Here is a 112,766-nt window from a genome sequence, read left to right as displayed (position 1 = left end):
CAGCAGCTCACCGTGATCGAGGCGCAGGTGCACGAGGCGGAGGACATCGTCGCCGCCCAGCAGGACACCGCCGCCACCGCGGCCGCGCAGGCCGAGGCGGCCCGTCAGGCCCTCGCCGTCCACGAGCCCCAGATCCGGGCCATCGCGAAGAGCACCTTCTACGAGCAGGAGTCCCGCGTCGCAACGTTCCTCGTCAGCGACTCCCCCGAGGACCTGGTGCAGCAGATGGCGACGCTGGACATGATCGCCGCGCACACCAACAGCGTCATCGCCGAGGTGGCCGCGGCGCGCTCCGCCGCCGAGCAGGCGCAGGTCGCCGCCGACCAGGCCGCCGCGGACGCGCAGGCCAGCCTCGATCAGCTGGAGGCGCAGCACGCCGAGGTCGAGCGTCGCGCCGCCGAGTACCAGTCGGACCTCGCCCGCCTCTCGGCCGCCGAGCAGGACCGCGTCTCCACGCTGGTCGCCGGTCCCACGCTGGCCACCCCCGACGCCTCCGACCTCCCGGTCGCCCCGAACGGTGCCGCGGCGACCGCCATCGAGGTCGCGCTCTCCAAGGTCGGGCTGCCCTACCGGATGGGCGCTTCCGGGCCGAGCGCCTTCGACTGCTCGGGCCTCACGTCCTACGCCTACGCCGCCGCCGGGGTCACCCTGCCGCGCAGCAGCCGGGCTCAGTCGCAGATCGGCCGCCAGGTCGGCCGCGGCGAGCTCCAGCCCGGCGACCTGGTCTTCTACTACACGCCGATCAGCCACGTAGCCCTCTACATCGGCAACGGCCAGATCGTGCACGCGCGCACCTACGGCACGCCGCTGTCGGTCACCACGGTCGACCAGGGCGGCTTCCGGTTCGGCGTCCGCCTCACGGGCTGACCTCCAGCGACCGCACCGCGGCGGCGATCCGCTTCGCCCGCGTGGCGGCGGTCGCCGCCGTCTGCACCCGCCAGAGGACCGAGTAGCGATCACCGCTGCCGAGCGCGTCGAACGCCGCGCGCGCCCGCGGCGACGCGTCCAGGGCCGCGGCCAGGTCGTCGGGCACCGTGATGGTGGCCGGGCCGGCGTAGGCGCGCTCCCAGCGCCCGTCGGCCTTCGCCGCCTCGACCGCCGCGAGCCCGGCCGGACGCATCCGGCCCTCCGCGATCAGCCGCGCCACGGTCTCCACGTTCTTCAGCGACCACACGCTGCGCGGCCGCCGTGGCGTGATCCGCTGCACGTACCAGGCGTCGTCGATCCGGTTGGCCCGGTCGTCGATCCAGCCGAAGCACAGCAGCACCTCGACCATCCCGGCCCAGTCGACCGAGGGCACCCCCGTGCCCTTCTTCGCGATCTTCACGTAGAGGCCCGGGGCGGTCGCGCCGTGCTCCTCCAGCCACGCCTCCAGAGCGGCCTGGTCGGCGAACGGCAGCACGGGCAGGTCGGTGGGCTCGGTCACGCCCCGATCCTGCTCCGGAGGAGTGACGGTTTCGCGCGGCGACGTCGCGGCTACCGGCGTCCGGGTGAGCGACAGGGGACCGGGACCGGCGTCGATCTGGCTGGTGCGCCACGGCGAGAGCATCGGGAACGTCGCCGATGCCCGCGCGCACGCCGACGGCGCCGGCCGCCTCGAGCTGGACGTCCGCGATCCCGACGTCCCCCTCTCCGACACCGGACGGGGCCAGGCCGAGGCGCTCGGCCGCCACCTCGCCTCGCTGCCCGACGACGAGCGCCCGACCGCCGTCATCAGCTCGCCGTTCACCCGGGCGCTGAGCACCGCGCAGCTGTCCACCGCCGGACTCGACCTGCGCGTGCGCGTCGACGAGCGGCTTCGCGAGCGCGACTTCGGCGCCTTCGACGGCATGACCGGTGCCGGCATCCGCGAGCAGTTCCCCGACGAGGCCCGGCGGCGGGACCTGCTGGGCAAGTTCTACTACCGCCCGCCGGGCGGCGAGAGCTGGGCCGACGTGGCGCTGCGCATCCGCAGCCTGCTGGCCACCGAGGCGCTGCGGCACGACGGCCACCGCCTGCTCGTCGTCGCCCACCAGGCGGTCGTGATGGTGTTCCGCTACGTGCTGGAGGAGCTCACCGAGCAGGAACTGCTCGACGAGGACAGGCGCGAGCAGGTGGCCAACACCTCCCTCACCCGCTACGACGCGGACGCCGACGGCACGCTGCACCTGACCTCGTTCAACGTCGTCGACCACCTGGTCGCCGAGTCCGAGGACGTCACCGAGGAGCCCGATGCCGCACCCGGCCCCTGATCCGACGCTGGTCACGCCCGAGCTGCTGAGGGGCTGGCCGCTGCCCGAGCCGAGCGGCGGCAAGAACGCCCGCGGCTCGATCCTCGTCATCGGTGGCAGCACCGAGACCCTCGGCGCGGTGCTCCTCGCGGCGGAGGCCGCCATGCGGGCCGGCGCCGGCAAGCTCCAGGTGGCGACGGTGGAGTCGCTCGCCCCGTTCGTCGCGACGGCCCTCCCGGAGGCGCTCGTCCGGGCCCTTCCCGAGACGCCGGCCGGAGCGATCAGCGCGAAGGCCGCCGACACCGTCCGCGACCTGGCCGAGGCTGCCGACGCCGTCCTCATCGGCCCGGGCATGGCCGACACGGAGGAGACCCAGGCGTTCGGGGAGCGGCTGCTGCCCCACCTGGCCGGCCCGCTGGCACTGGACGCCCTCGGCCTGGCCTGCGTCACCGCCGACGACGCCGCCGTGCACCACCTGGACGGCCGGGTGGTGTTCACGCCCAATCCCACCGAGCTGGCGTACTCCCTGCACGCCGAGGACGACGCGATCGCCGAGGACCCGGCGGGCTCGGCGCTCGAGCTCGCCGACCGGGCGCGCGCCGTCGTCGGTCTGGGCGGGGCGGTCTCCTGGATCGCGGCCCCGGACGGCTCCGTCTGGCGCGACGAGAGCGGCGAGGCCGGGCTCGGCGTCTCCGGCTCGGGCGACGTGCGCGCCGGGATCACCGGTGGGCTCCTCGCCCGCGGGGCCGATCCCGCCCAGGCCGCGATCTGGGCCGCCTACCTGCACGGCCGGGCAGGGGAGCGGCTGTCGTCGTCGGTCGGCCGGCTGGGCTTCCTGGCCCGCGAGCTGCCGGCGGAGATCCCGCGGGTGCTCGCCGAGATCAGCGGCTGAGAGCCGGCGCCGGCGGCCCGCGTAGGTTCAGTCCCCCACGACCAGCAGCGAGGGAGGCCCGGGTGCACGTCGACGTCCCCGCGAAGGTGCACGCGATCTACGACGAGGTCCTGCGCCGCAACCCGGGCGAGGAGGAGTTCCACCAGGCCGTCCGCGAGGTGCTGGACTCCCTCGCCGTCGTCCTCGACCGGCACAGCGAGTACGCCGAGATGAAGACGATCGAGCGCATCTGCGAGCCCGAGCGGCAGATCATCTTCCGCGTGCCGTGGCAGGACGACCGCGGCGAGGTGCAGATCAACCGCGGCTTCCGCGTGGAGTTCAACTCCGCGCTGGGCCCGTACAAGGGCGGCCTGCGGTTCCACCCGTCGGTGAACCTCGGCATCGTCAAGTTCCTCGGCTTCGAGCAGATCTTCAAGAACGCGCTCACCGGCATGCCGATCGGCGGCGGCAAGGGCGGCTCGGACTTCGACCCCAAGGGCCGCTCCGACGCCGAGGTCATGCGGTTCTGCCAGTCGTTCATGACCGAGCTGTACCGGCACCTGGGCGAGTACACCGACGTGCCCGCGGGCGACATCGGCGTCGGCGCCCGGGAGATCGGTTACCTGTTCGGCCAGTACAAGCGGATCACCAACCGCTACGAGTCCGGCGTCCTCACCGGCAAGGGCCTGGGCTGGGGCGGCGCGCTGGTGCGCACCGAGGCGACCGGCTACGGCGCCGCCTTCTTCGCCGAGGCGATGATGACGGTGCGCGGTGAGACCTTCGAGGGCAAGCGGGTCGTCATCAGCGGCTCGGGCAACGTCGCCGTCTACGGCATCGAGAAGGTGCACTCGCTCGGCGGCACCGTCGTCGCCTGCTCCGACTCCAGCGGCTACGTCGTGGACGAGGACGGCATCGACCTCGAGGTGCTCAAGCAGGTCAAGGAGCGCGAACGGGGCCGGATCTCCGACTACGCCGACCGGGTGGCCTCGGCGGAGTTCGTGGAGGGCGGCAGCGTCTGGGACGTGCCGTGCGAGGTGGCCGTGCCCAGCGCGACCCAGAACGAGCTCGACGACGACGCCGCGACGGTCCTGGCCCGCAACGGGTGCCGCTACGTCATCGAGGGCGCCAACATGCCGACCACCCCGTCGGCGGTGAAGGTGTTCCGCGACGCAGGCGTGGCCTTCGCCCCCGGCAAGGCGGCCAACGCCGGCGGCGTGGCGACCTCGGCGCTGGAGATGCAGCAGAACGCCTCCCGCGACCGCTGGACCTTCGAGCACAGCGAGGCCCGGCTGGCCGAGATCATGCGCGACATCCACACCCGCTGCCACGAGACCGCGGAGGAGTACGGCTCGCCCGGCGACCTGGTGCTCGGCGCGAACGTCGCCGGCTTCCTGCAGGTCGCCGAGGCGGTGCACGCGCACGGCCTGATCTAGGTTCGGCGGGTGGACAACTTCATCGGTGCCCTCGAGTACGGCAGCCCGCAGATCGACGACTCCGCCTTCGTCGCACCGACGGCGGTGGTGGTGGGCGCGGTGACGATGGGGCCGCGGTCGAGCATCTGGTACGGCGCCGTGGCCCGCGCCGACGCCGAGGTGATCGAGATCGGCGCCGACTCCAACATCCAGGACGGCAGCACCCTGCACTCCGACCCGGGCTTCCCGCTCGTCGTCGGGGAGCGGGTCTCGGTCGGCCACCGCGTGGTGCTGCACGGCTGCCGCATCGACGACGACGTGCTCGTGGGCATGGGCAGCATCGTGATGAACGGTGCGCACATCGGCTCGGGCTCGATCGTCGCCGCGGGTGCGGTCGTCACCCAGGGCAAGGTCTTCCCGCCCCGTTCGCTGATCGCGGGCGTGCCGGCCAAGGTGCTGCGCGAGGCGACCGACGACGACCAGCTGCACATCCAGGGCAACGCCATCAGCTACACCGACCGGCTGGACTCCGCCCGGGCCGTGCGCCGCCTCTAGGGCCGGCTCGCCAGCGCGGCGATCGCGGCCCGGATCTCGCCGAGGGTCAGGGCCAGCGTCGCGTCGCCGACCGGCAGCTCCACCCGCACGGCGCCGGGGTCGCCGGTGCGCATCGCCCGGGCCCAGGTCCACAGCCCGTCCTCGGCCAGCCGGCGGGCGGCGGCGGTGAACGCCTCGGGGGTGGTGCGCAGCAGCAGGTGCAGCATCGGCGTCTGCGGCGGATCGGGGACGACGGTGACGCCGGGCAGCTCCCGCACGGCGTCGGCGATCTCGCGGGCCCGCTCCAGGTAGGCCGGCATCAGCGGCAACCGGCTGCGCAGGCCGACCAGCGCGGACGCCGCTCCCGGCCACATGCCGAACAGCGTGCCGCCCAGGCGGCGCCGCCACTCGCGCACCTCCGCGACGACGTCGTCCGGGCCGGCGAGGCAGCAGCCGGCCAGCGCGCCCAGCCCCTTGTAGAAGCTCACGTACACGGTGTCGAAGAGCGCGGCGATGTCGGCGGGGGAGCGGTCGTAGCCGGCCGAGGCCTCCCACAGCCGGGCGCCGTCGAGGTGCGCGGCGGCCCCGCGCTGCCGCGCCCAGCCCACCTGCTCGACGAGGTCCGGCCAGGAGGGGAGCTGACCGCCGAGGTCGCGCTGGGGGAGCTCCACGAGCAGCGCGGCGGGCTGCTCGGCGACGGCGTCGAGGTCGGCGCGCAGCAGCAGCCGGTACCGCTCGCCGGCCGGCCGCAGCACCATGCCGTGCAGCCGCTCGAAGGCCTGCTCCTCGTGCCGGATCAGGTGGCTCTCGGAGTGGCAGACGACGGTGCGCCGGGCGCGGCGGTCGGCGTGCACGCGCAGCGCCGCCTGCTGGGCCATGACGCCGCTGGGCAGGTAGACCGCGGCGGGCTTGCCGAGCACCTCGGCGACCTCGGCCCCCAGCTCGGCGACCACGCCGCCGTCGCCGTAGCGGTCGGGAGCCGTGTCCGCCGGGATCGCGGCCAGCAGGGTCTCCGGACGCCACTCGCCGTGCCCGGTCAGCGAGCGGTCGCAGCCGGCGCGCAGCGCGAGGAGGTCGTCGTCCACGCGCTCAGTCCCGCCGGTCGAGCAGCTCGCGCAGCAGCGCGTCCACGGCAACGGTCTCGATGAGGAAGCCGTCGTGCCCGTACGGCGAGGCGATCAGCCGCAGCGGCACGCCGAGCGCGTCGGCCACGCGCTGCTGCTGCTCGGGCGGGTACAGCCGGTCGGTGTCGACGCCGGCGACCAGCGCGCGGGCGGTCACCCGGCCCAGCGCAGCCTCCACCCCGCCGCGGCCGCGGCCGACGTCCCAGCTGTTCATCGCCTCGGTGAGCACGACGTAGCTGCCGGCGTCGAACCGCGCGGCCAGCTTGTCGGCGTGGTGGTCGAGGTAGGAGGCGACGGCGTAGCGGCCGTCGGGCTGCACCTGGTTGCCGAAGCGAGCGCCCAGCTCGAGCGCGCTGCGGTAGGTGAGGTGCGCGATGCGCCGCGCGATGCCGAGACCGTTCACGGGGTCGGACCGGATCGCGGCCTGCTGGGTCGTCTGGGTGCCGATCTGGTCGGCCGAGGCGACGGCGGCCGAGGCGAGGAAGAACACCGCGGCCACCCGGTCGGGCTCGGCGACGGCCCACTCGAGCGCCCGCATGCCGCCCATCGACCCGCCGGCGACGCAGGCCCAGCGCTCGATGCCCAGCGCGTCGGCGAGGGCCGCCTCGACGCGGACCTGGTCGCCCACGGTGATCTCCGGGAACCGGGGCCCCCACGGGCGGCCGTCGGGCGCGGCCGAGGACGGGCCGGTCGTCCCCTGGCAGCCGCCGAGGACGTTGGCGCAGACGACGAACCAGCGGTCGGGGTCGAGCGCTGCGCCGGGGCCGACGATCCCGCTCCACCAGCCCGGCGTGGGGTGACCGGGTCCCGTGCCGCCGACGACGTGGCTGTCACCGGTCAGCGCGTGCTCGACCAGCACCGCGTTCCCGCCGTCGGCCGCGAGCGTCCCCCACGTCTCGTAGGCGACCCGGACCCCCGGCAGCTCGCCGCCCCGGTCGAGGGCGAAGGGGCCGGGCAGGTCGAGGAACCGGCGGTCGCCCACCGGATCCCCCTCGACCCACCCGGCCACCGGCTCAGGCGGACTTCGCCGCGCGGAAACCGGCCTCGAGGTCGGCGAGGATGTCCTCGATGCCCTCCAGGCCGACGGCCAGGCGCACCAGGCCCGGGGTGACGCCGGTCGTCAGCTGCTCCTCGGGGGTCAGCTGCGAGTGCGTCGTCGACGCGGGGTGGATGACCAGGCTGCGGACGTCGCCGATGTTGGCCACGTGGCTGTGCAGCTCGAGGGCCTCGACGAAGCGCTGACCGGCCTCGCGGCCACCGTGCAGCTCGAAGGTCAGCACCGCGCCCGAGCCCTTCGGCGCGTACTTCTGCTGCGCGGCGTGCCACGGGGAGGACTCCAGCGCCGGGTAGTTCACCCGGTCGACGGCGTCGTGCGCCTCCAGGAACTCCGCCACCCGCGTGGCGTTCTGCACGTGCCGCTCCATGCGCAGCGACAGCGTCTCGATGCCCTGCACCACCAGGAAGGCGTTGAACGGCGAGATCGACGGACCGAGGTCGCGCAGCAGCTGCACGCGGGCCTTGAGCGCGTAGGCCGGCGCGCCGAGGTCCTTGTAGACGACGCCGTGGTACGTCGGGTCCGGCGTGGTGAAGCCGGGGAACTTCCCGCCGGCCCAGTCGAAGCCGCCGCCGTCCACGATGATGCCGGCGATCGCCGTGCCGTGGCCGCCCAGGTACTTGGTGGCCGAGTGCACGACGACGTCGGCACCGAACTCCAGCGGCCGGATCAGGAACGGCGTGGCGATGGTGTTGTCGACGATCAGCGGGACGCCGTTGCGGTGCGCGACCCCGGCGACGGTCTCGATGTCGAGGATGTCGCCCTTGGGGTTGCCGATCGTCTCGCCGAAGAACGCCTTGGTGTTGTCCTGCACCAGGCGCTGCCAGTTCTCCGGGTCGTCGGGGTCCTCGACGAAGGACACCGTGACGCCGAGCTTGGGCAGCGAGTGGTGCAGCAGGTTGTAGGTGCCGCCGTACAGCGAGGCGGAGGCGACGACGTGGTCGCCGGCCTCGGCGATGTTGAGGATCGCCAGCGTGGTGGCCGACTGGCCGCTGGCCACCGCGAGCGCCGCGACGCCGCCCTCGAGCGAGGCCACGCGCTGCTCCAGCGCATCCTGCGTCGGGTTCATGATCCGCGTGTAGATGTTGCCCATCTCGGCCAGCGCGAAGAGGTCCGCGGCGTGCTTGCTGTCGCGGAACTGGTACGCGGTGGTGGCGTAGATCGGCAGGGCGCGGGCCCCGGTGGCGGGGTCCGGGCTCGTGCCGGCGTGGATCTGCCGGGTCTCGAAGCTCCAGCTCTGCGGGTCGGTCATGCGCCGTCTCCTATCGCTCGCGGGAGATCCCGCGGCGCGCAGGAACTCCGTCCTTGCCCGACGGCGGACGCCGACCGGCCGGCTCTTCCCCTGGAGCACCTCAGACGGAGTTGAGGTTGCCGGGCAGCCAGCCAGGTGCTTGTCGCTGCCTCTCGTGAGCCACGGCCGACTATAGGGGCGCGGTGTCCCACGTGAAACATCAGTCCCATCGGCCAGGGCAGGCTGGGGCCGTGCGCGCACTCCTCCACGAGTCCTTCGGCGGCCCGCTCCTGGTCCGCGACGTCCCCGACCCCGAGCCCCGCCCCGGCGGTGTGGTGGTCCGGGTCGGTGCCAGCGGCATCTGCCGCAGCGACTGGCACGCCTGGCAGGGGCACGACGCCGACGTCGTCCTGCCGCACGTGCCCGGGCACGAGCTGGCCGGCACGGTGGCCGCGGTCGGCGCCGGGGTGGCGAACTGGCGGGTCGGGGACCGGGTGACCGTCCCGTTCGTCAACGCCTGCGGGCGCTGCGCGCAGTGCGCGGCCGGGGAGCACCAGGTGTGCGCCCGGCAGACCCAGCCGGGCTTCACGCACTGGGGCTCGCTGGCGGAGTACGTGGCGCTCGACGCCGCGGACGTCAACCTGGTCGCGGTGCCGGAGGAGCTCGACCTCGCCACCGCGGCGGCCCTCGGCTGCCGGTACGCCACGGCGTTCCGGGCGGTCGTCGCCATCGGCCGGGTGCGGCCGGGGGAGTGGGTGGCGGTGCACGGCTGCGGCGGCGTCGGCCTCTCCGCCGTGCAGATCGCCGCGGCGGCGGGGGCCCGCGTCGTCGCCGTCGACGTCGCCCCCGGCGCGCTCGAGCTCGCCCGCGCCCTGGGCGCCGAGCACGCGGTGGACGGCGCCGGCGACGTGCCGGCCGCCGTCCTGGAGCTGACCGGCGGCGGCGCGCACGTCTCCCTCGACGCCCTGGGCGCGCCGGCCACCTGCGCGAACTCGATCCTCGGGCTGCGCCCGCGCGGGCGGCACGTGCAGGTGGGTCTGCTGCCGCCGGAGCAGGGCCGGGCCGCGGTGCCGATGGAGCGGGTGATCGCCCTGGAGCTGCAGGTGCTGGGCAGCCACGGCATGGCCGCGCACGCCTACCCCGAGCTGCTCGGCCTGATCGCCGCCGGCCGGCTCGACCCGCGCCGGCTGATCACCCGGGAGCTCGCGCTCGACGACGCCGGCGCGGCGCTGGCCGAGGTGGGCCGGCAGCCGGGCATCGCCGTCGTCACCCGGTTCTGATCCTCAGCCGGGCGGGCTGACGGTGGTCGGGGCGCTCCCGCCCGGGGAACCCGGCGCCGACGTCGGTGCGGGCACCTCGGGCTCCTCCGTCGGCTCCGGCTCCGTCGTGGGAGCGGGCGTCCGGGTGGTCGGCGCGGTCGTGCGCGGCGGCGTCGTGGTGGGGGCGTCGTCCTCGGGCGTCGGCTCCGGCTCGGTCGTCGTCGGCGGCGTCGTCGGCGGGGGAGTCGGCGCGGCGGGCTCCTCCACCGAGGTGTTCCCGGTGGCCGGGGTGCCGGGAGCGGGCGGCTTCACCTGCAGGTAGAGGAAGAAGATGCCGAGGAACAGCACGCCGAGCGCGACGGTGGAGGTGCGGGCCCGCCCCAGGTGCGAGGGGATCGAGGACACCCAGCGGTGCTTCGGTGCGCTCGCGGGGGCGGTGCTCACCGTCGGGGTGGTGGCCTGCTCGGCGGGCGTGCTCTGCTGCGGGTCGCTCATCGGACCTGCTCCTGCACCGCGGTCGCCCCGTCGTGCGCCTCGAGGGTGGTGGGCTGCGAGACCTTCATGCCCTGGTTCCGGAAGGCCAGGACGACGCGGGCGCGCAGGTCACGGCCCACCTCGAACTGCTTGCCCGGCAGCGTGCGGGCCACGACGCGCACGTTGACCTCGTCCAGGCCGAGGGTCTCCACGCCCATGACGGTCGGCGGGTCGAGCAGCAGCGGCCGCATCGCCGGGTCGCGGAAGGCGTCGCGGCCCACCTCGCGCAGGATCTCGTTCACCCGGTTCACGTCCACCGAGGACGGGACCGGAACGTCGACGACGGCGCGCGCCCAGTCGCGGGAGAGGTTGACGACCTTGACGATCTGCCCGTTCGGCACGGTGACCACCTCGCCGTTGGCCGACCGGACGCGGGTCACCCGCAGGGTCACGTCCTCGACGGTGCCCTCCGCGGGATCGCCGCCGCCCACCACCTGGATGGAGACGACGTCGCCGAAGCCGTACTGCCGCTCGGTGATGATGAAGAACCCGGCGAGCACGTCGCCGACGATCCGCTGCGCGCCGAAGCCCAGGCCCACGCCCAGCACGGTGGCCGGGGCGACCAGGCCGGTGATCGGGACGCCGAGCCGGTCGAGCACGAAGAAGACCGAGATCGAGTAGACGAGCACGATCGCCGCCCACTGGAGCACCTGGGTGAGCGAGTGCCGGTGCTTGGCGGCCTCGGAGCGGACCAGCGCGTCCCCGCCGGTGGCGTTGCGGTCGATCCGGTCGGTGATCCGGTTGCCGGCCCAGGAGATGAAGCGGGCGATGAGCACCGACCCGAGGATGATCAGCACGACCTCGAGACCTCGGCCGGACAACCAGTCCAGCACGTCTCTCAACGCGTCCACGGGAAAAGCACTCCGATCGTCGGGGGAAGTCGACCCCTCCACCCTCCCCGACGCCCGCCGCCCGATGCCAGTGGGACCGGCAGGTTCCGGGCGAGATGGGTCACGCCGGGCTGCGCGGCTCCACGAAGAGCGACTGGCTGGAGCGCCCGATCGGCCCCTCGGCGTCGAAGAGCACGGCGGTGCACTGGGCAGCGCCGGCGCCGCCGAGGACGGTGGTGGCCGCCATGCCCAGCCATCCCGCCGCCGGCGGGCGGTGCAGCGCGACCACCAGGTCGACGTTGGCGAACGTCGCCCGCGTCCAGTCCAGCTCCGCGGAGATGCCGCTGGCCGCGTCGGTCATCACCAACAGGTGCTGCAGCGGGCTCATGGGCTCCCCGGCCACCAGCTCGCAGGCCGGGCGGGTCCAGGCGGTGGCGGCGCCGGGGGCGTTGAACGAGCCCTCGACGAACCGCCAGTCCAGCGCCCGGTGGTAGGCGACCTCGGTGGTGAAGAAGGCCGCCGTCTCCGGCCGGCTCTCCTCGGGGCCGAGCGGGGCGGGGTGCTCCTGCGCGGTCGTCTCGCCGCCCTCCCGAGTGCGCATCCGCCAGGCCGACAGGCGCATGAGCGGGCGCCCGTCGCCGGCGTCGAGGACGGTCTCGACCAGCTCGATCCGCCGTCCCGGGCGGACGATCGTGCTGCGCAGCCGTACCGGCCCGACCGGCACCGGCGCGAAGATGTCGTAGGCCAGCCGGACGGTCTGCCCGCCCTCGATGCCGCTGGCCCGCTCGGCCTCGCGCAGCAGCAGCGCCGCCGGCGGGCCGGCGTGCTGCAGGCCGACGTCCCAGGGGCCGATCGTCAGGGCCGTGGCGGTGAACCCGTCCTCCTCGGGGACGTACAGGGCAGCAGGCAGCTCCATGCCCAGCAGTCTGGCCTCAGCCGCCGACGTCGCTGCGCCGGGTCTCCCGCACGGCGTACGCGGTCCAGCCCGCGGCCGCGACGGCCACGGCCGACCAGAGCAGCCGCAGGTCCGCCGACGTCGAGAGCAGCAGCAGGACGGCGACGACGCACGTCGATCCGGCCACGGGCGCCGAACGGGCGAGCACACCGGCGGTGCCCGGCCCCGGGATGGCGAGGAAGACGACGAACGCCGCGACCAGCAGGAACGCGCACAGCGCGGCGAGGATGCCGGCGCCCACGCCGTACTGCGCGGGCAGCCCGACGGCCCCGAGGCCGCCGAGCACGATGCCCAGCGCCAGGACGAGCAGGGTGCGCCGACGGCGGTCGGACCACGGTGGTCGCTGCGGCACGGGGTCCTCCTCCGGGGAGTGGCGTCCTCCCGTTGTACCGCCGCTAGCTGAACGAGCCCTGGACGTCATTCCTTGCTCGCGGCCCGCGCAGAGGCGCGCCCCATGTGCACAGGCGGTGTAGTCCCACGCGGCCCTGTGCGGCCGCTCTCATCGCACTCCGTGACTCCAGTTGTACGCAACCAAGCGAAACACCGCTGACTTTCACCCGTGCGGGTGAACCGTTCCGTCACGGCTCAGATACGGTGAGTAGGTAACGTAACGGTAACGACGCGCTGATCAACTGTTGTCGCGTCAAGATCGCCCTGCCAGGTTCCCGCTGCTCGTTCCGGTGTCCGGTCGTTGAAGTGGGTGGCGCGTGGCTCGTCCGTCAGGTTTCCCGGTCCTCCGTGCTCCTCACTCTTCGTGGTCGCGACTTGGTCGCGGCTTCGGGATCGGTGTTGCGGCCAGCGCGATGGTGGTCGGGACGGCGTCGGGGGTGCTGGCCGCGCCGACGTCGGCGCCGAAGGCCTCGGTGGCGGTGGCCGAGCTGTTGGCGCCGGTGCTGTACGGCAAGGCGACGGCGGCCGGCAGCGGGACGGAGTCGCTCCAGTTCTCCGCTCGAATGGTGGGGTCGGGCACCTGGAATCTGTTGAACGCAGCGTCCTCCCCGGGCAGGGAGGCGTGGCGGGCGCTGCCGGCGGACGTGTTGTCGATCGGGGAGGCATTCGAGTACCAGGTGGCGCACTGCGATGACACCGGCTGCACCGCCTCTCCGGTGCAGACCGGGGCGGTGTCCCCGGCGCTGGGCGCCGGGTCGCGCCCGGGTGCGACGCGGTTGCCGTTCACGGTTGGGGATCGGGTCTCCGCGCAGGTGGATGTGGGCACCGGCAACCTGATGGTCCAGATGAACCTGTTCTCCCTGGAGCGCCGTACCGCCGGGGCGTTGGACGTCGGCGTGGTCTACAACTCGGTGACCCGCCGCAGCGAGGCCCACTTCCTGAACTCGGTCGGGTCCTCCAGCTCGGGGTGGCGGCTGAGCGCCGCCCGTGACGTGCGGCTGGCCTCGGTGCCCGGCGCCGGCGCGGTGGTGTACCACGGCCCTGGTGGGCAGACCGGCACGTTCACCGCCGACGGCGCGGGTGGCTACGACTCTCCGGCCGGGTTCAAGATGACGCTGGCGACGGTTGCCGGTGGCGGGTGGACGCTGACCGACCACGGCAGCGGCGATGTGTCGCACTTCCGGGGCGACGGTCTGCTCGCCAAGATGACCGACCGCTCGAACAATGCCACGACCTTCGCCTACAACACCGGCGGTGGGCTGACCGAGATCCGCACCGACCGAGGCGGACCCGCCGCCAGCACCCTGACCGTGACCCTGGGTGGCGCGACGCCGCGGCAGATCCACAAGCTGTCCCAGACCGCCACCGTTGCCGACCCGCTCACCGGCCTTCCGCGGCAGGAGACCCACGAGGTCACCCTGGGCTACGCCGCCAGCAACGCCTTGGCCAGCGTCACCGACGCCGCGGGCCGGGTGACCGAGTTCGCCTACAGCGGTGGCGGGAACCTCAACCGGGTCACCGCCCCCGGTGGCGCGCAGACCTCGTTCACCTACGACACCCACGGGCGGGTGCTGACGGTGACCCAGCCCACCGCCACCAACGCGGCCGGTGCGGTGACCCGCGTGAACTACGGCACCGGCACCGACACCAGCGTGGGCACCGTGACCCTGGTCGCGGACCCCAACAGCGACCAGTCCACGGCTGTCTCTGCCGCCGCGCACACCCGCTACGAGCTCACCGACGACGGGATGCAGCTGGTCGCCCGCGCCGTCGACCCGGCAGGCAAGGAGCGATCGGCGACCTACAACAACGGCCTGGACTTGACGTCCTCGTCGAACTCCTCGGGCACCACCACCTTCGGCTACAACGCCAACGACGGTGAGTCGCTGACCGGTATCACCGGCGCCAGCGGTGCCGGGGCCTCCTACGCCTACGGCAACACCGGCACCAAGGCCCAGTACCAGCCCTCGGGCTGCACCGACGCCCAGAACCGCACCAGCGAGTACACCTACAACCAGAACGGGCAGCGCACCGCGACCGCGGACTTCAGCTCCGCCGAAGCATCGGTCGCCTACAACGGCGACGGCACCGTCGACACCTCCACCAGCCCGTCGGGTGCGGTCACCGACTACAGCTACGACACCGCGGGTCAGACCACGGGCATCAACCCGCCCGATGGCTCCACGCTGGCCGACCGCTCCTACACCTGGGACGAGTTCGGGAGGCTCGCTAGCCGCACCAGCGGCCGGGGGGTCACCGACACCTACACCTACGACGCCCTGGACCGGGTCACCGAGATCGACTTCTCCGACAACACGCCCGACGTCACCTACACCTACGACGACGCCGGTCAGGTCGACATCCGCACCGATGGCTCCGGGGTCACCACCTACGACTACGACCCGCTCGGCCGCCTGGCCGCCCGCACGCACACCGCGGGCGGTGGCACCCTGCGCTACACCTACGACAAGGCCGGCAACCTGGCCACCGCCACCAACGCCGCCGGCACCACCCGCTACAGCTACGACGTCCGCAACCTCGTGACATCGATGACCACCGCCGCCGGCCGGAAGATCGACTTCGCGCACGACGACGACGGCCGCCGCACCGACGCCTGGTTCGAACCCACCGCCGCCTACGACGGCACGGTGGCCGGTTTCGCCGCGCACACCCACAACGACTACGACGCCGACGGCCGGCTCACCCGCACCTGGACGGCCCGCGCAGGCAATGACGGTGACCGGGTGGCCGATCTGTCCTACGACTACATCTCCCCAGGTGCCGGCGCGTGCACCACCGCGCCCCCTGCCGGCCTGGTGACCTCTCTGCGCTGGGCGCAGACCGACCACCGCACCGGGGCGACCACCAGCTACTGCTATGACAGGGCCAACCGGCTCACCGCCGCCACCACTCCCGGCGGGGACGACTGGCGCTACAGCTACGACAAGAACGGCAACCGCACCCAGACCACCAAGAACGGTGCCGTCGTGCATGGCGTGACCGTCAACGCCGCCGATCAGATCACCAGCAGCGGCTACAGCCACGACGGTGCCGGCGACCTGACCACCACCCCGGCCAACGGCGCCATGGGCTACAGCGGTGCCGAGCAGATGACCACCCGCACCGGCACCGGTGGCACCACGTTCACCTACACCTACGCCGGCACCGACCAGACCGAGCTGATCAGCCAGTCCGGTGGCCACTCCTACGCCTACGGACGCACCAACGCCAACGGCATGCCGGTCCTGGAGACCCAGACCAGCGGCGGCACCACCGTCTCCTACGCCTACGACCCCCAGGGCACTCCGTTGGTGATGGAAGGCGGCCTGAGCCACTACCTGGCCGCCGACGGTCTCGGGTCACCGGTCGCCCTGATCAACCACACCGGCACCCAGACTGCCGCCTACACCTACGACCCCTACGGTCAGACCACCGCTACCGCCCTGAACGGCAGCGGCGCGATCGACGTGCAGCGTTACGGCTACGCCGGCGGCCTCCGCGACACCAGCGGCCACCTCATGCACTACGGCATGCGCTGGTATGACCCCATTACCGGCCGCTTCACCCAAACCGACTCCCTCGAGACCCTCCTCGATCCAAGCCGCTCGAATCGCTACGAGTACGCGAATGGCAACCCTGTGAACTACGTCGACCCGACTGGTAAAATCAGCTTGCTTGAGGGAGTCACTTTCGCCTTAGGTGTGGTTTCTCTGGCGACAGGGATTGGAGCTGCAGCCGCCGCGGCTGGATTCGCAACCTACGCATTGACTACCGTATCTATCGGAACCGGTATCACGTCGACAGTCTTCGGCGGGGCTTGTCTTTTCAACCGCTCGGAGCTGAACGAGGAGGTGTGTTGACGTGTTGCGGACGGTGGGGCTGCTAGTGCTGATTGTGTCACTTGTCAGCATGATGGTTCTTATTTCCAACCGAAAGTTTCGAGGCCTTCCGCGAAACAATCGGCTCATAATTGCAGGGTTAGTGGGCGCGGTCGGCTTCGGTGCTGGCATCGTCTTTTTGGCAGCGTCAGGCTAAAGTCCTGGGGCGGTCGGCGCTAACGCTATGCTTTATTGGAGCGGCCTCCTGAGTGGTCGGGCTGCTCTTCTCCTCCCTCGGGAGGACAGATTGGGCGCGAAGAGGATGCTGGCGAATGAGAGTATGCGGATTTGTAGCGATGCAGATAGCGGAGAGCCGTATCGCTCCGCCCGTACGGCCAGATCGCCGTCACTACCCTTCACGGCAGCAGTGCCGTCGACGTCCAGCGCTACGGCTACGCCGGCGGTCTCCGCGACACCAGCGGCCACCTCATGCACTACGGCATGCGCTGGTATGACCCCATCACCGGCCGCTTCACCCAGCAGGACAGCCTCGAAACCCTCGCCGACCCCACCCGCTCCAACCGCTACGAATACGCGGCAAGCAACCCTACAAACTACATTGACCCGACGGGCCTGGAGAGGTGTTGGGTCAGCTCTATGAATGGGAGTTACTGGTGTCGCAGCGCCCCATCAGGGCCCACGTACGACTACGGTGACGTCGGTTGCTTTGCGCTCAACGCTGGACTTCTCTTCACGGGCGCAAAGCTCCTCACGACCGCTTACAGGACCGGTAGCTCCGTTGTGTCGCAGTCGCGCAGAGCCTTTGGAGCTGGGCTTGGTCTTACGCTCTTTTCAACGGTTTCTTGCTAGGCAGAGGAGGCCTGCATGAGTCGAAACGCTGGCGCGCCGGGCCGCGTGGAGCTCGTCTTGATGGTCACGGCAGGTCTGGTTGTGATCGCTCTAGGCGTCCTAGATTTGGTTGAGCGGGACTGGTTCTCGTCCGTGGCGAAACTCTTTCTAGGAGCGGTATTCGTAGGAGTGGGAGTGGCGGCCTACCGTCGGCGTAACCATTCGGATCGGGATGACGGTGCCGTCTCGCGCGACGCTTGAGGGGCGGAGGGGCGAGGCTCCTGGGTAGTCGCCTCACTAGGCTGCAGCTGCAACCGGCCGTCTCGGCATGGGTGGGTCGGCGGCGTCGGGGGCAGGCGACCATTCGAGCCTGCCCCCGATGCGCCGAACCGTGAAGGACAACCGCCTAAGGTGCCGCTATAAACGGATTGTTAGCGGGAGACAGAGCCTTGGAGGGAGTCCAGGCCGGCATAGTCTCGCCGGGAAGGGCGCGAAGTCATTCGGCGCGCTACCTCGCATGGACACTGCTGGCACCGCCATCTGTCTGGGAGGAGATCCGCGTGGGCCCGGGGTCGGAAAGGCACATTCTCACGCTGATACTGATTGCGGTCGGGGCGCCTCTCGCCGCTTTCGTGCTCCAGGCGCTGGGAATGACGACATTCGGGGATTGGTGGCGGTCGACCCTGACGTTGTGGATCATCGGAGCGGTTCCCTGGTTGGTCGGAGTGCTCTTCTCCTCTCTCACGAGGACGGATCAGGCGTAGGTGCCAGGCCGCCACGGGAAGTCGCGGTGCGGCCAGCGCCGTACGTCCGTCTCCGGCCGGTAGGTGCTTCGGGGCGGATTGCCCGCTACCGTTCGGCGGTGTCCCGCACCGCCCGCCCCGCTCTGGGGTACGCCTTCACGCTCGCCTCTGCCGGGCTCTTCGCGATCAATGGCACCGTGTCCACGCTGGCGCTCGAGGCGGGGATCCCACCCACCCGGCTGACCGCGCTGCGCTGCACCGGCGCGGCGCTGGTGCTGCTCGGCGCCCTCGCGGTGTTCTCCCGCGACCGGCTGCGCGTGCACCGGCGGGAGCTGCCGCTGCTGGCGGTGTTCGGCGTCGTCGGCGTGGCGATGACCCAGTTCCTCTACTACGTGGCGATCGGGCGGCTGCCGGTCGGGATCGCGCTGGTCTTCGAGATGACCGCGCCGGTGTTCATCGCGCTGTACGTGTGGCTGGTCCGGCGCGAGGCGGTGCGCAGCCGGCTGTGGCTGGCGCTGCTGCTCTCGCTGTCCGGGCTCGTGCTGGTGGCCCAGGTCTGGGAGGGCGGCGGCTCGCTCGACGCGGTCGGCGTGGGAGCGGCCCTGGCGGCGGCGCTGTGCCTGGCCACCTACTACCTGGTGGGCGAGCGCGGCACCGTCGGCCGCGACCCGGTGACGCTGACGTGCTGGAGCTTCGTGGCCGCCGCGCTGTTCTGGGCGGCGGCCGCACCGTGGTGGGCCTTCGACGCCGGCGTCCTGGGTGAGTCGGTCCCGCTCTCGCTGGGCGACCTGCGGGCGCCGCTGTGGGTGCTGATCGGGTGGATCTGCGTGCTGGGGGCGGTGGCGCCGTTCTGGCTGTCCATCAGCGCCCTGCCGCACCTGCCGCCGACGACGGCCGGGCTCGTCGCGACCGTGGAGCCGGTGTTCGCCTCGATCGTCGCCTGGCTGTGGGTGGAGCAGGTGCTCACCGGCTGGCAGGTGGCCGGCGGCCTCGTCGTCCTCACCGGGATCGCGCTCGCCCAGACCGCGCGGGCGCACTCGGCCGACCGGGCCGAGCCGCCGCTGCTGCCCGAGGTGCCGGCCCCGCTGTCGTCGTGACCGCGGGGCCAGGCCCCGTTCAGGCGGTGACGTCCTCGCTCTCGGTCAGGTAGCCGGCGAGCTCCTCCATGTACGCGGCCTGGGCGACGTAGTCCGGGCCGATGTACTTCCACGGGTGCAGCTGGCCGTTCTGCACGGCGGGCAGCAGCGCGGCGGTGGGCTGCGCGGCGATCTCCTCGGGCGTCATGCTGAACCGCAGCGAGTAGAGGACGACGTCGCTCGGGTGGTTCGGGACCTCTTCCCAGCCCACGGAGTTCCAGAAGTAGCCGTCGCCGCCCGGGTCGACGAAGTTCACGCCGAGATCGGCGTACATCCGCAGCTGCGGGTCGTCGGCCGCCTTCGCCATCCACCAGCCGTCGGCCTGGGTGGCGAACACCGGCAGCACGCTGATGCCGCCGGCAGCGGCTTCTTCGAGCGTGGCCGAGGCGGCCTCGAAGTCGGCGCGAGCCTCGGCCACCTCGCCGCCCTGGGTGTCGACGCCGAGGGCGGCGGCCAGCTCGACGACGCGCTCGATGACGTCGGCACCCGAGCCGGTGTAGGCGATGTGGATGACCGGCGCGATCTCCGCGACCTGCTCCTCCTGCGCCAGGTCGTTGAAGCCGTACCCGGCGGTGCCCTCGGGGATCTCGCCGGTGGAGTCGGTCGGGTAGATCGTGGTGACGATGACGTCCGGATCGGCGGCGGCGAGCGCCTCCAGGTCGATCTCGCCGTAGCTGGAGCCGACGATCGCCACGTCGCCGAGGTCGCGGCCCTCGAAGGCGACGTCGTCCTCGGCGGAGGTCTGGCCGAACGTGGCCACCGGCTCGATGCCGTAGTTCCACAGCGACGCGGTCAGGTCGTTGAGGCCGGCGATCCGCTCGGGCGCCTCGTCGAGCGTCACCGTCTGCCCGAGGTCGTCGGTGAACTCCCAGCCGCCGCTCCCGGCGGCCGAGTCGGTGTCCTCGGTCCCGCCGCAGGCGGTCGCGGTGGCCGCGACGGCCAGCGCGAGCAGGCCGCCGGCCAGGGTCTTCCGGTGCACAGGTCGCTCCTCGCTCGTCCGGGAAGTCGATCTTCCCTCGTTGTGAGGAAGGTTAGCCTGTCCTAACCAAGCGGTGCAAGGGGGTGTCCGGGGCGAGTGCGCTGGTCAGCGCAGTCGGCGCACCGGCACGACCATCGGCGTGCCGGCCACCGGGTCCGGGAGCACCCGCGCCTCGAGGTCGAAGACGTCGGCCAGCAGCCGCTCGGTGAGCACCTCCTCGGGCGTGCCGGAGGCGACGAGCGCGCCGTCCTTCATCGCCACGAGCCGCTTCGCGTAGCGCGCGGCGAGGTTGAGGTCGTGCAGCACCACGACGACGGTGCGGCCACGCTCGGCGTGCAGCCGGCCGACCAGCTCCAGGACGTCGATCTGGTGGGAGAGGTCGAGGTAGGTGGTGGGCTCGTCGAGCAGGAGCAGGTCGGTGCCCTGCGCCAGGGCCATCGAGATCCAGGCGCGCTGCCGCTGCCCGCCGGAGAGGGCGTCCACCGGCCGGTCGGCGAGCTCGGCCATGTCGGTCCAGGCCAGCGCCTCGGCGACGACGGCCTCGTCGTCGCGCGACCACTGGCGCAGCCAGGTCTGGTGCGGGTGCCGGCCGCGGGCGACCAGGTCGCCGACGCTGAGACCCTCGGGGGCGACCGGCGTCTGGGGGAGCAGGCCGAGCACCTTGGCCACCTCGCGGGTCGGCGTCCGCGAGATCGCCCGGCCGTCGAGCAGCACCTGGCCCGCGGTCGGGCGCAGCAGCCGGCCCAGGGCTCGCAGCAGGGTGGACTTGCCGCAGCCGTTGGGGCCGACGATCGCGGTGAACGAGCCCTCGGTGAGCTCCAGGGTGAGGTCGTCGACGACCACGCGGTCGTCGTAGGCCAGCCGGACGTGCTCGGCGGCCAGCCGCACCCGTGCCGTGGAGGTGGCCGGGGGTGCGAGTTCGGCGTGGGTGGTCACAGGGTGGATCGCCGCCTTCCGCGGACCAGGAGCCAGAGCAGGTAGGGGGCGCCGATCGCGGCGGTGAGGATGCCGACCGGCAGCGCCTCGGGCAGCACTGTGCGGGTGACCAGATCGGCGCCCACCACGAGCAGCGCCCCGATCAGCCCCGAGGCCAGCAGCGGGGGCCGGGAGCCGCCGGTGAGCCGCACCGCGATCTGCGGGACGACGAGGGCGACGAAGGTGATCGGTCCGGCCGCGGAGACCGCGAAGGCGACGAGACCGACGGCGAGCAGGACGACCGCGGTCTGGGCGCCGGCCAGCCGCACCCCGAGCCCGCGGGCGGTGTCGTCGCCGAACTGCAGCACCGTCAGCGTGCGGCTCGTGGCCAGCGCCAGCGGCAGCAGCACGCACAGCGCGACGGCGAGGGGGAGCGCGTGGTCCCACGTCCGGCTGTTCAGCGACCCGGTGATCCACACGTAGGCAGACGCGGCGTCGTTGATCTCCGCCCGGGTGAGCAGCCAGTCGACCAGCGCGTTGCCGACGGCCCACAGCGCGATGCCGACGAGCACCAGCCGGTACCCGTCGACGCCGGCCCGCCAGGCGAGCGCGAACAGCAGCAGCCCGGCGACCAGCGCACCCAGCAGCGCGGCGAGCGGGATGCCCAGGCCGCCGAGGATCGCGCCCGTGGAGGTGCCGCCGGTGAGCACGATGGCGGCCACGGCCCCGGCGGAGGCACCGATGGTGATCCCGAGGGTGTCGGGGGAGGCCAGCGGGTTGCGGGCGAAGGTCTGGAACAGGGCCCCGGCCACGCCGAAGGCCAGCCCGACCAGCGCGCCGACGACGACCCGGGGTGCGCGCAGCTCCAGGACGATGAACTCCTGCGGGCCCTCGCCGAGGCCCACCAGGGTGCGCAGCACGTCGAGCACGCCGATGGGGAAGTCGCCGCGGCCCATGCTGATCGCGGACAGCACGACCAGCGCGCCGGCGGCGGCCAGCGGCACGACCAGGTGGCGCACGCGCACCGCACCCGACACCGGGCCGGTGCGCACCACCCGCCCGCTGCGGACCGGGGCTGCCACGCTCACAGCCCGGCCGCCCGGGTGCGGCGCACGAGCGCGATGAAGAACGGTGCGCCGAGCAGCGCGAGCACGATGCCGACCTGCAGCTCGCCGGGGCGGGCGACGACCCGGCCCACGACGTCGGCGACCAGCAGCAGCGCGGCGCCCAGCAGGCCCGAGCAGGGCAGCAGCCAGCGGTGGTCGGGGCCGGTCAGCGCCCGCACCATGTGCGGCACCACGAGGCCGACGAAGGCGATGGGCCCGCACGCCGCGGTGGCCGCGCCGCACAGCAGCGTGATGGCGGCCAGCCCGACCACACGGGCGAGCCAGATGCGCTGACCCAGTCCGCGGGCGACGTCCTCGCCCAGGCCGAGCAGGTTCAGCGCCGGCGCGTTGACCAGCGCGAGCACCAGGCCGGCGGCGATGAACGGGCCCACCTGCCAGGCGACCTCGGCCCCGCGCCCGGCGAGCGAGCCCACGACCCAGAACCGGAAGGTGTCCAGCGTCTGGGAGTCCGAGACGAGCACCGCCCGCACCAGCGCGTAGAGCAGGGCCGAGAGCGCGGCGCCGGCCAGGGCGAGCGTGAGCGGGGTGGCACCGCCGGGGCCGGCCGAGCCGATGGCGTAGACCAGCACGGTGCCGGCCAGGGCTCCGGCGAAGGCGAACCAGACGTAGCCCGACGGCGAGGTCACCCCGAACAGCGCGATGGCCAGCACGACGGCGAGGCTCGCGCCCGCGGTGACACCGAGGAGGCCGGGATCGCCCAGCGGGTTGCGGGTGTGGCCCTGCATCAGCGCGCCCGAGATGCCCAGCGCCAGCCCGACCAGCAGGCCGAGCACGGTGCGGGGCACGCGCAGCTGGCGGACGATCACCGCTTCCTCGGTGGTGAGGTCGGCGTCGAGCAGGGACCGCCACACCTCGCCGAGGCCGATCGAGCGGGTGCCGACGGCGATGCTCGCCAGCGCGGCCCCGACGACCAGCACCAGCAGCAGCACGAGGGTGACCAGCCGCCGCGTGCGCGGCGAACGCGCGGGTGGGCGTGCCGCGTCCCGGGCCGGGACGTCGACCGTGGCGGTCACGAGCAGCTCCCGGGACGGACGGCGAAGATCAGATAAGGCTTACCTTACCGCCGTCGAGCCGCCCGGTCACCGGCGCGGGCTCACCGCTTCGGCCGCCGGCTCCCGCCGTGCCAGTCCTCCTGGACCTGCTGCTCATCCGGCCGCCAGCCGAACCCGACCAGCTGAGGCCGCTCGCGGAGGCTGCGCTTCATCTCCGCGAACCCCGGGAACGAGGCCAGCCCGATCACGTGGTCCCACAGCTCGACGGCCTCGTCCTCGCTCGGCAGCCGGCTGATGACGGGGCCGAAGAAGGCGACCCCCTCCGGCGGGCGGAACTGCAGGATCGGCGTCCCGACGTCCTTGCCGGTCAGGGCCAGCGCCTCGTCGGTCTCCGCCTGGATCTGCGCGTCCTGCGAGTCGTCGTCCAGGGCGTCGGCCAGGTCGGTGGGCAGCCCCACCCCGGCGAGCACCGGCTCGAGGAACTCCCGGGTGCCGCGGCGGACCTCGTCGCCGGGCTCGTTCGCCGTCTCGAAGATCTGCTCGCCGAGCGCCTCGTACAGCCGGGCGACGGCGTCGGGTCCGTGCTCGGCGCGGACGCGGGCGGCCACCCGGAGCAGCCGCAGCCCCGACGTGTGCCCCGCCTCGTACTCCGGCGGGAAGTGCGCGTCGTAGTCGACGTGCGCGTTGAGCAGCCGGAGCGAGATGAACCGCCACTCCACCGCGTACTCGCGCTGGGCGGCGACCATCCGGACCCACTTGGACGTCATCCAGGCGAAGGGGCAGACCGGGTCGAACCAGAAGCGCAGGTCGGCGTGGCTCATCGCCCGACCGTAGGCGCTCCCCGTCGCCGCCGCCCTGCGGTGCCGACCGCCGCGCTGCAGCGCGGCGGTCGTGGCGGCACCGCGGCGGTCAGCCGGGCAGCACCGACTCGATGGCGGCGCGCACCTCGGGGGCGTCGGGCAGCGTCATCGGCCGGAAGCGGGCGACCACCTCGCCGCTGCCGTCGACGATCCACTTCTCGAAGTTCCAGGAGACGTCCCCGGCCTTGCCGTCCAGGTCGGGCGTGGTGGTGAGCCGCTGGAACAGCGGGTGCGCGCCCTCGCCGTTGACCTCGACCTTGCCGGTCATCGGGAAGGTGACGCCGTAGGTGGCCGAGCAGAACTGCTCGATCTCCTCCGCGCTGCCGGGCTCCTGGCCCATGAACTGGTTGCACGGGACGCCGATCACGGTGAACCCGCGGGCGCCGTACTCCTCGTGCAGCGCCTCGAGCGCCGTGTACTGCGGGGTGAGCCCGCACCTGCTCGCCACGTTGACGACCAGCGCCGGTCGGCCGCCGGTGAGCGCGCCGAACGTCGTCGGCTCGCCCTGGAGCGTGGTCACGGGCACGTCGAGGAGGTCGCTCATGCCCGCGCCAGCGCCTCCCGCGCGGTGTTCATTCCAGGCCGCGGATGTCGTCGGGGACGTCGACGGCGTACCGGCGCAGCGCCTCGAGCGGCACGATCTCCAGCGAGCGGGCGTTCGTGGCGGCCAGCACCACACCCGAGGCGGCGCCGGCCTGGTAGGCCTGCAGCCACCGGGTGGCGACGACGCACCAGCGGTCGCCCGGCCGCAGCCCGGGGAAGCCGTACTCCGGCCGCGGGGTGGAGAGGTCGTTGCCCAGCTCACGCTGCATCGCGAGGAACTCGGTGGAGACGACGGCGCACACCGTGTGCCGGCCCAGGTCGTCCGGGCCGGTGGTGCAGTGCCCGTCGCGGTAGAACCCGGTGACCGGATCGGTGCCGCACGGCTCGAGCGGGCCGCCCAGCACGTTGCGCTCGTCGTCGGGGTCGGGCGACACAGGCGCTCCTCGGGGTTCGTGGGCCGTGGTCGGCGCGGACAGAGGATGGCATGGTGCGGGGGTGAGCGAGACCCCCGCGGAGCTCTGGCGACCGAACCCCGACACCGTGCACCGGACCCGCATGGCGACGTTCGCCCGCTGGGTGGAGGAGCGCCGCGGTCTCTCCTTCGGCGATCCGACCGAGTACGACGTCCTGTGGCGCTGGTCGGTGGAGAACCTCGACCAGTTCTGGGGCGACCTCGCGGCCTGGACCGGCGTGCTGCCCGACGTCCCCGACGACCGGGTGCTGACCGACCGGAGCATGCCCGGCGCGGTCTGGTTCCCGGGGACCACCGTGAACTACGCCGAGCAGGCCCTCGCGCACGCCACCGACGCGCACCCCGCGATCATCGCCGTCGCGGAGGACGCCGACCCGGTCGAGATCTCCTGGGAGACGCTGCGCGGGCAGGTGGGCGCCTTCGCCGCGACCCTGCGCGGGCTGGGTGTCCGGTCCGGTGACCGCGTGGTCGGCTACCTGCCCAACGTGCCCGAGGCGATCGTCGCCTTCCTCGGCGCGGCCTCGATCGGCGCGGTGTGGTCGGCCTGCGCGCCGGACTTCGGCACCCGCGCGGTGCTGGACCGCTTCGCCCAGATCGAGCCCACGGTGCTGGTCGCCGTCGACGGTTACCGGTTCAACGGCCGGGCCCACGACCGGCGCGAGGTCGTGGCGGAGCTGCGGGCCGCGCTGCCCACGGTGCGGTCGACGATCGCCGTCCCCCGGCTGTTCGCCGACGAGGTCCCCGAGGGCGCGATGTCGTGGGCCGACGCAGTCGCCGACGAGCAGGAGCCGGTGTTCGAGGCGACGCCCTTCGACGCCCCCCTGTGGATCCTGTACTCCTCGGGCACGACCGGGCTGCCGAAGGGGATCGTGCACGGGCACGGCGGCGTGGTGCTGGAGCAGCGCAAGTCCGGGACCTTGCACAGCGACCTGTGCCCGGGCGACCGTTTCTACTGGTACACCTCGACCGCCTGGATGATGTGGAACGTCGTGGTGTCCTCGCTGCTGTCGGGCGCGACTGCGGTCGTGCACGACGGCGCCCCCGCCTACCCGACCGTGGACGCGCAGTTCGCCCTCGCCGCGTCGCTCGGCGTCACCCACCTCGGCACCAGCCCCGGCTACCTCGCCGCGGTCCAGAAGGCCGGCGTCCGGCCCGGCGAGGACCACGACCTCTCCGCCGTACGGGTGCTCGCCTCGACGGGCTCGCCGCTGCCCGCCGGCTCCTACACCTGGGTCTACGACGCCGTCGGCACGCACCTGCAGCTGACGTCGGCGTCGGGCGGCACCGACGTCGCGACCGGGTTCATCGGGTCGAGCCCCCTGCTGCCGGTGACCGCTGGCGAGCTGCAGCGCCCGAACCTCGGCGTCGCCGTCGCCTCCTGGAACGAGCAGGGGGAGCCGGTGGCCGGGGAGCTCGGCGAGCTCGTGGTCACGGAGCCGATGCCCTCGATGCCCCTGCACTTCTGGAACGACCCCGACGGGGAGCGCTACCGCGCGGCCTACTTCGAGCCGTGGCCCGGCGTCTGGCGGCACGGCGACTGGCTGGAGATCACCGAGCGGGGCACCTGCGTCATCACCGGCCGCTCGGACTCCACGCTCAACCGCGGCGGCGTGCGCATGGGCACCGCCGACATCTACGCCGCCGTCGAGGCCTTCCCGGAGGTGCTCGACTGCGTCGTCCTGGGCGTGGAGCAGCCCGATGGCGGCTACTGGATGCCGCTGTTCGTGCAGCTCGCGCCGGGGGAGGAGCTCACCGACGACCTGGTGGGCCGGCTCAAGGCAGCGATCCGGACGACGGCCAGCCCGCGGCACGTGCCCGACGAGGTGCTCGCCGTGCCCGGTGTGCCGCACACCCGCACCGGCAAGCGGCTGGAGGTGCCGCTCAAGCGGCTGTTCCAGGGCGTGGACCCGGCCAAGGCCGTCAACACCGGCACCGTCGACGACGCCTCGCTGGTCGAGCACTACATCGCGCTGGCGAAGGACCGCGTCAGCTCCTGAACGGCCCGCGCAGCGCCGCCCACTGCAGCAGCATGATCGTCTTCGCGTCGGCGATCCGGCCGTCGTCGACCATGGCCAGCGCCTCGTCGAAGGGCAGCTCCAGCACCTCGATGTCCTCGCCCTCGTCGGCCAGCCCGCCACCCGCGCCGGTGCGGTCGCGCGGCCGGTAGGGCGCGGCGTAGAAGTGCAGGCACTCGGTCACCGAGCCGGGGCTCATGAAGACGTCGAAGACGTGCTCCACCTCGCCGACGGTGACGCCGAGCTCCTCCTCGACCTCGCGCCGGACGGCGTCCTCGGGGGAGTCGTCGTCCAGCAGGCCGGCGGCCGCCTCGATCAGCAGCCCGTCGGGGTGGCCGTTGACGTAGACCGGGTAGCGGAACTGCCGGGTGAGCAGGACGGTGCGGCGCTCGGCGTCGTAGGGGAGCAGGGTCGCGCCGTTGCCGCGGTCGTAGGTCTCCCGCTGCTCGACGACCTGCTCGCCGTCGCGGCGCCGCCGCTCCAGCGTCGTCCGCCGGAGCACGTGCCAGCCGCTGGCCAGCAGCTCGACGTCCCGGACGACGACGTCCGGGTTGCCGGTGAGGTCGCGGCCCACCTGGTCCAGGCCGGTGCGGCCGCGGTGGTCGGGGACGTCGATGCCGGGGACGTTCACGACGTGATCATGCCGGGTGAGGCTGCTCACCTCACGGGTGACGACGGCGTGCGGCGGGAAGGCTTCCCCGCCAAGGTGTAGCGAACCGTCCGCCCGACCGAGGAGGCCGACCGACGATGACGTCGAGCGCCAGCGAGTCCGAGAACGAGATCTGGGAGCCGCAGCCGCCGGTCCTCCTGCCGCCGTGGCACACCCCGGAGCGCGAGGCCCTCCAGGAGCAGGCCCGCCGGTTCGCGATGGACGAGGTGCTCCCGGTCGCCGACGAGCTCGACCCGCAGAAGGGCGAGATCCCGGCGTCGCTGCTGCAGCGGCTGGCCGAGCTCGGCTACTTCGGCATCACGGTGCCCGCCGAGCAGGGCGGTCTGGGCCTGGGCGTCTTCGAGTACTGCATGGTCAGCGAGGAGCTGGCCCGCGCCTGGATGTCGACGGCCAGCATCCTGGCCCGCTCCCAGGGCCTCGGGACGGCGCTGCTCGACGCCGACCGCCGGCACGAGCTGCTGGGCCGCAGCGCCCGCGGCGACTGGATCGGCGCGATCGCGCTGTCCGAGCCCGACGCCGGGTCCGACCTCGCCGGTGTGTCCACCCGCGCCGTCCTGGACGGCGACGAGTGGGTCGTGACCGGGCACAAGCGCTGGTGCGGCAACGCCAAGGCCGCCGACTTCATCCAGGTGCTCGTGCGCGAGCGCGACCCGGAGGAGGGGGAGTCCCGCTCCGCCGGCCTGATCAACCTGCTGCTGGAGAAGAAGCGCGGCGAGTTCCCCGAGGGCCTCACCGGCTCCCCGATCGACAAGATCGGCTACCACGGCTTCCTCACCTGGGACCTGCGGTTCGACGGCGTCCGCATCCCGAAGGACAACGTCATCGACGAGGCGCGGGCGGCCCGCGAGGAGAGCGACGCCGAGGGCGAGGAGGCCAAGCAGGCCGGGTTCGCCGAGGCGCAGAAGTTCCTCAACACCGCGCGGGTGCACACCGCCGCGCGCGCCGTGGGGCTGGCGCGGGCCGCGCTCGAGGACTCGATCCGCTACCTGCAGGAGCGCGAGCAGTTCGGCCACCCGATCGCGGACTTCCAGGCGCTGCGGTTCGCCATCGCCGAGATGGCGTCGCAGATCGAGCAGTCCCGCGCCTTCTACCGCCAGGTCGCCCACCTGCTCGACCTCGGGCTGCCGGTGCACAAGGAGGCCTCGATGGTGAAGCTCGAGGCCACCGAGATGTCGATCCGGGTGACCAACCAGGCCATGCAGCTGCACGGCGGCAACGGCTACACCACCGAGCGGCAGGTCGAGCGGCACTGGCGCGACGCCCGGCTGACCACGATCTTCGAGGGCACCAGCGAGATCCAGAAGCGGATCATCAGCGACCGCCTGCTACCCCGCTCACCTCTCACCTGAGGCGACTGTGCGCTGATCCACCTCACCGCGCCCGGATGACGTGGATCAGCGCACACTCACGCCGGCCGCGCCGACCAGATCGCGAGCCCACCGCCGGGCAGGCACACGATCAGCTCACCGTCCGGCCCGTTCAGCTGCCACGCCTCGTAGTCGCCCTCGGGCGCGCAGCGGATCGTGGTCCCGGCCAGCGTGAGCGTGAGGACCCCGTCCTCGCCGATGCCGGCGGCGTCCAGGTCGGCGACCAGCAACGGCATGTGCGCGGCCACGCAGTCGGCGCTCGTCGTCTCGACCGGGGGCGCGTCGCCGACGCTCGTGGCGGCGCCGAGGGACACCTCCCACGACGAGCTGAACCTCAGGACGAGCCCGCCGGCGCTCACGCCCAGCTCGTAGAGGTGGCCGCCCACCATCGAGCGGATCACCCCGTTGGCGTGCGCGACGTCGTCCTCGTGGGCCACGCCGCACCGTAGCCGCCGCGAGTGTGCACTGATCGGGCTCATCGCCGGCTCATGGCCCCGATCAGTGCACACTCACCGCACGCTCAGGCCGTCAGGCGGATGGGCATCAGCAGGCTGACGTCGCCGGGGCGGCGCGGGTCGCGGAGGGCGAGCGGCGCGAGCGGGCCGTCGAGGTCGAGCACCAGCTGCCCGGCCTCCCCGGCGTCGAGCGCCTGCAGCAGGAACTCCCGGTTCACGCCCACCTCCACGTCGGCCAGCGTCAGCACGGTCGCGGTCTCCTCCGCGCCGTCCGGGCCGGTCGGCACCGTGCGCGTGGGCGCGGCGGCCAGCTCGTCGCGGAACCGGGCGACGTCGAGCTCCACCTGCGCACTGCCCGCCTCGCGCACCAGCGGCCGGTAGTCGGGGAAGTCCGCGTCCACCCGGCGGCCCCGCAGCACCTGCGCACCCGCCTCCAGGACGACGTCGTCGCCGTCGACCTCCAGCGTCAGCGGGGCAGCACCGGAGAACGTCGCCAGCGCCTCGTCGACCAGCGCGACCGGCACGATCGCGCTCACCCGCGCGCCGTCGAGGACCGCGCCGGGCAGGTGCCGCACGACCAGCCGGTACCGGTCGGTGGCCACGAGGCGGACGGCGTCGTCGTCGGCGTCGACCAGGACGCCGGTGAGCATCGGCAGCCCGGGGTCGGTGCCGACGGCGAAGCGCACGGCGCGCAGGGCGTCGAGCAGGGCAGTGGTCGTGGTGCGGATCGAGGTCATCGGGTTCTCCTTCGCCAGCAGGGATCGAGCGGAGGAGAGCTCACGGCGGGCATCGGCCAGGCCGTCCTCGAGGCGCCGCAGGTGCGTCTCCAGGACGGCGTCGACGACGGCGAGGTCGTCGCGGTGCTCGAGCACCCGGCTGATCTCGGCGAGCGGCAGACCCACCCGCCGCAACCGGGCGACCAACCGCGCGACGACGACCTGCTCGTCGCTGTACCAGCGGTAGCTCGTCCACGGGTCCACGTGCGCCGGCACGAGCACGCCGGCGCCGTCGTAGAACCGCAGCGCGCTGACGGTCAGGCCGCTCTCGCGCGCCATCTGGCCGATCCCCCGCATGCGCTCCTCCACGACAGGAACCGTCCGGCCTCGACCGGGTCGAGGGTCAAGCCTGGCACGGCCCCGGGCGCGGACGGGTGGGACGAACGCGGCGGGAGGGGTGCGTCCGCCCGGTTCCCGCCGAACCGTCGTGTCGCCGTCCGCCGGTGTGCACCGGCCGGACATCTGCGAACCCCACCCTGCGGGGTGTTCGGGGCCCGTTCGGGGCCTCCGGCACACGAGGTGCTCCCGTGACCGCTGCTCCGCACGCTCCCACGCCGGCCGTCCGCGTCGAGCTGGTCGCACCGTGACCGGCGTCGGGGCACCCGTGGGACTGCGGGTCGTCGTGGTCGCCGAGACCTTCCGCCCGGCCGTCAACGGGGTCGTCGGCTCGGTGCTGCACGCGGTCGACCACCTCGCCGTCCGAGGGCACGTGCCGGTCGTCGTGGCGCCCAGCGGGACGTCGTACCAGTCGGACTGCGGCGCCGAGGTGGAGGTGGTGACGGTGCCTTCGATGCAGCTGCCGATGTACCGCCGGCTGCCCCTGGCCCGCCCAGGGGGCGATCTCATGCGGGTGCTCGCCGACCTCGCGCCCGACGTCGTCCACCTCGCCTCGCCGGCGGTCCTCGGTGCCGCAGCCGGGCGGGCGGCCCGGGCGCTGGGCATCCCGACCGTGGCGGTGTTCCAGACCGACCTCGCCGCCTTCGCGCGGCGCTACCGGGTGCCCGGCGGGGCGGCCGCGGCCTGGCGGGTGCTGCGCTCGGTGCACGCGACGGCCGACCTCACGCTGGCGCCGTCCTCGTCGGCCGCCGCCCTGCTGCGGCGGCACGGCATCGGACCGGTGGCGTCATGGGCCCGCGGCGTCGACCTGGTGCAGTTCGCGCCCGGACGGCGGGATGCGTGGCTGCGCCGGCAGCTGACCCCGAACGGGGAGCTGCTGGTCGGGGTGGTCGCCCGGCTCGCCGTGGAGAAGCGGCTGGAGCTGTTGGCCGGGGTGAGCCGGTTGCCGGGCGTCCGGCTGGTCCTGGTCGGGGAGGGTCCGTGCCGGGGACGACTGGCCCGGGACCTGCCCGAGGCGGTCCTCCTGGGGCAGCGCACGGGGGACGCGCTCGCGCGGATCGTGGCCTCGCTCGACCTCCTCGTGCACCCGGGCGCCGACGAGACGTTCTGCCAGGCGGTCCAGGAGGCGCTGGCCTCCGGCGTCCCCGCCGTCGTGGCGGCGTCCGGCGGCCCGCTGGACCTCGTGCGGCACGGCGAGAACGGCTGGCTGTGGGCCGGGAACGACCCCGAGGTCCTGGCCGCGATGGTCGCCGGGCTCCGCGACGACCGGCTGGCGCTGCGGGCTGTCGCGGCCCGCACCCGCTCGTCGGTGGAGAACCGCACCTGGGCCCGCATCGGCGACCAGCTGATCAGCCACTACGGCAGCGTTCTCCGGAGCGCTCCGTCGGTGGCCCCGCTGCGCAGCGCCTGACCGGGGCTCATCAGGCCGCGAGGGCCTCCTCGTCGGCGTGGGCGATGTGCGCGAGCTCCCGCCAGATCAGCGCCAGGATGACGGCGGAGCCCACGAAGGCGAACCAGAAGGGGCCGGTGATGCCCCAGATCCGCGCGATGACCCCGCCGAGGGCCTGGCCGGCGACGATGCCGCCGAAGACCCCGATCGAGTAGAGGCTGCCCACCCGGCCCTGCAGCGCGGCCGGCACCGCGCGCATCCGGACGGTGCGCGACGTCGTCCCCCACACGAAGGCGTGCGCGCCGAAGGCGAACATGATCGCCATCGCTACCCAGGGCGTGGTAGTGAGCGCGAGCCCGAGGTGGGTCAAGGTCTCGATCACCAGCCCCACCCGCATGATCGACGCGAGCGAGACGTGCCGTTCGAGCCAGTCGTAGCCCGCCGTCCCCAGCAGGCCGCCCAGCGCCCCGACCGTGGTGAGCAGGCCGAACCCGATCGGCCCCATGTCCAGCCGCTCCGTCGCGTAGAGCACGAGGACCGACCAGGCCGCGCCGTAGGTGACGTTGAACGTGACGATCGTGAGCGTCAGCGTGCGCACCGCGGGGTTGCCCCACGTCCAGCGGAAGCCCTCGGCGATGTCGCGGCCGACGTGGCGCGGACCGTCGGCCCGGGGCAGCGGGGGAACGACCATCCGGGAGACCAGCAGCGCGCCGAGCAGCAGGCAGACGGCCTGGACGACGAAGGGCCACGCCGTGCCCGCGGCGAACAGGGCCGCGCCGACCGCCGGCCCGACCAGCTGGTTCATCGTGATCCCGGCGGTCATCATCCGGGCGTTCCCGATGCCCAGGTCGGGCTTGGCCACGACCATCGGCATCAGGGTCGCGGTGGTGGTGTCCACGAACACCTCGGCGACGCCGAACAGGAACATCGCGCCCAGCACGACCGGCACGTTCACCGCGTCGGTCAGCAGGGCGGCGACCAGGACGGCGACGACGCCGGCGCGGACCAGGTCGACGACGACGACCACGAGCCGGCGGTCGACCCGGTCGGCGAGCACCCCGGCGTGCAGCCCGAACAGCAGCCACGGCAGGCGCTGCAGGAGACCGGCCATCGCGACGAGGAACGGGTCGGAGGTCTGCGAGGCGACGAGCAGGGGGCCCGCCGCCAGCGCCACGCCGTCGCCCAGGTTGCCGACCCAGGCGGAGCCGACCAGCCAGCGGAACGACGTCCCCATGCGGGCCGGCAGCACTGCTTCGACGACCCGGCCCACGAGGAGGAGACCCTAGGCGGCCCTCCGATCCGGGTCGACGAGGTTTCCCCGGGAGCGGCGCGTCACCAGGCCGGCGGGGTGAGGCCGTAGCGCGCGAGGACGTCGGCCTGCCACTCCGGCTCCCCGAACTCCAGGCCGTAGGAGGCGGCGAGGTCGACGAAGACCTGAGGATCGGTCGTCCCGGCCTCGGCGAGGTCGGCGACGTCGCGGAAGAAGCCCTCGAAGCCGGCCGGGCTGATGATCTCGATCATGCGGGCCGGCGTGCGGCCCGCGTTCCACATGGCGTGCATCTCCCCGCGCGGCTTGGTGATGTAACCGCCGGGGCCCAGGACGGCCTCCCGGTCGCCCGACCGGAAGCCGATCTCGCCCTCGGTGACGATCGAGTACTCGTCCTCGCGGGTGTGCAGGTGGGCCGAGACGTACGCGCCCACGGCGAACGGGTGCTCGACGACGGCGACCGAGCCACCGGTGTCCGCGCCCCACAGCTTGAAGGCGACACCGACGCCGTCCCCCAGGTCGGCCGTGCGTCCCTCACCCGGCCGCACCACGGTGAGCGGTGGTTCCTCTTCCATGGCCCCTCCCGAGGTGGAGGACCGCCATGCTGGCGCGGCGGCGCAGCGGTGTCGAGCGTCCGCTTCACGGCAACCGCAGGACGCGGGCCTCCCACGGGCGCAGCTCGGCCGGGTCGTCGTCGCCCATGTTGCCCAGCACCAGCTCGGCCGCCGGCGCCTCGGGCAGCAGCTCGGCCAGCCGGTACGTCGTCCGCGACAGGTTGCAGACGACGAGCAGCTCCTCGTCGCCCAGCGACCGGGTGAACGCGTACACGGCGTCGTGATCCGGGAGGAGCATCGTGAAGTCGCCGAGCGCCACGACGTCGTCGGCGTGCCGCAGGGCGATCAGCCGCCGGTAGTGAGCCAGGACGGAGGTCTCGTCGTCCCGCTGCGCCGCCGCGTTCCACTCCACGTGGTCGGGGTTGACCGGCAGCCACGGCGTCCCGGTGGTGAAGCCGGCGTGCGGCGAGGCGTCCCACTGCACCGGCGTGCGCGCGTTGTCCCGGCTCATCGTGCGCAGCGCGGCCAGGACCTCGGCCGGATCGGAGCCGGCCGACACCGCCTGCACGTGGTGGTTGAGCGATTCGACGTCCCGGAAGTCCTCGAGGGAGGTGAACGGGAAGTTCGCCATCCCGAGCTCCTCGCCCTGGTAGACGTAGGGAGTTCCGCGGTGCAGGTGCAGCAGCGTGGCCAGGCAGGTCGCCGAGTCGCGGCGGAACTCGGGGGAGTCGTCGCCGAAGCGGGAGACCGCGCGCGGCTGGTCGTGGTTGTCCCAGTAGAGCGAGTTCCACCCCACGTCGGCCAGCCCGGTCTGCCACCGCCCGAACGACGCCTTGAGGTCGCGCATCCGCAGCGGCCTGACGTCCCACTTCGACGTGCCGTGGTCCAGGCCGACGTGCTCGAACTGGAACACCATGTCCACCTCCGCGCGGGCCGGATCGGTGAACAGCCGCGCCTGCTCCACGGTCACGCCGGGCATCTCGCCGACGGTGAGGAACGTTCCGTCCCGCCCCGCGAAGACCTCGCGGTGCATCTCGGCCAGGAACTCGTGGATCCGCGGCCCGCCGAGGTAGGACGCCGAGCCGTCACCGAGCGCCGAGCCGGGCAGCGGCGGCCCGTCGTGCAGCTCGCCGGCCGGGCCGACGTCCTTGCTGATCATGTTGATGACGTCCATGCGGAACCCGTCGACCCCGCGGTCGAGCCACCACCGCATCATCTCGTAGACCGCGTGCCTGACCTGCGGGTTCTCCCAGTTCAGGTCGGGCTGCCGCCGGTCGAACAGGTGCAGGTAGTACTCGCCGGACGCCTCGTCGAGCTCCCAGACCGGTCCGGAGAAGAAGGACTGCCAGTTCGTGGGCTCCGCACCCGGCTCCCCGGCGGCGAACCCGGGCCGCGGCGGCCGCCACCAGTACCAGTCGCGCTTCGGCGAGTCCGGCGACGACGCCGACTCCAGGAACCACGGGTGCTGGTCGCTGGTGTGGTTCACGACCAGGTCCATGAGCAGCTTCATGCCTCGCGCGTGCAGCGCCCCGATCAGCTCGTCGAGCTGCTCCAGCGAGCCGAACAGCGGGTCGATGCCCTGGTAGTCGCTGATGTCGTAGCCGTTGTCGGCCTGCGGCGAGGGGTAGACCGGGGAGAGCCAGACGACGTCGACGCCGAGGTCGGCCAGGTGGTCGACGTGCAGCAGGACCCCGCCGAGGTCGCCGATCCCGTCGCCGTCGGAGTCCATGAACGAGCGCGGGTAGACCTGGTAGACGACGGCGCGGGTCCACCACGGTGCGTTCTTCGCGTCCATGCAGGCAGCCCAGCACGCCGGGCCCCCGGCCGCACGCGGTCGGGCAGCCGGGACGACGGAAAAGCGGGTGCGCCGTGTCGTACCCGTCGCCCACCATGGGCCGTCCGCCCCGGGAGGAGATCGATGGCGATGCCGCGCGCCCTCGCGCCGCTCCGGCACCCCGCCTACCGGGTGCTGGCCGCGGTGCTGGTGCTGGCCCTGCTCACGCAGGGCCTGTGGGCCATCGCGATGGTGTGGCAGGTGGTCGCCCTCGGGGGCGATCCGGGCTCCCTCTCGCTGGTCGCCGGGCTGAACGCCGGCGGCATGCTCGGCACGACCCTGGTGGGTGGCGCCCTGGCCGACAGGGTGCCCCAGCGGCTGCTGCTGCTCACCGTCTCGCTGCTGCAGGGCTGCGCGGTGTCGGTCGCGGCGGTGCTCTCGCTGACCGGCGTCCTGGAGGTCGGGCACCTGGCTGTGGTGGCCCTGGTCGACGGCGTCGCCCTCGGGCTGTTCTACCCCGCGTACTCGGCCCTGGTCCCCGCGCTCGTCCCCGAGGGCGACCTGCTGGCGGTCAACGGTCTGGAGGGCGCCGTCCGGCCGGTGCTGGGCCAGGCCGCCGGCCCGGCGCTGGCCGGGCTGCTGGTCGCGGCGTACTCCCCCGGCGCGGCGCTCGCCGTCACCGCCGCCGTCGCGTTCCTCGCCGCGGGGTGCGCCCTGGCGCTGCCGGCGACGCCGGTGCGCCGGAAGGCCGCGGTCGACGGAGCGGAACCCGGCCTGCTCGCCGACGTCCGCGAGGGCTTCCGCTACATGCTGGCCACGCGGTGGCTGCTGACCACGCTGCTGTTCGCCGCCGCGATGACGCTGGTCTTCATGGGGCCGCTGGAGGTCCTCGTGCCCTTCGCGATCGCGGACGCCGGCGGCGGGCCCAGCCAGCACGCGTGGGTGCTCGCCGCGTTCGGCATCGGCGGGGCACTGGGCTCGCTGCTGGTGGCCTCGCTCCGGCTGCCGCGGCGCTACCTGACCGTCATGAACCTGCTGTGGGGCGTCGGCTGCCTGCCCATGGTCGCCTTCGGTCTGACCACCGACCTGGGCATCCTGCTCGCCGCGACGGCCGTCGTCGGCGGCACGCTGCAGGCGGGCATGGTCATCTGGGGCACGCTGCTCCAGCGACGCGTGCCGCCGGCGCTGCTCGGCCGGGTGTCCAGCCTCGACTTCTTCGTCTCGCTGAGCCTCATGCCGCTGTCGATGGCGCTGGCCGGCCCGCTCAGCCAGCTGGTCGGGCTCACCGGCGCCTTCCTGGTCGCCGGGCTGGCGCCGCTGCTGTTCGCCGTGGTCGCGATCGCGGCGGGCCGGCTGCCCGCCGACGAGCTGGCCCACCCGCTCGACGTCCCGGCCGCCGTCCCCGTCGAGGAGACCCCGGCCCCGCCCGCTGCTTGGATGGGGGCAGACGGCGCCGGGAACGTCCCGGCGCGGGAGGGAGAACCGTGGCCGAGCTGAGCCGACCGGACGTCGAGCCGCCGACCGGGCCCGCGCCCGATGACCTGGTGATCGAGGACCTCGTCGTCGGCGAGGGCCAGGAGGCCAAGGCCGGCGACCTGGTCAGCGCGCACTACGTGGGCGTGACGCACGACGGCGGCGAGCAGTTCGACGCCTCCTGGGACCGCGGCGACCCGCTGGAGTTCCGCGTGGGCGTCGGCATGGTCATCCAGGGCTGGGACGAGGGCATCGTCGGCATGAAGGTCGGCGGCCGCCGCCGGCTCACCATCCCGGCGCACAAGGCCTACGGCGAGCGTGGCGCCGGCGGCGTCATCAAGCCCGGCGCGACGCTGGTCTTCGTCGTCGACCTCGTCGGCGTGCGCTGAGCGTCCGTTCGCGCCACCTTGCCGGCGATCTCCGGACGATGCGGGTGCGATCGCACCGGCGACGTCCGGATTTCGCCGGCAGAGTGTGATGGTGACTGGCAGGAATGCTCGACAGGGCAGTGAAGTTGGGCCGGGCATGCGCGTAGAGGTCTGGTCCGACGTCGTCTGCCCGTGGTGCTACGTCGGCAAGCGCCGGCTCGAGACGGCCCTGGAGCAGTTCCCGCACCGCGACCAGGTCGAGGTCGTGTGGCGCTCCTTCCAGCTCGACCCCTCCATCCCCGAGGGCGAGACGCACGCGACGCTGCCCGCGCTGGCCCGCAAGTACGGCCAGTCCGAGGACGCGATGCGCCAGAACATGCGCCGGCTCGAGGAGGTCGCCGCGGCCGAGGGGCTGACCTACGACCTGGCCGGTGGCATCAGCGGCAACACCTCGCTCGCCCACGAGCTGCTGCACCTGGCCGCCGAGCGCGGCGTGCAGGGAGAGCTCAAGGAACTGCTGCTGCACGCCCACTTCGAGGAGTCGCGCAGCGTCTTCGACGTCGACTCGCTGGTGGCCCTGGGCGCCGAGGTGGGCCTGGACGAGACCGAGGCCCGCGAGGTGCTCACCGACCGCCGGTACCGCGCCGCGGTGGACCAGGACTCGGCCACCGCCCAGTCGCTCGGCGCGACCGGCGTCCCGTTCTTCGTCGTCGACCGCAGGTACGGCGCCGCCGGCGCGCAGCCGGCCGAGCTGCTGCTGCAGGTGCTGGAGCGCGCCTGGGCCGACGCGAACCCGCTGGTCACGGTCCCCGCGGCCGAGGGCTGCGACGACGGCAGCTGCGCCGTCTAGTCCAGCAGGCCCGGCACGGCCCGCAGGGCCGTCTCCGCGTCGGCGGACAGCTCGTGGACGACGTCGGTCGCCGACCGCTCGGCGGTGACCAGGCCGACGGACTCGCCCGCGTAGACCGGCGCCTGCTCCAGGTCGTCGCTCTTCCGCGCCTCGATGACCAGCCGCGAGGCGGCGTCGTCGGTCGCCAGCTCGTCCTCCCGGCCGTGCCAGGTGCGGCTGAAGTCGTTGACCAGCGCCCGGCCCGGCCACCGCTGCGGCCAGGCCAGCCGCTGGGCGACGTCGAAGGCGCGGGTGAGCACGGTGTCCTCGCCCGCCGCGGCCCGCACGCGGGCGCGGGCGGCGGGAGAGTTCAGCCCCTCGGGGCAGGCCAGCAGCGGCGTGCCGATCCAGACGCCGGCGGCGCCCGCCGCGAGCACGGCGGCCATCCCGCGCCCGGTCGCGATCCCACCGGCCGCCACCACCGGCAGGTCGGTGAGCGCCAGGGCCTCCTGCAGCAGGGGCAGCGTCGCGCGGTGACCGGTGTGCCCGCCCGCCTCGCTGCCCTGCGCGACGACCACGTCGGCTCCCGCGGCCACGGCGCGGTGCACGTCGGCCACGGTGTTCACCTGGACCGCGACCGCGATGCCGGCGTCGTGCAGCGGTGCTACGTAGGGGGCGGGGTCGCCGAAGGAGACCGACACCAGCGCGGGGCCCGCCGCGACCGTGGCCTCGAGCAGGTCGGGCCGGTCGTCGAGCACCCAGGCCATCAGCCCCACGCCGAACGGCAGCCGCTCCGCCGCGGGGATCGCGCACTGCTCCGCGACGAACGCGGCGCCGTGGTTGCCGGCGATGCCGATCATCCCGAGCCCGCCGGCCCGGGACACGGCGGCCGCCAGCGCCCCACCGGCGACGCCGGCCATCGGCGCACCGATGACCGGCGTGCGCAGGCCGAACCGGCGGGACAGCGCAGTCCTGATCACGGAGCCATCCTGCCGCGCCTCACTTCGCCGCGGGGCCGCCCTTGTCGGTGCCCTGCAGGCGGCCGAGGAACTCGTGGGCCTTCGCGGCCCGCTTGGAGTCCTGCTTCATCACCTTGCGGAAGAACTGCGCGACGTCCTCGAGGCCCGCGTTCTCGGCGTCCCGGACGTACTGGCCGTAGTCGTGCCCGGCCTTGAGCGAGTGGTACTGGACGGAGATGAGGTCGTAGTAGACGTCCTCGAAGCCGGTCTCACCGGTGGCCATCGGTCCTCCTCGGGTGCAGCGGGCATGACGGCCACGGCATACCCGGGAGGACCGGTCCGTCACACCGTCAGGCGGGCGGTCCGTCGGAGAACGCGCCGCCGGTGACGTCGCCGCCGCCGGCCTCGTCCGAGAGCGTCTGGCTGGTGGCCAGCTCGTCGTCCCCGGTCGCCGCCGGGTCGTCCGCGGTCGAGGCGAGGTCGGCGCCCTCGCCGTAGGCCCCGGGATCGGCCTGCGTCGTGCGGGGGTCGTTGAGCGGGTCCGGGGTGTCGGGATCGGTGACGGTCATGGGCGACCTCCTATCCCGATGCCGCGGGGGCGAACCCCTCGACCAACGCGTAACCGATGTGTTACGCATCCTGCGTGCAGGCACTCCAGGCGCTCGCCGACCCCATCCGGCGGGAGCTGCTGGCCCTGCTCGCCACCGGTGAGCGGACCGCCGGCGAGCTCGCGGCCCCCTTCCCGGTGAGCCGCCCCGCCATCAGCCGGCACCTGCGGGTGCTGCGGGAGAGCGGCCTGGTCCGGGTGCGGTCCGAGGGCCGGGAGCGCCGCTACGCGCTGGAGCCGGCGCCGCTGCGCCAGCTCGACGAGTGGCTGGAGCCCTACCGCGACCTGTGGGCGCAGCGGCTGGACGCCCTGGACACCGAGATCGCCCGCGGCCGGCGGCTGACGAGGAACGGAGAGAGCGCATGAACCCGCGAAGTGAGGACACGGACGTGGAGACCCGGCGCGGCACCGTCACCGCGGAGGAGGACGGCCGGCAGCGGCTGGAGTTCCGGCGCAGCTGGCCCGACCCGATCGAGGACGTGTGGTCGGCGCTCACCGAGCCCGACCGGCTCGCCCGTTGGATCGGCACCTACGACGGCGAGCGCGCCCCGGGCGCCACCGGCACCTTCACGATGACCCACGAGGACCAGCACGCCGGCGACGCGATGCAGATCGTCGCGTGCGAGCCGCCGCACCGGCTGGTCGTGCAGTGGGTCCAGGAGCAGGACGGGGCGGGCATCTGGCGCATCGACCTCGACCTGTCGGTCGAGGCGGGGCGCACGGTGCTGCGCTTCGTGCAGGTGTTCCCCGCCGAGGTGGACGTCGTCGACTTCGCCATGGGCTGGCACTGGTACCTGGACAAGTTCGACGCCGTCGTCACCGGCCGGCCGCAGCCCGGCTCGTGGGACGAGTTCGCCGCCGAGGTCGGCCCGGCCTACGGCCGCGCGCCGGAGGCCGGTGATCAGGAGACCTGATCACCAGGGGTCCTCCCTCACGGTCGACGGCGAGGGAGGACCCCGAACGGTGAGGGAGGACGGCGCGGCGAGCCCCAGCAGTCCGGCCCCTGAACGAAGCGGTCGCGGAGAGTGACCGCGCGGGCGCGGAGCGGTGCCAGCGTGACGGGAGGGTTCGCGAGATGTGTCGAACAACGCCTCTCACCAGGGCCCTTCGACCTGAGGAGCAGACGTCCTATACGTAACATTCATCGCAGTTACAGCGGGGTGTCCGCGCTTGTACCCTTTCCCGATCCGGGTCGGCCGCAGGCGCGACCGCAGCTGGAGAGCACGACCGCCGGTGCAGGCTCCGCCCCGGCTACGCAGAGGATGGAGACGCCGTGACTTCCGTGGCCACCCCCGGTCTCGAGAACGCCCCCACCACGCACGCCCGGCTGCTGGCCTGGGTGCGGGAGATGGCCGAGCTGACGTCGCCGGACCAGGTGGTCTGGATCGACGGCAGCGAGGAGGAGAACGAGCGGATCACCCAGAAGCTCGTCGCCGCCGGCACCTTCCGGCCGCTGGAGAAGAAGCCCAACTCCTACTGGTGCGCCTCCGACCCCAGCGACGTCGCTCGCGTCGAGGACCGCACCTTCATCTGCTCGGTCGACGAGGCCGACGCGGGTCCCACCAACAACTGGATGGACCCGAACGAGATGAAGTCGATCATGACGGAGCTGTACCGCGGCTCCATGCGTGGTCGCACCATGTACGTGATCCCGTTCTGCATGGGCCCGATCGAGGCCGAGAGCCCCATGTTCGGCGTCGAGATCACCGACTCCGAGTACGTCGTCGTCTCCATGCGCGTCATGGCGCGCATCGGCAGCCGCGTGCTCGAGGCCCTGGGCACCGACCGCCCGTTCGTCCCCGCCATGCACTCCCTGGGTGCCCCGCTCGAGGACGGTCAGGCCGACGTGCCGTGGCCCTGCAGCCAGACCAAGTACATCGTGCAGTTCCCCGAGGAGCGCATGATCTGGTCCTACGGCTCCGGCTACGGCGGCAACGCGCTGCTGGGCAAGAAGGCCTACGCGCTGCGGATCGCCTCCGCCATGGCCCGCGACGAGGGCTGGCTGGCCGAGCACATGCTGATCCTCAAGCTCACCAGCCCGCAGCAGAAGACCTACTACGTCGCCGGCGCCTTCCCCTCGGCGTGCGGCAAGACGAACCTGGCCATGCTCGAGCCGACCATCCCGGGCTGGAAGGTCGAGACCATCGGTGACGACATCGCCTGGATGCGGTTCGGCGAGGACGGCCGGCTCTACGCGATCAACCCCGAGTACGGCCTCTTCGGCGTCGCGCCGGGCACCGGCTGGGACACCAACCCCAACGCCATGCGCACGATCGACAAGGGCAACTCGGTCTTCACCAACGTCGCCCTGACCGACGACGGCGACGTCTGGTGGGAGGGCATGACCGACGAGCCGCCGGCGCACCTCACCGACTGGAAGGGCCGCGACTGGACGCCGGAGAGCGACGAGCTCTCCAGCCACCCGAACAGCCGCTTCTGCACCCCGATCACCCAGTGCCCGATCCTGGCGCCGGAGTACGAGGACCCGAAGGGTGTGCCGATCTCGGCCATCCTCTTCGGCGGCCGCCGCAAGACCACGGTCCCGCTGGTCAGCGAGGCCCGGGACTGGAACCACGGCGTGTTCATGGGGGCGACGCTCTCCTCGGAGACCACCGCCGCCGCGACCGGCGCCGTCGGCGTCATCCGCCGCGACCCCTTCGCCATGCTGCCCTTCATCGGCTACAACGCCGCCGACTACTTCGGCCACTGGGTGAACACCGGCAAGCAGGCCGACGCCACCAAGCTGCCGAAGATCTTCTACGTCAACTGGTTCCGCCGGGACGACGAGGGCGGCTTCCTGTGGCCGGGCTTCGGTGAGAACAGCCGCGTGCTGAAGTGGGTCGTCGAGCGCCTCGAGGGCACCGCCGCCGCCGTCGAGACCCCCGTCGGCCACGTGCCCACGGTCGACTCCCTCGACGTCTCCGGTCTGGACATGACGCCCGAGCAGGTCGAGGCCGCGCTCGCCGTCAAGCCCGACGAGTGGCAGGCGGAGATCCCGCAGATCACCGAGTGGTTCGAGAAGTTCGGCGACAAGCTCCCCACGACCATGTGGGACGAGCTGGAGATCCTCAAGAGCCGGCTCTCGTAACCAGCACAGCTGACCGGCGAGGCCCGGGACCCCGAGGGGTTCCGGGCCTCGCCCGTGCTGCAGGACGCCACAGCGCCGCACGACGCGGGACCGACCGGTGTCGGTTAGCGTGGCGGGTGCCCCACTACGTGTGACGGAGGCTCTGCCGCTCGTGGCGAACCCCTACCTGCAGGTCCTCAGGACCCCGCACGCCCTGCCGATGGTGCTCGCCGCATTCGTCGGCCGGCTCCCGCTGTCGATGGTCGGGCTCGGCTCGGTGCTGCTCGTGGCGTCCGAGACAGGCTCCTACGGCCTCGGGGGCGCGGTCGCGGCCGTGGGTGCCGTGACGACGGCGGCCGCCGGACCGCTGCTCGGCCGGTGGGCCGACACGCACGGCCAGCGCCGGGTGCTCCTGCCGGTGCTGGCCGTCTTCGTCTCCGCCGGCCTGGTCTTCCTCTTCTCGGTGCGCGAGGCGTGGCCGCTGTGGATCGTCTTCGTCTCCGCCGGCCTGGCGGGGGCGTGCATCCCGCCCGTCTCCTCGATGATCCGCGTCCGCTGGACCCACCTGCTGCGCGGCAGCCACCGGCTGCACACGGCGCTGTCCATGGAGTCCGTCGTCGACGAGTTCGTCTTCATCGTCGGCCCGGTGCTGGTCACCTTCCTCTCCACCACGGGGCACGCCACCTCCGGTGTCGTCACGGCCTTCACCCTCGCCACCGTGGGCAGCCTGCTCTTCGCCGCCCAGCGCCGCACCGAGCCCGAGCCGCACGGGCACGCCAGCCGGCAGGGGCCCTCCGCGATCCGCACCCCCGGACTGCGGGTGCTGTTCGTCGTCGGGGCCGCGGTCGGCGCCATCCTGGGCACGCTCGAGATCGCCCTGGTCGCCTTCGCCGACGAGAAGGACGCCATGGCGCTCTCCGGCGTGCTCATCGCCGGCCTCGCGGTGGGGTCGATGGCCAGCGGCATCGGCTGGGGCGCCGTGCACTGGCGCGTCCCCCTCCGGCGGAGGCTGGCGGTCGCCCTGGCGGTGCTCACCGTGCTCACCGTGCCGCTGCTGCTGGTCGACGACGTCTGGGTGATGGTGCCGTTCGTGGTCGTCGCCGGGATCGCCGTCTCGCCGTCGCTGATCAGCTCCTTCACCCTCGCCGAGCTGCTCGTCCCCCGCGCCGTGGTGACCGAGGCCTTCACCTGGATCGGCACGGCCCTCGGTCTGGGCGTCGCGCTCGGCGCCTCGGTGGCCGGCAAGCTCGTCGACGTGCACGGCGCCAACACCGCGTTCGTGGTGGCCACCATCGCCGCGGGGGTCGCCGCGATCGTCGTCGCCCTCTTCCAGCGGTTGCTGCGGGTGCCCGCCGAGCACGCGTCCGAACCCGCGCTGGCCGGCTGAGCCGGTGACCCGGCCACGGCCGGCTGCCGGGGGCGGCCGGCAGCTCGGCGTCGCCCCCGCGCGCCTGGGCCGCTGGCTGGACGGCGTCGCCACCCGGCACGGGGCCTTCACCGAGGTGTTGCCCGCGGCGGACGGGCTGGCCCTCACCTGCGCCGACACCACGGCGGTCACGCTGCGTGCGCCGTTCGGCTGGACGCCGGAGGCCCCGCTGCTGGCGAGCTTCACCGCGGCCGCCGGGCGGGACCACCGCGCCGCCGTGCTGCTGGTGCGCCGCGGCCGGTGGGCGGTGGGCGTGTTCGACGGCGAGGCGCTCGTCGTCTCCAAGGTCGATGCCCGCCAGGTGCAGGGCCGCACGGCCGCCGGTGGCTGGTCGCAGCAGCGGTTCGCCCGGCGGCGGTCCAACCAGACCGATGCCGTCGTCGACCACGCGGTCGAGACCGCCGCGCGGGTGCTCCTGCCGCACCTGGACGGGCTCGAGGCGCTGTTCACCGGCGGCGACCGGGGACTCGTCGACGACGTGCTGGGCGAGCCGAAGCTGCGGGCGCTCGCCGCGCTGCGCCGGGACGCGTTCCTCGAGGTGGGGGAGCCCACCAAGGCGGTGCTGCTCGAGACGCCGAAGCAGTTCCGGGCGGTCGACGTGCACATCGTGGAGCCGGGCGACCGCGCCTGAGCTCAGCCGGCCGGGATCGCCACCGGGGGCGACGACGCCTCGGGGAAGAGCGGGAACCGGCTGGTGATGCCGAGCCGGTCCAGTGCGGCGACGACGTCGTCGCCGGCGACCGAGGGGTCGATGCCGAGCCCGACGCCGTCCCCGCCGGTGCGCGGCCACGCGGTGTGGACCACGCCGCTGTGCTCGCGCACCAGGCGACCGGCCTCCTCCGACAGCTCGCTGTCCCGGAAGGGCGTCCGGTCCAGGCGGACGTCGAAGTCCGGGTGCGCACGGCCCTCGACGAGGGCGGTCAGCTCGGCCGGCGGTGGACCGTGCCAGCGCAGGACGATCAGCGTCCGGTCCAGGCTGATCTCCGGCTGCCCGAAGTCGGGGTGGTCGCCCCAGCGTGCCCGGGCCTCGTCGAGGACGGCGTGCATCTCCCCGGTCACGGGCGGGAGCTCGAGCACCTCCTCGGGGTACGGCTCCGGCCCGGGGAGGGGCGGCCCGTCGTCCCCGGCGCCGGCCGGCGCGCAGCCGGCCAGTGCGCAGGTCACGACGGCGACCAGCACCGCGGTCCGGGCACCTCCCACCCCGGCAGGCTGGCCCGGACCGCGCCCGTCGCGCAAGGGGTCAGGGGGTGAGGACCAGCCGGATGGGGTCGCCCTGCTTGTGCGCCAGCCGCTCCACGCCCTCGGCCGCCTCGGTCAGCGGCAGGGTTCCGGAGATCGAGCGGGAGAGGTCCAGCCGCCCGTGGCGGAGCAGGTCCACCAGCTCGACCACGTGCGCCGGATCGGAGCCGTAGTGGCCCAGGATCCGCTGGCCGAAGTAGCTGAACTGCGTGCCGTTGCGGATCGACAGCGGCTGGTCGGTGAGGCCCACCAGCACCAGGCCGCCGTCCCGCTCGAGGCAGCGCACCGCCTGCTCGCGCACCGCCTCCACCCCGGCGAAGTCGAACGCGTACGCCAGACCGGCCCCGCCGGTCAGCTCGCGGACGCGGGCGGCGATGTCGTCGGACGGGTCCAGCGCCAGGTCGGCGCCGAAGTCGAGCGCGCGCTGCCGGGCCGCGGGCACCGGGTCGACGGCGACGATCGGGGCGGCGCCGGCCAGGCGGAGCAGCTGGACGGCGTGCGCGCCCAGCCCGCCGATGCCCCAGACGCCGACCGGCTGGGCCGGGCGCACCTGCGCCGTCCGCACGATCGAGGCCCACGGGGTGGAGACGGCGTCGGGCACGATGCAGGCCTGCTCCAGCGGCAGGTCGTCGGGCACCGGCACCAGCGTGTCCGCCGTCGCGAGCGCGTACTCGGCCCAGCCGCCGTCGTAGTCGACGCCGCGGGTGTGCACCCAGTCGCCCTTGAGCTCGCCGGCCTGGAGCAGCACGCGTGCCCCTTCGGCCCACCCGGTGACGCCGTCGCCCGGCTCGGCCACGGTGCCCGCGACCTCGTGGCCCAGGGTCACCTCGTCGCCGTCGAGGAAGAGCGGGGAGAGCTGCCCCTCGATGAGGTGCACGTCGGACAGGCAGATCCCGGCGGCGGCCACCTTGATCAGCACCTCGCCCGGGCCGGGCGTGGGCCGGGGCACCTCCTTGACGACGAACTCACGGGTGCGCACGTTGAGCCGGCCGGCCAGCATCGAGTCGGGCATGCCCCCGTTCCTACCGCCCCGGTGCGGCGGGCACACCGGCCGGGGCGGTCCAGAACTCGTCGAGGGCGCGGGTGGCCAGCCACCCGACCACCAGGACCAGGTGCAGCAGGAAGAGCCACAGCCCCAGGGCGACGACGCCGCCGACGACGTCCAGCCCGCCGAAGGGTGCGCCGAGGTCCAGCGGCAGGGACAGGAAGAGCACGAAGCCCTGCAGGAAGCCGGACAGGCAGGCAGCCGTGAACAGCGCCCCGACGACGAGCGCGCGCAGGTGCACCCGGACGCCGGCGACGACGCGGAAGCCGAACGCGATCGGCAGGGTCAGGGCCGCGAGGACCGAGTAGAAGCCCACGGCCACCTGCCCGAGGGTGCCCGCGAGGCCGCCGCGCTCGGCGAGGTCGGCCATCGCGGCCGCGGCCAGCAGCAGCGGGTAGAGCAGCACGGGCGTCAGCAGCAGCAGCGGCAGCGATGCGAGCCGTCCCCGCCAGCCGGTCATCCGGTCGGCGCGGTCGCTGAAGCGCAGCAGGGCCCGCCGCAGGCCCTCGCCGTACAGCGACATGGGGAGGAGCGCCAGCAGCGCGCCGAGCGGGGTCAACCCTGCGCCCGCATCGACCAGCCGCGTGACGGCGTCCGGTGCGCCCAGCTCCCCGGGCAGCAGCTCGGCGAGCCGCCGCCCGAGCTCCTGGACCCGCTCCGCGGACGTCAGCCACGCGGTCAGCCCGAAGGCGAGCACGAGCAGCGGGACGATCGCGATGCCGGCGTAGAAGGTCAGCCCCGCGGCGAGCAGGGCGAGGTCCCGGCCCACGAGGCCGGCCCTGACCCCGGCGATCACGGTGGCGAGCACGGCGACGACGGTAGGGCGGGACCGGGGCCGGCTGGGGGAGGTGGGCTCGCCGCCCTCGGGACCCGGCGTCACCGGGCCGCGGTCACGGGTTGCTGTTGCCGTCGTTCGACCCGGTCTCCTCGCAGCTGGCGTCGTTCGGGTTGCTGGCCTGGTCGGAGGTCGAGTCGCAGTTCGTCTCGCCGCGCTCCAGGTCGCTGTTGTCGCCGCAGGCGACCAGGGATCCGGCGAGGGCGAGGGCGAGCAGGGGCTTGCGGAGGTCCATGCACCGGTCAGTGCCTCCGGGGCGCCGGGCCGAAACCGGGGCGCGCCGCCGGACCACCGGCTGCCGCCCGACCCATGTGACTCAGCGCGCACATCGAATTACACAAATGTTCTTCAGGGCATTGTCACGGCCGGGTCACGGCCCCTACGGTGAGTGCATCCGCGAGGCCTGTCAGTCACTTCCCGGGTGACAGGCGCCGGATGTCGGGAGCCGCTCCGCCGTCGTCGGCAGGGGCAGGGCCCGGCCACCACAGCACGGCGTCCTGCCGAGACGGACCAGTCCACCTCGGCCGATGACTCCTGCACGACGAGATCGGAGAGTCGCCGCACGATGGCGTCCCCCCTGCGCACGTCCGCCCGCCGCGCCACCACGCGCCGGGCCGGCATCGCCCTCGCCGGCACCGTCGGCATCCTGCTCGCCACCGCGCCGGCCTCCGCCGAGCCGGGTGCCCCGACCTCGTCGGCCGACGCGGCCAGCATGGTCGCCGAGCGGGGTCACGCGCTCGAGGTCGTCACCGAGAAGTTCAACGAGGCCCGGGACACGCTGGCCACCCAGCAGGCCGCCGCGGTCGCCGCGGGTGCCGAGCTGGAGCGGGCCACCGCCGAGCTGGCCGCAGCGCAGCAGTCCGTGCGCGCGGTCGCCCGCACCGCCTACACCGGCGACAGCATGAACTCGTTCCAGGCGATGATGGTCAGCGGCTCGGCCGACGAGTTCGTGTCGCGGGTGACCACCCTGCAGACCATCGCCGGCCACCAGACCGGCATCGTCGAGCGCGCCGCCGCCGCCAACGTCGCCGCCGCCCAGGCGCAGGCCGCCGCGCAGCAGTCCGCGACCGACGCGCAGGCCACCTACGACGCCGTCGCCGCCCAGCAGGCCGACCTGCAGAAGCAGGTCGACGAGTTCCGGGCCCAGTTCGACCAGCTCAGCGCCCAGGAGCGGCAGGCCGCCGTGGCCGCGGCCGCGCACCCCGCCGAGCCCGCCGTCGAGGAGCGGGCCGAGGAGACGCGCGCCAGCCGCGACGACCGGTCGGCGCCGGCCCCCGCGGCGCCCGTGGTCGCGAACAGCCGGGCGGCGCAGGTCGCCGTCGACACCGCGATGGCGCAGCGCGGCAAGCCCTACGTCTGGGCCGCGAGCGGCCCCCGCGCCTTCGACTGCTCGGGGCTCACCTCGTTCGCCTACAAGGCGGCCGGGGTCAACCTGCCGCGCGCCAGCCGCAGCCAGGCCACCGTGGGCCAGCCGGTCTCCCGCGACCAGCTGCAGCCGGGCGACCTGGTGTTCTTCCGCCGCCCGATCAGCCACGTGGGCATCTACATCGGCAACGGCCAGATGGTGCACGCCCCGACCTCGGGCGACGTCGTCAAGGTCGCCGCGGTGGACTCGGTCGGCGGCTACGCCGGGGCCCGGCGCATCGCCGGCTGACGGAAGGTGCTCGGGCAGCCGCCATCTCCGCGACGGTGAGCAGGGCCACCTCCGCGCACGGCGGGACGTCAGGGACCATGAGGGGCGTGAAGCCGCACGCCGTCGCCCTGCTCTTCCGTGCCGTCGCCCTCGCCGAGGCGGGTTCGTGGCTGCTCCTGCTCGGCGGGATGTTCGTGAAGTACGTGGGCGACTCCGAGCGGGGTGTCCAGATGTTCGGCCCGGTGCACGGCGGCGTCTTCGTCGTCTACCTCGTGGTGACCGCCGTGGCGTGGCGCGTGCTGCGCTGGGACTCCCGGACGACGTTCCTCGCGCTGGTGGCCTCCGTGCCGCCGCTGGCCACCATGTGGTTCGACCGCTGGGCCACCCGCACGGGCGCGCTGCCGGTGCCGGAGCCGACGCCCGCGTCCTGACCTCCGGGCACGGTCGATACGGTCGGCGTCGTGCCCGAGCCCGTGCTGCCGTCGACCGCCCGCCTCCTGCTCGCCCGCACCGCGCGCGTCCAGCGCGAGGGGCGCGCGCCGAGCCTCGTCGCCGGCGTGGTCCGCGACGGCGGGCTGGCGTGGTCGGCCGGACGCGGCGACGTCGCCGAGCCGCACGACGACGTCCAGTACCGGCTCGGCTCCATCAGCAAGACGGTGACCGCGGTCGTGGTCATGCGGCTGCGCGACGAGGGTCTCGTCGGGCTGGACGACCCGCTGGAGCGGCACCTCCCCGGCACCCCGTTCGGCGACCGGACGATCGGCCAGCTGCTCTCCCACCTCGCCGGCGCCTCCGCGGAGAGCCCGGGCGGCTGGTGGGAGCGCACCCCCGGCGGCTCCCTCGACGAGCTCGGGCTGGCCGGGAGCGACGTCGTCCTCGGCGCCGCCCGCCGGTTCCACTACTCGAACCTGGGCTTCGGTCTGCTGGGCGAGCTCGTCGCCCGGCTGCGCGGCACCTCCTGGGACGACGCCGTCAGCGCGGAGGTGCTCGCCCCGCTGGGCATGCGCCGCACCACGCCGCGGCCGGTCGCACCCTCGGCCGAGGGGCTGGCCGTGCACCCCTGGGCCGACGTCGTGCTGACCGAGCCCGAGCACCACGCCGGCGTGATGGCCGCGGCCGGCCAGCTGTGGGCGACCCTGGCCGACCTCGGCCGCTTCGCCGCGTTCCTGCTGGGCGACACCGGCGACGTGCTGGACCCCGCGACGCTGGAGGAGATGACCGTGCCTGCCGGCGTGGACTCCTCCGCCGTCGGCTGGTCGGCCTACGGCCTCGGCCTGCAGGTGCTGCGGCTGGACGGCCGCACCCTCGTGGGCCACGGCGGATCGATGCCCGGCTTCCTCGCCGGCGTCTTCGTCGACCGCGAGGAGCAGACCGGCGCCGTCTCGCTGGCCAACGCCACCAGCGGGGTCGACCCGCTGGTGTTCGGGCTGCTCGCCGACGTGCGCGCGGCGGAGCCGCGCATCGTCGAGGCCTGGGCGCCGTCGCCCTCGCCGGTGCCGCTGGAGTCCCTCGGGGTCTGGTTCTGGGGGCCCTCGCCGCTCCTGCTGCGGGCGGTGGCCGGCGGGCTGCTGCACCTGGGCCCGCTCCCCGGCCGGGCCGGCCGGGCGAGCCGGTTCGCCGCGCAGGAGGACGGCCGCTGGGTGGGGCTGGACGGCTACTACGCGGGCGAGACGCTGCGCATCGCGGCCGACCACCTCGACGTCGGCACCTTCATCTTCACGCGCACGCCCTACGACCCGGCCGCGCCCGTGCCCGGCGGGGTCGACGAGGGCGGCTGGCGCTAGCTCGTGGGGTAGAGCCCTGCGGAGTAGGTCGCGCTGGAGTAGTAGCGCTCCAGCTCCTCGAGCGGCTCGTGCTTGCGCTCGAGGGCGTGCGCGATGCGGGCGCGCGAGGGCACGGCCTCGGGCCGCCAGCTCTCCGGGTCCCACAGCTGCGAGCGCAGGAACGCCTTGCCGCAGTGGTGGAAGACCTGCTCGATCTCCACGACGACGGCGAGCACCGGGCGGTGGCCCTTGACCACCATGCGGTCGAGCAGCGACGGCTCGGTGACCAACCGCGCCCGGCCGTTGATCCGCAGCGTGTCGGTGCGGCCGGGGAGCAAGTGGACCAGCCCGACGTGCGGGTTGGCCAGGATGTTGCGGTACCCGTCGGCCCGCCGGTTCCCGGCCCGCTCGGGGATCGCGATCGTCCGCTCGTCGAGGACCAGCGTGAAGCCGGGCGGATCGCCCTTGGGGGAGACGTCGCAGCTGCCGTCGGCGCCGCTGGTGGCGATCAGGCAGAACGGGGAGGCCGCCAGCCACTCGCGGTCGATGTCGGCGAGCGCCGTCCGCTCCTTGGCCAGCGCCGCCGGCGCGGGCTCACCGAGCAGCGCCCGCAGCTCGTCCTCGCTGGTGATCTCTCGCACCAGCGGACTCTGTCACGGCCTGTCGAAGGCGTCGATCACGTTCTTGACGACGACCCCGTACGCCAGGTGCGGGACGATGTCGCTGATCCAGTCCTTCGCCGACCACGTGCGCGGGTCGGTCACGCCGAGCACCGTCATCGGGCCGTTGGCCGCGACCATCACCCCGGCCGTGGTCAGGGCGACGCCGACCGGCTTGGCCGAGAGGTACCCCGCGGCCCGCGCCAGTCCGCCGACGGTCCCCACGCCCACGCCGGCGACCAGCCCGATCAGCGGGCCGAGGCCCTGCAGCCGGTTCTGCCGCGTCTCGTCGTCCCCGGGGATCGGCACGTGCGCCTCGTCCGACAGCTTCTCGACGGTGTCCTCGGGGGTGGAGCTGCTGGCCCGCCCGCGGACGGCCATGTCGAGGTAGGTGACGGCGTTGAGCGCCGTGCTGCCCGCAGCGCCCGCGGCCGCGCCGCGCAGTGCCCAGCCGAGCGTGCTGATGCCGCGCTTGCCCTTGCCGCTGACGCCGAGCGGGGTCCGTCTCATCGCCCCGGCGTACCCGTCGGCCGGCGCAGGTACTCGGCGACCAGCCGGGCCACCCGGCCGACGGTGCCGCTGTGCTGCACCTCGTACCCGTGCGTGCTGAGGGTGGGCAGCGAGATCAGGGCCGCGCGGGCGCTCTGCCCGTGGCTCTTGGCCTGGGAGCCGTCGGAGTCGAACGACTCCCAGACGGCGGCCTGCGGAGCGAGGTCCAGCTCCCGGGCCAGGGCCAGCAGGTGGTCGGCGATCGCCTTGTCGTAGACGACGGCGTCGTCGGCGTAGGCGATCACGGGGCCGGAGTCGACCTCCACCTGGTACTCCGGCTCGGCAGGACCGACGTCGAGGGCGAGCGTGATGTCGCCGGGGAGCGCGCGGGCGGCCCACGTCGCCCCGATGCCGCCCATCTCCTCGCCGGTGGTGCACACCAGGTAGGCGTCGCCGGCGGGCCCCTCGCCCTCGCGCAGCAGCCGGGCAGCTCCCACCAGCGAGGTGAGGGCGGCCCGGTCGTCCAGGAAGTAGCTCGCCACGAAGTCGCCGACGTCGACCAGCGTGCGGCGGGCGCGGTGCACGCAGACCCGGGTGCCGGCGTGCACGCCCGCCGCCTCGAGCTGCTCCGCGGACCGGCCGCTGAAGGCGACCACGTCGCTCCACTGCATCGCCCGGTCCCCGCCGTCGGGCTTGGTCTGCCAGACCTGGGGGGTCTCCCGGGTGGTGTGCTCGGAGCCGAGCATCAGCACGGCGGTCACCGTCTCCTCGTCTCCGAGGACGGCGAGCGGACCCAGACCGAAATTGGCCGGGTACATCGTGCCCAGCTGCGACAGCCGCAGCGTCCCGTCGGGCCCGACGCGCTTGACGATCATCGACAGCTCGTCCATGTGCGCCATCACCCGGACCACCGGGGCCCCCGGCCCGCCGGATCCCCGGACCAGCCCGACGAGGTTGCCCGCCGGGTCCTCGGTCAGCTCGTCGACCAGCGGCTCCAGCGCCCGCCGGCAGACGTCCCGGACGTCGTGCTCCTGCCCGCCGGGACCGTAGGCGTGGAGCAGTTCCTGCAGCAGTTCCCGGTCGGCGGGGGACACGGCACTCCTCGGGTGCGGGGACACGGCCTGCGCGCCCTACCCGGCGCGGCGCCCGGTACCCGCCCGGGCTGGCGGTGACGCGGCGGTCCGGTCAGGCTGGCGGGGTGGACGACGTCGGCGCGCGGCTCGAGCGCGTGATCGGGGAGCTGCTCGACCGGCGCAGCGCCGACTCGTCCATCTGCCCGTCCGAGGCGGCGCGCGCGGTCGACCCGGAGGCCTGGCGGGACCTGATGCCCGATGCCCGCGCGGCGGCCGGGCGGCTGGCCGCGGCGGGCGAGGTCGAGGTCACCCAGGGCGGCGAGGTCGTGGACGTCGGCAGCGCGCGCGGGCCGGTGCGGGTGCGCCGCCCGCGCTGACCCGCGCCCGATCAGCGGACGGGCTGGTCCCGGAAGAGGCCGTCGACCTCGCCGTCCTCGGCCTCCAGCATCGCGAAGGGCAGCCGCACGGTCATCGTGGGCTCGCCGTAGCCGCCGTCGGCCACCTCGACCGTCCCGTCCACGGGCACGTCGGGCGTCCACGCGCAGGCGTCGAGCTCGATCATGACGGTGCCGGAGAAGTTCATCGCGTACTCGGCGGTGCCGCCCTCGGGGCAGCCCAGGACCAGCGGCTCCAGCGCGGGCCAGGCCTCGAACGACGGCCCGAGGAGTTCGGCGGTGATCAGCGCCACCGTCTCGTAGGGGTCCTCGTACCCCTCCTCGGACCCGGGGGGCAGCGGCTCGTAGGGCAGGCCGAAGTCGTCGTCGCAGGTCGTCTCGGCCCGCGCGGGCAGCTGCCCGGACTCGAGCAGCCGCAGCACGGCCCGGTCCACGCACGGGTAGCCCCAGCCGAAGAGCACGTGCGGGCCGCCGGTCAGGACGACGAGCGCCGAGTCCGGGTCGCGGTCGTGGACGCGCACCGCGTTCGCGGCCGGGGTGTTCGGATCGGTGTCCGCGGTGAGCAGCAGCACGGGATGGGCCGGGTCGACCGGCGCGGGCGGCGGGGGCGCCGGCTCGTCACCGCGCGGCCAGAAGAGGCAGGGCAGGTCGGCGTAGTAGAGGTCGTCCAGCCGCAGGCCCTCCACCCCGGCGGCAGCGGCGCCGTCGAGCCAGACGTCGAGCTCGGCGCGGGGCGAGCTGCCCTCGGGCACGAAGGGGAAGTCCTGGCACTCGACGGCGAGGAACAGCGCGGGGGAGAAGGAGGGGTCGGGGACCACCTCGCCGGTGTTGGGGTCGGCGCCGGAGTTGGCGGCGGCCAGCCGGGCGAGCGGGACCGCGTCACCCTCCACGGCCGCGTTGACGGCACGGGCGAACCGGAGCCGGTGGTGCGGAACGCTCATCGAGCCGGCCGCGGCCGCCTCCAGCTCCTCGACCGTGAGCTCGCGCTCCTCGGTGCCGCCGTCGGGGAGGGGGTAGGAGTACTCCCGCGGCGTCTCGGCGAGCTCGGCGGCGAGCTCGTCGTAGGCGGCGACCGAGAGACCCGGTGCGTCGTCGGCGCACAGCGGTTCGGCGTCGCAGCCGGTCAGCGTGAGGGCGAGCACGTCGCTGTAGGCCCGGGCGCTCTCCGCGGCGAACGAGCGGATCGGTGTCTGCGGATCGACGACGCCGTCGAGGACCAGCGACGTCACCCGGTCGGGATGGGCGGCGGCGTAGGCCTGCTGGAACTGGGTCCCGTAGCTCTCGCCGTAGAGGGTCAGGGCGTCGGCGCCGTACCACTCGCGGAAGACCTCGAGGTCCTCGACGGCCTGGCGCGTGGCGAACAGCGGTGCCTCGGACGGGAAGACACCCGCCTCGGCGAAGCAGTCCTCCGCGAACCCCTCGGCCAGCCGGGCGTACCGGTCGCGGTCCCCCTCGTCGGCCGACGCGTCGATGACCGCGTCGAAGCCGGCGAGGGCGTCGTCGCAGCGGAACGGCTCGGAGCGGCCGATGCCCCGCTGGTCGAAGAACACCAGGTCGTAGGAGTCGGTGATCGACGGGTCCATGGCGGCCACGTAGGACTCGGCGAGCTGGATGCCGCTGGACCCCGGGCCGCCGGTCGCCGTCACCACGACCCCGCGGGCCTCGCCGTCGGCCGGGCGGACCGCGAAGGTGACCTCCCACTCCCGGGAGGCGGGGGCGAAGTGGTCCGACGGCACGGTGAGCGTGACGCAGTCGAACTCGCCCCCGGCGCACGACTCCTCGGCGACCACCTCCCCGCCGGTGGTGGTGAAGGGCTCGATCGTGCCGTCCACCAGCTCGGGTGCGCAGCCGGCGAGGACCAGCGGGCCGCCGAGCAGCGCGACGAGCAGGACGGCGGCGCGGCGCGGCCGGGGACTGGGCACGGCGCAGCCTAGGACGACACGCCGTTCCGGCACCGGGACGCGCCGGGACCCGTCAGTCCGCAGCGGGCTCCGCGGCGCGCTCCAGCAGGGGTGCGACCCGCCGGTCGACGAACCGCCGCATGGCCAGCGCCGTGTCCACCCGCTGCACCCCGGGGATGGCCAGGACCGCCTCGGTGATCCGCCACAGGTGGTCGGCGTCGAGGGCCACCACGTGCACGAGCAGGTCGGTGGCCCCGGAGAGGCCGGTGACCTCCAGGACCTCGGGCAGCTGGGCGAGGGCGTCGCTGACCTCGGCCAGCCCGCGCTGCGCGACCTGCACCGACATGTAGGCGCCCAGCCGGTAGCCCAGCGACTCCGGCCGCACCCGCTGGTCCAGCGGGGCGAGCACGCCGTTGCCCTCCAGCCGGGCGAGCCGGGTCTGCACGGTGCCGCGCGCCAGCCCGAGCTGCTGCGACAGGGCCATCACACTCGCCCGGGGGTCCTCGGTCAGGGCGAGCAGCAACCGGGCATCCGTCGCGTCGATGTCCGGCATGTTGCGCAGTCTGCACCCTCGTCGACCCGTCCGGTAGACGATCTGCCCTGTCGCCTACGAACGGCCTGTGCAGATCGTCCTGCCGGGGGACTGTTGCGCAGGCCTCCTGTCGTGCCAGGATGTGTGAGGACCGCCACACCAGGCGGGATGTCGAGCACCACCGCGACGCCGGCGACCCCGGCGGCGGTGGCCGAGGCGAGGAGCGCGACCGTGACAGCGTTGCCCGAAGCGACCGAGATGGTCGACCCGGTCCCGGGCGCCGCCGCGCCCCACCTGCCGCCCGAGCGCGGCGTCGACACCGTCCAGCTGCTCACCCCCGAGGGCGACCGCGTCGAGCACCCCGACTACCCCCTCGACATCAGCGACGAGGAGCTCCGCGGGCTCTACCGCGACCTGGTGCTGGTCCGCCGCTGGGATGCCGAGGCCACCGCGCTGCAGCGCCAGGGCGAGCTCGGCATCTGGGCCTCGCTGCTCGGTCAGGAGGCCGCGCAGGTCGGCGCCGGTCGCGCGCTGGCCGAGGGCGACATGGCCTTCCCCACCTACCGCGAGCACGGCGTCGCCTGGACCCGCGGGGTCGACCCGCTGCACGTCATGAGCCTGTTCCGCGGCGTCGACAACGGCGGCTGGGACCCGGTCGCCACCCGGTTCAACCTGTACACGATCGTCATCGGCTCCCAGTGCCTGCACGCCACCGGCTACGCCATGGGCGTCCAGCGCGACGGCTCCGAGGACGCCGTGCTCGCCTTCCTCGGTGACGGCGCGACGAGCCAGGGCGAGGTCAACGAGGCGATGATCTTCGCCGCCAGCTTCTCCGCCCCCGTCGTGTTCTTCTGCCAGAACAACCAGTACGCGATCAGCGTCCCGCTCGAGCGCCAGACGCGGGTGCCGCTCTACCAGCGGGCCACGGGCTTCGGCTTCCCGGGCGTGCGGGTCGACGGCAACGACGTCCTCGCCGTCCTCGCGGTGACCCGGGCCGCGCTCGCCGCCGCGCGCGAGGGCCAGGGCCCGACCTTCATCGAGGCGTTCACCTACCGCATGGGCGCGCACACGACCTCCGACGACCCCACCCGCTACCGGCTGGCCAGCGAGCTGGAGGAGTGGAAGCTGCGCGACCCGATCGCCCGGCTCAAGGCCCACCTCTCGCGCAGCGGCGTCGCCGACGCGCAGTTCTTCGACGCGGTGGAGGCCGAGGCCGACGAGCTCGCCGTCCGCATCCGCCGCGGCACGGTGGAGATGCCCGACCCGGCGCCCGCCGGGATGTTCGACCACGTCTACGCCGAGCAGACCCCGTACCTCGCCGCGCAGAAGGCCGAGTTCGAGGCGTACCACGCGAGCTTCGAGGGAGGCCACCAGTGACCACGGAGACCCTGACCATCGGCAAGGCGCTCAACCTCGGCCTGCGCAAGGCCATGGAGGACGACGCCAAGGTCGTCCTCATGGGCGAGGACATCGGCAAGCTCGGCGGCGTCTTCCGGATCACCGACGGCCTGCAGAAGGACTTCGGCGAGGCCCGCGTCGTCGACACCCCGCTGGCCGAGGCCGGCATCCTCGGCACCGCCGCGGGCCTGGCCATGCGCGGCTACCGGCCGGTGTGCGAGATCCAGTTCGACGGCTTCGTCTTCCCGGCCTACAACCAGATCGTCACGCAGGTCGCGAAGATCCACGCCCGCTCCCAGGGCACCATGCCGATGCCGATCGTCATCCGGATCCCCATGGGCGGCGGCATCGGCGCCGTCGAGCACCACAGCGAGAGCCCGGAGGCGTACTTCGCGCACACCGCCGGCCTCAAGGTCGTGGCCGTCAGCAACCCGGTCGACGCGTACTGGGGCATCCAGCAGGCGATCGCCTCCCCCGACCCGATCGTCTTCCTGGAGCCCAAGCGCCGGTACTGGGAAAAGGCGGAGGTCGACCTCGACGCGACCCCCGACCCGCTCTTCGCATCCCGGGTGGTCCGTGGTGGCGACGACGTCACGGTGCTGGCCTACGGCCCCATGGTGAAGACGGCGCTGCAGGCCGCCGCGGCCGCCGCCGAGGAGGGCCGCTCGCTGGAGGTCATCGACCTGCGCACGGTCTCGCCGCTGGACCTCGACCCGGTGGTGGAGTCGGTCCGCCGCACCGGCCGCTGCGTCGTCGTCCACGAGGCCCCCACGAGCCTCGGGCTGGGCGCGGAGATCGCCGCCCGGATCACCGAGACCTGCTTCCACTCCCTGGAGTCGCCGGTGCTGCGGGTGGGCGGGTACGACACCCCCTACCCGCCGTCGAAGCTCGAGGAGGAGTACCTCCCCGACCTCGACCGCGTGCTGGACGCCGTCGACCGATCGATGGGGTTCTGAGCCATGACGCAGACATCCGCGCTCCGGCAGTTCAAGCTCCCCGACGTCGGTGAGGGGCTCACCGAGGGCGAGATCCTCCAGTGGCTGGTCGCCGTCGGCGACACCGTCACCGTCAACCAGCCGCTCTGCGAGGTGGAGACGGCGAAGGCCGCCGTCGAGCTGCCCTCGCCGTGGGCCGGCACCGTGGTCGAGCTGCTGTTCGACGCCGGCACGATGGTCGACGTCGGCGCCCCGATCATCACCATCGACGTCGGCGGGGAGGGCGGGGCCCCGTCGCCCGCCGCCGACCCGGGCGGCTCGGGCCTGATCGGCGAGACCAACGCCAACGGCCGCACCGCGGTCCTGGTCGGCTACGGCCCGCGCACGACCGAGGCCCGCCGCCGTCCCCGCCGCACCCCCGAGCCGGCCGGCACCCCGGTTCTCCCGCCGGTCGCCGACGACGCCCCGCCGCTGCTGGCGACCGCGCCCGACATGCGCACCAAGCCGGTGCGGCACGGCGGCCTGGAGGTGGGCCGGCAGGCCGAGGCGGCCGCGCTCAGCGAGGCCGCGGCCCCCGCGCGGGAGGCGGTTCCCGGCCGCCGCGGTCCCCGGCCGCTGGCCAAGCCGCCGACGCGCAAGTACGCCAAGGACCTCGGCGTCGACCTGGCGACGATCACAGGCTCCGGCGCTGGTGGGTGCATCACCCGCGCCGACGTGGACGCCGCGATCGCCGCCCGGTCCGCGACCACCGCAGGGGCCGAGATGGCCATTGTGGCCCCTGTCGCGGGGGAGGAGCGGATCCCGATCAAGGGCGTGCGCAAGCACACCGCCGCGGCGATGGTGAGCAGCGCCTTCACCGCACCGCACGTGACGGAGTTCCTGACCGTCGACGTCACCCGCACGATGAAGCTGCGGACCCGGCTCGCCGGCCGCCCGGAGCTCGCCGGGGTCAAGGTCAGCCCGCTGCTGTTCGTCGCCAGGGCCGTGCTCCTCGCGGCGAAGCGGCACCCGATGGTCAACAGCAGCTGGGACGAGGCGGCCCAGGAGATCGTGGTGCACGGCCAGGTCAACCTCGGCATCGCCGCGGCGACCCCGCGCGGCCTCGTCGTCCCGAACATCAAGGACGCCGGCCGGCTGTCGCTGGCCGAGCTGGCCGCGGCCCTCGGCGAGCTCACCGAGACGGCGCGGGCCGGGAAGACCGCACCGGCGGACATGACCGGCGGCACGCTGACGATCACCAACGTGGGCGTCTTCGGCGTCGACACCGGCACCCCGATCCTGAACCCCGGGGAGTCGGCGATCCTGGCCTTCGGTGCCGTGCGCGAGATGCCCTGGGTGCACAAGGGCAAGGTCCGGCCCCGGCAGGTCACCACGCTCGCGCTGTCGTTCGACCACCGGATCGTCGACGGCGAGCTGGGGTCGAGGTTCCTTGCCGACGTCGGCGCGCTGCTGCAGGATCCGGCGAGCGCGCTGGCCTACTGACGCGCATGACGTCCGAGGAGGCCGACGTGGACCGCAGGGCACCTGCGCTCGTGGCGCTGCTGCTGTTCGTCGTCCTCACCGGGGCCGCGATCGTGGTGAGCGGCTCCCGCCCCGCTGGTGACGGCCAGGGGGACCTGCCGGCGCTGATCCAGGTGGCGGGCTACGTCGCCGCCGCCGTCGGCGGGGCGCTGCTCCTCAAGGGGCCCGACCCCGCGGCGCGCCGCACCGGCGTGGTCGTGCTCGGGGTGATCGCGGTCCTCGCGCTGGTCGACTGGCTCACCGCCGGGCAGGAGGGCGCGGACATCGGCGCCGGCCTCGCCCGGCTGGTCGGGCTGGTGGTGCTGGCCGTCGTCATCACCCGGCTGTCCGTCGCGGTCTCGGCGGCTCGGAGGTCGGCCTCCTAGCCTGACCCCGTGACCGACCTCGACCGGCTGCTCGCCTTCGCCGCCCGCTCCCGGCTGGACGACGGCTTCGGCTACCTGGACGCGGACGGTTCGGTCCTGGCCGACCGGCCGCAGGAGGCTTGGATCGTCGCGCGGATGACCCACGTCTTCGGCCTGGCGCACCTGCTGGGGAGGCCGGGCGCCGGTGACCTGGCCGCGCACGGGGTCCGGGCGCTGCGGGAGGGGCCGCTGCACGACGCCCGGCACGGCGGGTGGCGGTCCAGCACCGAGGACGGGACGAAGGCGGCGTACGTGCACGCCTTCGTCGTCCTGGCCGGGTCCACCGCGGCGGCCGCCGGGCTGGGCGACGACCTGCTCGGGGAGGCGCTGGACGTCTTGCAGCACCGGTTCTGGGACGACGAGGCCGGTCTCGCCGTCGAGGAGTGGGACGCCGGCTGGACACGGCTGGACGGCTACCGCGGCGCCAACGCCAACATGCACGGCGTCGAGGCCACCCTCGCCGCCGCGGACGCGGTGCACGACCCCGGCCTCGCCGACCGGCTGCGGAGCCAGGCGCTGCGCAGCGTCGAGCGGGTCGTGCACGGCTGGGCCCGGGAGCGCGACTGGCGGCTGCCCGAGCACTTCGACGACGCCTGGACCCCCCTGCCCGAGCACAACCGCGACCACCCGGCCGACCCGTTCCGGCCCTACGGCGTGACGGTGGGGCACCAGTTCGAGTGGGCGCGCCTGTGCCTCCACCTCCGGTCGGCGCTCGACCAGCCCCCGGTCTGGTTGCTGCCCGATGCGGTCGCCCTCTTCGACGCGGCGGCGGGACGCGGCTGGGCGGCCGACGGGGAGGACGGCTTCCCGTACACGCTGGACTGGCAGGACCGCCCGGTCGTCCCGGCCCGCATGCACTGGGTGCTGTGCGAGGCGGTCGCCGCGGCCGAGGTGCTCGCCGGCGTCACCGGGGAGGCGCGCTTCCGCGACCTGGCCGACCGCTGGTGGGCGCACGGCGAGGCGCGCTTCGCCGACCGCGCGACCGGCAGCTGGCACCACGAGCTGACGCCGACGGGCGAGGTCGCCTCGGGCACCTGGACCGGGCAGCCCGACGCCTACCACCTGGCGCAGGCGCTGCTGCTGCGGAACTCCCCGGTCAGGGGAAGCATCGCCGCCGCGTTGCGCTGACCTGCGCTTCGACGTGTCGCCCCGCGGTCACGGGGGTAGGTCGCACACGACCCAACAGCGATCTGAGGAGCTGAGCAGCCGTGGCATCCGTGCAGGAGTCCGTCGACGTCGACGTCCCGATCCGCGCCGTGTACGACCAGTGGACGCAGTTCGAGTCCTTCCCCCAGTTCATGGGCGGGGTCGAGAGCATCACGCAGATCGACGAGACCCACACCCACTGGGTGACCAACATCGACGGTGTGAAGCGCGAGTTCGACGCCGAGATCACCGAGCAGCACCCCGAGGAGCGGGTCGCCTGGACCAGCACCAGCGGGGAGGCCAAGCACGCCGGCGTCGTCACCTTCCACCGGCTCGACGACAACAAGACCCGGGTGATGATCCAGATCGACTGGGAGCCCGAGGGCCTGGTCGAGAAGGCCGGGGCGGCCCTGGGCTTCGACGACCGCCAGGTGAAGGCGGACGCGAAGAAGTTCAAGGAGTTCATCGAGAGCCGCGGCGCCGAGACCGGTGCCTGGCGCGGCGACGTCCCGCGGCCCGACCAGCACTGAGAGGACCCCCTCGCCCCCCACCGCTCGCTCCGCTCGCGGCGGGGCCCTGCGAGGGGGCCGTTCCAGCACATCGCGCGGCGCCCGTCCCCTGTGGGGGCGGGCGCCGTCGTGCTTTCGTGACCACTCTCACCCCGAAGGGTGAGCAACCTTCGGCCCAGGCTCAACCAAACCTACGTTTCGTCGGATTACAGTGGTGAACACCTGTGTTACTACGGTCGCAGGCACGACACTTCGACGAAAGAGGCAGTAGCGATGAGCAGCGTGACGACGGTCTGGCGCGAGCGCCGGCAGGTGGCGCGTACCCGGCGGGCGCTCGACAAGGCGCTCTCCCGCACCAGCAGCCCGGCCATGCGGGACGAGCTCCTGACGATGGCGAACAGCAGCCACTTCTTCGGCCGCTGATCCCCGGCCGCCCAGCGCGGCCCGCTCCACCCCGACCCCGGTCTCCTCGAGACCGGGGTCGCATGCGTTCGGGGGACCGGTGTCCCTCCGGCCGCAACGGCTGGCATTGTGCAACCGCAGGCGCACGATCCGTGTTCATCGCCGGATGCGGCTCACCCCGACGGGGGTCGTGGGCTCAGGTCCGGTGGGGAAGCGGCCGATGCGAGGACGTGCACCCGCTGCGGATCCCGGTCGCTCCTGCGCCCGTCGGCGCCCGCGACACGATCAGGGCCGAGGACAGGACGCGATGAGCAACGCCGCCGAGAGACGTGAGACCTCCGGGGCCACGACCGGCGGGCTGCTTCGCTTCGTCCGCCGCCAGGGCGGCGACGCAGCGGTCGCCGAGGTCATCCGGCGGGCCGGCGTCGACGCGACCGCGGACGAGCTCGACGACCAGTCCCGCTGGTGGAGCTACGACACCCGGATCGCGCTGTTCTCCGCCGCCACCGAGGTGCTCGACGACCGGCGCACCATGTTCGAGGTGGGCGCGGCCGCGCTGAAGACCGGTCTCGCCCACGGCCTGGTCCTCCTGCTGCGGTCGCTGGGCACGCCCCGGCAGGTCTTCCGCCAGCTCCCCCGCGCCGTCCAGAAGTTCAGCACCACCTCGACCATGGAGATCCTCGAGGCCGGATCGACGTCGGCCACCATCCGGTACCGGCTGCACGACGGCTACCCCCACTCCCGCCTGGACTGCGACTACACGCAGGGGCTGCTGAGCTGCGTCCCGCAGATCTTCACGCTGCCGGCGGCGGAGGTCGTCCACGACGAGTGCCAGTCCGACGGGCACCCGGCCTGCATCTACTCCCTGACGTGGCACCGGCGGTCCCGGCTGCCGTGGCGCCGCCGGGAGGACGCCGGCGCCGACCCCGAGCTGCTCGCCCTCCGCGGCCAGCTGCAGATCCTGCAGTCGGCGGCGACGGAGCTCGTCGCCAGCGACGACGTCGACACCGTCCTCGAGCGGATCGTCGCCCGGGCCGCCGAGGCCGTCCTCGCGCCCGCCTACCTGCTCGCCGTCCACGCGCCAGGGGGCGGCGAACCCCTCGTGCACGCCGCCGGCCTGCCGTCCGACCGGCTGCCGCAGCTGGCCGCCGCCCTGCTGGCCGGCGACGACATGGGCGCCGGTGCCGTCGTCGTCGACGTCGTCTCGGCGCGGCGGATGCACGGCCGCCTGGCGGCGATCTACCGCGCCGGGGACGACGCCATGGGCGACGAGTCGGCCATGCTGGCGGCCTACGCCGGTCATGCCGCGGCCGCGCTCGACCTGATCATCGCCCTCCAGGAGGCGCGGACCGAGGCGGCCCGCGCCGGGGCGCTGCTCGCCCTGGCGCACGACCTCGCCGCCTCCACCGACGCCGCCGAGGTCAGCGAGCTGGTCACCGCGGCGCTGCCCGGGATCGTCGGCTGCACCACGGCCGGCATCCTGGTGTGGGACGCCGCCAGCGCCTCGCTGCGCTCGCACTCCGCCGTGGGTCACGACGGCAGGGCGGACGAGCTGCTGCGGACGACCGCGCTGCGCGCCGAGGACGTGCCCGAGCTGGTGGGCATGCTGACCGATCGCGAACCGCAGATCCTGCGCGCCGGCACGAGCAGCCCGGTGCTGCGCCGGTTGCTCGACGGCCTCGGCACCACCGAGGTCGTGGCCGTGCCGCTCATCGCCGACGGGGTCTTCCTCGGCGCGGCGACCGCCGGCTGGCGCCGCGGTGAGGCACCGCCGCAGCTGGACGGCGACGTGCTCGCCCGGCTGCGCGGCGTGGGCGACCAGGCCACCACCGCGCTGCAGAAGGCGCACCTGCTGCAGACCGTCCGCCACCAGGCGACGCATGACGCGCTGACCGGGCTGCCGAACCGGGCGCTCTTCCTCGACCGGCTCACCACCGCGATCGTGGACACCCGTCCGACGACCCACCTCGGGGTCCTGTTCTGCGACCTCGACCGCTTCAAGCAGGTCAACGACACCCTGGGCCACGCCGCCGGGGACGAGCTGCTGCGGCAGGTCTCGGCCCGGCTGCGCGCCGGCGTGCGCCCCGGCGACACCGTGGGCAGGCTCAGCGGCGACGAGTTCGCGATCCTGCTGCCCGGGCTCGAGGAGCCGTCGGACGCCGACGGCCTCGCCGCCCGGGTGCTGGCCTGCTTCGACGAGCCGTTCCGCCTCGAGGGCACCGAGGTGCGGGTCGGCACCAGCACCGGCGTCGCCGTCCTGACCGAGGACACCGGCGGTGCCGAGCAGCTGCTGCGCCGGGCCGACGCGGCGATGTACCGGCACAAGCACGGGCGCCGCACCCCGACACGCGGCTGACCTGCGCGAAACCTTCATCGGAACGGGGCAGGATCGCTCAAGGTTCACGCCGGGCGGCCGATGCTCCACCGGACGGGCTGTGCAGCTCCGGGGGGAGGGTGGCGAGGATGACCTCGATCGGGCACGAGGAGGCGCGGGAGACGTCGGGCGCCACCATCGCCGGCGTGCTCCGCTACGTCCGCCGGCACGGTGGCGACGGCGCGGTCGCCGAGGTCCTGCGCCGCGCCGGCCTGGAGCACGTGGCCGCCGAGCTCGAGGACCAGTCCCGCTGGTGGAGCTACGACACCCGCATCCGCCTCTTCGTCGCCGCCACCGAGGTCCTCCAGGACCCGGACGCGCTGTTCGCCATGGGCACCTCCGCCCTGCGCAGCGGCCTCGGCCACTCCCTGCTGCTCGTGCTGCGGGCCCTGGGCACCCCCCGCCAGGTGTACCGGCAGCTGCCGCGCAGCGCGGCCAGGTTCACCACCGTCCAGTCGATGCACGTGCGGGAGACGTCGCCGACGTCGGCCACGATCTCCCTCACGCTCGCCGAGGGCTACGAGCACTCCGCGCTGGACTGCGCCTTCGCCCGCGGGCTGGCGATCACCGTGCCCGTCATCTTCGGACTGCCCCAGGGCGTCGTCGCGTCGTCCGCCTGCGCGAGCGACGGCAGCCGCACCTGCGTCTACCGGGTCACCTGGGAGCGGCGGTCGCGGCTGCGCCGGCGCCGGCGCCGGCGCGAGGACGACCCCGAGCTGATGGCCCTGCGCGGCCAGCTGCGCACGCTGCAGTCCGCGGCCGGCGAACTGGTCGGCAGCGAGGACCTGGACACCGTGCTGCACCGCATCGTGGCCCGCGCGGGCGAGGCCGTCCTCGCCCCGGCCCACCTGCTCGTCGTCGACTCCCCGGACGGCGGCGCACCGCTCGTGCACGCCGCCGGCATCCCGGAGGACCAGCTCCCGGCGCTTGCCGAGCGGCTGCTCGCGGGCGAGGACCTCGGCCCGTCCGCCGTCGTCGTCGACGTCGCCTCGGCGCGGCGGCGGCACGGCCGGCTGGCGGCGATCTACCGGACCGGTGACGGGCCGATGAGCGACGAGCAGACGATGCTCGCCGCGTACGCCGGCCACGCAGCGGCCGCCCTGGACCTGCTCATCGCCCTGCGGGGCGCCCGCCTGGAGGCCGAGCGTGCCGGGGCGCTGCTCGCCCTGGCGCACGAGCTGGCCGCCGCCTCCGACGCGACCGCCGTCTGCGACATCGTCGCCGCGACGCTGCCGCGGGTCGTCGGCTGCAGCGGCGCCTCGGTCATGCTCTGGGACCCCACGCTCGGTCAGCTGCAGGGCCGGTCGTCGGCACGGCCCGATCGACCCCAGGGCGAGCACTTCCTGAGCACGCCCCTGCGCCCCGAGGACACCCCGGAGCTGATCGGCATGCTCACCGACCGGGAACCGCGCATCCTCGGTGTCGGCACGAGCAGCCCCGCGGTGGCCCAGTTCCTGCGCGAGATCGACGTCACCGACGTCGTCGCCGTCCCCCTCGTCGCGGGCACCACCTTCCTCGGCGTCGCCACCGCCAGCTGGGACACCGGGGAGACCCCGCCGGAGCTGGGTGGTGACGTCCTCGCCCGGTTGCGGGGCGTGGGCGACCAGGCCACGACCGCCCTGCAGAAGGCCCGGCTGCTGGAGACGGTGCGGCACCAGGCCATGCACGACGCCCTGACCGGCCTGCCCAACCGCGTGCTGTTCCTCGAACGCCTCGAGACCACGCTCGCCGGTACGGCACCGGAGGGCCACCTCGGCGTGCTCTTCTGCGACCTGGACCGCTTCAAGGACGTCAACGACAGCCTCGGTCACGCGGCCGGCGACGAGCTGCTGCGCCAGGTGGCCGCACGCCTGCGCGCAGTCGTGCGCCCGGGCGACACGGTGGCGCGGCTCAGCGGTGACGAGTTCGCCGTCGTCCTGCCCGACCTCCCCGACCCCGCCGACGCCCGGCGCCTGGCCCAGCGGGTCTCCGGCTGCTTCAGCGAGCCGTTCCGGCTGGAGGGCCGGCAGGTGGACGTCGGTACGAGCGTCGGCGTGGCCGTGCTGGCCGCCGACGGACCGCGCAGCGCCGACGCCCTGCTCCGCGAGGCCGACGCCGCGATGTACCGGCAGAAGCAGCACCGCGGCCGGGCCGCTGCGCGCTAGGTCTCAGTCGCGCAGCCGGGCGCGCAGCGCGGCCTGCTCCGCGGGGCCGAACCCGTGCGCGGTCAGCCAGCCGAGCGGACCGTCGAACCGCTCGTCGAGCAGGGTGAGGACCCGGTCCATCGTCTCCGCCCGCGGGGTGTGGCTGGCGACGTCGCGGCTGACCATGTCGTCGGCGTAGGTGGGGGACGCCGCGAGCCGTGCGACGACGCCGTCGATCACCTGCGCGGTCATGGCGTAGTCGGCCACGATCTCCTCGTGCGGCACGCCCGCGACGGCGAGGGAGAGGGCGCAGACCACACCGGTGCGGTCCTTGCCCGCGGCGCAGTGCACGACCGAGGCGCCGGGACCCGCGTCCGCGAGGGCGCGCAACGCGGCGACGACGTTGTCGCCCCGCTGGCCCAGGTACCCCAGGTACGAGCGCACCGCCGGCGGTTCGCCCTCGTCGTGGGCGGCGACCTGCCGGGGGAGGAGCGAGTCCAGCCAGCCGGCCGGCACCTCGAGCGCCGCGTCGTCCTCCTCCACCGCGAAGACGTCGGTGTGGTGGCCGCGCTCGGGCAGCAGGGTGAAGTGCCGGTGCGCGACCTCGGGCACGTGGCGCAGCGGCCCGCGACCCTCGAGCAGGATCTCCGCCGTCGTCCGCAGGTCGACCACCTGCCGCAGGCCGAGGTCGCCGACCAGCCGCCGCACGTCGCCGGGGCTGAGCGTCTGCAGGTTGTCGCTGCGCAGGACCCGGCCGGGAACCGTCCGTCCGCCGTCCGCGGTCGGCAGGCCGCCGAGGTCGCGGGTGTTGGCCGTGCCGTCGAGCCGGATCCAGCGGTCGTCGCCCGGGGAGCTCACGTCGGCACCCTACGGGGGGCGCGCGGCGGGACCTTCCCCCGGGCGGCGGGCCGGAGGATCCTCGGCGACCGGTTCCCCGAGGGAGGCGGCATGGGGCAGGCAGCCGGGCGTTCGGCGCGGGCTCTGCTGCTCGCCGCGGCCGCCGTCACGACCGGGTGCGCTGCCGACCGGCCGCAGCAGCCGACGCCGGTCGCGGCGTCGTCCTCCGTCGTGGCGGATCCCTCCGCGGTCGCCGTCCCGGTCGACCTCGTCACCCACTGCGGCATCCGCACCGTGCTCCTGGACGGGCGGAGGTGGGAGGCGGTGCAGCCCGCTCCCGAGCCGGCCCGGCTGCCCGACGCCGCCGGGGTGGTGACCTACGACGGGACCACCGCCGGCGAGCTCGTGCTGCTCGACGACGACGAGCTGCGCTTCACCGTGCGCGATCCGCTGTCGGCCGCGGACGGGCAGACCTACGACTTCCGCCCGGTCCCCGAGGGAGCTCCACCCGAGCCGGTCTGCGCCTGACCGCGCGTCAGCCGAGGAGCGCGTCGCAGACGTCGATGAGGCGCTGGCGGAGGACGGCGCCGCGCTCGGCGAACCCGCGCTGGGCGGTCACGTAGGCGGCCTTGCCGTCGGCGGTCTCGATGGCGACCGGCTCGTACCCGTGCGCGCTCAGGTCGTAGGGCGAGGCGCGCATGTCCAGCTCGCGGATCTCGACCGCCAGCTCGAAGCAGTCGGCGACCAGCTCGCCCGGCGTGGCCGGGCTGAGCTTGTAGGCCCACTTGTAGAGGTCCATGCCGGCGTGCAGGCAGCCCGGCTGCTCGAGCTCGGGCTGGCTCTCGCGGGTGGGCTGCAGGCGGTTGCGGTCCACGGCCTCGGGGGTGAAGAACCGGAAGGCGTCGAAGTGGCTGCACCGGATCGGGTGCGCCTCGACGACCGCGTCGGTGCCCTCGCGGCCCAGCCGGAGCGGGATCGCGTGCCGGGTCTCCGTGTCGCGGTAGACCATCGCCCACTCGTGCAGCCCGAAGCAGCCGCTGAACGCCGGGCGTGACGCGGTGGCGGCCAGCAGCCGGCGGACGAACCGGACGGTGTCCCCGCGGTCGGCCGTGAAGGCGTCGACGTCGAGGCGCACGGTGTCCCCGTCGGCCGTGTACCAGCGCCACTCCGCGTGCGGGGCCGGCCCGGCCAGCCCGACCCCCGCGCCCGGGTGCCAGCGGCGCAGCCGGCCGGGCGTTTCCGAGTAGTAGCTGAAGAGGAAGTCCAGCACCGGGTGCGCCTCCCCGCGGCGCCGGCGCTCCCGGTGCGGCACGGTCCACCGGTCGACCCGCTCCTCGTGCGCGGCCGCCCGGGCGGTCCACTCCTCCCGCGCGAGCACGGTCGGGGTCAGCAGCGACGGCACCCGGCCAGCGTAGAAGGCCCTACCCGGGGACCTCGTCGGTGAGCCGGTGCAGCCGGAGCGCCAGCTGGACCTCCAGGGCCCGCGCGGGCGAGGACCAGTCCCTGCCGAGCAACCGGGCCACCCGGTCCAGCCGCTGGGTCACGGTGTTGACGTGCACCCGGAGCACCTCGGCCGCACGGGCGGGGGAGTTGCCGGCGTCGAAGAAGGCCTGCAGCGTGGCCTGCAGGTCGGTGCCGCGCCGCGCGTCGTACTCCAGCACCGGCGCGAGGGTGGCCTCGACGAAGCCGCGCACGTTCCGGCCCTCGCCGAGCAGCAGGCCGAAGAACCCGAGCTCCTCGGCGCTGCCCGACGTGCCGGCCCGGCCGAGCGCGACGAGCGTGGCCGCGCACCTGGCCGCCTCCGCGTGGGCCGCCGCCACGGCGCCCGGGCCCCGCGCGGGTCCTGCGCCCCCCGCGGTGACCGCGCCGGCGCCTGCGTTCGACAGGTCCCGGCGCACGGTGGCGGCCGCGGCATCCGGCGTCAGGTCGGGCAGGCAGACGACGACGCTGCCCTCGTGGGTGCCGGCGAGCCCGCCGCGGGTCGCGGCCAGGTGCGTCGCGGCCGCGAGGGCCCGCGGCCGGCAGCGGGGCTCCACCCGGACGACGACGACCGCGTGCGGGCGGTCGAGGTCCGCGCCCAGCCGGCGAGCCCGCTCCCGGAGGCCGTCGGGGTCGCGCGTGCTCCCGCTGAGCAGCTCCTCGAGCAGCTCGCCGCGCACCCGGTTCTCCGCCTCGCCGGCCGTCCGGCGGATCAGCAGCAGCAGGGCGGTGACCAGGGCGGCGCGCTCGAGGATGCGCTGCTCGGAGTCGGAGAGCTCGTCGTCGCGGTGCAGCACCAGCCCTCCCAGCAGCTCGCTGTCCACCGTCACCGCGGCGGTCCACCAGCTGCCGTCGCGCACGGTACGACCGGTCGAGCGCGCCCGGGTGAGCGCCGCCGCCGGGTCGGGCGGGAGCTCCGCCACCGCCCCCGTGTCGGTGGGCGTCACCCGTCCGCCCTCGTCGACGACGGTGATGCACCCGCCCAGCGCCTCGGTGACCGCGGCGGCGACGTCCTCGACGCCGCCCCCGCGCAGGACGACGTCGATGAACCGGTCGTGCGCTCCGGCTGCCCGCTCCACGGAGGCGGAGTGCGCGCGCAGCTCCCGGCTGGCCGTCGAGAGCTCGTCGAGCGCGGCCCGGGTCTCCTCGAGCAGGCGGGCGTTGTCCAGCGCGATGGCGGCGTGCGCCGCCAGCGAGCCCAGCAGCGAGACCTCGGAGCGGTCGAAGGTCCGCTCGGTCCGGTCGGCGGCGAACAGCACGCCGATCACCTGCGACCCACGGATGAGGGGGACGCCGAGGATCGCGACCAGGCCCTCGTCGTGGACGCCGTCGTTGATCTCGTCGGTGTGCCGGAAGCGGGCGTCGGTGAAGTAGCTGGCCGTGGCGTAGGGCGCCGCCGTCTGGGCCACCAGCCCGCCCAGGCCCGCCCCCATCTGCAGGCGGAGCGACTGGAAGCGCGCGGAGACCGATCCGTCGGTCACGCGCATGTAGGTGTCGCCCGCGGCGGCGTCGTGCAGGGTCAGGTAGGAGACGTCGGTGCCCAGCAGCTGGCGGGCCCGCCGGACGATCGCGGTGAGCACCGAGTCCACGCCACGCAGGGCGGCGAGGTCGTTGGCGGTGTCGAAGAGCGCGGAGAGCTCCGACTCGCGCCGCCGTCGCGCCGCGAACGCCTCCCGGACCTGCAGCGCCAGCAGCTTGACCCGCTCCAGCTCGGCCAGCTCGCCGCCCTCGGCCCCCGCGGCGCGGGCGCGGACGAGAGGGCGCTCGTACTCGATCGCCGCGGCGTCCTCCAGCAGCAGTTCGAAGAACTCGGCGGCCGACACGCCGTGCATTGTCCCCGGCTCCCTCCGGGGGGCGGGCGCGTGCGCGGTGCGGTCCATCAGTGCGCGCTCCACCCGCCGTCCATCACCAGCGAGGTGCCGGTGACCGACGCCGCCGATGGCGAGCACAACCACACCACCGCGTCGGCGACCTCGGCCGGGGCGATGAGCCGCTTGATCGCCGCCGGCGCGAGCATGACCTGCTCGACGACCTGGTCCTCGGACAGGCCGTGCGCCTTGGCCTGGTCGGCGATCTGGCCCTCCACCAGCGGGGTGCGGACGTAGGCCGGGTTCACGCAGTTGGAGGTGACCCCGTGCTCGGCCCCTTCGAGGGCGATGACCTTGGAGAGCCCTTCGAGCCCGTGCTTGGCCGTCACGTAGGCCGACTTGTAGGCCGAGGCCCGCAGGCCGTGGATGGAGCTGATGTTCACCACCCGGCCCCACCCCTGCTCGTACATGTGCGGCAGCGCGCCCCGCACCAGCCGGAACGGCGCCTCGAGCATCAGCCGGAGGATGTAGGAGAAGCGGTCGACGGGGAACTCGTGCAGCGGGGCCACGTGCTGCAGCCCGGCGTTGTTCACCAGGATGTCGGCGGCGAGGTCGAGGGCGTCGATCGCGTCGAGGTCGGTCAGGTCGACGGCGAGCGCCGTGCCGCCGATCTCGGCCGCCACCGCTCCCGCCGCCGCGGCGTCGCGGTCCACCACCACGACGTGCGCTCCCTCGGCGGCCAGCCGGACCGCGCAGGCCCGGCCGATGCCCGAGGCCCCGCCGGTGATGAGAGCGCGCCGTCCGACCAGAGAACCGTTGACCGCCATGCCGCGACGCTAGGCCGCGTCCGCGGGGCCCCCCACGGTCGGCCGCCACACAACCGACGGCGATCGGATGGCGGCGCACCACATCTCCCGACCGGCCCCGCAGGAGGTCGTCCGCGCGGCGTCGTCACGTTCGGTCATGGGTGGCGGCCACATCTTGTCGTCCGGGATCGAGGCGCCACGGCACATGGACCGGGCGATCCGCCCGGCCTAGCGTCGGTGACCGCCATCACATCCACGAGGAGGGACCCATGTCCGCACCCGCTCAACCCAGGGCCGGCTTCGGCAAGGTCGTCGGAGGGAGCGTCATCGGCACCACGGTCGAGTGGTACGACTTCTTCCTCTACGGCTCGGCCGCCGCGCTGGTGTTCCCCGCGCTCTTCTTCCCCCAGCAGGACGCCTTCACCGGCACGCTGGCGTCCTTCGCCACCTACGCCGTGGGCTTCGCCGCGCGCCCGATCGGCGCGCTGGTCTTCGGCCACTTCGGCGACCGCATCGGCCGCAAGAAGCTGCTGGTCATCTCGCTGCTGATGATGGGCGGGGCCACCTTCGCCATCGGCCTGCTGCCGACCTACGCCACCATCGGCCTCCTCGCGCCCATCCTGCTGATCGTGCTGCGCCTCATCCAGGGCTTCGCCCTCGGCGGTGAGTGGGGCGGCGCCGTCCTGCTGGTCTCCGAGCACGGCCGGCCCGGGACCCGGGGCTTCTGGACGTCGCTGCCGCAGGCCGGCGCCCCCGCGGGCAACCTGCTGGCCACCGGTGTCCTGGCCCTGCTGGCCGTCTTCCAGTCCGACGAGGCGTTCCAGGACTGGGGCTGGCGCATCCCGTTCCTGCTGTCCGCCGTGCTGATCGTCGTCGGTCTGTTCATCCGGCTCGCGGTGGACGAGTCCCCGGTCTTCCTCGAGGCGCAGCGGCTGGCCGCGCAGAAGGCGGCGGAGACCGGTGTCGCGGAGAAGGCCCCGATCACGACCATCCTGGCGCACTACAAGCGCGAGGTCCTCGTCGCCATGGGTGCCCGGATCGCGGAGAACGTCTCGTTCTACCTGCTCACGGCGTTCAGCCTCTCCTACCTGATCAACGCCGAGGGGGCGGACCGCTCCTTCACCCTGAACGCGCTGGTGATCGCCTCGGCCGTGCACCTGGTGACCATCCCGCTCTGGGGTGCGCTGTCGGACCGCCTGGGTCGCCGGCCCGTCTACCTCTTCGGTGCCGTCGGCATCGGCGTCTGGGCCTTCGTCCTGTTCGGTCTGCTCGACGCCGGCAACTTCTGGCTCAGCGTCTTCGCCATCACCGTCGGGCTGCTCTTCCACGGCGCCATGTACGGGCCGCAGGCGGCGTTCTTCACCGAGCTGTTCGGCACGAAGTCCCGCTACACCGGTGTCGGCATGGGCTCGCAGCTGGCGTCCCTGGTGGCGGGCGCTCCCGCGCCGCTGATCGCGCTCGCGCTGCTGGGCAGCTTCACCGACCCCAACCCGGGACGGGTGGCGATCTACCTCGCCGTCTGCTCGCTGATCACGATCGTCGCGGTCTTCGCCTACGGCGAGACGAGCAAGCGCGACCTGGCTGCCGACCACGCCGTCGTCCCCAAGGACGGGCGCCCGGTCGAGCGGGTGTAGCAGGCCGACGACGTGCACGGGCTCCCCACGACACCGTCGTGGGGAGCCCGTCGCGCGTTCAGTCGGGGGCGTTGCCGGGGCGGACGACGCCGTCGTCGGCCTGCGCGTCCTCGTCGGTCGTGAGCGTGGCGCTGCCCTCGGGCCCGTCGGAGTTCTGGTCCTCGGCGACCGGGCCGTCCTCGGTGTCGGGGGACTCGCCGTAGCCGGTGGGGTCGCTCATCGTTCTCCTCGAGGTGCGGGGTGCGCGGTCAGCAGGCTCATACCTCCCCGGACGCCCCCGCACGCCTGGCGCGAGCGATGTCACCCTCGGCGCGGGCCGGGAGGTCGTCGCCCTGGGTGGCGTCGCGCTCGAGCGCCTCGTCGGCGGTGAGGGGCACGTCGTCGAAGGACGACGCGGAGTCGCTGTTGTCACCGGTGCCCGACGCGGTCGGGATGTCCTGCTGGATGCGGTCGCTGCCCTGCGGGTCGGTCATGGGCAACGGTGTGCCCGCCGCCCGGCGCCGGAAACGGCCGACGGCCGCCTCCCCGGGGGGAGACGGCCACCGAGGTGACGTGCTGGAACGGCCGCCCTCCAGGGGCCCGCGCCGAGCGTGCGAGGCGTGGGGAGGAGGGCGGTCCTTCTAGAACGCGGCCTCGTCGACCTCCATGAGGGCGTTGTCGGTGTTCTCGACGATCAGCCGCTCCGAGGTGAGCCGCGGCAGCACCTGCGTCGCGAAGAACCGGGTGGCGGCCAGCTTGCCCTCGTAGAAGTGGCGGTCCTTCTCGCTGACCTCGCCGGCGAGGGCGGCGAGGGCCACCTCGGACTGGCGGATCAGCAGCCACGCGGTGATCAGGTCGCCGGTGGACAGCAGCAGGCGGCTGGTGTTCTGCGCGACCTTGTACAGCGAGGACATGTCCTCCTGCGCGGCGGTCAGGTGGGTGAACATCGCGGCGAGCATGCCCTGGACGTCCTGCAGGGCGGCGCCGAGGAGCACGCGCTCCTCCTTGAGCCGGCCGTTGCCGGCCTCGCCGTCGACCGTGGCCTGGATCTGCTCGGCCAGCCAGGTCAGCGCGACGCCGCCGTCCTTGACGATCTTCCGGAAGAAGAAGTCCTGGCCCTGGATGGCCGTGGTGCCCTCGTAGAGGGTGTCGATCTTCGAGTCCCGGATGTACTGCTCGATCGGGTAGTCCTGCAGGAAGCCCGAGCCGCCCAGGGTCTGCAGCGACTCCGCCGTGAGCAGCTCGGTGGCCCGCTCGGAGCCGAAGCCCTTCACGATCGGCAGCAGCAGGTCGTTGATCCGCTCCGCGAGCTTCGCCGCCTCGGCGTCGCCGGTGGCCTCGGCCTCGACGACCCGGTCCCGGAAGCCCGCGGTGTAGAGGTACAGCGCGCGCATGCCCTCGGCGTACGCCTTCTGCCGCATGAGCGACCGGCGGACGTCGGGGTGGTGGGTGATGGTGACCCGCGGGGCGTCCTTCGACGTCGCGGTCAGGTCGGCGCCCTGCACGCGGGTCTTCGCGTAGTCCAGCGCGACCTGGTAGCCGGCCGAGAGGGTGGCGATGGCCTTGGCGCCCACGAACATGCGGGCGTGCTCGATGACCTTGAACATCTGCGCGATGCCGTCGTGCACCTCGCCGACCAGCCAGCCCTGCGCCGGCACCGCGCCGTCGCCGAAGGTGACCTCGCAGGTCGTGGAGACCTTCAGGCCCATCTTCTTCTCGACGTTGGTGACGTAGGCGCCGTTGCGCTCACCGAGCTCACCGGTCTGCGCGTCGTAGTGGAACTTGGGGACGACGAAGAGCGACAGCCCCTTGGTGCCGGCCTTCGCGCCCTCGGGGCGGGCCAGGACCAGGTGGATGATGTTCTCGGACATGTCGTGCTCGGCGGAGGTGATGAACCGCTTCACGCCGGTGATGTGCCACGTGCCGTCGGCCTGCTGCACGGCCTTGGTGGTGCCCGCGCCGACGTCGGAGCCCGCGTCGGGCTCGGTGAGCACCATCGTGGCGCCCCACTTGCGCTCGAGCATGAGCTCGGCCAGGCGCTTCTGGTCCGGGGTGCCCAGCTCGTCCAGGATCGCGGCGAAGGCCGCGCCCGAGCCGTACATGAACACGGCCGGGTTGGCGCCGAGGATCATCTCGAAGGCGCCCCAGGTCAGGGCGTGCGGTGCGCCGAAGCCACCGAGGTGCTCGGGCAGGTCGAGGCGGGCCCACTCGCCGTCCTCGACGGCCTTGTACGACTTCTTGAACGACTCCGGGATGGTCACGGAGTTCGTGGCCGGGTCGAAGACCGGCGGGTTGCGGTCGGCGTCGACGAAGGAGGCCGCGACCGGGCCCTCGGCGAGCTTGCGGATCTCGGCCAGGATCCCGCGCGCGGTGTCGGCGTCCATCTGCTCGAACGGACCGGTGCCGAACTTGTCCTTCGTGTCGAGGAACTCGAAGAGGTTGAACTCGAGGTCCCGCAGGTTGGCGGTGTAGTGCGTCATTGCGCTGGGCTCCCGTGCTCCATGCCGATGGGCGGCGATACCTACTCGCCGGTAACAAACGTTATTACCCATCGGTAGCCAAGGGCAAGACGCGGCCCGCGACACGCCTCGGAGGGGGTGGGCTGAGCGGCTGCGGACGCGCGCCGGGCCCGCACGCGGGAGCGTGCGGGCCCGGTTGGCGAACGGTGGATCAGCGGTTGCGGCGACGGGCCCGTCGGACGAGGCCGGCGAGCCAGACCAGGAGCCCGCCCAGCGCGGCGGCGATGAGCAGCGCCACGACGAGCGGGGCCTCCACGTCGCCGAACACGAGGCTGATCGGCACGGTCTGGTCGTTGAAGACGACGAACAGCACGAGCACCACGGTGACGAAGAGCAGCAGCGCCAGCGCCAGGGACCGGCCGATGGTCTTCCCGGTGTGCCGCTGGCGGGCCGGCGCCTGCTGGGGAGCCGGGCGATCGGGCGCCGGGCGGTCGGGCGCCGGGCCGGTGCCACCCGTCGTGGGCGTCGCGGTCGTGGACGGCGGGACGACGCGCAGCGGATCGTCGGCCGGCGGAGGCGTGGGGGCGCTCATCGGGCGTCCGGCTCGGTGCCGGCCGGCGGGTAGGCCGGTCCGGCGATCCCGTCGGCGGGGCCCTCGGTGGCACCCAGGGACTCGCGGTCCTCGCCCGGGGCCTTGTCGGCGCCCAGCGGCCTGGCCTCGCGGTCGGAGCCGCGGCCGTTCTCGTCAGGCATGGTCATGGCTCCGGTGTGCCCGGGTCCTGGCCTGCGGAAACGGCCCGCCGGTCACTCGGAGAGGGCCGGCCCGGCCTCGTGGTTCGGATGGCCCGGGGTGCGCTCGCGCTGCTTCATCCGCGCCTCGAAGACGTGCCGGTCGCCGCCGGCGAGCTCGTCGCGGGCGCGGGCGTCGTAGGCGCGGAAGGTGCCCCAGTAGCTCTCGTCGAAGTCCTCGACGATCTGGAACGTCCAGCGGTCGGCGATCACGTTGCGGCCGACGAGGTCGCGGTCGAGGTCGGCGGCGAGGGCGGTGGCACCGGCCTGCTCGAACAGCTCGACCGACTCCTGCAGCAGGCGGTCGGCCTTGCCGGTCAGCTGGTGGAACGCGTAGAGGAAGCCGCGGGCCTGGTCGACGGTCTCCAGGGCCTCGGAGAGCTTGCCCAGCGCCTCGACGGTCGTGTCGTCGAGGTCGGGGCGGGTGCGGTCGCTGGTCACCGGGCCATCCTGCGGGGCGGCCGGGCGGTGCGCCCGTTCAGGCCCGGGCGACCGCCGCGTCGATCAGCTTCTCGGCGAGCTGCCGGCCGTGCGCGGCCGGGCCGTCGGGGCCGAGCAGGCCACCGGAGAGGTACATGCCGTCGATGATCAGGTGCAGCTGCGCGGCGAGGTCCTCGCCGCCACCGGGGACGACCTCCTCGGCCAGCCGCTCGAGGCGGCCGTAGAGCTCGAACTTGTAGTCGGCGGCAGCGCTGCGGGCAGGGTGCTGCGGGTCGTCGTACTCGCTGCTCACGTTGTTGAACGGGCAGCCGCGGAAGCCGGTGCGGGTGACGTCGCGCTCCACGGCGTCGACGACGGACAGCAGGGCCGCCCGCGGGTCGCCCTCGAGCCGGGTGAGCTCGGCGTCGATGAACGCGAGCACGGTCGCCGCCTTGCGGGACAGGTACGCGCCGACGAGGTCGTCCTTGCTCTTGAAGAGCCGGTAGACCGTCATCTTGCCCAGGCCGGTCTCCCGGACGAGCTCGTCCATGCCGACGCTCCGGGAGCTGCGGCTGGAGAACAGCCGCTCGGCGGTGTCGAGCACGATCGCCTGCCGCTCGGCGCGGCTGCGGCGGACCGGAGCCGAGGTGTCGTCGGCGGCGGCGATGTCCAGTACGGCGGTCACGTCAGGGAGCATGCACCGGTACGTGACGGAGCAGTTCGCGGCACGCCGAGATGGTTGCTCTGGGTGACGAGGGGCGCTCGGGCTGAACGGGGCAGCGGGGATCGGTGGTGTCGTTGTGGCCACGCACCGTCACGAGAGCGCGGTCCCCGGGCCTCGATCCGTCAGGCGCGGCGGGTGCGCCGGGGGTTGGCGAGCATGCGGGCGACGGCCTGCGCCGCGGCCTCGGCGCGGGGCTCCTCGGCGGCCCTGGCCGGCTCGTCGCTGCTGCGGTTCTGCTCGGCGGTCTCGTCCATGCGCCCCAGCGTGCCCGACGAGTCACCGGGCGAAACCGCCACTCCCTCCGACGGGGGGCCCGGGACGCCGCGTCGGGCGCCCCGGGCCGCGCGGTGCTCAGGCGTCCGGGGTGTCCGCGCCACCCTCGGCGGCGTCCGAGCGGCCCTCGGCCGGCTCCTCCGGGTGGGGGGTGCGGCCGCTGCCGCTCTCCTCGCCGGCGGGGTCGCCCTCGGCGCGCTCGGCGCTGTGGGGAGTGCGATGGGACTCGCTCATGTCGGCTCCTCCTCGTCGGTACGGGTCGCCGGGCCTGTGCCCGGTCCTCCCGGTGGCGAACCCCGTGCGGTTTCCGACGGAGCGCGACGCGGTAGGGGAGGACGCATGGCGACCGAGGACCCCGACACCGTCCGGCGCGAGTTCGGCGAGGCGGTGAACATGACCGCCGGCGAGCTGGAGAAGTGGCTCGGCAGCGAGGAGTCGCAGGCCGTCGGCCAGAAGGGTGACGACGGCGGCGAGTCCACCGGCCACGCCTCCGGTCGGCGGATCGTGGAGCTGCTCCGCACGAAGAAGGACGACCTGACCGACGACGATCTGGCGCACATGCGCAAGGTGCACGGCTACGTGCAGCGGCACCTGGCCCAGGAACCGCGGGGGGAGGACGTCGAGACCTCCAAGTGGCGCTACTCCCTGATGAACTGGGGCCACGACCCGATGAAGAAGGGGTAGCCGCTCGTGCGCAGCACCACCCTGCCACGCAACGACCCCGCCCAGTACGACGACCTCGCCGACCAGTGGTGGGAGGCCTCGGGCGGGTTCGCCGCGCTGCACTGGCTGGCCGCCTCGCGCGCCGCGCACATCCCGCCCGCCGCACCCGGGGCGCTGCTGGTCGACCTGGCCTGCGGCGGCGGGCTCATGGCGCCGCACGCGGCCCGGCTGGGCTACCGGCACGTCGGCGTCGACCTGGGCGAGACCGGCCTGCGGGTGGCCCGTGGGCACGGCGTCGTCCCGGTCCGGGGCTCGGTGCTCGCCGTCCCCCTGGTCGACGGCTGCGCCGACGTCGTCGTGGCCGGTGAGGTGCTCGAGCACGTCGAGGACGACGTCGCGGTGCTCGCCGAGTGCGCCCGGCTGCTCAAGCCGGGCGGCACGCTGGTCGTCGACGCGCTGGCCGACACCCGCATCGGGCGGTTCCTCATGGTCACCGTGGCCGAGCGGCTGCCGGGTGGCCCGCCGCCGGGCATCCACGACCCGGCGCTGTTCGTCGACCGGGCCCGCCTGCTGGCGGCGGCCGAGCGGCTGGGGCTGGACCTGCGGCTGGTGGGTCTCCGCCCGTCGCTGCGGGACGCCGTCGCGTGGCGGCTCGGCCGTCGGGCGGGCGTGCGGATGAAGCCGGTGCGCTCGACCGCCGTCGTCTTCGCCGGCTACGGCCGGAAGAGGTGAGCGAGCAACGACGCCCTCGCGGACGTACCTTCGGGAGCATGATCCCGAGCGAGCCGTCCGCGGAGTGGCGCAGGTGACCGCCGCCGTCGTCACCGGCGCAGGGTCGGCGCTGCCGGCCACGCTGGACCAGGAAGCCGCCTGGGACGGGTTCTTCGCCCAGCACTACGAGGGCGTGCGGGCCGCGAAGCGGATCTTCCTGGGAGCCGGTGTGCGCCGCCGGCACGCCGTGGCCAACCCGATGGACGAGGACCTCAGCGGATGGGGGACCGGGGCGCGCATGGCCCGCTTCATCCAGGAGGCCCTCCCGCTCGGCAAGCAGGCCGTGGCGGGGGCGCTGGACGCCGCAGGGCTCGCGCCCGGGGACGTGGGGCTGTTCGCCGTCGCGACCTGCACCGGGTACGCGACGCCGGGGCTGGACATCCGGCTGGCCAGCGACCTCGGCATGCCGCCTGGGCTGCAGCGCCTGCTGGTCGGCCACATGGGCTGCTACGCCGCGATCCCCGGGCTGGCGGCGGTCGGCGACTTCGTCACGGCGCGTTCCCGCCCGGCGGTGCTGCTGTGCTGCGAGCTGACCAGCCTGCACGTGCAGCCGGCGCAGCGGGACCTCGAGCAGGTGGTCGCGCACGCGCTGTTCTCCGACGCCGCGGCGGCCGTCGTCGTGGAGCCGGGCGCCTCCCGCGGGCACCGTCTCGCCGGCGTCGTGGCGCGCACCGACGCGTCCACCGCCGACCACATGACCTGGGACGTCACCGACCTCGGCTTCCGGATGGGGCTCTCGCCGAAGGTGCCCGACGTGCTCTCCCGGCACGTCGGCGAGGTCGTCGACGAGCTGCTCGCCGGCGCCGGCCTCCGGACGGAGGACGTCGCGGGCTGGGCGGTGCATCCCGGCGGTCCGCGGATCATCGACGTCGTCCGCGACGAGCTCGGCCTGCGCGAGGAGCAGGTGGCGGCTTCCCGCCGGGTGCTGGCCGAGCACGGCAACTGCTCCTCGGCCACGGTGCTGCTGGTCCTGCAGGAGCTGGCGGACGTGGACGGCCCGATCGTGGCCATGGCGTTCGGGCCGGGGCTGACGCTCTACGCCGCCCTGCTGATGCCCGCCTGAGCACGGACCCCCTCCTCCCCGCCCCTCGCACGCTCGGGGCGGTGCCCTGGAAGGGGACGCCGGGCTAGCGTGTGTGTCGTGGATCACACCGGCCCCCGCGTCCGGGTCTTCCTCGTCGACGACCACGAGGTGGTCCGGCGCGGGGTGGCCGAGGTCCTCGAGGACGATCCCGGCATCACCGTGGCCGGGGAGGCCGGCACGGTTGCCGAGGCGCTCGCCCGCGTCCCGGCGGTGCGGCCCCACGTCGTCATCGTGGACATGCGGCTGCCCGACGGGAACGGCGCGACGCTGTGCCGCGAGCTGCGCGCGTGCGTGCCGGGGCTGGCCTGCCTGGTGCTCACCAGCTACGGCGAGGAGGACGCCCGCGACGCCGCCCTGGACGCCGGCGCCTCCGGCTTCCTGCTCAAGCAGGTGCGCGGCTCGGCGCTGGTGACGGCGGTGCACACCGTGGCCGCGGGCGGGACGCTGGCCTCGGACGTCGTCCGGGCGCCCGTGGCGCGGCTGGGCACCGACCGGCTGGCGCGCCTCACCGACCAGGAGCGCATCGTCCTGCGGCTCATCGGCGAGGGGCTGACCAACCGGCAGATCGGCGAGCGGATGGGCCTGGCCGAGAAGACGGTGAAGAACTACACCAGCCACCTGCTGGCCAAGCTCGGGCTGGAGCGGCGCACGCAGGCGGCGATCCTCGCGACCGAGCTGCGCGACCACCGCACGACCGGACGCTGACCCGCTCACCCCGTCAGGGGCACCGTCCACTCGATCTCGGTGCCCGAGGGGGCGGCGGCCACCGAGAGCCGGCCGCCCCGCCGCTCGGCGCGGTCGGCGAGGTTGGCCAGCCCGCTGCGCACCGTCACCGGCGGCAGCCCGCAGCCGTCGTCGGTCACCACCACGCGCACGTCGCCGGCGATCGCCACGGTCACGGTCAGCCGGGATGCCGCCGCGTGGCGCACCACGTTGGTGACCAGCTCGCGGACGACCGCCACCAGGTCGGGGACCAGGTCGGGCGGCAGGTCCTCGACCTCGCTCCGGACGCGCAGCGCGGGGCGCACCCCGTGCCCCTCGGTCACCGAGCGCACGACCTCGGTCAGCCGGCGGCGCACCGCGGCCGACGACGCGTCCTCGGCGTGCAGCTCGAAGATCGACTCCCGGATGCGGGCGATCGTGCCGTCGAGCTCGTCCACCCGCTCCGCGATCCGCGCCGCCACCTGCGGCGCCGTGGGCTCCAGCGACCGCCCGATGCGGTCCAGGGCGAGGGCGGTCGCGAAGATCCGCTGCACCACGTGGTCGTGGAGGTCCCGGGCGATCCGGTCCCGATCGGCCTGGAGCTGCAGCCGGCGTTCCCGCGCCTGGCTGCCGACCAGCTCCATCGCCACCGTGGCCTGCCGCGCGAACGCCGCCGCCAGCTCCAGCACGCGGGGATCGAACTGGGGGCGGCCGCGGGTCCGCAGCACCGCGAGGGTGGCCAGCGACGACGGCCCGCCCAGCGGGATGTAGAGCGCCGGCCCGTACTGGCCGGCGATCTCGCCGACGGCCTCCGCCGGGTCGGCCCCTGGCGGCGGGGTGGCGATGTCCTCGATCACCTGCGGCACACCGGAGCGGTGGGCGGCGTGCAGCCGGGTCTCGGCGAGGGGGAGCCGGACGCCCTCCATCTCCGCCGCCAGCGGCCCGCCCGCGGCCGCGCCGATCATGAGCGTCTCCTCCTCGCCGTCGGCCGGCACGAGCACGCCCACGGCGTCGGCGTCGGCCAGCTCCGCGACCCGGGCGGCGGCCTCCCGCAGCACCTGGTCGGCCGGCGTCCCGGAGAGCAGCGCGGTGGCGATGGCCGTGCCGGCCAGCGCCCAGAGCCTCCGCCGTCCCGCGTGCTCGAGGACCACGGCGTTCTCCACCGCCGTGCGGGCGACGGCCGCCAGCGCCCGGCCGGTCGCGAGATCGGCGGGGGTGAAGGGCTCGGCCTCGATGGCCCGGTCGAGTCGCAGCGTGCCCAGGCCGGGAACACCGAGGGGGAGGACCAGGCTGTGGCTCTCCGGCGCCACGTCGTCGGCCCGGGGTGGTGAACCCACCGTGACGGACCGGTCCGGTCCGCTCCCGGTCCGCACGGTCAGGACGGCGGAGTCGGCCCCGAGGTGGACCGCGGCTGCTCGCGCCACCGCCCGCTGGGTGGCCTCGACGGCGTCGTCCAGGGATGCGTCGCTGACCGGGGATCCCGGGAGGGCGGGCGGGGGCACGGCCCGAACCGTAGGAGCGTCGGCCCGGAGGCGGAAGCGGTACATCCATCGTGGGGCGCGATCGGAGCGCGTCCCAGGGACCAAAGGCCCCCGGCCGTCCTCACCCGGAGGGAGCAGAGCGGCGCTCCGCCTCAAGATCTCCCGGTCACCGTCCGATGCGGGGACATGACCGTCCTCGGCCGCGTGCGCAGCGCCGGCCTGCTGGTGCGCTTCGCGGTGCTGAGCTTCGTGCTGACCGCCGGGCTGGGCGTCGCCCTCGGCACCCTGCGGGCCGACGCCATCGCCGGGAGCGCCCGGGAGCACGCCGAGTGGACGGCGACCGTCACCGTCCGTCTGGGCCTCCAGCCGCAGCTCGACCGGGACGACCTGGAGAACGGCTTCGACCCCGACCGGCTCGCCCGCGTGGAGAACGTGGTCCGGTCCGCTGGAGACCAGCTCCAGGCCTCCGGCAGGCAGCTGGACGACCTCGACCCGGTCGCGGTCAAGATCTTCAACCGGGCCGGCACGATCGTGTACGCCGACGACCACTCGCTCATCGGGGAGCAGTCGGACTCCGACGACCTCCGGCGCGCGCTCACCGGCCAGGTGGTCTCGGAGATCGAGGGCTCGACGGACGACAGCGACACAGCCGGTGCGCCGCCGCAGGTCCTCGAGGTCTACGTGCCGGTGCAGTACGCCGGCTCCGACCGGCCCGACGGCGCCATCGAGCTCTACCTGCCCTACGACCCCGTGGCCGCGGCGGTGCGGGAGGAGGTGCGCATGCTGGCCGTCATGCTGGTCGGCAGCCTCGCCGTCTTCTACGCGGCGCTGTTCCGCATCGTGTCCCGCGCATCCACGCGCCTGCGGACCCAGACCGAGGAGCTGCAGGCCTCCGCCGAGCGGGACCGGCACACGGCCACCCACGACGCGCTGACCGGTCTGCCCAACCGCCTCCTCCTGCGCGACCGGCTCGACCAGGCGCTCGCCGCGGCCACCAGGTCGTCGGACGAGGTGGCCGTCCTGCTGGTCGACCTCGACCGCTTCAAGGAGATCAACGACAGCTTGGGCCACTCCTACGGCGACGCCCTGCTCCGCCAGGTGGCCCCCCGGCTGGCCGGCGTCCTGCGGGACGGCGACACCGTGGCCCGGCTCGGCGGCGACGAGTTCGCCGTCCTGCTGCCCGCCGTCGACGGCGTGGGCGAGGCCGAGGCGGTCGCGGAGCGGCTGCGCGAGGCGCTGCACCGGCCCTTCGACGTCGACGGCGTGACGCTGGACGTGGAGGTCGGCGTCGGCATCGCGGTCTCCCCGCGGCACGGCACCGGCAGCGAGGCGCTCCTGCGCTCGGCGGACATCGCCCTGCACGTGGCGAAGGAGCGCAAGGCCGGCGCCGTCGTCTTCTCCCCGGAGGACCACGAGGCCGCTCCCTCGCGGCTGGCGGTCCTCGGCGACCTGCGGCGGGCCCTGGACGGCACCGACGAGCTCTTCCTGCACTACCAGCCCAAGGTCACCCTCGACGGCGAGCGCATCGAGGGCGTCGAGGCGCTGCTGCGCTGGCAGCACCCGGTCCACGGCCTGGTCCCGCCCGCGGAGTTCGTCCCGGTGGCCGAGGGGACGGGCATCATCCTGCGGCTCACCGAGCGGGTGCTGGGCCTGGCGCTGGCCCAGGCGCGGCGGTGGATCGACGCCGGGCACCCGCTGCCGGTCGCGGTCAACCTGTCCACCCGCTGCCTGCTCGACGCCGGGCTGCCCGACCTCGTCCAGCGCCTGCTGGCCGAGCACGGCGTGCCCGCCCGGGTGCTGCGCCTGGAGGTCACCGAGAGCGCCGTCATGGCCGATGCGACCCGCTGCACGGAGGTGCTCCAGCGCCTGCACGACCTGGGCCTGCGGCTGTCCATCGACGACTTCGGCACCGGCTACAGCTCGATGAGCCACCTGCGCCGGCTGCCCGTGGACGAGCTCAAGATCGACCGCTCGTTCGTGTTCGGCATGACGACCAGCGCGCAGGACGCCGTCCTCGTGCGCAGCGCGGTGGACCTCGGCCACAACCTCGGCCTGACCGTCGTCGCCGAGGGCGTCGAGGAGGCCGAGCACGTGGCCGCGCTGCGCGAGCTGGGCTGCGACATCGCGCAGGGCTACTTCTTCAGCCGGCCGGTGCCCGCCGAGGAATTGGACGGGATGCTGGCCGAGGTCGGCACGATCCACGACCTCGACGGGACGGTGACCGGTCCGCGCTGACGCCGGCGGCCGCGCGGGGTGGAGCGGGTGACGAGAATCGAACTCGCACTGTCAGCTTGGGAAGCTGATGTTCTACCATTGAACTACACCCGCGAACGGCGACGAGACTACCTCGTGGTCCCGCCGCCGCGTCGGCCGGGCCTGCTCAGCGGCGCATCACCGCGAGGAAGCCGATGGCCTCCGACCGCAGCTTCTCCGCCATCCGCGACAGGCCGGTGACGTCGTCCGAGCCGAGGTTCAGCGACGCCGATCCGTCCACGGCCGCGGCGATGCCGTCGACCAGGCCGTTCATCTCGTCCACCGTCCCGCCGACGTTGCTCATCACGTCGGCGACGTTCTCCGACGCCTGCCGGATCTGCTCCACCTGGGTGGTGACCCGCTCGGTCGCCCGGCCGGTCTGGTCGGCGAGGTCCTTCACCTCCGAGGCGACGACGGCGAAGCCCTTGCCGGCCTCCCCGGCGCGCGCGGCCTCGATGGTGGCGTTGAGGGCCAGCAGCCGGGTCTGGGCGGCCACCGAGTCGATGAGCGCGATGATCTCCTTGATCTCGGTCGACGACCGGGTGAGCAGGGTGATCGTGTCGCGGGCCGTGCCCACCTCGGTGCTGGCCGCCGACGCCGCGGCGGTGAGGCCGGACGCCGACGCGCTCAGCTCCGTCGCCGCCGTCGCCACCTGCTCGGACATCGAGAGCACGACCGACTCGAACTCGTCGGCCAGCCGCAGCCGGCTGGTCTGCGCCTCGGCGACCCGGCCGTCGGCCTCCTGCATGGCGTCCCGGGCGTCGTTGATGTCGACGGCGCTGCGCCGGAAGGAGCCGAGCAGGCCGGTGGTCAGGAGCTTGCGGTGGAACCGGCCCTCGGCCGCCGAGCTCAGCGCCGCCGAGGACTCGCGGACGAACGCGTCGCTGACATCGAGGACCCGGTTCAGCGCGTTGTGCAGGCCGGTCAGCTCGGGCACGGCCTCGGCCGCGGGAGCCAGCCGGCTGCGCACCTCGAGGTCACCGCGGGACGCCGCCTCGCAGGCCTTGGTGAGCTGGCCGACGAACTCGCGGTAGACCGCGAGCTCCTCGGCGTCGGACCGGCGGCTGCCGTCGCGCAGGGATCGCTTCCCCATCTCAGCTCTCCTCGCGGTTGATGATGGTCCAGATGAACTCCTCGTAGCTCTGCTGCTGCTCGGCGAGCACGTCGGCGAGCAGCCGCGAGGAGGCGTCGACGGCGGCGCGGGCGTTGGCGTGCCGGCGCTCCTCGGCGACGAGCTGGGAGTAGAGGGGCTGCACCCGCCGGATGGCGGCCGCGGAGGGCTTGCGGCGGCTGGAGTGGTAGCCCACGACCCGGCCGTCGGGCCCCTGCGACGGGGTCACGTGGGCGAGGACCCAGTAGTGGTCGCCGTTGGAGGCCAGGTTGTTGATGTAGGCGAAGATCTCCTGCTTCGCGCCGAGGGTGTCCCAGAGCAGCTTGAAGACCGCACGGGGCATCTCGGGGTGCCGGACCATGTTGTGCGGCTGGCCGAGCACCTCGTCGGGCTCGTACCCGCTGACCCGCAGGAAGACGTCGTTGGCGTAGGTGATGATCCCACGCGGATCGGTCTTGGAGACGATCAGCTCGTCGGCGGAGAACGATCGCTCGCGCCCCGTGGGGCGGAGTACGGCGCGGCCGCCGCGGGGTGCCGGGGGGGCCGGCCGGGTATCGAGCATGCACGTCTCCCTGGGATGTCGGTTGTGCCCTACTCATCGGCAGGCGGTGCGCGCTCCGGAACCCTCCGGTGCACGACACCGCGCCCCGTCCGTATGGGGAAGCCGGACGGGGCGCGGTGGTCCAGGGGTGGCGTCAGATCGCGACGCCGGTGCAGCTGGCCGAGCAGTTCACCGACCAGATCGAGCCGAGCCCGGAGAACCGGTCGGAGCGGACCAGGCGCTCGCCCGACGGGCCGGTGCGCTCGACCGGTGCCGCCGCGGGCGGGGTGCCCGGGGAGCCGCCGTCGGGTGCCGTCCCGCCCGGAGGCGTAGCGGGCGTGGTCGGCGCGGGGCTCCCGTCCCCGGGTGCCGGCGGAGCCGGGGGGGTCGTGCCGGGGCCGGTCCCGACGCCGTCGACGTAGGTCAGGGCGTTGGACAGCACCGCCGAGCGGCCGTCCCGGGCGTGCACCGACACGTCGTAGGTGCCGGCCACGCGGGCGGGGACGCGGAACACCAGACGGGTCGCCGTGCTCTGCACGACGTCCGCCGTGGCGGACGAGCCGATCCGCACCGTGGGGTCGGCGGGCAGGGCCAGGCCGGTCACGGTCACGAGCGTCCCGCCGGCGGTGTCGACGACGTCCGGCCCCAGCGAGGTGATCCGGAAGGCGCTGACCTCGGGATAGGTGGTCGTGCCCGGGGTCGACGGCGTGGTCGGCGTGGTCGGCGTGGACCCTCCCGGCGTCCCGCCGTCGGGCGCAGGAGCGTCCGGAGCGGGCGAGGTGGGCGCCGGGGTACCCGGAGCGGGAGCGCCGGGCGCCGGGGTCCCCGGTGCCGGCCCGCCGGGCACGGGGGTGCCGGGGGTCGGCGCGGGGGTGATCGCCGGCGAGGTGGGCGGCGTGCCGGGGTCCGTCGTCCCGGGGTCAGGGCTGCCCGGGTCCGTCGTGCCCGGCTCGGGGGTCCCGGGGGCCGGGGTGCCCGGCTCGGCGCCGTCCGGACCGGTTCCACCCGGCGTGGGGTCGCCCGGCAGGCCCGGGACGGCTCCACCCGGCGGCACGGGGCTGCCCGGTGCGGGGGTGCCCGGGGTCGGCGCACCCGGCGCGGGAGCGCCCGGCGTGGGGCTGCCCGGCACGGGGGTTCCCGGGGTCGGGGTGCCCGGCGCGGCGGCGGCGGCGACCAGCAGCGGCGCGGCGTGCATGCGGCCGAGCGGCTCGCCGTCGCGGTACAGCTGGACGGTCAGCACGTAGCGGCCCTCGGCGAGCTCCATCGACGGCGAGAGCGCGGTGCCGTCGGTGAAGGCGGACAGGTCGAAGCGCGCGTCGCCGGCGTCGTCGGTCGGCACGGTGACGCCGTCGAGCGTGACGGCCTTCTGCGACAGCGCCCAGATCTCGCCGCCGTGCTCCATGCCCAGCCCGATGTCGACGGTGTGGGCGCCGCTGCCGGCGGGCGCGCTGATCCCGATCGTGGGCGTGACGGTGCCGGGGCGGGCCGTCATCGAGGTGAAGGCGTAGCGGACGTCGTCGCCGGTCACGTCCGCAAGCCCGGCCAGCGTCAGCCGGCCGCCGGAGACGGATCTCCCGGCGAACGCCGGGCGCGGCTCGACGTCGGCCAGCAGGGCGGCCTTCAGCTCGGCGGCGGTGGCGTCCGGCATCGCCGCCCGGTAGAGGGCGATCGCGGCCGCCACGTGCGGCGCGGCGTACGAGGTGCCGCTGCCCACGCGGAAGCCGCCGTCGTTCCAGGGGACGGGCAGCAGCTCGCCGGGCGCGAACAGGTCGACCGACGTAGGGCCGTAGTCGGAGTGGGCGGCCATCGTGTCGGCGGCGGTCGAGCTGCCGACGGTGACGATGTTGGCGTCGGTCAGGCTGGCCGGGTACATCACGGTGGTGTCCCGGTTGAGACCGCGGTCGTTGCCGGCGGCGGCGATGACGAGCACGTCGTTCGCGGCGGCGTACGCGATGGCGTCCCTGAGGTTGGTCAGCGGCTGGCCCGAGAACTGCCCGCCCCAGGAGGCGTTGATGACGTCCGCGCCGTTGTCGACGGCGTACCGGATGGCCCGGGCTCCCAGGTTCACGTCGACGGTGCTGCCGCCGCCGATCACCAGGGGCATGATCCGCACGTCCGGGGCGACGCCGGCCGAGCCCACGCCGTTGTTCGCGCGGGCACCGACGACGCCGGAGACGCTGGTCCCGTGCGTGCCCATGCTGCCGTTGTCGACGTCCGGGCTGTTCGTGTAGAAGTTCCAGCCGTGGCAGTCGCCGGCCAGGCCGTTGCCGTCGGTGTCGGTGCTGCCGCAGGGCTGGCGCGGGTTGGTCCACAGCGACCCGGCCAGGTCGGGGTGGTCGGAGTCGAAGCCGCTGTCCACGACGGCGACGACCCGTCCCGTCCCGGTGCCGGTGTCCCAGCCGGTGGTGGCGTCGACGTCGGCGTCGGCCACGGCGGACTGCCCGTAGGCGTTGCTCCCGGTGTTCTCCAGGTTGTAGCCGTAGGCCTGGGCGTACGGGTCGGTGACCGTGCCGAGCACGGGAACCGACGGCGAGAGCTCGACGTCGTCGATGCCCGGGACGGCGCGCAGCCGGTCGGGCGTGACGCCGTCGACCGCCACCAGGGCGATCCCGTCGTCGACCCACTGCGCGCTGGCCACCCCGGGGACGGTCTCGAGCGCGGCGAGCAGGTCGCCGGCGGCGCCGGCCTCGGCGGTCACGGCGTAGCGGGTGAGACCGTCGCCCTCGCCGTAGCCGGTGATCACCTCGATCTCGGGCTGCGCCCAGGCCGTCCAGGCCGCGGCACCGGCGTAGCCGGCCACCACGGCAGAGGTCAGGACGATCCCCATGACCCGCTTGCTCGACATCCGCTGCTGCCCTCCGGCGCGGCCGCCCGGTCGTTCCGGGAGGCTCTCCCGGTCGCTTCGGCACCTGGCGTGCGCCGGTTGAGGCCCGGCCGCGCGGATTCACCCGGAGGGAGGGTGGCACCGGTTCCCTAGACTCCGCGCCATGCTGCTGAGCGACCGCGACATCACGGCCGCGATCGCCGAGGGACGCCTCGGCATCGACCCCTACGACCCGGCCCTGGTGCAGCCCTCCAGCATCGACGTCCGGCTGGACCGGTACTTCCGCGTGTTCAACAACTCGCGGTACACCCACATCGACCCGGCCGAGCAGCAGGACGACCTGACCACGCCGGTGGAGCCCGAGGGCGACGAGCCCTTCGTGCTGCACCCCGGAGAGTTCGTGCTGGGTTCGACGCTCGAGGTGATCAGCCTCCCCGACGACCTCGCCGCCCGGCTGGAGGGCAAGTCCTCTCTCGGCCGGCTGGGCCTGCTGACCCACTCGACCGCGGGCTTCGTCGACCCCGGGTTCTCCGGCCACATCACGCTGGAGCTGTCCAACGTGGCCAACCTGCCGATCACGCTGTGGCCCGGCATGAAGATCGGCCAGCTGTGCATGTTCCGGCTCACCAGCGCCGCGGAGCACCCGTACGGCTCGGCGGTGTACGGCTCGCGCTACCAGGACCAGCGCGGCCCGACGCCGTCGCGGTCCTACCGGAACTTCACCCGCGCGGAGACCCGCCGTCCGGGGTGACGGAGGCGCTGGCCGGGGCCTCGACCCCGGCCGTCTGCAGCACCTCGGTGCGCCTGCTGGCCGGTGACCAGCCGGGCACCGACCGCTCCACCTCGTCGTCGACGAACACCTGCCGGGTGGAGATCCAGCCGACGACGGCGAGGATGCCGACCGACACCAGCACGGTCACGAACATGCCGGTGTAGCTGCCGGTGATCCCGCGCAGCACGCCCACGAGCAGCGGGCCGCTCCCCGCGATCACGTAGCCCCACGACTGGGTCACGGTCGAGAGCGCCGCGACGGTCTCCGGCGTGCGGGCCCGCAGGCCGATGAGGGCGAGCACCATCGAGAAGGTGCCCATGCCGACGGCGATCAGGGTCATCCAGAGCCAGGGAGCGCTCGTCGGCGCCGTCCAGAGGCCGGTCCACCCGGTGACGTAGCAGGCGACGAAGACCGCGAGCATCGGGCGCTGCAGCCGCGGTCGCACGGTGAGCGAGGGGATCACCGCGCTCAGCGGGAGCCCGACGAGCGAGTTGAGGCCGAGCAGCAGCCCGGCCGTGGCGGCGGACAGGCCGGCGTCGCGCAGGTACTGGGCCGACCAGCCGATGACGACGTAGGCCTGCAGCGCCTGGACGCCGAAGAAGACGGTGAGCGCCATCGCGGTGGGGCTGTGCACCAGCGACCGCATCGGGACGGCGGTGTGGCTCTGCCGGGAGACGCCGGGAGCCCCGGGGATCACCAGCCACACGGCGGTGGCGACCAGCGCGGGGATCCCCCACACCACCAGCGCCCAGCGCCAGCTCCCGGTCGCGTCGGCCAGGGGCTGCGAGCCGACGGCGCCCAGCGTGGCACCCAGGCCCATGGCGGTGCTGTACGCGCCGACGAGCGGACCGGTCCGCGTCGGGAAGTGCCGCTTCACCAGGCTCGGGAGCAGGACGTTGCCCAGGGCGCCGCCGGCCATCGCCAGGACCGTGCCGGCGAGGAAGAGGGAGAAGCCGCCCGCGGCGCTGCGCAGCGCCAGCCCGCCCGCCATGGCGGTCAGGGCCCCGGCGAGCACGTGCGCGTCGCGGTACCGGGCCGACAGCGCGGGTCCGGTGAAGCCGATGAGGGCGAAGCAGAGCACCGGCATCGTCGTGATGACGCCGGCCAGCCCGCTGGAGATGCTCAGGCCGCGCTCGATCTCCTCCAGCACCGGCCCGACGCTCGTGACCGCCGTGCGCAGGTTCAGGGCGGTGAGCACGATCGCGACGGCGATCAGGGCCAGCCCGCGGCGCCGGGAGCCCGCCGGTGCCGGCACGGGCGGGGCGCTGCGACTCACCCCTGGATCGTCCTCCATGACGCGCGGCACACCGCGCCCGGGGCGCCTCAGGCGCGCACGCGCTCGACCTTCGGCACGGTGCGCGGGACCCGGCGCCAGACGGCCCGCTGCAGCGCCAGCGTGGCCAGGGCGGCGAGCAGGATCCCGACCAGGTTGATGCCCAGCTGCGTGGCGGCCCGGGTGAACTCCGGGCCGCCGCCGAGAGCGATGGCCACGCCCATGTCGGCGGCGGCCGGAACGGTCGTGACCGAGATGAAGACACCGACCAGCGCGCCGCTCTTGGCCGAGGTGAGCGACAGGACGCCGGCGACCCCGGCGAGGACCGCGACCACCACCGACCACCGGTCGGGCGAGGTGATGAAGCCGGTCTCGGGGCGCTCGGCGGTGAGCAGCTCGGGGCCGAACCAGCCGAGCCCGCGGCCGGCGAGGACCGCGAGGGCGGTGACCGCGATCGCCACCAGGAAGCCGGCGACCAGCGAGACGCCGGCCTGCCGGGCGATCGAGGGCCGGCGGTGCAGGACGGCGACGGCGAGCGCGGCCAGCGGCGCGAACTCCGGGCCGAGCACCATCGCGCCGATCACCAGGATCGCGGAGTCGTTGATGATCGCGACGGCGGCCAGCAGCGTCGCGATGGTGAGGAACGCCAGGTAGGAGACCGACAGCGAGGAGTCGGCGTCGGTGGTGCGGACCACCTGCTCCCAGACGACGGCGTCCGCGCCGTCTCCCGGCGCCCGGTCCTCGGCGCGGCGGGCGGCCGAGGAGACCGCGGCGTCCACGACGACCATCGCGATGCCGCCGTCCCGGTCGATGCCGAGGTCGCGCAGCGCGGAGACCAGGGCGTCGGCCGACTCCCGGGCGACGTCGGCGAGGACCAGGTCGCCGGCGGGGGTGACCGAGGCACCGGGCAGCACGGCGAGGTGGGCGGTCCCGGGATCGTCGGCGAACAGGTCGCGCACCTGCTCGGTCCGGTCGGCGGGCACGGTGACCCGCAGCTGCATCAGCACCCGGAGGTTGTACCGGTGAACGACGACGGCGCGCGCCCCCCTCGCGGGGGACGCGCGCCGTCGTCGGTGTCGTGGTGCTACTTCGGGTCGTGCTCCGTGGCGGCGGAGTCCAGGCCGACGACGTCGTCGCCCGTGGTCCCGACGTCGGCACCCTGCTCGGCGCCCTGGGCGGAGACGGCAACCGGCTGCATCGAGCGCAGCAGGATCTGGCTGACGTCGAGGACCTCGACGTGGTCCGCGGCCTCACCGTTCTGCTTCTTGCTGGTGAGGGCGTCGCTCAGCATCGTGATGCAGAACGGGCACGCGGTGGAGATGACGTCGGGATCGAGCTCGAGGGCCTCCTCGGTGCGCTCCACGTTGATGCGCTTCCCGATCTTCTCCTCCATCCACATGCGGGCACCGCCGGCGCCGCAGCAGAAGCCGCGGTCCTTGCAGCGGTGCATCTCCTGCGTGGTGAGGCCCTGGACGGAGTCCAGGATCTCGCGCGGGGGCGTGTAGACCTTGTTGTGCCGGCCCAGGAAGCACGGGTCGTGGTAGGTCACCTTGCGGTCGATCGGGGTGACCGGGGTCAGCCGGCCCTCCTCCACGAGCTGGCCGAGCAGCTGCGTGTGGTGGATGACCTCGTACTCGCCGCCGACCTGCGGGTACTCCTTGCCCAGCGAGTTGAAGCAGTGCGGGCAGGTCGCGACGATCTTGCGGGTGCCCGGCACGCGGCCCTCGAAGACGCCGTTCAGGGTCTCGACGTTCTCCATGGCCAGCTGCTGGAAGAGGAACTCGTTGCCCATGCGGCGGGCCGGGTCGCCGGAGCAGGTCTCCCCGTTGCCGAGGACGGCGAACTCGACACCGGCGGTGTGCAGCAGCTCGGCGACGGCCTTGGTGACCTTCTTGGCGCGGTCGTCGACGGCGCCGGCGCAGCCGACCCAGAACAGGTACTCGACCTCGTGGGGCAGCGGGCCGTCGGCCACGCGCACGTCGAAGTCGAGCTCCTTGATCCAGTCCTCGCGGACGTTGCCGCCCATGCCCCACGGGTTCCCGCGCTTCTCGAGGTTGGTCATCATGACGCCGGCCTCGGACGGGAAGTTGGACTCGATCAGCACCTGGTAGCGGCGCATGTCGTTGATGTGGTCGACGTGCTCGATGTCCACCGGGCACTGCTCGACGCAGGCACCGCAGTTGGTGCAGCTCCACAGGACGTCGGGGTCGATGACCCCGCCCTCCTCGAGGGTGCCGACCAGCGGTCGGTGGGCCTGCGCGTCGTTCGTGCCCTCGATGCGGGCGTAGCCCGACGCCCAGACCTGCTCGTCGCTGGGCTTGAGGACGTCGTAGTCCGGCGCCGTCTCAGCGGCGGTCTTCTCACCGAGGAGGTAGGGAGCCTTCGCGTAGAGGTGGTCGCGGAGGTCCATGATCACCATCTTCGGGCTGAGCGGCTTGCCCGTGTTCCACGCCGGGCACTGGCTCTGGCAGCGACCGCACTCGGTGCAGGTGCTGAAGTCCAGCATGCCCTTCCACGTGAAGTCCTCGATCTTGCCGCGGCCGAAGACCGCGTCCTCGTCGGGGTCCTCGAAGTCGATCGGCTTGCCGCCCGACGTCATGGGGAGCAGCGCGCCGAGCGCGGGGGCGCCGTCGGCGTTGCGCTTGAAGTAGATGTTGAAGAAGGCGCTGAACCGGTGCCAGGCAACGCCCATGTTCAGGATCCGGCTGATGACCACGAGCCAGGTCAGGCTGACCACGATCTTGACGAACGCGACGATCGTCAGCAGGTCCGGGCTGTCCGGGAGGACGTTCGCGATCAGACCCGAGACGGGGTGCGACCAGGCGGGGGCGTCGGTCAGGTCGCTGGAGACCTTGAGCGCGCGGATGAGCAGGATGCAGATGCCGACGGTGGCGACGACGGCCTCGACGAAGTAGCCGCGGCCCTCGTTGCTCCCGGCGAAGCGGCTGGAGCGGCCCTGCCGGCGCGGGTGGTCCTTCTGCCGCCGGTAGATCAGGTAGACGATGCCGAGGATGGTGCCCGTGCCGATGACGTCGGCGAACAGGTTCCACAGGCCCCAGTTGCCGATCAGCGGCAGGTGGAAGGCCGGGTTGAACACCTCGCCGAAGGCCTCGATCAGGGTCAGGAACAGGCCGTAGAACCCGACGAAGACGAACCAGTGGGCGATGCCGATCGACGACCACTTGAGCATCCGGGTGTGGCCGAGCGACTCGATCGCCAGCGTCTTCAGGCGCGTCTTCACCGGCCCGAAACGGGTGCCGTCGGGCTGGCCGGTGCGGATGATCCGCACCATCGCGCGCACGGCGCGGTAGGCCATCACCGAGGCCACGATCAGGAACAGGACGCTGATCGTCCCGAGGACGATCTGCAGCGGGCCCGTCATGTTTTCCTCCCCGGACACCCGAGGGCGTCGGCTGACTCCCGCCGGCCACGTGGGGCGACGAGGCTGTGTGTGGTGCGTGCGCCGGCCGGCACCGGCTCGGGAGCCGGGCCTGCGGGCGCGTGCGGGCACCGCTGCCCGCACTGCTGCGCACGATAGCGGGCGCGACAGGAGGCTACTCGCGGGTAACCCCACCGGGGGGATCACGATCCGGCCACCCGGTCCCCGCGGCCTCGTGCCGCCACCGCCGCGGTGCGGTCACGGCCGCCGCGCTGCAGCGCGGCGGTCGTGGCGACCGGGCGGTGGTCAGGCGGTCCGGGAGCGGCCGCGGGCGCGGGCCGTCGCGCTGAACCGGCGGGTCGCGGGCCCGGGGCGGGCGGTCAGCCGGCGCAGCCGGACCTCCACCTCCGGCCAGTGCGGGCCCAGGTCGTCGTCGGTGATCCGGACGACGTCGATGCCCAGTGCGCGGAGCTCGTCCTCGCGACGCTTCTCCTCCCACAGGACCTGCGCGGGGTCGCGGCCCCGCCACGGGTCGGTGTACTTCACCCGGCCGTCGAACTCGACCGCGACGGCTGCGTCGTCGAACCAGGCGTCCACGACCCCCACCAGCCGCCGCGCGCTGCGGATCTCCACCTGCAGCTCGGGTGCCGGCAGTCCGGCCCCGAGCATCCGCAGCCGCCCGCGGGTCTCCAGCGGCGACTCCGCCCGCCCGTCGGCGAGCGGCACCGCCCGGGCCGCTCGTGCTGCACCCGGCCACCGGGCCGCCCGCGAGACGGCTTCCGCCAGCTGCTCGGGGGTCACCCGCCCGGCCAGGAGCGCCGCGTCCATGGCCACGACCGCGCCGTCCAGGGGGCGGGTGCGAGCGAGGTCCAGGAGGGTGCGTGCCGGTGTCGTCAGCCGGAACGGTCCCCGGACGGCGACCTCGTCGACCGCGAGCGGGGCCTGCGTGACCCGGTAGCCGCGACCGGTGCGGGTGTGGTCGGGGTCGGTGAGCGGGATCGTCGTGGGACGCGGGACCGGGAGCCCCCACAGCCGGGCCGCGCTCTCATGGCTGAGCGCCGTCGTCGGCCGGTCCAGCGCGGTGAGGACGGCCAGGCAGTCGAGCTGGTGGCGCCGCCCCTCCGCGTCGGCGCGGGCGAGGTCGGAGGCGTCGACGTAGATCCCGCGGCGCAACCGCACCCAGCGGCCGGTGGCGCACATCGAGCGGATCTCCGGGTGGCCGTAGCCGGCGCGGCGGGCGTCGACGGCCGTGAACAGGCCCAGCCGGCGCTCGGCCGCAGCTCTGAGCAGCGGGTGCATGGTGCGGAGTCTCGGTGCCTCGGGCCGGGCGCGGGCCGGGGCGGACGGATCTGTGGACACCGGTGCCCGGTCGACCGCCGCTCCGTGGTCGTGGCCGCCGCGCTGCAGCGTGGCGGCCGTGGCGGCGGGGCGGCGACGAGGGCCGCGCGACGGGAAGTTGAGTCGAGTCGGCGCACCCCGGGAACACGGCCGGGCGGCGCCCCGTTACGGTGGGCAGGAAAGTTGAGTGGCCCCCGCGCAAGGGCGGACACCGACTGCCCCACACGGACCAGCACCACCCCAGCACACGGAAGAGAGGCCATCTCCATGGCTCGAGCGGTCGGCATCGACCTCGGCACCACCAACTCCGTCGTCACCGTCCTGGAGGGCGGCGAGCCGACGGTCATCGCGAACTCCGAGGGCTCCCGCACCACCCCGTCGGTCGTCGCCTTCGCCAAGAACGGCGAGGTCCTCGTCGGCCAGTCGGCCAAGAACCAGGCCGTCACCAACGTCGACCGCACCATCCGATCGGTCAAGCGCCACATGGGCACCGACTGGAAGACCGACGAGATCGACGGCAAGCGCTACACGCCGCAGGAGATCAGCGCCCGCACGCTGCAGAAGCTGAAGCGGGACGCCGAGACCTACCTGGGCGAGCCGGTGACCGACGCCGTCATCACCGTCCCCGCCTACTTCGAGGACGCCCAGCGCCAGGCCACCAAGGAGGCCGGTGAGATCGCGGGCCTCAACGTCCTGCGCATCGTCAACGAGCCGACCGCGGCCGCGCTGGCCTACGGCCTGGACAAGGGCGAGACCGAGCAGACGATCCTCGTCTTCGACCTCGGTGGCGGCACGTTCGACGTCTCGCTGCTGGAGATCGGCGACGGTGTGATCGAGGTCAAGGCCACCGCCGGCGACAACCACCTCGGTGGTGACGACTGGGACGAGCGCGTCGTCAAGCACCTGGTGCAGACGTTCAACGCCTCGAACGGCATCGACCTGTCCAAGGACAAGCTGGCGATGCAGCGCCTCCGCGAGGCCGCCGAGAAGGCCAAGATCGAGCTGTCGGGCGCGCAGTCGACGAACGTCAACCTGCCCTACATCACCGCCGGTGCCGACGGCCCGCTGCACCTCGACGTCACGATGACCCGCGCCGAGTTCCAGCGGCTGACGCAGGACCTGCTCGACCGCGCCCGCGCGCCGTTCAACCAGGCGATCCGCGACGCCGGCATCTCCGTCGGCCAGATCGACCACGTCGTCCTCGTCGGTGGCTCGACCCGCATGCCGGCCGTGTCCGACCTGGTCCGCGAGCTGACCGGCGGCAAGGAGCCCAACAAGGGCGTCAACCCCGACGAGGTCGTGGCCATCGGCGCCGCGCTCCAGGCCGGTGTCCTCCGTGGCGAGGTCAAGGACGTCCTGCTCCTCGACGTCACCCCGCTGTCCCTGGGCATCGAGACCAAGGGCGGGATCATGACCAAGCTCATCGAGCGCAACACCACGATCCCGACGAAGCGCTCGGAGATCTTCACGACGGCCGACGACAACCAGCCCTCCGTGCAGATCCAGGTGTTCCAGGGCGAGCGCGAGATGGCCGCCTACAACAAGAAGCTCGGCATGTTCGAGCTGACCGGCCTGCCCCCGGCGCCCCGCGGCGTCCCGCAGATCGAGGTGGCCTTCGACATCGACGCCAACGGCATCGTGCACGTGTCGGCCAAGGACCTCGGCACGGGCAAGGAGCAGTCGATGACCATCACCGGCGGCTCGGCCCTCCCCAAGGACGACATCGAGCGGATGATGAAGGACGCCGAGGCGCACGCCGAGGAGGACAAGAAGCGCCGGGACGAGGCCGAGACCCGCAACCTGGCCGAGTCGCTCCAGTACCAGACCGAGAAGTTCCTGGCGGAGAACGGCGACAAGATCCCGGCCGAGAAGAAGGACGAGCTGGGCGAGGCCCTGACCGAGCTGCGCTCGGCCCTCGGTGGCTCGGACATCGCCACCATCAAGGCCGCGCAGGAGAAGGTCGCCCGCGTGTCCCAGGAGGTCGGCGGGGCGCTCTACGCCCAGCAGGCCGAGGCGGCCGGGGCCGACGCGGGCGCCGGGGCCGGTGCCGGTGCCGACGGCGCGTCGTCGACCACGAAGGACGACGACGTCGTCGACGCCGAGATCGTCGACGAGGACAACGACCGCCGATGACGGACCGGGAAGAGCAGCCGCGGGTCGTGATCCGCGACAAGCGGCGGATCGACCCGATCAGTGGTGAGGTCCGTGCGCCGGCCGGCGAGCAGCCGGCCGGCGCACGGCCCGGTCCCGACCTCCCAGGGGAGCAGATGAGCGAGCACGAGACGCCGGCCGCGGAGCAGCCGGCACCCCAGGCCGCTGCCGTCGACGGCGGCGACCTGGCCCAGCAGCTGAGCGAGCGCACCGAGGACCTGCAGCGGGTCACCGCCGAGTACGCCAACTACCGGCGCCGGGTGGACCGCGACCGCACGCTGGTCGTCGACCAGGCGGCCGAGCGGTTCGCCGCCCAGCTGTTCCCGATCGTCGACGACATCGAGCGGGCCCGTGACCACGGCGACCTGACCGGTGCCTTCAAGGTCGTGGGCGACCGCGTCCTGGGCCTGCTCGACGGGCTCGGCGTGGAGGCCTTCGGCAAGGCCGGCGACGAGTTCGACCCGTCGCTGCACGAGGCCGTCATGCACGACACGTCCGCCGAGGTGCAGGTCCCGACGGCGAGCACCGTGCTGCGGCAGGGTTTCCGTCGCGGGGACCGGGTGCTGCGGACGGCGATGGTCGCGGTGACCGAGCCGGAGAACCCGGCGCCCGCGCAGGAGCCGGTCGCGGGGCAGCCGTCCGGCGACGGGGTCGGCGCCCCGGCGTCCGACTGATCCGGAGAGGGGGTCGTCGATGAGCACCCGTGACTTCATCGAGAAGGACTACTACGGCGCGCTCGGCGTTCCCCAGAACGCCGACGCGGCCGCGATCAAGAAGGCCTACCGCAAGCTGGCCCAGGAGCTGCACCCGGACAAGAACCCGGGGAACGCCGAGGCCGAGGCCCGCTTCAAGGAGGTCTCCGAGGCCTACGACGTGCTCTCGGACCCGAAGCGCCGCGGCGAGTACGACGACGCGCGCCGGCTGTTCGGCGCCGGGGGAGCGGGCGCCCGTGCCGGGTTCCCGGGCGGCTTCCCCGGCGCCGGTCCTGGGGGCCAGCCGTTCGACCTCGGCGACCTCTTCGGCGGTGGCGCCGCGGGTGGGCGCAACGCGGGTGGCCTGGGCGACATCCTGGGCGGCCTGTTCGGCGGTGGCGCCGCTGCCGGTGGGCCGCGGGCCCGCAGCCAGGCGGCGTCCGGCCCTGCCCGCGGGCAGGACGTGGAGACCGAGGCGACGCTGTCCTTCGAGGAGGCCGTCCTCGGGGTGACCGTGCCGTTGCGCATGCAGAGCCCGGGCAGCTGCCCCACGTGCGCGGGCAGCGGCGCCAAGCCCGGCACCAGCCCGCACGCCTGCCCGGTGTGCTCGGGGGCCGGCGTCACCAGCCGCAGCCAGGGCGCCTTCGCGTTCTCCGAGCCCTGCCGCAACTGCCGGGGCAGCGGCCAGGTGGTCGACGACCCGTGCGCGACCTGCTCCGGCAGCGGCATCACCACGCAGACCCGCACCATCACCGTCCGGATCCCGGCCGGGGTGAAGGACGGCCAGCGCATCCGGCTGGCCGGCAAGGGCGCTCCGGGACGCCGGGGCGGACCGGCCGGTGACCTCTTCGTCGTCGTCCACGTGGCCGAGCACGCGCTGTTCGGGCGCAAGGGCGAGGACCTGACGCTGACGGTGCCGATCACCTTCGCCGAGGCCGCGCTCGGGGCGACGGTGACCGTGCCGACCCTCGACGGGTCGGTGTCGCTCAAGGTGCCTGCAGGCACGGCGAGCGGCCGCACCCTCCGGGTGCGCGGCCGCGGGGTGCCCGGCAGGGCGCGCTCCGGCGACCTGCTGGTCACCGTGGAGATCGCCGTCCCCGTCCGGCTGACCCCGGGGCAGCGCAAGGTCATCGAGACGCTGGCCGAGGAGATGGACGAAGACCCCCGCCCGGAGATCACCGCGGCGGTGACGGCCGGGGGCGAGCGGTGAGCGGCCCGTTCGACCCGGCGCAGGACGCCGGTCGCGCCGTCTCCGACGACGCGCCGGTGTTCGTGATCTCGGTGGCCGCGGAGCTGGCCGGGATGCACGCGCAGACGCTGCGCCAGTACGACCGGCTCGGGCTGGTGAGCCCGGGCCGGACGGCCGGGGGAGGCCGTCGCTACAGCCCGCGGGACGTCGCGCTGCTGCGCGAGGTCCAGCGGCTGTCGCAGGAGGACGGCGTCAACCTGGCCGGGATCAAGCGGATCATCGACCTCGAGTCGCGGGTGGAGGCGCTGCAGTCCCGCGTGCACGAGCTGCTCGAGGAGCTGCAGCACTCGGAGAACCGCCGGATGGCGGCCGAGGCGGCCGTCCCGGCGGCCTACCGCGCGGAGCTGGTGCCGTGGCGCCGGCCGAGCTCTGCGCTCGTGGTCTGGCGGCCTGGCGCCGGACGGTGAATGCTCCCCGGGTGGACGCGCACGAGGCATACGTGGCCCTGGAGCGGGAGATCGGGTTGCTGCTGCGCCGGTCCCGGGCGATCTCGACCCGCTTGGCCCGCGAGCTGCACCCCGACCTCGACGGTGCGGCGTACGGCCTGCTGGCGCTCCTCCAGGACGCCGGGCCGCTGCGGGCCAGCGACCTGGTCGCCCGGCTCGGGCTGGACAAGAGCACGGTCAGCCGGCAGGTCTCCAGCCTGGTGGACCTCGGCCTGGTGGACCGTGCCGCCGATCCCGACGACGGCCGCGCCCAGGTGCTGACCCCCTCGCGGGAGGGGGCGACCCGGCTGAGCCGGATCCGTGACGCCCGCCGGGCCCGCTGGCAGGACGACCTCTCCGGGTGGGCCACCGACGACGTGGCCACCCTCGCCACGCTCCTGGGGCGGCTCAACCGGCTGGGCGAGGTCCGCGAGGTCGCCGAGGCGGAGGAGGAGTCGGTGGCCGGCTGACCCCGGAGGACGACGACGGCCCGCCTCCCTGGACGGGGAGGCGGGCCGTCGTCGTACGGCCCCGTCGCGAGGGGGACGGGGCCCTCCGCTCAGGAGTCGAGCGAGGCGTCCAGGGTGATCTCGGTGCCGGTGAGCGCCTTGCTGACCGGGCAGCCGACCTTGGCCGCCTGGGCGGCCTTCTCGAAGCCGGCGGCGTCGAGGCCGTCGACCTCGCCGCGGACCGTCAGCGTGATGCCGGTGATCGCCGGTCCGCCGTCCTTCTGGCCGAGCGTGACGTCGGCCGAGACCTCGAGCGACTGCGGGGTGCCCCCGGCCTTGCCGATCTCGCTGGACAGGGCCATGGCGAAGCACGAGGAGTGGGCCGCCGCGATCAGTTCCTCGGGGCTCGTCGTCCCGCCGGCCTCGTCGGCCGTCCGCTTGGGGAACGACACCTCGTAGGTGCCGATCTTGGAGCTGGAGAGCTCCACCTGTCCGGAGCCCTCCTGGAGGGTGCCGTTCCAGGCGGTGCGAGCGCTGCGAGTGGGCATGCTGCCTCTTCCGTGGCCGTGGCCGCCCACTGCTCGGGCGGCGCCGTGACCGGCTCCTACCCGGATCGGTTGCGCGCTACCGTCCTGGGGCGCGCGGCCCGGATCAGACCTCGCTGGTGCCGCTGACCCGCTCGGTGAGCAGCCGCAGCCGGCTCTTCAGGTCGTCGAACTCGCCGGTGTCGAAGCCGATGGCCTCGATCATCTCGGCGGAGATGGCGAACGCCTTCTCCTGCAGGGCGCGGCCGGCCTCGGTGAGCGCGATGGAGACCGAGCGCTCGTCCTCCACCCGCCGGTGCCGGCTGACGAGGCCTGCGGCCGTGAGCCGCTTGAGCAGCGGGGAGAGCGTGCCGCTGTCGAGCGCCAGCCGGTTGCCGAGCTGCCCGACGGTCTGCTTGTCGGTCTCCCAGAGGAGCTGCATGACCAGGTACTGCGGGTAGGTCAGCCCGATGGCGTCGAGCATGGGGCGGTATCGCGCGGTCACCGCACGGGAGGCGGCGTACAGGGCGAAGCACAGCTGGTCGTCGAGCGCCACGCTCGGCGCCGGCAGGGCGGTCATCCCCGCAGTCTAAGGGGCAGCGCTCCCAGTATCGGAACATGGAGGGTGTCTTCCTCGTCCCGACGGGTCACATCGACCGGGGGTTGCACCGGTCTGGCTCCCGACCCCACCCCCGTGCCAGAGTTGAGCGGAACAGACTCAACTCATCCGTCGTTGGACGGGGCGAACGGCGCCGTCCGCCCCCCGGACGGTGCCCGGACCGACGAAAGGACGTGCGTCAGAGCATGGAGAGCAAGCTCACGACCCGTTCGCAGGAGGCCGTCGCCGGCGCCCAGCGCCTCGCGGTCGGCCGGGGTCAGGCGGCTCTGGAGCCGCTGCACCTGCTCAACGCCCTCCTGGAGCAGACCGACGGCATCGCCGGTCCCCTGCTCACCGCGGTGGGCGCCGATCCCGTCGACGTGCGCAGCAAGGCCGAGGCCGCGCTGCGCCGGATGCCGAGCGTCAGCGGCGCCACGGTGTCCGCGCCGGCCCCCTCGCGGGAGTTCCTCCGGGTGATCAACGCAGCCGGGGAGCAGGCCGGCGCGCTGGGCGACGAGTACGTCTCCACCGAGCACCTGCTCGTCGGGCTGGCCGGCTCCGAGGGCGAGGCGGGCGCGGTGCTGACCAGCGCCGGCGCCACCCGCGACGCGCTGGTGGCCGCCTTCCGCACCGTGCGCGGCACGCGCAAGGTCACCACGCCGGACCCGGAGAACACCTTCCAGGCGCTGCAGAAGTACGCCGTCGACCTCACCGAGCGTGCCCGCGAGGGCAAGATCGACCCGGTCATCGGCCGGGACACCGAGATCCGCCGGGTCGTGCAGGTGCTCTCCCGCCGCACCAAGAACAACCCGGTCCTCATCGGCGAGCCCGGGGTCGGCAAGACGGCGATCGTCGAGGGGCTGGCCCAGCGCATGGTCGCCGGCGACGTGCCGGAGAGCCTCAAGGGCAAGCGGCTCATGGCGCTGGACCTGGGCGCGATGGTCGCCGGGGCCAAGTACCGGGGCGAGTTCGAGGAGCGGCTCAAGGCCGTGCTCCAGGAGATCACCGAGGCCGAGGGCCAGGTCGTCACCTTCATCGACGAGCTGCACACGCTGGTCGGCGCCGGTGCGACCGGCGACTCGTCCATGGACGCCGGCAACATGATCAAGCCGATGCTCGCCCGTGGCGAGCTGCGCATGGTCGGGGCGACGACGCTCGACGAGTACCGCGAGCACATCGAGAAGGACCCGGCGCTGGAGCGCCGGTTCCAGCAGGTGTACGTCGGCGAGCCCTCCGTCGAGGACACGATCGGCATCCTCCGCGGCCTCAAGGAGCGCTACGAGGTGCACCACGGTGTGCGCATCACCGACACCGCGATCGTCGCCGCCGCCACCCTGTCGGACCGGTACGTCACGTCCCGCTTCCTGCCGGACAAGGCGATCGACCTGGTCGACGAGGCCGCCAGCCGGCTGCGCATGGAGATCGACAGCCGCCCCGTCGAGGTCGACGAGGTGGAGCGCGCGGTGCGCCGCATGGAGATCGAGGAGATGGCGCTGGCCAAGGAGGACGACGAGTCCTCGAAGGCCCGCCTGGCCGCCCTCCGCGAGGACCTCGCGAACCGCCGGCAGGAGCTCGCCGAGCTCACCTTCCGCTGGCAGCAGGACAAGACCGCCATCGAGCGGATCCAGCGGATCAAGGAGGAGCTCGAGCACGTCCGCCTGGAGGCCGAGCGGGCGGAGCGGGACGGCGACCTCGCCCGCGCCGCGGAGCTGCGCTACGGCCGGCTGCCCGAGCTCGAGCGGTCGCTGACCTCGGCGGAGGACTCCGTCGCCTCCGGAGACTCGATGCTCAAGGAGGAGGTCGGCCCCGACGACATCGCCGAGGTCGTCCAGGCGTGGACCGGCATCCCCGCCGGCCGGCTGCTCGAGGGCGAGACCCAGAAGCTGCTGCGCATGGAGGAGGGGCTCACCGGCCGGGTGGTCGGGCAGCCCGACGCCGTCCGGGCCGTCGCCGACGCCGTCCGCCGGGCCCGCTCCGGCGTCTCGGACCCCGACCGGCCCACCGGTTCCTTCCTCTTCCTCGGCCCCACCGGCGTCGGCAAGACCGAGCTGGCCAAGGCGCTGGCGGAGTACCTGTTCGACGACGACCGGGCGATGGTCCGCATCGACATGAGCGAGTACTCCGAGAAGCACTCGGTGGCCCGCCTGGTCGGTGCTCCTCCGGGTTACGTCGGCTACGAGGCCGGGGGGCAGCTCACCGAGGCGGTGCGGCGCCGTCCGTACACCGTCGTCCTGCTCGACGAGGTGGAGAAGGCGCACCCCGACGTCTTCGACCTGCTCCTGCAGGTCCTCGACGACGGCCGGCTGACCGACGGCCAGGGCCGGACGGTGGACTTCCGCAACACCATCCTGATCCTGACCTCGAACCTCGGGTCGCAGATCATCGCCGACCAGTCGGTCCCGGAGGCCGCCCGCCGCGGCGCGGTGCTGGAGGTGGTCCGGTCGCACTTCAAGCCGGAGTTCCTCAACCGGCTCGACGACGTCGTGGTGTTCCGGGCCCTGGGCAGCGAGGAGCTGACCGGGATCGTCGACATCCAGGTCGGCGTCCTGGCCCGCCGGCTCGCCGCGCGCCGGCTCTCCCTGACCGTCACCGACGCCGCCCGCGACTGGCTGGCGCTGAACGGGTTCGACCCGGTCTACGGCGCCCGCCCGCTGCGCCGGCTCGTGCAGTCGGCCATCGGCGACCAGCTGGCCAGGGCGCTGCTGTCCGGCGACATCCGGGACGGCGACGAGGTGGTCGTCGACTGGCCGGCCGGCGACGCCGAGGGCCTGAGCGTCACCCGAGCGTGAGGAGCGGAGCGGCCCCCTGCCGGCCCGGGCAGGGGGTCGCTCGCGTGCCCTGCTGGTCCGGGCTCGCCGCGTCGGCGATGATCGCCACCACGGGGGAACGACGAGCGGAGGCGGGATGACGGCGGGGCCGGGCGACCAGCACGACCAGCAGCAGGGGCAGCAGCCGCAGGAGGGCCAGCAGGGTGGGCAACCTCCTGCGTGGCCGTCGCCGCCCGCCCAGCCGCAGCCGGGCCAGCCCCCGTACGGCCAGCCCCTGTACGGGCAGCCTCCGTACGGGCAGCAGCCCCCTCACGGCCAGCAGCAGCCTCCGTACGGGCAGCAGAACCCGCACGGCCAGCCGCCGCCCTACCCGCCGCCGAACCCCTACGCGTTCCCCGCCGCGCCGCCGGCCGCCGCGGGGTGGGGCGGCGAGGTGCCCAAGCCGATGGAGCGCCCGGTGACCGTGCGCGCCGGGTTGGGCGCCTACCTGGCCGCCCTGGTCCTGGGCGTCGTCGCCTCGATCGCGATGCTGGTCGAGTTCGACGAGGTCCTCACGTGGACGCAGAACCAGGCGGGCGGCGCCATCGAGGACCCCGGCCTGGAGGGCATCGACCCGGCGCAGTTCGCCGAGCTCTTCCTGCGCGTGGGACTGGTTGTGGGGCTGGTGGTGACCGCCCTGCAGCTGCTCTTCATCTGGTTCGCCTGGCGCGGCCACAACTGGGCCCGGGTCGTGCTCTGGGTGTTCGCGGGCCTCTCGCTGATCGCCGCGCCCTCCGGTGCGATCAACGGGGGCGGCCCGATCCCGTTCGTGAACGCGCTCGGCTGGTTCCAGACGGTGCTCCTGCTCGTCGCCGTCGTGCTGCTGGCGCTCAAGCCGTCCAACGACTGGTACCGCTTCCGGAAGTGGCAGCGGGCCACCGGGCAGGGCTGAGCCCCGCCGCAAGGTTCAGCCCCGCCCGGGCACCAGCCACTCCCGGGTGGTGCGCGCCAGCAGGCTGGCCACGGCCGAGACCGACAGCACCAGCTGCAGCAGCGAGACGGCGCTGACGCCCCCGGCGGCCAGCATCGACGAGAGCATCAGCAGGGCGAGGACGGTCGCGGCGAGCAGCCCGGTCCACCTGCCCCACGCGCGGCGGCGCTCGACGGCGATCGCCGACACGGCGAAGGTCACGCCGAGCACGAGGGACGACGCGACGTTGACGGTGACGAACTGCTCGGCCTCCGCGCGGGTGAGCCCCGCGGTCGCGAGGGCCTGGATCACCCCGTCGCGCCCGAAGAACGTCAGCGCCGCGTAGAGCAGGAGCAGCGCCGCGAGGGCTCCCAGGAGGCCGATGGCGACACGCACCGACGGGGGCTTCTGGGCGGGGCTCGCCGCGTCCGCGGGACGGGAGGCTGGGGTGGCCGGCACCCGCCCAGCCTTGCAGACGGCGGGCCGCCTGCGCCCGCACCGGTGAGGAGCCGTCGGGATGGGTGCAGAAGAATTGTGTGCGAGATGAATCCGGATCCGCACCGGCGCGCGAATGCCTGTCGTGACCATGACCGAGCAGGACCCGCGAGCCACCACCGGTGGCGACGGCCCCGGCACCGGCCTCCGCCGGGTGCTGGCCGCGCTGGCCGGGCTGCTCGCCGCCGCGGTGGCGCTCGGTGTGGCCGAGCTCGTCGCGGCCCTGGTCGGACCTGCCTCCTCGCCGGTCGTGGCCGTCGGGGACGCGGCGATCACGCTGACTCCGGAACCGGTCAAGGCCTTCGCCATCCGGACCTTCGGCGAGAACGACAAGATCGCCCTGATCGTCGGCACGCTGATCGTGATCGCGATCTACGCGCTGGTCATCGGCCTGGTCGGACTGCGCAGCCGGCGCCTCGGCATCGCGGGGATCCTGCTCTTCGGGCTGGTCGGTGTCGTCGCCGCGGTGACCCGGCCGGCCGGCGGCATCCTCTACGGCCTGCCGGCGCTGGTCGGCGCCCTCGTCGGCGCGGGCGCGCTGCTGGCCCTGCTGTCCCCGCTGCAGACCCCGGCCCCGACCTCGGACCCGTCCCCCGCCCCGACCCCCGCGCCGTACGGTCTGGCCGGCCGTCTGCGCGACGCGCTGGGTGCCGGCGACCGCAAGGGCGCGGGTATGGACCGGCGCCGGTTCTTCCTCACCAGCGGCGTGGCCGTGGGTGTGGCCGCGGTCGCCGGTGGCGGTGGCCGCCTCCTCCAGCAGCGGTTCGACGTCGCCGGCGAGCGCGGCGACCTCGCGCTGCCCCGGCCGGCCTCCCCGGCCCCGGCGCTGCCCGCCGGCGCGGATCTGGCCCCCCGCATCGAGGGCCTGACCCCGCTGGTCACCCCCAACAAGGACTTCTACCGGGTGGACACCGCGATCACGGTTCCGCAGATCCGCCCCTCGGACTACACGCTCACGCTGAAGGGCAAGTTCGACTCCCCGCAGTCGTACTCGCTGCAGGACCTCTTCGACCGCGACGACATCATCGAGCGGGACATCACCCTCACCTGCGTCTCCAACGAGGTGGGCGGCCGGCTGGCCGGCACCGCCCGCTGGCTGGGCGTGCCCCTGGGCGCGTTCCTCCGGGAGAACGGCATCGGCGACGACAGCGACCAGCTGGTCTGCACGTCCTCGGACGGCATGACCATCGGCGCTCCGACGCGCTCGGCCCTCGAGGTCGAGGACGCCATGCTGGCGTTCGGGATGAACGGCGAGCCGCTGCCGGTGGAGCACGGCTTCCCGGTGCGCATGCTGATCCCGGGCCTCTACGGCTACGTGTCGGCGTGCAAGTGGATCACCACGATCGACGCCACCACCTACGACGCCTTCGACGCCTACTGGGTCGAGCGCGACTGGGCCGCCGATGGCCCGATCAAGGTGTTCAGCCGGATCGACACCCCCGCGCCGCTGCGCCAGTTCCCCGCCGGCCGCCGTCCCATCGCGGGCGTGGCCTGGGCGCAGACGCGCGGCATCGCCCGCGTCGAGGTCAGGGTCGACGACGAGGACTGGGTCGAGGCCGAGCTCTCGCCCGAGGTCGACGCCGACCTGTGGCGCCAGTGGGTGCTGCCCTACGACTTCGCCACCGGCCAGCACGACCTCACCGTGCGCGCCACCAGCAAGGACGGCGAGACGCAGACGGAGGAGCGCGCGGCGCCCTTCCCGAACGGTGCCAGCGGCTGGCACTCGGTCCGGGTGATCACCACCTGACCCCGGTCCGGTGCCCGCACCGGACCCCGCAGACCCGTCCCGGCCCGCCGGCGACGTCCACCCGGTCGCTCCCGCGGCCGGTGCACCACCACCACCCCGACCGCGACACCGACGTCGCACGGAACAGGAACGGAGCACCACCGACCATGAAGCGCACCCTTTCCCGCGGCATGCTGCTCACCGCCGTCACCTCCCTCGCCGTGACCCTCAGCGCCTGTGGCGGCTCGGACGAGGGCTCGGAGAGCTCCGCGTCGGGTTCGTCGAGCAGCAGCAGCTCCTCGGCCGCCGAGAGCTCCGCGATGCCCATGTCCGACGGTCCGTTCGGCGAGGCCTGCTCCCAGGTGCCCACCGAGGGCGAGGGCAGCGTCGAGGGCATGAGCGACGACCCGGTCGCCACCGCCGCCAGCAACAACCCGATCCTGTCCACCCTGGTCCAGGCCGTCACCGCCGCCGAGCTCGGCGACACCCTGAACTCGGCGCAGGACATCACCGTGCTGGCCCCGGCCAACCCGGCGTTCGAGGCCGTCCCGGCCGACGCCCTGCAGGGTCTGCTCGCCGACAAGGCGGCCCTGACCACGGTGCTCACCCACCACGTCATCCCGGGCCGCCTGAGCCCGGAGGACCTGGCCGGCACCCACACCACGCTGAACAACGACGAGGTGACCATCGAGGGCTCCGGTGAGGACTTCTCGATCGCCATGGACGGCACCGTCGTCGGCATGGAGGCCTCGGTGATCTGCGGCAACGTGCAGACCGCCAACGCCACCGTCTACGTCATCGACCAGGTCCTCAAGCCTGCCGGTATGTGATCCCTCCGCTCCTCCTGCACCTGGGAGGGGCACCGCAGGGCCCCCGTCGGACACCCGTCCGGCGGGGGCCCTGCGGCGTGTCTAGGGTCCTTGCCATGACGGCCCCCACCGCCCTGCCGGACCGTGACCGGCTGCTGCAGCTGATCGTCGACCTCGCCGTCGTGCACGGGAAGGTCACCCTCTCCTCGGGGCGCGAGGCGGACTGGTACATCGACATGCGCCGCCTGACGCTGCACCACGAGGGCGCTCCGCTCGTGGGCCGCGTGATGCGCCAGCTGACCGGCGACATCCGCTACGACGTCGTCGGCGGCCTCACCCTGGGCGCGGACCCGGTGGCGACGGCGATGCTGCACGCGGCCTCCGCCGGCGAGGGCTTCCTCGACGCCTGCGTGGTGCGCAAGGCGGGCAAGGCGCACGGTTTGCAGCGGCGGATCGAGGGGCCGGACGTCGCCGGGCGGGCGGTGCTCGTGGTCGAGGACGTCTCCACCACCGGCGGCTCCCCGCTCACCGCGGCCGAGGCGCTGCAGGAGGCCGGCGCCGAGGTCATCGGCATCGCCGTCATCGTCGACCGGGGTGGTCGGCAGGCCGTCGAGGAGGCCGGCTTCGAGTACCGCGCCGCCTTCACCCTCGCCGACCTCGGCCTCGACTGAGGAAGGACCCCGTCGCCCCCCGGCACTCGCTCCGCTCGCGCCGGGTCCCTGCGACGGGGCCGTTCCAGCACCGCGCCGCAGGGGACGCCGTACGGTGTGACGGTGACCACAGTCGCCACCGTGTGGCTCGCCGAGCTCGTCGACGCGCTCGGCGGCGACGGCGTCCTGACCGATCCCGACGTCACCTCCGCCTACGCGCGCGACCAGGCCATGCTGGCCGAGGCGGGCACCCCCGCCGCGGTGGTCTTCCCGCGCTGCACCGACGACGTCGTCGCGATCATGCGGGTGGCCGCCCGGCACGGAATCCCGGTGGTGCCGCGCGGTGCCGGCTCGGGCCTGGCCGGTGGCGCCAACGCCGTCGACGGCGCGATCACCGTGGTGCTGACCCGAATGGACGCCGTCCTCGAGATCTCCGAGGCCGACCGGCTGGTCGTGGTCCAGCCGGGCGTGGTCAACAAGGCCCTGCGCGACGCCGTCGCCGGCTCCGGGCTCTTCTACCCCCCGGACCCGTCGAGCTACGACTGGTGCACCATCGGCGGCAACCTCGCCACGAACTCCGGTGGCCTGTGCTGCGTGAAGTACGGCGTCACCACCGACTACGTGCTCGCCCTCGAGGTCGTGCTGGCCGACGGTCGCGTGCTGCGCACCGGGCGGCGCACCGTCAAGGGCGTGGCGGGCTACGACCTGGCCCGCCTGTTCGTGGGTTCGGAGGGGACGCTCGGGATCATCGCCGAGGCCACCCTGGCGCTCCGCCCGGCGCCGCAGCGCCCGGTCACCCTGGCCGCCACCTTCGCCACCACCGCGCAGACCGGGCAGGTCGTGGAGCGGGTGGTCACGACCGGCCTGGTGCCCAGCCTGCTCGAGGTCATGGACAACACCTGCATCCGCGCGGTCGACGACCTGCTGAAGGCCGACCTCGACCGGGACGCGCACGCGCTGCTGGTCGCCCAGTCCGACGCGGGAGGTGAGGCCGCCGCGCGGGAGATCGAGGCGCTGGCCGGGCTGTGCCGGGAGGCGGGGGCGCAGTTCGTGCACACCACGGAGGACCCCGCGGAGGGCGACCTGCTCCTGCAGGCCCGGCGGATGGCGCTCCCGGCCCTGGCGCAGCTGGGCAGCACGCTCATCGACGACGTCGCCGTCCCGCGGTCGCGGATCGCCGCGTTCCTCGACGGCTGCGACGCGATCGCGGCGGCGCGGGCGCTCACCATCGGCGTCGTCGGGCACGCCGGCGACGGCAACATGCACCCGACGATCTGCTTCGACCCGGCCGACGCCGATCAGCGGGAGCGGGCCTTCGCCGCCTTCGACGACATCCTCGAGCTCGGCCTCTCCCTCGGCGGCACGATCACCGGCGAGCACGGGGTGGGCACGATCAAGCTCGACTGGCTGGAGCGCGAGATCGGGCCGGTGTCGCTGGAGGTGCACCGCTCGATCAAGGCGGCGCTGGACCCCGCGGGCCTGCTCAGCCCCGGCTCGGTGTTCCGGTACACGGCGGGCCGGGGTGGCACGCTGAAGGCATGAGCGGATCCCGGGAACGGCTCGTCGTCATCGGTGGGGACGCCGCCGGGATGTCCGCTGCGGCGCAGGCCCGCCGTCTGCGGGACGCCGACGACCTCGACATCGTCGTGCTGGAGCAGGGGCCGGACGTCTCCTACTCCGCCTGCGGCATCCCGTACTGGATCGGCGGGCAGGTGGAGCGGCGGGAGCACCTCATCGCGCGCACGCCGGAGGACTTCGCGGCCAAGGACATCACCGTCCGCACCGGCACGCGGGCCGAGGAGATCGAGACCGAGGCCGGGAAGGTGGTCACCGCCGACGGCGAGCGGATCGGCTACGACCGGCTGGTGGTGGCCACCGGCGGGCGCCCGTCCCGGCCGCCGATCCCCGGGCTGGACGCCCCGGGCGTCTTCGGCGTGCACCGGCTGGACGACGGCGCGGCGATCCGGGCGGCTCTGGACGGCGGGGCGCGCCGCGGGCTGGTCCTGGGCGGGGGCTACATCGGCCTGGAGATGGCCGAGGTCCTGCAGCGGCGCGGCCTCGAGGTCACCGTCGTGCTCGCCGACCCGCTGCCCATGCAGCTGCTCGACGCAGACATGGGGGAGCGGGTGCGCGCCGGCATGGGCGCCATGGGCATGGACGTGCACACCGACCAGGCCGTGCGCGAGGTGCTGGTCGACGCGTCGGGGCGGGCCTGCGGGGTGCGCACCGACGCCGGGAGCTACGAGGCCGACCTGGTCGTCCTCGGGCTCGGCATGGGCCCGGAGGTGGCGCTCGCCGAGGCCGCCGGCATCCGGCTCGGCGCCACCGGGGCCATCGACGTCGACCGGACGCAGCGGACCAGGTCGCACCCGGAGATCTACGCAGCCGGCGACTGCGCGCAGACCTTCCACCGCGTGACCGGCGAGGCCGCGCACGTGGCGCTGGGCACCCACGCCAACAAGCAGGGCCGGGTGGCGGGCTCGGTGATCGGCGGCCGGCCCGCGCGCTTCGCCGGGGTCCTCGGGACCGCCCTCACCAAGGTCGGCGAGATCGAGGTCGCCCGCACGGGCCTGTGCACGACGCAGGCGGAGGAGGCCGGGTTCGACTACCGGACCGACACGATCGAGGCGACGACGAGGGCCGGCTACTACCCGGGTGCGGAGGAGATCGCGATCAAGCTCCTCAGCGAGGCCGGGTCCGGGCAGCTGATCGGCGCGCAGATCGTGGGCGGGCCGGGGTCGGGGAAGCGGATCGACGTGCTGGCCGCCGCGATCTGGGCCGGCATGACCGCCGAGGACCTGGCCGGGTCCGACCTCTCCTACGCGCCGCCGTTCTCGCCCACCTACGACCCGGTCGTGGTGGCCGCCCGCGTGGTCAGCCGGACCGAGCAGGGGTGACCGAGGTCGCCGGCGCACGGATCGACGTCACCCAGGCGGTGGTACTCGGGACCGCACCGGGGCCGGACGTCCGCCCCGACGCCCCGGAGTGAGCCCGGCGGCGCGATACTGACCAGCGACGTACAGCGCCGTACACGCCGCTCACCCGAGGAGTGCCCCGCATGCCCATCGCGACCCCTGAGGTCTACGCCGACATGATCCGCCGGGCCAAGGAGGGCGGCTACGCCTACCCGGCGATCAACTGCACCTCGTCCGAGACGATCAACGCGGCGCTGCGCGGGTTCGCCGACGCGGGCAGCGACGGCATCATCCAGTTCTCCACCGGCGGCGCGGAGTTCGGCTCCGGCACCAAGGTGAAGGACATGGTCACCGGCGCCGTGGCGCTGGCCGAGTTCGCCCACGTCGTGGCCGAGCGGTACCCGGTCAACGTGGCGCTG

Annotated in this window: 111 protein-coding genes, 1 tRNA gene, 1 pseudogene and 1 riboswitch (2 of these 114 running past the window's edge); of the genes and pseudogenes, 54 read left to right on the top strand and 59 right to left on the bottom strand. The window is 73.8% G+C overall.

Annotated features, from left to right (window positions below):
• On the top strand, positions 1-867 hold the 3' portion of the coding sequence (locus DQ244_RS07425) for a C40 family peptidase (protein WP_113810848.1). 159 nt of this gene lie to the left of the window's left edge; only the last 867 of its 1,026 coding nucleotides appear in the window; the start codon falls outside the window, past its left edge; the stop codon is at positions 865-867.
• Here DQ244_RS07425 and DQ244_RS07420 read toward each other — a convergent pair.
• Positions 857-1,426 carry a YdeI family protein gene (locus tag DQ244_RS07420; protein WP_199580272.1) on the bottom strand — a complete coding sequence of 190 codons (570 nt, stop codon included), beginning with the start codon at positions 1,424-1,426 and terminating at the stop codon, positions 857-859. The genes DQ244_RS07425 and DQ244_RS07420 overlap by 11 nt on opposite strands.
• A 64-nt stretch (positions 1,427-1,490) precedes the next feature.
• Between DQ244_RS07420 and DQ244_RS07415 the strand changes: the two genes are divergently transcribed.
• The 4 genes from DQ244_RS07415 to DQ244_RS07400 all read left to right on the top strand — a co-directional run bounded on the left by DQ244_RS07415 (position 1,491) and on the right by DQ244_RS07400 (position 5,048).
• Complete coding sequence (locus DQ244_RS07415) at positions 1,491-2,231, top strand: histidine phosphatase family protein (protein ID WP_113810846.1); 741 nt, start codon at positions 1,491-1,493, stop codon at positions 2,229-2,231.
• Positions 2,212-3,102 (top strand): NAD(P)H-hydrate dehydratase, encoded by an 891-nt coding sequence (locus DQ244_RS07410; RefSeq protein ID WP_113810845.1) that lies wholly within the window; start codon positions 2,212-2,214, stop codon positions 3,100-3,102. Before DQ244_RS07415 ends, DQ244_RS07410 begins: the two co-directional genes overlap by 20 nt.
• Before the next feature lie 62 nt (positions 3,103-3,164).
• Complete coding sequence (gene gdhA / locus DQ244_RS07405; RefSeq protein WP_113810844.1) at positions 3,165-4,514, top strand: NADP-specific glutamate dehydrogenase; 1,350 nt, start codon at positions 3,165-3,167, stop codon at positions 4,512-4,514.
• 9 nt (positions 4,515-4,523) lie between these two features.
• Positions 4,524-5,048, top strand: a complete 525-nt coding sequence (locus DQ244_RS07400) for a gamma carbonic anhydrase family protein (RefSeq protein ID WP_113810843.1) — start codon at positions 4,524-4,526, stop codon at positions 5,046-5,048.
• Here the strand turns inward: DQ244_RS07400 and DQ244_RS07395 are convergent.
• The 3 genes from DQ244_RS07395 to DQ244_RS07385 are packed head-to-tail and all read right to left on the bottom strand — an operon-like array spanning position 5,045 to position 8,457.
• Positions 5,045-6,112 (bottom strand): low specificity L-threonine aldolase, encoded by a 1,068-nt coding sequence (locus tag DQ244_RS07395; RefSeq protein ID WP_113810842.1) that lies wholly within the window; start codon positions 6,110-6,112, stop codon positions 5,045-5,047. The two genes, DQ244_RS07400 and DQ244_RS07395, sit on opposite strands and share 4 nt — an antisense overlap.
• Before the next feature lie 4 nt (positions 6,113-6,116).
• Positions 6,117-7,133 carry a homoserine O-acetyltransferase gene (locus DQ244_RS07390; protein ID WP_233491242.1) on the bottom strand — a complete coding sequence of 339 codons (1,017 nt, stop codon included), beginning with the start codon at positions 7,131-7,133 and terminating at the stop codon, positions 6,117-6,119.
• 31 nt (positions 7,134-7,164) lie between these two features.
• Positions 7,165-8,457 carry a bifunctional o-acetylhomoserine/o-acetylserine sulfhydrylase gene (locus DQ244_RS07385; protein ID WP_113810840.1) on the bottom strand — a complete coding sequence of 431 codons (1,293 nt, stop codon included), beginning with the start codon at positions 8,455-8,457 and terminating at the stop codon, positions 7,165-7,167.
• Positions 8,458-8,501: 44 nt separating this feature from the next.
• A riboswitch (SAM riboswitch) is annotated at positions 8,502-8,617 on the bottom strand.
• A 70-nt stretch (positions 8,618-8,687) separates the two neighbouring features.
• Between DQ244_RS07385 and DQ244_RS07380 the strand changes: the two genes are divergently transcribed.
• Positions 8,688-9,716, top strand: a complete 1,029-nt coding sequence (locus tag DQ244_RS07380) for a zinc-binding dehydrogenase (protein WP_113810839.1) — start codon at positions 8,688-8,690, stop codon at positions 9,714-9,716.
• A gap of 3 nt (positions 9,717-9,719) precedes the next feature.
• Here the strand turns inward: DQ244_RS07380 and DQ244_RS07375 are convergent, their stop codons facing one another.
• From DQ244_RS07375 to DQ244_RS19370, 5 genes are all read right to left on the bottom strand, one after another.
• A complete protein-coding gene (locus DQ244_RS07375; RefSeq protein ID WP_113810838.1) occupies positions 9,720-10,190 on the bottom strand; it encodes a hypothetical protein in 471 nt (156 codons plus the stop codon).
• Positions 10,187-11,080, bottom strand: coding sequence for a mechanosensitive ion channel family protein (locus tag DQ244_RS07370; RefSeq protein ID WP_113810837.1), 894 nt, complete (start codon positions 11,078-11,080; stop codon positions 10,187-10,189). Before DQ244_RS07370 ends, DQ244_RS07375 begins: the two co-directional genes overlap by 4 nt.
• Before the next feature lie 100 nt (positions 11,081-11,180).
• Complete coding sequence (locus DQ244_RS07365) at positions 11,181-11,975, bottom strand: thioesterase family protein (protein ID WP_113810836.1); 795 nt, start codon at positions 11,973-11,975, stop codon at positions 11,181-11,183.
• 16 nt (positions 11,976-11,991) lie between these two features.
• Complete coding sequence (locus DQ244_RS07360; RefSeq protein ID WP_113810835.1) at positions 11,992-12,366, bottom strand: hypothetical protein; 375 nt, start codon at positions 12,364-12,366, stop codon at positions 11,992-11,994.
• A 393-nt stretch (positions 12,367-12,759) separates the two neighbouring features.
• Positions 12,760-13,191, bottom strand: a complete 432-nt coding sequence (locus DQ244_RS19370; RefSeq protein ID WP_158544491.1) for a hypothetical protein — start codon at positions 13,189-13,191, stop codon at positions 12,760-12,762.
• A 31-nt stretch (positions 13,192-13,222) separates the two neighbouring features.
• On the opposite strand from DQ244_RS19370, the gene DQ244_RS07355 reads away from it, so the two are divergent.
• The 3 genes and pseudogenes from DQ244_RS07355 (at position 13,223) to DQ244_RS07340 (ending at position 18,911) form a co-directional block, all read left to right on the top strand.
• A complete protein-coding gene (locus DQ244_RS07355; protein ID WP_158544489.1) occupies positions 13,223-16,264 on the top strand; it encodes an RHS repeat domain-containing protein in 3,042 nt (1,013 codons plus the stop codon).
• A gap of 354 nt (positions 16,265-16,618) precedes the next feature.
• Positions 16,619-17,092 (top strand): annotated as a pseudogene (locus tag DQ244_RS20245) (RHS repeat-associated core domain-containing protein); the annotation flags it as partial.
• An 841-nt stretch (positions 17,093-17,933) separates the two neighbouring features.
• On the top strand, positions 17,934-18,911 hold the full coding sequence (locus DQ244_RS07340; RefSeq protein WP_113810831.1) for a DMT family transporter: 978 nt from the start codon (positions 17,934-17,936) through the stop codon (positions 18,909-18,911).
• Between the two features lie 19 nt (positions 18,912-18,930).
• On the opposite strand, the gene DQ244_RS07335 is transcribed toward DQ244_RS07340, so the two are convergent.
• The 7 genes from DQ244_RS07335 to DQ244_RS07305 form a co-directional block, all read right to left on the bottom strand.
• Entirely contained in the window at positions 18,931-19,929 is a 999-nt protein-coding gene (locus tag DQ244_RS07335) for an ABC transporter substrate-binding protein (protein WP_113810830.1), read from the bottom strand.
• 105 nt (positions 19,930-20,034) lie between these two features.
• Entirely contained in the window at positions 20,035-20,865 is an 831-nt protein-coding gene (locus DQ244_RS07330) for an ABC transporter ATP-binding protein (RefSeq protein ID WP_233491241.1), read from the bottom strand.
• Positions 20,862-21,926: an iron chelate uptake ABC transporter family permease subunit gene (locus tag DQ244_RS07325; protein ID WP_233491240.1), complete on the bottom strand. Its 1,065-nt coding sequence runs from the start codon at positions 21,924-21,926 to the stop codon at positions 20,862-20,864. The genes DQ244_RS07330 and DQ244_RS07325 overlap by 4 nt, the downstream gene beginning before the upstream one ends.
• Positions 21,927-21,928: 2 nt before the next feature.
• The gene (locus DQ244_RS07320) at positions 21,929-22,984 is read right to left on the bottom strand and encodes an iron ABC transporter permease (protein WP_113810828.1); all 1,056 of its coding nucleotides are present in this window, start codon (positions 22,982-22,984) and stop codon (positions 21,929-21,931) included.
• 80 nt (positions 22,985-23,064) lie between these two features.
• Entirely contained in the window at positions 23,065-23,784 is a 720-nt protein-coding gene (locus DQ244_RS07315; protein WP_113810827.1) for a hypothetical protein, read from the bottom strand.
• Positions 23,785-23,872: 88 nt separating this feature from the next.
• On the bottom strand, positions 23,873-24,367 hold the full coding sequence (locus DQ244_RS07310) for a glutathione peroxidase (protein WP_113810826.1): 495 nt from the start codon (positions 24,365-24,367) through the stop codon (positions 23,873-23,875).
• Positions 24,368-24,395: 28 nt separating this feature from the next.
• Positions 24,396-24,800 (bottom strand): DUF2237 family protein, encoded by a 405-nt coding sequence (locus DQ244_RS07305; RefSeq protein ID WP_113810825.1) that lies wholly within the window; start codon positions 24,798-24,800, stop codon positions 24,396-24,398.
• 61 nt (positions 24,801-24,861) lie between these two features.
• Here DQ244_RS07305 and DQ244_RS07300 point away from each other — a divergent pair, with 61 nt between their 5' ends.
• A complete protein-coding gene (locus tag DQ244_RS07300; RefSeq protein WP_233491239.1) occupies positions 24,862-26,835 on the top strand; it encodes an acetoacetate--CoA ligase in 1,974 nt (657 codons plus the stop codon).
• Here the strand turns inward: DQ244_RS07300 and DQ244_RS07295 are convergent.
• Positions 26,825-27,484 (bottom strand): NUDIX domain-containing protein, encoded by a 660-nt coding sequence (locus DQ244_RS07295; RefSeq protein ID WP_113810823.1) that lies wholly within the window; start codon positions 27,482-27,484, stop codon positions 26,825-26,827. The two genes, DQ244_RS07300 and DQ244_RS07295, sit on opposite strands and share 11 nt — an antisense overlap.
• Positions 27,485-27,600: 116 nt before the next feature.
• Between DQ244_RS07295 and DQ244_RS07290 the strand changes: the two genes are divergently transcribed.
• Positions 27,601-28,872, top strand: a complete 1,272-nt coding sequence (locus DQ244_RS07290; RefSeq protein ID WP_113810822.1) for an acyl-CoA dehydrogenase family protein — start codon at positions 27,601-27,603, stop codon at positions 28,870-28,872.
• Between the two features lie 56 nt (positions 28,873-28,928).
• On the opposite strand, the gene DQ244_RS07285 is transcribed toward DQ244_RS07290, so the two are convergent.
• Positions 28,929-29,327 carry a DUF6188 family protein gene (locus DQ244_RS07285; RefSeq protein WP_113810821.1) on the bottom strand — a complete coding sequence of 133 codons (399 nt, stop codon included), beginning with the start codon at positions 29,325-29,327 and terminating at the stop codon, positions 28,929-28,931.
• An 83-nt stretch (positions 29,328-29,410) separates the two neighbouring features.
• A complete protein-coding gene (locus tag DQ244_RS07280; protein ID WP_199580271.1) occupies positions 29,411-30,430 on the bottom strand; it encodes a MerR family transcriptional regulator in 1,020 nt (339 codons plus the stop codon).
• 274 nt (positions 30,431-30,704) lie between these two features.
• Here DQ244_RS07280 and DQ244_RS07275 point away from each other — a divergent pair, with 274 nt between their 5' ends.
• Complete coding sequence (locus DQ244_RS07275; protein WP_199580270.1) at positions 30,705-31,868, top strand: glycosyltransferase family 1 protein; 1,164 nt, start codon at positions 30,705-30,707, stop codon at positions 31,866-31,868.
• Between the two features lie 10 nt (positions 31,869-31,878).
• Here the strand turns inward: DQ244_RS07275 and DQ244_RS07270 are convergent, their stop codons facing one another.
• From DQ244_RS07270 to DQ244_RS07260, 3 genes are all read right to left on the bottom strand, one after another.
• Positions 31,879-33,117 carry an MFS transporter gene (locus tag DQ244_RS07270; protein ID WP_199580269.1) on the bottom strand — a complete coding sequence of 413 codons (1,239 nt, stop codon included), beginning with the start codon at positions 33,115-33,117 and terminating at the stop codon, positions 31,879-31,881.
• 62 nt (positions 33,118-33,179) lie between these two features.
• Entirely contained in the window at positions 33,180-33,689 is a 510-nt protein-coding gene (locus DQ244_RS07265; protein ID WP_113810820.1) for a cupin domain-containing protein, read from the bottom strand.
• A 64-nt stretch (positions 33,690-33,753) separates the two neighbouring features.
• A complete protein-coding gene (locus tag DQ244_RS07260) occupies positions 33,754-35,463 on the bottom strand; it encodes an alpha-glucosidase (protein WP_113810819.1) in 1,710 nt (569 codons plus the stop codon).
• Between the two features lie 123 nt (positions 35,464-35,586).
• Here DQ244_RS07260 and DQ244_RS07255 point away from each other — a divergent pair, with 123 nt between their 5' ends.
• The 3 genes from DQ244_RS07255 to DQ244_RS07245 all read left to right on the top strand — a co-directional run bounded on the left by DQ244_RS07255 (position 35,587) and on the right by DQ244_RS07245 (position 38,133).
• On the top strand, positions 35,587-36,939 hold the full coding sequence (locus tag DQ244_RS07255; protein WP_113810818.1) for an MFS transporter: 1,353 nt from the start codon (positions 35,587-35,589) through the stop codon (positions 36,937-36,939).
• Entirely contained in the window at positions 36,927-37,304 is a 378-nt protein-coding gene (locus DQ244_RS07250) for an FKBP-type peptidyl-prolyl cis-trans isomerase (protein WP_113810817.1), read from the top strand. The genes DQ244_RS07255 and DQ244_RS07250 overlap by 13 nt, the downstream gene beginning before the upstream one ends.
• Before the next feature lie 136 nt (positions 37,305-37,440).
• Complete coding sequence (locus tag DQ244_RS07245) at positions 37,441-38,133, top strand: DsbA family oxidoreductase (RefSeq protein WP_113810816.1); 693 nt, start codon at positions 37,441-37,443, stop codon at positions 38,131-38,133.
• Here the strand turns inward: DQ244_RS07245 and DQ244_RS07240 are convergent.
• The 3 genes from DQ244_RS07240 to DQ244_RS07230 form a co-directional block, all read right to left on the bottom strand.
• The gene (locus DQ244_RS07240) at positions 38,130-39,092 is read right to left on the bottom strand and encodes a nitronate monooxygenase family protein (RefSeq protein WP_113810815.1); all 963 of its coding nucleotides are present in this window, start codon (positions 39,090-39,092) and stop codon (positions 38,130-38,132) included. The two genes, DQ244_RS07245 and DQ244_RS07240, sit on opposite strands and share 4 nt — an antisense overlap.
• 19 nt (positions 39,093-39,111) lie before the next feature.
• Complete coding sequence (locus DQ244_RS07235; RefSeq protein ID WP_113810814.1) at positions 39,112-39,354, bottom strand: acyl carrier protein; 243 nt, start codon at positions 39,352-39,354, stop codon at positions 39,112-39,114.
• A 67-nt stretch (positions 39,355-39,421) separates the two neighbouring features.
• Positions 39,422-39,640, bottom strand: coding sequence for a hypothetical protein (locus DQ244_RS07230; RefSeq protein ID WP_113810813.1), 219 nt, complete (start codon positions 39,638-39,640; stop codon positions 39,422-39,424).
• Positions 39,641-39,714: 74 nt separating this feature from the next.
• Between DQ244_RS07230 and DQ244_RS07225 the strand changes: the two genes are divergently transcribed.
• From DQ244_RS07225 to DQ244_RS07205, 5 genes are all read left to right on the top strand, one after another.
• A complete protein-coding gene (locus tag DQ244_RS07225) occupies positions 39,715-40,044 on the top strand; it encodes a helix-turn-helix transcriptional regulator (RefSeq protein ID WP_199580268.1) in 330 nt (109 codons plus the stop codon).
• A gap of 23 nt (positions 40,045-40,067) precedes the next feature.
• Positions 40,068-40,592, top strand: a complete 525-nt coding sequence (locus DQ244_RS07220) for an SRPBCC family protein (protein WP_233491238.1) — start codon at positions 40,068-40,070, stop codon at positions 40,590-40,592.
• Positions 40,593-40,951: 359 nt separating this feature from the next.
• A complete protein-coding gene (locus tag DQ244_RS07215) occupies positions 40,952-42,766 on the top strand; it encodes a phosphoenolpyruvate carboxykinase (GTP) (RefSeq protein ID WP_113810810.1) in 1,815 nt (604 codons plus the stop codon).
• Between the two features lie 130 nt (positions 42,767-42,896).
• Entirely contained in the window at positions 42,897-44,132 is a 1,236-nt protein-coding gene (locus DQ244_RS07210) for an MFS transporter (protein WP_233491237.1), read from the top strand.
• 4 nt (positions 44,133-44,136) lie between these two features.
• On the top strand, positions 44,137-44,802 hold the full coding sequence (locus tag DQ244_RS07205) for an acVLRF1 family peptidyl-tRNA hydrolase (protein ID WP_113810809.1): 666 nt from the start codon (positions 44,137-44,139) through the stop codon (positions 44,800-44,802).
• Positions 44,803-44,804: 2 nt separating this feature from the next.
• On the opposite strand, the gene DQ244_RS07200 is transcribed toward DQ244_RS07205, so the two are convergent.
• From DQ244_RS07200 to DQ244_RS07185, 4 genes are all read right to left on the bottom strand, one after another.
• On the bottom strand, positions 44,805-45,371 hold the full coding sequence (locus DQ244_RS07200) for a hypothetical protein (protein WP_147251487.1): 567 nt from the start codon (positions 45,369-45,371) through the stop codon (positions 44,805-44,807).
• 40 nt (positions 45,372-45,411) lie between these two features.
• Positions 45,412-46,422 carry a zinc-binding dehydrogenase gene (locus tag DQ244_RS07195; protein ID WP_113810807.1) on the bottom strand — a complete coding sequence of 337 codons (1,011 nt, stop codon included), beginning with the start codon at positions 46,420-46,422 and terminating at the stop codon, positions 45,412-45,414.
• 10 nt (positions 46,423-46,432) lie between these two features.
• On the bottom strand, positions 46,433-47,263 hold the full coding sequence (locus tag DQ244_RS07190) for a YhjD/YihY/BrkB family envelope integrity protein (RefSeq protein WP_233491236.1): 831 nt from the start codon (positions 47,261-47,263) through the stop codon (positions 46,433-46,435).
• 82 nt (positions 47,264-47,345) lie between these two features.
• Positions 47,346-47,525 (bottom strand): hypothetical protein, encoded by a 180-nt coding sequence (locus DQ244_RS07185; RefSeq protein WP_113810805.1) that lies wholly within the window; start codon positions 47,523-47,525, stop codon positions 47,346-47,348.
• 330 nt (positions 47,526-47,855) lie between these two features.
• On the opposite strand from DQ244_RS07185, the gene DQ244_RS07180 reads away from it, so the two are divergent.
• The 3 genes from DQ244_RS07180 to DQ244_RS07170 all read left to right on the top strand — a co-directional run bounded on the left by DQ244_RS07180 (position 47,856) and on the right by DQ244_RS07170 (position 50,707).
• Positions 47,856-48,944: a C40 family peptidase gene (locus DQ244_RS07180; RefSeq protein ID WP_113810804.1), complete on the top strand. Its 1,089-nt coding sequence runs from the start codon at positions 47,856-47,858 to the stop codon at positions 48,942-48,944.
• 77 nt (positions 48,945-49,021) lie between these two features.
• Positions 49,022-49,354, top strand: a complete 333-nt coding sequence (locus DQ244_RS07175; protein ID WP_113810803.1) for a DUF3817 domain-containing protein — start codon at positions 49,022-49,024, stop codon at positions 49,352-49,354.
• A 30-nt stretch (positions 49,355-49,384) separates the two neighbouring features.
• Positions 49,385-50,707, top strand: coding sequence for a serine hydrolase (locus DQ244_RS07170; RefSeq protein ID WP_113810802.1), 1,323 nt, complete (start codon positions 49,385-49,387; stop codon positions 50,705-50,707).
• On the opposite strand, the gene DQ244_RS07165 is transcribed toward DQ244_RS07170, so the two are convergent.
• Genes DQ244_RS07165 through DQ244_RS07155 form a run of 3 tightly spaced genes read right to left on the bottom strand, consistent with a single transcriptional unit; the run spans position 50,704 to position 52,928 of the window.
• Complete coding sequence (locus DQ244_RS07165) at positions 50,704-51,327, bottom strand: pyridoxamine 5'-phosphate oxidase family protein (RefSeq protein WP_233491235.1); 624 nt, start codon at positions 51,325-51,327, stop codon at positions 50,704-50,706. The two genes, DQ244_RS07170 and DQ244_RS07165, sit on opposite strands and share 4 nt — an antisense overlap.
• A 12-nt stretch (positions 51,328-51,339) precedes the next feature.
• Positions 51,340-51,855, bottom strand: coding sequence for a hypothetical protein (locus DQ244_RS07160; RefSeq protein WP_199580267.1), 516 nt, complete (start codon positions 51,853-51,855; stop codon positions 51,340-51,342).
• On the bottom strand, positions 51,852-52,928 hold the full coding sequence (locus tag DQ244_RS07155) for a M42 family metallopeptidase (RefSeq protein ID WP_113810800.1): 1,077 nt from the start codon (positions 52,926-52,928) through the stop codon (positions 51,852-51,854). Before DQ244_RS07155 ends, DQ244_RS07160 begins: the two co-directional genes overlap by 4 nt.
• A gap of 104 nt (positions 52,929-53,032) precedes the next feature.
• Between DQ244_RS07155 and DQ244_RS07150 the strand changes: the two genes are divergently transcribed.
• Positions 53,033-53,284 carry a DUF3253 domain-containing protein gene (locus DQ244_RS07150; RefSeq protein WP_113810799.1) on the top strand — a complete coding sequence of 84 codons (252 nt, stop codon included), beginning with the start codon at positions 53,033-53,035 and terminating at the stop codon, positions 53,282-53,284.
• An 11-nt stretch (positions 53,285-53,295) separates the two neighbouring features.
• Here DQ244_RS07150 and DQ244_RS07145 read toward each other — a convergent pair whose 3' ends face one another.
• Both DQ244_RS07145 and DQ244_RS07140 read right to left on the bottom strand, forming a co-directional pair.
• A complete protein-coding gene (locus tag DQ244_RS07145; protein ID WP_147251486.1) occupies positions 53,296-55,224 on the bottom strand; it encodes an alpha/beta fold hydrolase in 1,929 nt (642 codons plus the stop codon).
• A 52-nt stretch (positions 55,225-55,276) separates the two neighbouring features.
• A complete protein-coding gene (locus DQ244_RS07140) occupies positions 55,277-55,756 on the bottom strand; it encodes an Lrp/AsnC family transcriptional regulator (RefSeq protein ID WP_113810797.1) in 480 nt (159 codons plus the stop codon).
• A 210-nt stretch (positions 55,757-55,966) separates the two neighbouring features.
• On the opposite strand from DQ244_RS07140, the gene pdhA reads away from it, so the two are divergent.
• The 9 genes from pdhA to DQ244_RS07100 all read left to right on the top strand — a co-directional run bounded on the left by pdhA (position 55,967) and on the right by DQ244_RS07100 (position 66,568).
• The gene (pdhA, locus tag DQ244_RS07135; RefSeq protein WP_233491234.1) at positions 55,967-57,112 is read left to right on the top strand and encodes a pyruvate dehydrogenase (acetyl-transferring) E1 component subunit alpha; all 1,146 of its coding nucleotides are present in this window, start codon (positions 55,967-55,969) and stop codon (positions 57,110-57,112) included.
• Positions 57,109-58,089, top strand: coding sequence for an alpha-ketoacid dehydrogenase subunit beta (locus DQ244_RS07130; RefSeq protein WP_113810796.1), 981 nt, complete (start codon positions 57,109-57,111; stop codon positions 58,087-58,089). Before pdhA ends, DQ244_RS07130 begins: the two co-directional genes overlap by 4 nt.
• A 3-nt stretch (positions 58,090-58,092) precedes the next feature.
• The gene (locus tag DQ244_RS07125; RefSeq protein ID WP_113810795.1) at positions 58,093-59,550 is read left to right on the top strand and encodes a dihydrolipoamide acetyltransferase family protein; all 1,458 of its coding nucleotides are present in this window, start codon (positions 58,093-58,095) and stop codon (positions 59,548-59,550) included.
• A gap of 5 nt (positions 59,551-59,555) precedes the next feature.
• A complete protein-coding gene (locus DQ244_RS07120) occupies positions 59,556-59,954 on the top strand; it encodes a hypothetical protein (RefSeq protein WP_113810794.1) in 399 nt (132 codons plus the stop codon).
• A 9-nt stretch (positions 59,955-59,963) separates the two neighbouring features.
• On the top strand, positions 59,964-61,121 hold the full coding sequence (locus DQ244_RS07115; RefSeq protein ID WP_113810793.1) for an AGE family epimerase/isomerase: 1,158 nt from the start codon (positions 59,964-59,966) through the stop codon (positions 61,119-61,121).
• An 80-nt stretch (positions 61,122-61,201) separates the two neighbouring features.
• Positions 61,202-61,669 (top strand): SRPBCC family protein, encoded by a 468-nt coding sequence (locus DQ244_RS07110; protein WP_113810792.1) that lies wholly within the window; start codon positions 61,202-61,204, stop codon positions 61,667-61,669.
• 252 nt (positions 61,670-61,921) lie between these two features.
• A complete protein-coding gene (locus tag DQ244_RS19365) occupies positions 61,922-62,071 on the top strand; it encodes a hypothetical protein (protein WP_158544487.1) in 150 nt (49 codons plus the stop codon).
• Positions 62,072-62,357: 286 nt separating this feature from the next.
• The gene (locus DQ244_RS07105) at positions 62,358-64,406 is read left to right on the top strand and encodes a GGDEF domain-containing protein (protein ID WP_113810791.1); all 2,049 of its coding nucleotides are present in this window, start codon (positions 62,358-62,360) and stop codon (positions 64,404-64,406) included.
• Positions 64,407-64,513: 107 nt separating this feature from the next.
• Positions 64,514-66,568, top strand: coding sequence for a sensor domain-containing diguanylate cyclase (locus DQ244_RS07100; protein WP_113810790.1), 2,055 nt, complete (start codon positions 64,514-64,516; stop codon positions 66,566-66,568).
• A gap of 3 nt (positions 66,569-66,571) precedes the next feature.
• Here the strand turns inward: DQ244_RS07100 and DQ244_RS07095 are convergent, their stop codons facing one another.
• Positions 66,572-67,405 carry a tyrosine-protein phosphatase gene (locus DQ244_RS07095; RefSeq protein ID WP_113810789.1) on the bottom strand — a complete coding sequence of 278 codons (834 nt, stop codon included), beginning with the start codon at positions 67,403-67,405 and terminating at the stop codon, positions 66,572-66,574.
• Positions 67,406-67,495: 90 nt separating this feature from the next.
• Between DQ244_RS07095 and DQ244_RS07090 the strand changes: the two genes are divergently transcribed.
• Positions 67,496-67,912: a hypothetical protein gene (locus tag DQ244_RS07090; RefSeq protein WP_113810788.1), complete on the top strand. Its 417-nt coding sequence runs from the start codon at positions 67,496-67,498 to the stop codon at positions 67,910-67,912.
• A 7-nt stretch (positions 67,913-67,919) separates the two neighbouring features.
• On the opposite strand, the gene DQ244_RS07085 is transcribed toward DQ244_RS07090, so the two are convergent.
• Genes DQ244_RS07085 through DQ244_RS07075 form a run of 3 tightly spaced genes read right to left on the bottom strand, consistent with a single transcriptional unit; the run spans position 67,920 to position 71,498 of the window.
• Positions 67,920-68,786 carry a 3-methyladenine DNA glycosylase gene (locus tag DQ244_RS07085; RefSeq protein WP_233491233.1) on the bottom strand — a complete coding sequence of 289 codons (867 nt, stop codon included), beginning with the start codon at positions 68,784-68,786 and terminating at the stop codon, positions 67,920-67,922.
• A gap of 19 nt (positions 68,787-68,805) precedes the next feature.
• Entirely contained in the window at positions 68,806-70,695 is a 1,890-nt protein-coding gene (locus tag DQ244_RS07080) for a GAF domain-containing protein (RefSeq protein ID WP_113810787.1), read from the bottom strand.
• A gap of 47 nt (positions 70,696-70,742) precedes the next feature.
• Positions 70,743-71,498 (bottom strand): 3-hydroxybutyrate dehydrogenase, encoded by a 756-nt coding sequence (locus tag DQ244_RS07075; protein WP_113810786.1) that lies wholly within the window; start codon positions 71,496-71,498, stop codon positions 70,743-70,745.
• Positions 71,499-71,746: 248 nt separating this feature from the next.
• Here DQ244_RS07075 and DQ244_RS07070 point away from each other — a divergent pair, with 248 nt between their 5' ends.
• Entirely contained in the window at positions 71,747-73,111 is a 1,365-nt protein-coding gene (locus DQ244_RS07070) for an MFS transporter (protein WP_113810785.1), read from the top strand.
• 58 nt (positions 73,112-73,169) lie between these two features.
• Here DQ244_RS07070 and DQ244_RS19595 read toward each other — a convergent pair whose 3' ends face one another.
• The 9 genes from DQ244_RS19595 to DQ244_RS19360 form a co-directional block, all read right to left on the bottom strand.
• Complete coding sequence (locus DQ244_RS19595; RefSeq protein ID WP_199580266.1) at positions 73,170-73,331, bottom strand: hypothetical protein; 162 nt, start codon at positions 73,329-73,331, stop codon at positions 73,170-73,172.
• Positions 73,332-73,368: 37 nt separating this feature from the next.
• On the bottom strand, positions 73,369-73,584 hold the full coding sequence (locus DQ244_RS07065; protein WP_113810784.1) for a hypothetical protein: 216 nt from the start codon (positions 73,582-73,584) through the stop codon (positions 73,369-73,371).
• 147 nt (positions 73,585-73,731) lie between these two features.
• Positions 73,732-75,570 (bottom strand): acyl-CoA dehydrogenase, encoded by a 1,839-nt coding sequence (locus DQ244_RS07060; RefSeq protein WP_113810783.1) that lies wholly within the window; start codon positions 75,568-75,570, stop codon positions 73,732-73,734.
• Between the two features lie 190 nt (positions 75,571-75,760).
• Complete coding sequence (locus DQ244_RS07055) at positions 75,761-76,141, bottom strand: LapA family protein (RefSeq protein ID WP_113810782.1); 381 nt, start codon at positions 76,139-76,141, stop codon at positions 75,761-75,763.
• Positions 76,138-76,308, bottom strand: coding sequence for a hypothetical protein (locus DQ244_RS19590; RefSeq protein ID WP_199580265.1), 171 nt, complete (start codon positions 76,306-76,308; stop codon positions 76,138-76,140). The genes DQ244_RS07055 and DQ244_RS19590 overlap by 4 nt, the downstream gene beginning before the upstream one ends.
• 45 nt (positions 76,309-76,353) lie before the next feature.
• Complete coding sequence (locus DQ244_RS07050; RefSeq protein WP_113810781.1) at positions 76,354-76,779, bottom strand: hypothetical protein; 426 nt, start codon at positions 76,777-76,779, stop codon at positions 76,354-76,356.
• A 37-nt stretch (positions 76,780-76,816) separates the two neighbouring features.
• Positions 76,817-77,443: a TetR/AcrR family transcriptional regulator gene (locus DQ244_RS07045; RefSeq protein WP_233491232.1), complete on the bottom strand. Its 627-nt coding sequence runs from the start codon at positions 77,441-77,443 to the stop codon at positions 76,817-76,819.
• 161 nt (positions 77,444-77,604) lie between these two features.
• Positions 77,605-77,736: a hypothetical protein gene (locus DQ244_RS20065; RefSeq protein WP_255411597.1), complete on the bottom strand. Its 132-nt coding sequence runs from the start codon at positions 77,734-77,736 to the stop codon at positions 77,605-77,607.
• 97 nt (positions 77,737-77,833) lie between these two features.
• A complete protein-coding gene (locus DQ244_RS19360) occupies positions 77,834-77,989 on the bottom strand; it encodes a hypothetical protein (RefSeq protein ID WP_158544485.1) in 156 nt (51 codons plus the stop codon).
• Positions 77,990-78,094: 105 nt separating this feature from the next.
• Here DQ244_RS19360 and DQ244_RS07040 point away from each other — a divergent pair, with 105 nt between their 5' ends.
• The 4 genes from DQ244_RS07040 (at position 78,095) to DQ244_RS07025 (ending at position 80,978) form a co-directional block, all read left to right on the top strand.
• On the top strand, positions 78,095-78,439 hold the full coding sequence (locus DQ244_RS07040) for a DUF3140 domain-containing protein (protein ID WP_113810779.1): 345 nt from the start codon (positions 78,095-78,097) through the stop codon (positions 78,437-78,439).
• A 6-nt stretch (positions 78,440-78,445) separates the two neighbouring features.
• Positions 78,446-79,150, top strand: a complete 705-nt coding sequence (locus tag DQ244_RS07035; protein WP_233491231.1) for a methyltransferase domain-containing protein — start codon at positions 78,446-78,448, stop codon at positions 79,148-79,150.
• A 73-nt stretch (positions 79,151-79,223) separates the two neighbouring features.
• Positions 79,224-80,252 carry a type III polyketide synthase gene (locus DQ244_RS07030; protein ID WP_113811103.1) on the top strand — a complete coding sequence of 343 codons (1,029 nt, stop codon included), beginning with the start codon at positions 79,224-79,226 and terminating at the stop codon, positions 80,250-80,252.
• A gap of 78 nt (positions 80,253-80,330) precedes the next feature.
• Positions 80,331-80,978 carry a response regulator transcription factor gene (locus DQ244_RS07025; protein WP_113810778.1) on the top strand — a complete coding sequence of 216 codons (648 nt, stop codon included), beginning with the start codon at positions 80,331-80,333 and terminating at the stop codon, positions 80,976-80,978.
• A gap of 5 nt (positions 80,979-80,983) precedes the next feature.
• Here DQ244_RS07025 and DQ244_RS07020 read toward each other — a convergent pair whose 3' ends face one another.
• On the bottom strand, positions 80,984-82,477 hold the full coding sequence (locus DQ244_RS07020) for a sensor histidine kinase (protein ID WP_233491230.1): 1,494 nt from the start codon (positions 82,475-82,477) through the stop codon (positions 80,984-80,986).
• A gap of 165 nt (positions 82,478-82,642) precedes the next feature.
• Between DQ244_RS07020 and DQ244_RS07015 the strand changes: the two genes are divergently transcribed.
• Positions 82,643-84,691: a bifunctional diguanylate cyclase/phosphodiesterase gene (locus DQ244_RS07015; RefSeq protein ID WP_113810776.1), complete on the top strand. Its 2,049-nt coding sequence runs from the start codon at positions 82,643-82,645 to the stop codon at positions 84,689-84,691.
• A gap of 19 nt (positions 84,692-84,710) precedes the next feature.
• On the opposite strand, the gene DQ244_RS07010 is transcribed toward DQ244_RS07015, so the two are convergent.
• The 4 genes from DQ244_RS07010 to DQ244_RS06995 form a co-directional block, all read right to left on the bottom strand.
• Positions 84,711-84,784: transfer RNA gene (locus DQ244_RS07010), tRNA-Gly, on the bottom strand.
• 52 nt (positions 84,785-84,836) lie between these two features.
• Positions 84,837-85,802 carry a methyl-accepting chemotaxis protein gene (locus DQ244_RS07005; RefSeq protein ID WP_113810775.1) on the bottom strand — a complete coding sequence of 322 codons (966 nt, stop codon included), beginning with the start codon at positions 85,800-85,802 and terminating at the stop codon, positions 84,837-84,839.
• Position 85,803: 1 nt separating this feature from the next.
• Positions 85,804-86,382, bottom strand: a complete 579-nt coding sequence (locus DQ244_RS07000) for a PAS domain-containing protein (RefSeq protein WP_113810774.1) — start codon at positions 86,380-86,382, stop codon at positions 85,804-85,806.
• Between the two features lie 133 nt (positions 86,383-86,515).
• Positions 86,516-89,206, bottom strand: a complete 2,691-nt coding sequence (locus DQ244_RS06995; RefSeq protein WP_113810773.1) for a S8 family serine peptidase — start codon at positions 89,204-89,206, stop codon at positions 86,516-86,518.
• 142 nt (positions 89,207-89,348) lie between these two features.
• Here DQ244_RS06995 and dcd point away from each other — a divergent pair, with 142 nt between their 5' ends.
• Positions 89,349-89,936, top strand: a complete 588-nt coding sequence (gene dcd, locus DQ244_RS06990) for a dCTP deaminase (RefSeq protein ID WP_113810772.1) — start codon at positions 89,349-89,351, stop codon at positions 89,934-89,936.
• On the opposite strand, the gene DQ244_RS06985 is transcribed toward dcd, so the two are convergent.
• From DQ244_RS06985 to DQ244_RS06970, 4 genes are all read right to left on the bottom strand, one after another.
• Positions 89,905-91,233, bottom strand: coding sequence for an MFS transporter (locus DQ244_RS06985; protein ID WP_233491229.1), 1,329 nt, complete (start codon positions 91,231-91,233; stop codon positions 89,905-89,907). The two genes, dcd and DQ244_RS06985, sit on opposite strands and share 32 nt — an antisense overlap.
• A gap of 47 nt (positions 91,234-91,280) precedes the next feature.
• On the bottom strand, positions 91,281-92,231 hold the full coding sequence (locus DQ244_RS06980) for a DUF389 domain-containing protein (RefSeq protein WP_233491279.1): 951 nt from the start codon (positions 92,229-92,231) through the stop codon (positions 91,281-91,283).
• Between the two features lie 83 nt (positions 92,232-92,314).
• Entirely contained in the window at positions 92,315-94,612 is a 2,298-nt protein-coding gene (locus tag DQ244_RS06975) for a (Fe-S)-binding protein (protein ID WP_113810771.1), read from the bottom strand.
• A 303-nt stretch (positions 94,613-94,915) separates the two neighbouring features.
• Positions 94,916-95,908 (bottom strand): type IV toxin-antitoxin system AbiEi family antitoxin domain-containing protein, encoded by a 993-nt coding sequence (locus tag DQ244_RS06970; RefSeq protein ID WP_113810770.1) that lies wholly within the window; start codon positions 95,906-95,908, stop codon positions 94,916-94,918.
• A gap of 306 nt (positions 95,909-96,214) precedes the next feature.
• On the opposite strand from DQ244_RS06970, the gene dnaK reads away from it, so the two are divergent.
• The 5 genes from dnaK to DQ244_RS06945 are packed head-to-tail and all read left to right on the top strand — an operon-like array spanning position 96,215 to position 100,934.
• On the top strand, positions 96,215-98,080 hold the full coding sequence (gene dnaK, locus DQ244_RS06965; RefSeq protein WP_113810769.1) for a molecular chaperone DnaK: 1,866 nt from the start codon (positions 96,215-96,217) through the stop codon (positions 98,078-98,080).
• Entirely contained in the window at positions 98,077-98,772 is a 696-nt protein-coding gene (gene grpE / locus DQ244_RS06960; protein WP_113810768.1) for a nucleotide exchange factor GrpE, read from the top strand. The genes dnaK and grpE overlap by 4 nt, the downstream gene beginning before the upstream one ends.
• 19 nt (positions 98,773-98,791) lie before the next feature.
• A complete protein-coding gene (gene dnaJ, locus DQ244_RS06955) occupies positions 98,792-100,000 on the top strand; it encodes a molecular chaperone DnaJ (RefSeq protein WP_113810767.1) in 1,209 nt (402 codons plus the stop codon).
• On the top strand, positions 99,997-100,446 hold the full coding sequence (locus tag DQ244_RS06950) for a heat shock protein transcriptional repressor HspR (protein WP_113810766.1): 450 nt from the start codon (positions 99,997-99,999) through the stop codon (positions 100,444-100,446). Before dnaJ ends, DQ244_RS06950 begins: the two co-directional genes overlap by 4 nt.
• 11 nt (positions 100,447-100,457) lie before the next feature.
• Positions 100,458-100,934, top strand: a complete 477-nt coding sequence (locus DQ244_RS06945; RefSeq protein ID WP_113810765.1) for a MarR family winged helix-turn-helix transcriptional regulator — start codon at positions 100,458-100,460, stop codon at positions 100,932-100,934.
• Between the two features lie 89 nt (positions 100,935-101,023).
• Here the strand turns inward: DQ244_RS06945 and DQ244_RS06940 are convergent, their stop codons facing one another.
• Entirely contained in the window at positions 101,024-101,461 is a 438-nt protein-coding gene (locus DQ244_RS06940) for an OsmC family protein (RefSeq protein WP_113810764.1), read from the bottom strand.
• Positions 101,462-101,564: 103 nt separating this feature from the next.
• On the bottom strand, positions 101,565-102,017 hold the full coding sequence (locus DQ244_RS06935) for a MarR family winged helix-turn-helix transcriptional regulator (RefSeq protein ID WP_113810763.1): 453 nt from the start codon (positions 102,015-102,017) through the stop codon (positions 101,565-101,567).
• Positions 102,018-102,241: 224 nt separating this feature from the next.
• Between DQ244_RS06935 and clpB the strand changes: the two genes are divergently transcribed.
• Positions 102,242-104,824, top strand: coding sequence for an ATP-dependent chaperone ClpB (gene clpB / locus DQ244_RS06930; protein ID WP_113810762.1), 2,583 nt, complete (start codon positions 102,242-102,244; stop codon positions 104,822-104,824).
• Between the two features lie 115 nt (positions 104,825-104,939).
• On the top strand, positions 104,940-105,734 hold the full coding sequence (locus tag DQ244_RS19585; RefSeq protein ID WP_199580263.1) for a hypothetical protein: 795 nt from the start codon (positions 104,940-104,942) through the stop codon (positions 105,732-105,734).
• Between the two features lie 15 nt (positions 105,735-105,749).
• On the opposite strand, the gene DQ244_RS06920 is transcribed toward DQ244_RS19585, so the two are convergent.
• Positions 105,750-106,148, bottom strand: coding sequence for a hypothetical protein (locus DQ244_RS06920; RefSeq protein ID WP_113810761.1), 399 nt, complete (start codon positions 106,146-106,148; stop codon positions 105,750-105,752).
• Between the two features lie 190 nt (positions 106,149-106,338).
• On the opposite strand from DQ244_RS06920, the gene DQ244_RS06915 reads away from it, so the two are divergent.
• The 6 genes from DQ244_RS06915 to fbaA form a co-directional block, all read left to right on the top strand.
• Entirely contained in the window at positions 106,339-107,994 is a 1,656-nt protein-coding gene (locus tag DQ244_RS06915) for a molybdopterin-dependent oxidoreductase (protein ID WP_113811100.1), read from the top strand.
• A 146-nt stretch (positions 107,995-108,140) separates the two neighbouring features.
• A complete protein-coding gene (locus DQ244_RS06910) occupies positions 108,141-108,803 on the top strand; it encodes a fasciclin domain-containing protein (RefSeq protein ID WP_113810760.1) in 663 nt (220 codons plus the stop codon).
• A gap of 95 nt (positions 108,804-108,898) precedes the next feature.
• The gene (gene pyrE / locus DQ244_RS06905; RefSeq protein WP_199580262.1) at positions 108,899-109,453 is read left to right on the top strand and encodes an orotate phosphoribosyltransferase; all 555 of its coding nucleotides are present in this window, start codon (positions 108,899-108,901) and stop codon (positions 109,451-109,453) included.
• 102 nt (positions 109,454-109,555) lie between these two features.
• Positions 109,556-110,974: an FAD-binding oxidoreductase gene (locus DQ244_RS06900; protein ID WP_233491228.1), complete on the top strand. Its 1,419-nt coding sequence runs from the start codon at positions 109,556-109,558 to the stop codon at positions 110,972-110,974.
• Positions 110,971-112,329 carry an FAD-dependent oxidoreductase gene (locus DQ244_RS06895; protein WP_113810759.1) on the top strand — a complete coding sequence of 453 codons (1,359 nt, stop codon included), beginning with the start codon at positions 110,971-110,973 and terminating at the stop codon, positions 112,327-112,329. Before DQ244_RS06900 ends, DQ244_RS06895 begins: the two co-directional genes overlap by 4 nt.
• 161 nt (positions 112,330-112,490) lie before the next feature.
• A protein-coding gene (gene fbaA / locus DQ244_RS06890) for a class II fructose-bisphosphate aldolase (protein WP_113810758.1) crosses the window boundary here: on the top strand, positions 112,491-112,766 show its 5' portion. Its footprint extends 756 nt past the window's final position; only the first 276 of its 1,032 coding nucleotides appear in the window; its start codon is at positions 112,491-112,493; the stop codon falls past the right edge of the window.

Origin of the sequence: Blastococcus sp. TBT05-19 (assembly GCF_003319095.1) — a bacterium.
Classification (GTDB): Bacteria; Actinomycetota; Actinomycetes; order Mycobacteriales; family Geodermatophilaceae; genus Blastococcus.
Note: the sequence above shows the minus strand (reverse complement) of the source record. Positions and strands in the feature narration are given on the sequence as shown.

Coding starts and splice junctions, on each gene's coding strand:
- DQ244_RS07075 (WP_113810786.1), bottom strand. CDS start 71,498: ATGGCGGTCAACGGTTCTCTGGTCGGACGGCGCGCTCTCATCACCGGC.
- DQ244_RS19360 (WP_158544485.1), bottom strand. CDS start 77,989: ATGAGCGAGTCCCATCGCACTCCCCACAGCGCCGAGCGCGCCGAGGGC.
- DQ244_RS07160 (WP_199580267.1), bottom strand. CDS start 51,855: ATGAGACGGACCCCGCTCGGCGTCAGCGGCAAGGGCAAGCGCGGCATC.
- DQ244_RS07005 (WP_113810775.1), bottom strand. CDS start 85,802: ATGGGGAAGCGATCCCTGCGCGACGGCAGCCGCCGGTCCGACGCCGAG.
- DQ244_RS06995 (WP_113810773.1), bottom strand. CDS start 89,206: ATGTCGAGCAAGCGGGTCATGGGGATCGTCCTGACCTCTGCCGTGGTG.
- DQ244_RS07175 (WP_113810803.1), top strand. CDS start 49,022: ATGAGGGGCGTGAAGCCGCACGCCGTCGCCCTGCTCTTCCGTGCCGTC.
- DQ244_RS06915 (WP_113811100.1), top strand. CDS start 106,339: ATGACCGAGCAGGACCCGCGAGCCACCACCGGTGGCGACGGCCCCGGC.
- DQ244_RS07410 (WP_113810845.1), top strand. CDS start 2,212: ATGCCGCACCCGGCCCCTGATCCGACGCTGGTCACGCCCGAGCTGCTG.
- DQ244_RS07180 (WP_113810804.1), top strand. CDS start 47,856: ATGGCGTCCCCCCTGCGCACGTCCGCCCGCCGCGCCACCACGCGCCGG.
- DQ244_RS07290 (WP_113810822.1), top strand. CDS start 27,601: ATGACGTCGAGCGCCAGCGAGTCCGAGAACGAGATCTGGGAGCCGCAG.
- DQ244_RS07055 (WP_113810782.1), bottom strand. CDS start 76,141: ATGAGCGCCCCCACGCCTCCGCCGGCCGACGATCCGCTGCGCGTCGTC.
- DQ244_RS07040 (WP_113810779.1), top strand. CDS start 78,095: ATGGCGACCGAGGACCCCGACACCGTCCGGCGCGAGTTCGGCGAGGCG.
- DQ244_RS07090 (WP_113810788.1), top strand. CDS start 67,496: ATGGGGCAGGCAGCCGGGCGTTCGGCGCGGGCTCTGCTGCTCGCCGCG.
- DQ244_RS07315 (WP_113810827.1), bottom strand. CDS start 23,784: ATGAGCCACGCCGACCTGCGCTTCTGGTTCGACCCGGTCTGCCCCTTC.
- DQ244_RS07080 (WP_113810787.1), bottom strand. CDS start 70,695: ATGCACGGCGTGTCGGCCGCCGAGTTCTTCGAACTGCTGCTGGAGGAC.
- DQ244_RS06910 (WP_113810760.1), top strand. CDS start 108,141: ATGAAGCGCACCCTTTCCCGCGGCATGCTGCTCACCGCCGTCACCTCC.
- dnaJ (WP_113810767.1), top strand. CDS start 98,792: ATGAGCACCCGTGACTTCATCGAGAAGGACTACTACGGCGCGCTCGGC.
- DQ244_RS07255 (WP_113810818.1), top strand. CDS start 35,587: ATGGCGATGCCGCGCGCCCTCGCGCCGCTCCGGCACCCCGCCTACCGG.
- clpB (WP_113810762.1), top strand. CDS start 102,242: ATGGAGAGCAAGCTCACGACCCGTTCGCAGGAGGCCGTCGCCGGCGCC.
- dcd (WP_113810772.1), top strand. CDS start 89,349: ATGCTGCTGAGCGACCGCGACATCACGGCCGCGATCGCCGAGGGACGC.
- DQ244_RS19595 (WP_199580266.1), bottom strand. CDS start 73,331: ATGAGCGACCCCACCGGCTACGGCGAGTCCCCCGACACCGAGGACGGC.
- DQ244_RS07070 (WP_113810785.1), top strand. CDS start 71,747: ATGTCCGCACCCGCTCAACCCAGGGCCGGCTTCGGCAAGGTCGTCGGA.
- DQ244_RS07185 (WP_113810805.1), bottom strand. CDS start 47,525: ATGGACCTCCGCAAGCCCCTGCTCGCCCTCGCCCTCGCCGGATCCCTG.
- DQ244_RS07365 (WP_113810836.1), bottom strand. CDS start 11,975: ATGGAGCTGCCTGCTGCCCTGTACGTCCCCGAGGAGGACGGGTTCACC.
- pyrE (WP_199580262.1), top strand. CDS start 108,899: ATGACGGCCCCCACCGCCCTGCCGGACCGTGACCGGCTGCTGCAGCTG.
- DQ244_RS07195 (WP_113810807.1), bottom strand. CDS start 46,422: ATGCCCGACTCGATGCTGGCCGGCCGGCTCAACGTGCGCACCCGTGAG.
- DQ244_RS07000 (WP_113810774.1), bottom strand. CDS start 86,382: ATGCTCGATACCCGGCCGGCCCCCCCGGCACCCCGCGGCGGCCGCGCC.
- DQ244_RS20065 (WP_255411597.1), bottom strand. CDS start 77,736: ATGGACGAGACCGCCGAGCAGAACCGCAGCAGCGACGAGCCGGCCAGG.
- DQ244_RS07120 (WP_113810794.1), top strand. CDS start 59,556: ATGACGTCCGAGGAGGCCGACGTGGACCGCAGGGCACCTGCGCTCGTG.
- DQ244_RS07125 (WP_113810795.1), top strand. CDS start 58,093: ATGACGCAGACATCCGCGCTCCGGCAGTTCAAGCTCCCCGACGTCGGT.
- DQ244_RS07140 (WP_113810797.1), bottom strand. CDS start 55,756: ATGCCGGACATCGACGCGACGGATGCCCGGTTGCTGCTCGCCCTGACC.
- DQ244_RS07230 (WP_113810813.1), bottom strand. CDS start 39,640: ATGACCGTCACCGATCCCGACACCCCGGACCCGCTCAACGACCCCCGC.
- DQ244_RS07375 (WP_113810838.1), bottom strand. CDS start 10,190: ATGAGCGACCCGCAGCAGAGCACGCCCGCCGAGCAGGCCACCACCCCG.
- DQ244_RS07235 (WP_113810814.1), bottom strand. CDS start 39,354: ATGGCCACCGGTGAGACCGGCTTCGAGGACGTCTACTACGACCTCATC.
- DQ244_RS19365 (WP_158544487.1), top strand. CDS start 61,922: ATGAGCAGCGTGACGACGGTCTGGCGCGAGCGCCGGCAGGTGGCGCGT.
- grpE (WP_113810768.1), top strand. CDS start 98,077: ATGACGGACCGGGAAGAGCAGCCGCGGGTCGTGATCCGCGACAAGCGG.
- DQ244_RS07105 (WP_113810791.1), top strand. CDS start 62,358: ATGAGCAACGCCGCCGAGAGACGTGAGACCTCCGGGGCCACGACCGGC.
- DQ244_RS06970 (WP_113810770.1), bottom strand. CDS start 95,908: ATGCACCCGCTGCTCAGAGCTGCGGCCGAGCGCCGGCTGGGCCTGTTC.
- DQ244_RS07015 (WP_113810776.1), top strand. CDS start 82,643: ATGACCGTCCTCGGCCGCGTGCGCAGCGCCGGCCTGCTGGTGCGCTTC.
- DQ244_RS06935 (WP_113810763.1), bottom strand. CDS start 102,017: ATGACCGCCCTGCCGGCGCCGAGCGTGGCGCTCGACGACCAGCTGTGC.
- dnaK (WP_113810769.1), top strand. CDS start 96,215: ATGGCTCGAGCGGTCGGCATCGACCTCGGCACCACCAACTCCGTCGTC.
- DQ244_RS07065 (WP_113810784.1), bottom strand. CDS start 73,584: ATGACCGACCCGCAGGGCAGCGACCGCATCCAGCAGGACATCCCGACC.
- DQ244_RS07385 (WP_113810840.1), bottom strand. CDS start 8,457: ATGACCGACCCGCAGAGCTGGAGCTTCGAGACCCGGCAGATCCACGCC.
- DQ244_RS06975 (WP_113810771.1), bottom strand. CDS start 94,612: ATGACGGGCCCGCTGCAGATCGTCCTCGGGACGATCAGCGTCCTGTTC.
- DQ244_RS19585 (WP_199580263.1), top strand. CDS start 104,940: ATGACGGCGGGGCCGGGCGACCAGCACGACCAGCAGCAGGGGCAGCAG.
- DQ244_RS07100 (WP_113810790.1), top strand. CDS start 64,514: ATGACCTCGATCGGGCACGAGGAGGCGCGGGAGACGTCGGGCGCCACC.
- DQ244_RS06980 (WP_233491279.1), bottom strand. CDS start 92,231: ATGCAGCTGCGGGTCACCGTGCCCGCCGACCGGACCGAGCAGGTGCGC.
- DQ244_RS07265 (WP_113810820.1), bottom strand. CDS start 33,689: ATGGAAGAGGAACCACCGCTCACCGTGGTGCGGCCGGGTGAGGGACGC.
- DQ244_RS07260 (WP_113810819.1), bottom strand. CDS start 35,463: ATGGACGCGAAGAACGCACCGTGGTGGACCCGCGCCGTCGTCTACCAG.
- DQ244_RS07310 (WP_113810826.1), bottom strand. CDS start 24,367: ATGAGCGACCTCCTCGACGTGCCCGTGACCACGCTCCAGGGCGAGCCG.
- DQ244_RS19590 (WP_199580265.1), bottom strand. CDS start 76,308: ATGACCATGCCTGACGAGAACGGCCGCGGCTCCGACCGCGAGGCCAGG.
- DQ244_RS06940 (WP_113810764.1), bottom strand. CDS start 101,461: ATGCCCACTCGCAGCGCTCGCACCGCCTGGAACGGCACCCTCCAGGAG.
- DQ244_RS07245 (WP_113810816.1), top strand. CDS start 37,441: ATGCGCGTAGAGGTCTGGTCCGACGTCGTCTGCCCGTGGTGCTACGTC.
- DQ244_RS06895 (WP_113810759.1), top strand. CDS start 110,971: ATGAGCGGATCCCGGGAACGGCTCGTCGTCATCGGTGGGGACGCCGCC.
- DQ244_RS07060 (WP_113810783.1), bottom strand. CDS start 75,570: ATGACGCACTACACCGCCAACCTGCGGGACCTCGAGTTCAACCTCTTC.